Annotated in this window: 74 protein-coding genes and 2 riboswitches (1 of these 76 running past the window's edge); of the genes, 52 read left to right on the plus strand and 22 right to left on the minus strand. The window is 44.5% G+C overall.

The features are described 5' to 3' along the window. The 9 genes from TV75_RS11595 to TV75_RS11640 form a co-directional block, all read right to left on the minus strand. Window positions 1-1,384 carry the 5' portion of a glutathione ABC transporter substrate-binding protein gene (locus tag TV75_RS11595; RefSeq protein WP_044339001.1) on the minus strand. Its footprint begins 188 nt before the window's first position, so 1,384 of the gene's 1,572 nt are visible here — the first part of the coding sequence; its start codon is at window positions 1,382-1,384; its stop codon lies beyond the left edge, outside the window. Between the two features lie 282 nt (window positions 1,385-1,666). Continuing rightward, complete coding sequence (locus TV75_RS11605; protein WP_044338884.1) at window positions 1,667-2,365, minus strand: diphthine--ammonia ligase; 699 nt, start codon at window positions 2,363-2,365, stop codon at window positions 1,667-1,669. Between the two features lie 176 nt (window positions 2,366-2,541). Beyond that, entirely contained in the window at window positions 2,542-3,843 is a 1,302-nt protein-coding gene (locus TV75_RS11610; RefSeq protein ID WP_044338885.1) for a membrane protein, read from the minus strand. Between the two features lie 4 nt (window positions 3,844-3,847). Further along, a complete protein-coding gene (locus tag TV75_RS11615; protein WP_044338886.1) occupies window positions 3,848-4,537 on the minus strand; it encodes a response regulator transcription factor in 690 nt (229 codons plus the stop codon). Window positions 4,538-4,553: 16 nt separating this feature from the next. Then, on the minus strand, window positions 4,554-5,321 hold the full coding sequence (locus TV75_RS11620) for a sensor histidine kinase (RefSeq protein WP_044338887.1): 768 nt from the start codon (window positions 5,319-5,321) through the stop codon (window positions 4,554-4,556). A 69-nt stretch (window positions 5,322-5,390) separates the two neighbouring features. Next, window positions 5,391-6,371: an ABC transporter ATP-binding protein gene (locus TV75_RS11625; protein ID WP_082051256.1), complete on the minus strand. Its 981-nt coding sequence runs from the start codon at window positions 6,369-6,371 to the stop codon at window positions 5,391-5,393. Then, window positions 6,368-7,363: an ABC transporter ATP-binding protein gene (locus TV75_RS11630; RefSeq protein WP_044338888.1), complete on the minus strand. Its 996-nt coding sequence runs from the start codon at window positions 7,361-7,363 to the stop codon at window positions 6,368-6,370. Before TV75_RS11630 ends, TV75_RS11625 begins: the two co-directional genes overlap by 4 nt. Before the next feature lie 11 nt (window positions 7,364-7,374). Then, the gene (locus tag TV75_RS11635; protein WP_044338889.1) at window positions 7,375-8,295 is read right to left on the minus strand and encodes an ABC transporter permease; all 921 of its coding nucleotides are present in this window, start codon (window positions 8,293-8,295) and stop codon (window positions 7,375-7,377) included. 16 nt (window positions 8,296-8,311) lie between these two features. Next, window positions 8,312-9,217: an ABC transporter permease gene (locus tag TV75_RS11640; RefSeq protein WP_044338890.1), complete on the minus strand. Its 906-nt coding sequence runs from the start codon at window positions 9,215-9,217 to the stop codon at window positions 8,312-8,314. A gap of 239 nt (window positions 9,218-9,456) precedes the next feature. Here TV75_RS11640 and TV75_RS11645 point away from each other — a divergent pair, with 239 nt between their 5' ends. From TV75_RS11645 to TV75_RS11680, 8 genes are all read left to right on the plus strand, one after another. Next, window positions 9,457-10,977, plus strand: coding sequence for a glutathione ABC transporter substrate-binding protein (locus TV75_RS11645; RefSeq protein WP_172655723.1), 1,521 nt, complete (start codon window positions 9,457-9,459; stop codon window positions 10,975-10,977). A gap of 65 nt (window positions 10,978-11,042) precedes the next feature. Then, the gene (locus tag TV75_RS11650) at window positions 11,043-12,287 is read left to right on the plus strand and encodes an amidohydrolase family protein (RefSeq protein ID WP_044338892.1); all 1,245 of its coding nucleotides are present in this window, start codon (window positions 11,043-11,045) and stop codon (window positions 12,285-12,287) included. 18 nt (window positions 12,288-12,305) lie between these two features. Further along, window positions 12,306-13,541, plus strand: coding sequence for an amidohydrolase (locus TV75_RS11655; protein WP_044338893.1), 1,236 nt, complete (start codon window positions 12,306-12,308; stop codon window positions 13,539-13,541). Then, window positions 13,538-14,467 carry a DMT family transporter gene (locus TV75_RS11660; protein ID WP_044338894.1) on the plus strand — a complete coding sequence of 310 codons (930 nt, stop codon included), beginning with the start codon at window positions 13,538-13,540 and terminating at the stop codon, window positions 14,465-14,467. The genes TV75_RS11655 and TV75_RS11660 overlap by 4 nt, the downstream gene beginning before the upstream one ends. Before the next feature lie 205 nt (window positions 14,468-14,672). Next, window positions 14,673-15,992 carry a D-serine ammonia-lyase gene (locus tag TV75_RS11665; protein ID WP_156142405.1) on the plus strand — a complete coding sequence of 440 codons (1,320 nt, stop codon included), beginning with the start codon at window positions 14,673-14,675 and terminating at the stop codon, window positions 15,990-15,992. A gap of 255 nt (window positions 15,993-16,247) precedes the next feature. Then, window positions 16,248-18,569, plus strand: coding sequence for an RNA polymerase recycling motor HelD (gene helD, locus TV75_RS11670; protein ID WP_044338896.1), 2,322 nt, complete (start codon window positions 16,248-16,250; stop codon window positions 18,567-18,569). 184 nt (window positions 18,570-18,753) lie between these two features. Beyond that, a complete protein-coding gene (locus TV75_RS11675) occupies window positions 18,754-19,254 on the plus strand; it encodes a fasciclin domain-containing protein (RefSeq protein WP_044338897.1) in 501 nt (166 codons plus the stop codon). 319 nt (window positions 19,255-19,573) lie between these two features. Further along, a complete protein-coding gene (locus TV75_RS11680; RefSeq protein ID WP_044338898.1) occupies window positions 19,574-19,774 on the plus strand; it encodes a hypothetical protein in 201 nt (66 codons plus the stop codon). 284 nt (window positions 19,775-20,058) lie between these two features. On the opposite strand, the gene TV75_RS21865 is transcribed toward TV75_RS11680, so the two are convergent. The 3 genes from TV75_RS21865 to TV75_RS11690 all read right to left on the minus strand — a co-directional run bounded on the left by TV75_RS21865 (window position 20,059) and on the right by TV75_RS11690 (window position 22,005). Beyond that, window positions 20,059-20,175, minus strand: coding sequence for an LPXTG cell wall anchor domain-containing protein (locus TV75_RS21865; RefSeq protein WP_156142407.1), 117 nt, complete (start codon window positions 20,173-20,175; stop codon window positions 20,059-20,061). Between the two features lie 133 nt (window positions 20,176-20,308). Beyond that, window positions 20,309-21,292, minus strand: a complete 984-nt coding sequence (locus tag TV75_RS11685) for a sensor histidine kinase (protein WP_052504538.1) — start codon at window positions 21,290-21,292, stop codon at window positions 20,309-20,311. A gap of 14 nt (window positions 21,293-21,306) precedes the next feature. Further along, window positions 21,307-22,005, minus strand: coding sequence for a LytR/AlgR family response regulator transcription factor (locus TV75_RS11690; RefSeq protein WP_044338899.1), 699 nt, complete (start codon window positions 22,003-22,005; stop codon window positions 21,307-21,309). A gap of 167 nt (window positions 22,006-22,172) precedes the next feature. On the opposite strand from TV75_RS11690, the gene TV75_RS11695 reads away from it, so the two are divergent. The 8 genes from TV75_RS11695 (at window position 22,173) to TV75_RS11730 (ending at window position 31,715) form a co-directional block, all read left to right on the plus strand. Beyond that, a complete protein-coding gene (locus TV75_RS11695) occupies window positions 22,173-22,925 on the plus strand; it encodes an ABC transporter ATP-binding protein (RefSeq protein WP_044338900.1) in 753 nt (250 codons plus the stop codon). After that, the gene (locus TV75_RS11700) at window positions 22,915-24,072 is read left to right on the plus strand and encodes an ABC transporter permease (protein ID WP_044338901.1); all 1,158 of its coding nucleotides are present in this window, start codon (window positions 22,915-22,917) and stop codon (window positions 24,070-24,072) included. Before TV75_RS11695 ends, TV75_RS11700 begins: the two co-directional genes overlap by 11 nt. Window positions 24,073-24,311: 239 nt before the next feature. Next, window positions 24,312-24,701, plus strand: coding sequence for a nucleoside 2-deoxyribosyltransferase (locus TV75_RS11705; RefSeq protein WP_044338902.1), 390 nt, complete (start codon window positions 24,312-24,314; stop codon window positions 24,699-24,701). 5 nt (window positions 24,702-24,706) lie between these two features. Then, complete coding sequence (locus TV75_RS11710; RefSeq protein ID WP_044338903.1) at window positions 24,707-25,285, plus strand: kinase; 579 nt, start codon at window positions 24,707-24,709, stop codon at window positions 25,283-25,285. A 62-nt stretch (window positions 25,286-25,347) separates the two neighbouring features. Next, window positions 25,348-26,247, plus strand: coding sequence for a DMT family transporter (locus tag TV75_RS11715; RefSeq protein ID WP_437176711.1), 900 nt, complete (start codon window positions 25,348-25,350; stop codon window positions 26,245-26,247). A gap of 758 nt (window positions 26,248-27,005) precedes the next feature. After that, entirely contained in the window at window positions 27,006-27,785 is a 780-nt protein-coding gene (locus TV75_RS11720; protein WP_044338905.1) for an SDR family oxidoreductase, read from the plus strand. A 664-nt stretch (window positions 27,786-28,449) separates the two neighbouring features. Further along, entirely contained in the window at window positions 28,450-30,375 is a 1,926-nt protein-coding gene (abc-f, locus tag TV75_RS11725) for a ribosomal protection-like ABC-F family protein (protein ID WP_044338906.1), read from the plus strand. Window positions 30,376-30,476: 101 nt separating this feature from the next. Next, window positions 30,477-31,715, plus strand: a complete 1,239-nt coding sequence (locus TV75_RS11730; RefSeq protein WP_044338907.1) for a dicarboxylate/amino acid:cation symporter — start codon at window positions 30,477-30,479, stop codon at window positions 31,713-31,715. A 67-nt stretch (window positions 31,716-31,782) separates the two neighbouring features. Here the strand turns inward: TV75_RS11730 and TV75_RS11735 are convergent, their stop codons facing one another. Then, window positions 31,783-32,622, minus strand: coding sequence for a LysR family transcriptional regulator (locus tag TV75_RS11735; RefSeq protein WP_044338908.1), 840 nt, complete (start codon window positions 32,620-32,622; stop codon window positions 31,783-31,785). 103 nt (window positions 32,623-32,725) lie between these two features. On the opposite strand from TV75_RS11735, the gene TV75_RS11740 reads away from it, so the two are divergent. The 9 genes from TV75_RS11740 to TV75_RS11780 all read left to right on the plus strand — a co-directional run bounded on the left by TV75_RS11740 (window position 32,726) and on the right by TV75_RS11780 (window position 41,808). Beyond that, a complete protein-coding gene (locus tag TV75_RS11740) occupies window positions 32,726-33,574 on the plus strand; it encodes a sulfite exporter TauE/SafE family protein (RefSeq protein ID WP_044338909.1) in 849 nt (282 codons plus the stop codon). A 580-nt stretch (window positions 33,575-34,154) separates the two neighbouring features. Next, a complete protein-coding gene (locus tag TV75_RS11745) occupies window positions 34,155-35,444 on the plus strand; it encodes a M20 family metallo-hydrolase (RefSeq protein ID WP_044338910.1) in 1,290 nt (429 codons plus the stop codon). 53 nt (window positions 35,445-35,497) lie between these two features. Next, complete coding sequence (locus TV75_RS11750) at window positions 35,498-37,108, plus strand: amidohydrolase (protein WP_367379311.1); 1,611 nt, start codon at window positions 35,498-35,500, stop codon at window positions 37,106-37,108. Beyond that, window positions 37,105-37,326: a DUF3311 domain-containing protein gene (locus tag TV75_RS11755; RefSeq protein WP_052504539.1), complete on the plus strand. Its 222-nt coding sequence runs from the start codon at window positions 37,105-37,107 to the stop codon at window positions 37,324-37,326. Before TV75_RS11750 ends, TV75_RS11755 begins: the two co-directional genes overlap by 4 nt. After that, on the plus strand, window positions 37,326-38,795 hold the full coding sequence (locus TV75_RS11760) for a sodium:solute symporter family protein (protein WP_044338911.1): 1,470 nt from the start codon (window positions 37,326-37,328) through the stop codon (window positions 38,793-38,795). The genes TV75_RS11755 and TV75_RS11760 overlap by 1 nt, the downstream gene beginning before the upstream one ends. Window positions 38,796-38,945: 150 nt before the next feature. After that, on the plus strand, window positions 38,946-39,398 hold the full coding sequence (locus TV75_RS11765; protein ID WP_044338912.1) for a hypothetical protein: 453 nt from the start codon (window positions 38,946-38,948) through the stop codon (window positions 39,396-39,398). A 415-nt stretch (window positions 39,399-39,813) separates the two neighbouring features. Next, complete coding sequence (locus TV75_RS11770; protein WP_044338913.1) at window positions 39,814-40,647, plus strand: STAS domain-containing protein; 834 nt, start codon at window positions 39,814-39,816, stop codon at window positions 40,645-40,647. A gap of 163 nt (window positions 40,648-40,810) precedes the next feature. After that, window positions 40,811-41,353, plus strand: coding sequence for a hypothetical protein (locus tag TV75_RS11775; protein ID WP_044338914.1), 543 nt, complete (start codon window positions 40,811-40,813; stop codon window positions 41,351-41,353). Between the two features lie 122 nt (window positions 41,354-41,475). After that, complete coding sequence (locus tag TV75_RS11780) at window positions 41,476-41,808, plus strand: hypothetical protein (protein ID WP_052504540.1); 333 nt, start codon at window positions 41,476-41,478, stop codon at window positions 41,806-41,808. A gap of 42 nt (window positions 41,809-41,850) precedes the next feature. Here the strand turns inward: TV75_RS11780 and TV75_RS11785 are convergent, their stop codons facing one another. Continuing rightward, on the minus strand, window positions 41,851-42,705 hold the full coding sequence (locus TV75_RS11785) for an STAS domain-containing protein (protein WP_044338915.1): 855 nt from the start codon (window positions 42,703-42,705) through the stop codon (window positions 41,851-41,853). A gap of 436 nt (window positions 42,706-43,141) precedes the next feature. Here TV75_RS11785 and TV75_RS11790 point away from each other — a divergent pair, with 436 nt between their 5' ends. The 5 genes from TV75_RS11790 (at window position 43,142) to TV75_RS11810 (ending at window position 51,713) form a co-directional block, all read left to right on the plus strand. Then, entirely contained in the window at window positions 43,142-45,205 is a 2,064-nt protein-coding gene (locus TV75_RS11790) for a DUF4179 domain-containing protein (protein WP_044338916.1), read from the plus strand. A 206-nt stretch (window positions 45,206-45,411) separates the two neighbouring features. Then, entirely contained in the window at window positions 45,412-47,319 is a 1,908-nt protein-coding gene (locus tag TV75_RS11795) for a PTS mannitol transporter subunit IICBA (RefSeq protein WP_044338917.1), read from the plus strand. 84 nt (window positions 47,320-47,403) lie between these two features. Continuing rightward, the gene (locus tag TV75_RS11800; protein WP_044338918.1) at window positions 47,404-49,473 is read left to right on the plus strand and encodes a BglG family transcription antiterminator; all 2,070 of its coding nucleotides are present in this window, start codon (window positions 47,404-47,406) and stop codon (window positions 49,471-49,473) included. Between the two features lie 5 nt (window positions 49,474-49,478). Continuing rightward, window positions 49,479-50,618: a mannitol-1-phosphate 5-dehydrogenase gene (locus TV75_RS11805; RefSeq protein ID WP_044339007.1), complete on the plus strand. Its 1,140-nt coding sequence runs from the start codon at window positions 49,479-49,481 to the stop codon at window positions 50,616-50,618. 447 nt (window positions 50,619-51,065) lie between these two features. Then, a complete protein-coding gene (locus TV75_RS11810; protein ID WP_082051268.1) occupies window positions 51,066-51,713 on the plus strand; it encodes a 2OG-Fe(II) oxygenase in 648 nt (215 codons plus the stop codon). Window positions 51,714-51,749: 36 nt separating this feature from the next. Here TV75_RS11810 and TV75_RS11815 read toward each other — a convergent pair whose 3' ends face one another. Further along, the gene (locus TV75_RS11815) at window positions 51,750-52,709 is read right to left on the minus strand and encodes a DMT family transporter (protein ID WP_044339008.1); all 960 of its coding nucleotides are present in this window, start codon (window positions 52,707-52,709) and stop codon (window positions 51,750-51,752) included. 92 nt (window positions 52,710-52,801) lie between these two features. On the opposite strand from TV75_RS11815, the gene TV75_RS11820 reads away from it, so the two are divergent. The 7 genes from TV75_RS11820 to TV75_RS11850 all read left to right on the plus strand — a co-directional run bounded on the left by TV75_RS11820 (window position 52,802) and on the right by TV75_RS11850 (window position 60,645). Continuing rightward, a complete protein-coding gene (locus TV75_RS11820; protein ID WP_044338920.1) occupies window positions 52,802-53,392 on the plus strand; it encodes a helix-turn-helix domain-containing protein in 591 nt (196 codons plus the stop codon). 345 nt (window positions 53,393-53,737) lie between these two features. Beyond that, window positions 53,738-54,274 carry a sigma-70 family RNA polymerase sigma factor gene (locus TV75_RS11825; RefSeq protein ID WP_156142409.1) on the plus strand — a complete coding sequence of 179 codons (537 nt, stop codon included), beginning with the start codon at window positions 53,738-53,740 and terminating at the stop codon, window positions 54,272-54,274. Continuing rightward, on the plus strand, window positions 54,255-55,655 hold the full coding sequence (locus tag TV75_RS11830) for a DUF4179 domain-containing protein (RefSeq protein ID WP_044338921.1): 1,401 nt from the start codon (window positions 54,255-54,257) through the stop codon (window positions 55,653-55,655). Before TV75_RS11825 ends, TV75_RS11830 begins: the two co-directional genes overlap by 20 nt. A gap of 120 nt (window positions 55,656-55,775) precedes the next feature. Further along, a riboswitch (Lysine riboswitch) is annotated at window positions 55,776-55,952 on the plus strand. Window positions 55,953-56,069: 117 nt separating this feature from the next. After that, window positions 56,070-57,356: a diaminopimelate decarboxylase gene (lysA, locus tag TV75_RS11835; protein WP_044338922.1), complete on the plus strand. Its 1,287-nt coding sequence runs from the start codon at window positions 56,070-56,072 to the stop codon at window positions 57,354-57,356. A 43-nt stretch (window positions 57,357-57,399) separates the two neighbouring features. Next, entirely contained in the window at window positions 57,400-58,638 is a 1,239-nt protein-coding gene (locus tag TV75_RS11840) for a dicarboxylate/amino acid:cation symporter (RefSeq protein WP_044338923.1), read from the plus strand. A gap of 124 nt (window positions 58,639-58,762) precedes the next feature. Further along, complete coding sequence (locus TV75_RS11845; protein WP_253275516.1) at window positions 58,763-59,632, plus strand: ABC transporter permease subunit; 870 nt, start codon at window positions 58,763-58,765, stop codon at window positions 59,630-59,632. After that, the gene (locus tag TV75_RS11850) at window positions 59,632-60,645 is read left to right on the plus strand and encodes an ABC transporter permease subunit (RefSeq protein WP_052504541.1); all 1,014 of its coding nucleotides are present in this window, start codon (window positions 59,632-59,634) and stop codon (window positions 60,643-60,645) included. The genes TV75_RS11845 and TV75_RS11850 overlap by 1 nt, the downstream gene beginning before the upstream one ends. Before the next feature lie 121 nt (window positions 60,646-60,766). Here TV75_RS11850 and TV75_RS11855 read toward each other — a convergent pair whose 3' ends face one another. Further along, window positions 60,767-61,603 (minus strand): LysR family transcriptional regulator, encoded by an 837-nt coding sequence (locus TV75_RS11855; RefSeq protein WP_044338925.1) that lies wholly within the window; start codon window positions 61,601-61,603, stop codon window positions 60,767-60,769. A gap of 35 nt (window positions 61,604-61,638) precedes the next feature. Between TV75_RS11855 and TV75_RS11860 the strand changes: the two genes are divergently transcribed. From TV75_RS11860 to TV75_RS11870, 3 genes are all read left to right on the plus strand, one after another. Continuing rightward, window positions 61,639-61,977, plus strand: a complete 339-nt coding sequence (locus TV75_RS11860; RefSeq protein WP_052504542.1) for a DMT family transporter — start codon at window positions 61,639-61,641, stop codon at window positions 61,975-61,977. Next, window positions 61,978-62,286 carry a DMT family transporter gene (locus tag TV75_RS11865; RefSeq protein WP_044338926.1) on the plus strand — a complete coding sequence of 103 codons (309 nt, stop codon included), beginning with the start codon at window positions 61,978-61,980 and terminating at the stop codon, window positions 62,284-62,286. A gap of 565 nt (window positions 62,287-62,851) precedes the next feature. Further along, the gene (locus tag TV75_RS11870) at window positions 62,852-66,565 is read left to right on the plus strand and encodes a S8 family peptidase (protein WP_052504543.1); all 3,714 of its coding nucleotides are present in this window, start codon (window positions 62,852-62,854) and stop codon (window positions 66,563-66,565) included. Window positions 66,566-66,725: 160 nt separating this feature from the next. On the opposite strand, the gene TV75_RS11875 is transcribed toward TV75_RS11870, so the two are convergent. Next, window positions 66,726-67,964, minus strand: coding sequence for a S8 family peptidase (locus tag TV75_RS11875; protein WP_044339012.1), 1,239 nt, complete (start codon window positions 67,962-67,964; stop codon window positions 66,726-66,728). Window positions 67,965-68,497: 533 nt separating this feature from the next. Further along, entirely contained in the window at window positions 68,498-69,253 is a 756-nt protein-coding gene (locus TV75_RS11880; protein ID WP_253275517.1) for a DUF1836 domain-containing protein, read from the minus strand. A 166-nt stretch (window positions 69,254-69,419) separates the two neighbouring features. On the opposite strand from TV75_RS11880, the gene htpX reads away from it, so the two are divergent. The 4 genes from htpX (at window position 69,420) to TV75_RS11900 (ending at window position 74,255) form a co-directional block, all read left to right on the plus strand. Further along, window positions 69,420-70,301 (plus strand): protease HtpX, encoded by an 882-nt coding sequence (gene htpX / locus TV75_RS11885; protein WP_044338927.1) that lies wholly within the window; start codon window positions 69,420-69,422, stop codon window positions 70,299-70,301. Window positions 70,302-70,573: 272 nt separating this feature from the next. Next, window positions 70,574-71,938, plus strand: coding sequence for a 23S rRNA (uracil(1939)-C(5))-methyltransferase RlmD (rlmD, locus tag TV75_RS11890; protein WP_044339014.1), 1,365 nt, complete (start codon window positions 70,574-70,576; stop codon window positions 71,936-71,938). A 155-nt stretch (window positions 71,939-72,093) separates the two neighbouring features. Continuing rightward, window positions 72,094-73,554, plus strand: coding sequence for a protein adenylyltransferase SelO (locus tag TV75_RS11895; protein WP_044338928.1), 1,461 nt, complete (start codon window positions 72,094-72,096; stop codon window positions 73,552-73,554). A 128-nt stretch (window positions 73,555-73,682) separates the two neighbouring features. Then, complete coding sequence (locus tag TV75_RS11900) at window positions 73,683-74,255, plus strand: isochorismatase family protein (protein ID WP_044338929.1); 573 nt, start codon at window positions 73,683-73,685, stop codon at window positions 74,253-74,255. A gap of 94 nt (window positions 74,256-74,349) precedes the next feature. On the opposite strand, the gene nei is transcribed toward TV75_RS11900, so the two are convergent. Next, a complete protein-coding gene (gene nei / locus TV75_RS11905) occupies window positions 74,350-75,174 on the minus strand; it encodes an endonuclease VIII (protein ID WP_044338930.1) in 825 nt (274 codons plus the stop codon). A gap of 230 nt (window positions 75,175-75,404) precedes the next feature. On the opposite strand from nei, the gene TV75_RS11910 reads away from it, so the two are divergent. Next, window positions 75,405-75,662: a hypothetical protein gene (locus tag TV75_RS11910; protein WP_044338931.1), complete on the plus strand. Its 258-nt coding sequence runs from the start codon at window positions 75,405-75,407 to the stop codon at window positions 75,660-75,662. Between the two features lie 282 nt (window positions 75,663-75,944). On the opposite strand, the gene TV75_RS11915 is transcribed toward TV75_RS11910, so the two are convergent. Continuing rightward, entirely contained in the window at window positions 75,945-76,883 is a 939-nt protein-coding gene (locus TV75_RS11915) for a Gfo/Idh/MocA family protein (protein WP_253275518.1), read from the minus strand. Window positions 76,884-77,039: 156 nt separating this feature from the next. Next, window positions 77,040-77,143, plus strand: a riboswitch (purine riboswitch). A 172-nt stretch (window positions 77,144-77,315) separates the two neighbouring features. Between TV75_RS11915 and TV75_RS11920 the strand changes: the two genes are divergently transcribed. After that, the gene (locus TV75_RS11920) at window positions 77,316-78,185 is read left to right on the plus strand and encodes a 5'-methylthioadenosine/S-adenosylhomocysteine nucleosidase (protein WP_044338932.1); all 870 of its coding nucleotides are present in this window, start codon (window positions 77,316-77,318) and stop codon (window positions 78,183-78,185) included. Window positions 78,186-78,296: 111 nt separating this feature from the next. Further along, window positions 78,297-79,235: a TRM11 family SAM-dependent methyltransferase gene (locus TV75_RS11925; RefSeq protein WP_044338933.1), complete on the plus strand. Its 939-nt coding sequence runs from the start codon at window positions 78,297-78,299 to the stop codon at window positions 79,233-79,235. Between the two features lie 187 nt (window positions 79,236-79,422). Here the strand turns inward: TV75_RS11925 and TV75_RS11930 are convergent, their stop codons facing one another. Then, window positions 79,423-79,638 carry a hypothetical protein gene (locus tag TV75_RS11930; RefSeq protein ID WP_044338934.1) on the minus strand — a complete coding sequence of 72 codons (216 nt, stop codon included), beginning with the start codon at window positions 79,636-79,638 and terminating at the stop codon, window positions 79,423-79,425. Between the two features lie 276 nt (window positions 79,639-79,914). Here TV75_RS11930 and TV75_RS11935 point away from each other — a divergent pair, with 276 nt between their 5' ends. From TV75_RS11935 to TV75_RS11945, 3 genes are all read left to right on the plus strand, one after another. Beyond that, window positions 79,915-80,748 (plus strand): aldo/keto reductase, encoded by an 834-nt coding sequence (locus TV75_RS11935; protein ID WP_044339016.1) that lies wholly within the window; start codon window positions 79,915-79,917, stop codon window positions 80,746-80,748. A 352-nt stretch (window positions 80,749-81,100) separates the two neighbouring features. Next, window positions 81,101-82,132 (plus strand): fatty acid desaturase, encoded by a 1,032-nt coding sequence (locus TV75_RS11940; protein ID WP_044338935.1) that lies wholly within the window; start codon window positions 81,101-81,103, stop codon window positions 82,130-82,132. Window positions 82,133-82,211: 79 nt separating this feature from the next. Next, window positions 82,212-82,703, plus strand: a complete 492-nt coding sequence (locus TV75_RS11945) for a response regulator (RefSeq protein ID WP_044338936.1) — start codon at window positions 82,212-82,214, stop codon at window positions 82,701-82,703. 64 nt (window positions 82,704-82,767) lie between these two features. On the opposite strand, the gene rluF is transcribed toward TV75_RS11945, so the two are convergent. After that, window positions 82,768-83,475, minus strand: coding sequence for a 23S rRNA pseudouridine(2604) synthase RluF (rluF, locus tag TV75_RS11950; protein ID WP_044338937.1), 708 nt, complete (start codon window positions 83,473-83,475; stop codon window positions 82,768-82,770). Between the two features lie 189 nt (window positions 83,476-83,664). Between rluF and TV75_RS11955 the strand changes: the two genes are divergently transcribed. Together TV75_RS11955 and TV75_RS21525 are read left to right on the plus strand one after the other, a co-directional pair. Beyond that, window positions 83,665-84,429 (plus strand): MerR family transcriptional regulator, encoded by a 765-nt coding sequence (locus TV75_RS11955; RefSeq protein WP_044338938.1) that lies wholly within the window; start codon window positions 83,665-83,667, stop codon window positions 84,427-84,429. Window positions 84,430-84,523: 94 nt separating this feature from the next. Next, a complete protein-coding gene (locus TV75_RS21525; RefSeq protein ID WP_082051258.1) occupies window positions 84,524-84,673 on the plus strand; it encodes a DUF3934 family protein in 150 nt (49 codons plus the stop codon). Window positions 84,674-84,931: the final 258 nt, after the last annotated feature.

Here is an 84,931-nt window from a genome sequence, read left to right on the forward strand (position 1 = left end):
CCTGTTCGATCAATTGATCGACCTCTTCATTATTGTAGAAAAATGTATTTCCGGCAGGCCCATGGGAATTACTGTGGAAGAGATTGTATTGATTATAGTCTGCATCACCTGTAGCATTTCTCCAACTAATGATGAACATTTCTGAATTTCCACTTGTGGCTTGCTCTACAAAGGTGCCATACTCCTGAATCTGGATTTCCAAATCGATTCCTATTCCTTTGAGCTGGGATTGCATGACTTCAGCCAGGCTGATCCTTTCCTTACTGTCCATTGTAAGCAATGTGGTTTTGAAGCCATCAGGGTACCCAGCCTCGGCCAGTAACCTCTTGGCTTCATTTACATTATACTCATATGCCTTCATATCCGGGTGATAGCCAAAGACTTTAGATCCTAATAAGGAGTTTGCCTTTTTTCCAATATTATTAAATACACCTTTCATGATGGAATCCATTTCAACCGCATGGGATATGGCTTTCCGGACACGGACATCATTGAAGGGTTCCTTTTGTACATTGAATCCTACATACTCGGTACCAAAGCCTTCACTTCGGTATACTTCAACATTATTGGAGGCCTTCACAGAATCCATCATCGTCACAGAAAGAGGTTCAGCAATATGGGCTTCACCTGTTTCAAGCATGGAGATTCTCGTTGTCTCTTCTGGTACTACTTTGAAAACCACTTCGTTTATAGTTGGTTGCTCTCCCCAATACTTTTTGTTTCTATTAAACACAATCTCTTTTCCTGTTTCCCAGGACTTGAACGCAAATGGACCTGTGCCGACCGGTTCTTGGATAATGTCTTTCCCGTATTTTTCAATGGTATTAGGACTGATGATTCCGCCTTCATGACTCGCCAGGATGGATAATAAGGGTGAAAAAGGTTCAGATAAAAGAAATTGAACGGTATGATCATCTACTACTTTTACTTCCTTGACCATTTTAAATACAACCGCACGAGGTGAAGCCACTTTTGGGTCTGTTAAACGATCGAACGTTTTCTTCACAGCCTCGGCATTAAAGGGTGTCCCATCATGAAACGAGACATCATCTCTTAGCTTGAATTCCCACGTTGTATCATCCAACTGCTCCCATTCCTTTGCAAGTAATGGCTTAATTTTGGCATTTTTGTCTCTGCCGACAAGCCCCTCATAAATTTTACCGTGCGTTACACTTGCCGCATTGATGGTGGACATAAAATGATGATCAAGATTCTCCACATCGGATAAACGGGCAATGACCAACTTATTTTCTTTCTTGGAAGCCTGTCCATCAACCTGGTCACCTGAATTTGCCCCCATATTGGTGGAGCAGCCGCTAATTACTAACATCAGCACCATCATTCCAATCATGACAACCCTGCTCCTGAAACTACTTACCTTCATCTTCATCTATTTATCCTCCCCTCCGTATTTATTTAATTATAAGAATTTTCAGATATATAAAATTAAGATATCTTTACCGTTTTTTTTGATTTGTTGACCTTTTGTTTTTGGGAGAATGTTTTGGTAAGGGAGGATACAGAAGTTCCGAAAGAAACACTGATTGATTTTGCTGAGTCCTTCAAGTGGAAGATTGCTGCAATGTTGTTCGAACGAGCTCCAGAAAAGGCGAAAAGCTGAAGATCAATCATTTGATCTCCAGCCTTGATTCAATTATCATGCAGGTTATGTTCTGACGCGATCCAGTTCCAAAGGCAAAAAAGCATACTCTCCGTCTTTCATAATCTCACCTTTTAAAACGGGAACAGGTTGTTTGAAAAGCGGTCCATCCACTACTGTGGTATGGAATTCTCCACCTTCTCCGCAAGGATCGATTCCTCGGGCTTCAAGTTCCTTTATGTATTCAAGAGTTAACGTTCGTCCTAAATCTTCAAGGCGCATACCGAGGGATAAATTAACCGTTACAACGATGGATACAAATCCCAGATTGACGAACTCTTCGACAGCTTCACGGTGATTCATTTCCCATAAAGGCATCCCAAGCTTTAAGCCAGCGTTCTTCGCCACTTTCTCATGCCAGCAGCCATGTGCAGGCATATCCAGGTCTCCCGTCACTAACACTTCTGCCCCTTGTTCCTTTGCTTTTTCTAAAAGGGTCATGAAGGCTCCTTCATAATCTGTCCAACTGGCAGCTGCTGTGAATACGGGCAACCCGATTGAATCTGCTTGTGCACGGATAAGCTCCGGTGGCATCCCGTGGGATCTGGAACGCTTTCCTTCTTCCTCCAGCATCACGATCAGGCCGATCGCATCTCCATCCTTCGATGCTTTGTATAGAGCCAACACACTATCTTTTCCTCCGCTAAAGGACGTGATGAATGAATGCCCGCGAGCACCATATTTCCATTCCTTTGATTCTGTCATTCTTATCTTTCCTCCTTAATCGTTTTTCATATTTTCTAACTTGTTTCATCGTTTCTTTCATTCTATCACGATGGGGCTTTATAGATAACATCATACAAACCTAGATGTCTAAGTCCATAAAGACAAAAGAGCCGCCTATTTGACGACTCTCTTACAGAACCGATATGAATTTGCTCTCATTTTCTATGGATCCGAATCTCATTAATCACCAGTGATATCACCACTAACCCACTCGACACGACAAAGCTGACCCAGGTCGATTGAATTGAATTGTAGCTTAGGAGAGACAGCAACCCGGTTCCTAAACCAATCAACGAACAAAAAGGTAGAAGCAACGGGATCGTTCTTTTATAAAAGATGACCGCCAACATCGTCGGAATGATGGCTGCATACACCTGGGCGAAAAAGAAGATAAGCTCCATCAGGCTCGGTGACAAGATCGAGCTGATGAGAAAGAGTGAAAGGGAAAGCACACCGGAGACTAAATAGGTCTTTTTCAATTGCTGGTCTTCACTCCAATCGAACGTGTCGTTCAGCATATTGCGGATGACCATGATCGAAGTGGCATGGAGCTCGGCCCCCACGGTGGAGGCGATGGCACTGAAGCAGCAGCCGATAAATAATAGAAGCAGGAACAATGAGTCGATTTTCTCCACCAGCTGACTCAATATGGAGTAAATGTTTTCAAAGCCCTGCCCATAAACCGCAATCAGTACAATCGCGGTGAAGGCAAGGGGAATGGTCGCCCATATGATCCCCGCCATCATAAAGGATGTTCGGACCTTGGATTTTTCAATGATATAGATCCGCTGCCAGCTCGCCCGATCGATCAATACTTGTCCGAATCCAATCAGAAATGCGGTAAGAATGAACAAGGTGATTTCATTATGTTTCAGAAATAATAAGTAGGGATGATAAAGAAGCAATCCATCATAAACGGGAAAAATACCTTTTTGGATAAAAAAATAAACGGGAATCAGGATGATGGCTGCAAAAATAAACGAGATATGAATTCCTTCAAAGCGATGGATTTGCTTCATGCCTCCTATGGACAACAGGAAGCAGTATAAAAAGAATACGAGTAACCCTACATAGATAGGTGTTTTTAATAGAAAATGAAATAACACGCCTGCCCCCAGTGCTTGTATAAGAAGGGAGTCCAGGCTTGTCAGGAGCAATACCCACATGACGAACCAGTATGACTTGCCACGTAGTCTTTCTTTCAATACATCCCCCAGAGTCATGGAGTGTGGGAATCGTTCCCTGATATAGGGGGTGATCCACCCGAATAGAAAGAGAGCGGTGGCTCCCATCATGGCGTAGCCAATTCCACCAAGCAGTCCATATTTCACGAGGGTTTCAGGAGAAGACAAAATCGTATTGCCGGTCACCCATCTTGCCAGGAGTGAAACGACTCCATACGCCACTCCAAACGTAATGGTCCCTTGTATATACTCACGATACGTTCGTGGCTTCATTGATTTATACCTTCTCTCTTATCCGATATTCCCTTGGAGTGTATCCTGTTTGCTTCTTGAATAATGAACTGAAATAGTGCTGGCTGCTGAATCCGCACGCTTCTGAAATCGAAGAGATGGACTTTTCGGTATCCTGCCGCAGTAATCGTTGTGCGGCCTGGACCCTGAAATCATTCAGGTACTCAGAGAAGCTGATCCCCATCTCTTCATGAAATTTTCTGCTCAGGTACGTACCGTTGATATGGATCTGGCTCGCCAATGAAGAAAGGGAAAGCTTATCGCTGTATTGTTCATGGATGATCGTCAACGCTTCCTGCACGATATGGGATTGGATGGATGCGTATTTATAGTGGTCGAGCACTTGGAATAATTCTTCTTCAATAATCGGTTTTGTCAAATAATCCTTTGCTCCGAGTCGCAGGGATGCCTGTGCATAATCGAATGATTGGTACGCCGTGACCATAATGATGTCGATATGGTCATATTTCTTCATTTCCATTCCGAGTTCGATCCCTGATTTACCAGGCAGTTGAATGTCGAGGAGCGTAAGACGGATCGGGTGTTCCGTCAGGACCTTTAACGCCTGTGATGCATCCGCGGCTGTATGAATCGTCCAGTAAGGGTATTTTTCGTGAATCATGTAGTTGAGCTGCTCCAGTTCCAGGGGCTCATCGTCAACGAGCAAAATATGCATGACGCTTCCTCCTTCATCAAGTAATGGTGTCTTCTCTGGTCATATAAGGCCAGAAGATCTGGACACTCGTTCCTCCGGCTTCTTCATTCAGCTGAATGAGGATTTCTTCCTTAGGAAAGAGCATCTGTAATCGCTTCTGGATATTGTGTAATCCAATTCCCCGGTCTTCCTTTTGAATATCAGGGTTGTCCAAAGCAGATGACGAGCTGCTGTTCCATACTTCTACATACACTTTGTTCCTTTGCTCATTCAGGATGATGATCAGCTTTCCTTGCCCGGGATGCTTTTCAAGGCCATGTTTAAAGGCGTTTTCGACAAGGGTCTGCAGGAGGTAAGGAGGGACTAGGGAAGACTTGCAGCTCTCTCCCACGCTCCATACTACATCGAGCCGATCTCTGAACCTCAACCTTTGAATGTCGAGATAATATCGGGTGTATTGGATCTCCTCATCCATGGTGATCAATGGATCAGTCTGTTTGTATTTAAACTTAAAGTATTTGGAAAGCACCTCGATGGCAGAAATCAATTCTTCCTTGCGATTCAGACGTGCCAAGCTCAGGATGACATTAAGTGTATTGAAAAAGAAGTGGGGCTGGATCTGTTGGTTCAGTTGGTTGTATTTTGCTTCCTGTAGTTCCTGTTTCAGGAGCAGTTCGTTCTTTTCTTTCTCCAGTTGATCGAATCGTTTTTCAAACAGAAAGAGAAATAATAAGCTAAAAGCCCCAATGATTGGGGCTAATACGGACAGCATGATATAAAATGAAAAGGATTCTTGTGTAATCATGTGAAGAACTCCTAAAGGGATGAGTCATACTTTCTATTTTATAAGAAAACTAAGATTCTGAAAATATGTTTAGACATAATGGCACCTCGTGAAATGTTCCCCATGACCGGTCATAGGAGGCAGTTCTGCTTTACACAAATCCGTTGCCAGAGGGCAGCGGGTGTGAAACTTACACCCTGCAGGCGGATTCAATGGGGAAGGGACATCCCCTTTTAAAAGGATTCTTTCTCTTTTCTTTGAAAAATCAGGTACTGGTATGGCCGAAAGCAAGGCTTTGGTATAAGGATGGGTAGGGTGGTCGAATAAATCATGCTTTGTCCCTATTTCGACAACCTTCCCCAGATACATGACGATCACCCGATCGGATATATGACGTACAACACTTAAATCATGGGAAATGAAGAGGTACGTCAATTTCAATTCTTTCTGAAGTTTCTTTAACAGGTTCAAGATTTGTGCCTGAATGGATACATCCAGTGCCGATACGGCTTCATCACAGATGATCACTTTCGGATTGACCGCCAATGCCCGTGCGATTCCGATCCTTTGTCGCTGACCGCCGCTGAATTCGTGGGGGAGACGGTCAAGCGATGTAATCGGGAGACCCACATAGTCCAATAATTCCTTCATACGATCTTCATGCTTTGAAGGGGGCAGTACTTTTTGTATGGTCATGGCTTCTTTGAGGATCTTTCTGACCGTTTGTCTAGGATTCAGAGAGGCAAAGGGATCCTGGAAAATGACCTGGATATCTCCCCTCATGTTTCTTAATTCCTTTTTGGATAGACTGTTCAATTCGATTCCCTTGTATTGAATGCTGCCTTCGGTCGGTTTATCCAATTGCAGGATGGCACGGCCGGTTGTCGATTTGCCGCAGCCGGACTCACCTACGATACTGAGGGTTTCACCTTCATACAGGGTGAAGGTAATATCATCCACGGCTTTTACAACTTGTTTCGGCTCGAACAATGACTCCCTTTTGATAGGGAAGTACTGTTTCAGGCCCTTCACCTCTAAAATAGGTTTTTTTTCGGTCATCACAGCGGTCATGTCATCTGCACCTCTTTCTCGGCGTTATATAGAAAACATCTGATTTGACTGCCATCCTTTAAGGAATTGAGCTGTGGCTCTTCCTCGTGACATCGTGCAGTCGCCAATGCGCAGCGGGGCGAAAACCGGCACCCTTTTGGCATGTCATAGGGGGAAGGGACACTTCCCGGCATCGTTTCCAGCTCTGCCTGGTCTTCGTGCAATTTCGGTAATGAAGAGAGCAGCCCATTTGTGTAGGGATGCTTCGGATTGGAGAATAACTGTTCCGTCGAACTATATTCCACCACTTGTCCGGCATACATGACCGCCACCTTGTCACATAGCTCGGCTACCACTCCCAAGTCGTGTGTGATGAAGATGATGCCCATATTCAGCTTTTTCTGAAGGTCCTTCATCAGCTCAAGGATTTGTGCCTGGATCGTCACATCAAGTGCCGTAGTCGGTTCATCGGCAATCAGGACTTCCGGGTTGCAGGCAAGGGCCATGGCAATCATGACGCGCTGCCTCATTCCGCCGCTCAGCTGGAAAGGCTCCTGTTTCGCCCTTTGTTCAGGAGAAGGGATGCCAACTAATTCGAGCATTTCCACCGCCTTCTTCCGTGCGTCTCTTTTCCCGAGCTTTTGGTGGACGCGTATGGCTTCTGCAATTTGCTCCCCGACCGGTATGACAGGATTCAACGACGTCATCGGCTCTTGAAAGATCATGGAAATTTGGTTCCCCCGCACCTTTCTAAGCTCAGAATCGGACATTTTAAGGATGTCCTTTCCTTTCAATTCAATGGTCCCGTCCACTATTTTTCCTGGAGGGGAGGGGACAAGGCGAAGAATGGAAAGGGAGGTCATACTTTTTCCGCAGCCCGATTCTCCGACAATCCCGAGCGTCTCGCCTTCGTGAAGGACAAAGTCGATGCCATCAACGGCTTTCGTCACTCCTTTTTTTGAAGTGAAATGGGTTTTTAAGTTCTTTACTTCCAAGACCACATTTTTACTCATTGCAACCACTCCTAGTTAAGTTCAATTCGTTTATTAAAGAATCGGTATAAAACATCTACGAATAAATTGACGATCACAAAGACCAGGGATGCGACCAGTACTCCGCCCTGAACCATAGGTAGGTCACGTGTACGGATCGAGTCGACGATCATACGGCCGAGCCCATTAATGGCAAAGACGGATTCGATTAGTACCGTCCCTCCGAGAAGTGCCCCAAACTGAAGGCCAACCACCGTAATGACCGGAATCAATGCATTGCGCAGGGCATGCTTATAAATAATGACAAAGCTTTTCAAACCCTTTGCCTGAGCAGTACGGATATAATCCTGCCTTACGACCTCCAGCATGCTGGAACGGGTCATCCTGGCTACGATGGCAGCTCCTCCGACTCCCAGCGTAAAGGCCGGTAAAATGATGTGCAGCATGCTGTCCCATCCTGCAACAGGTAAAAGCTGAAGTTTTACAGAGAATAAATAGATGGATAGAAGACCCAGAAAGAAGCTTGGAAGGGAAATCCCTAATAAAGCGACGATCATCACGGAAATATCGGTGGCAGAGTATGGTCTGACAGCAGATATGATTCCAGCGGTCATTCCAAGGACAATCGTAATGAGAATACTGTAGAAGGCCAGTTCAATCGTGATCGGTAAGCGGGTCATGATTTCCTGGATGACCGGCTGCTGGCTCTTCAGAGATTGTCCAAGGTCACCCTGGAACACATTCATGATGTATTCTCCATATTGAACATACAGTGGGCGGTTCAAGCCGAGTTCTGTCCGTAGTTGGTCGATCGCTTCTTTCGATGCCCCTTCCCCAGCAAGTATGATAGCCGGGTCTCCGGGAACCATCTGCATGATGAGAAAGACAACCAGGGTCACACCGAATATGACGGGGATGATTTCTATTAATCTTCTGAAAATGTACAGTATCATTTCCTATTCCTCCTTTTTATGATTTCAGTCTCGGATCAAGTGCGTCCCGAAGGCCGTCCCCGAACAGGTTAAAGCCAAGTACTAGAATGGAAATCGCCAGCCCCGGGAAGAGGGCGATATAGGGAGCCGTAAATAAAAAGTCCCTTCCACTGGACAGCATCGTACCCCATTCAGGTGAAGGGGGCTGTGCCCCTAATCCAAGGAAGGATAATCCTGCTGCTGAAAGGATGGCGGTGGCGAGTCGCAAGGATCCTTGAATGATGATGGGAGATAAAATGTTCGGCAGGATGTGCCTGAAGATGATGATGAAATCATTGGCTCCAAGCGAACGAATCGCATCGATATATTCAAGCTTCTTCGTTTCAAGCGTCGATCCCCGGACAACCCTTGCAAATAGAGGGATGGAAAACACCCCGACGGCAATCATGACATTCACGAGGCTCGGTCCGAGGGCAGAGATGATGGCAAGAGCCAATAGGATCCCAGGGAAAGCAAGCATGACATCGAGGATTCTGCTGATGAAGGTATCGATCCAACCTCCGTAAAACCCTGAAATCAACCCCATGATGATGCCGAAGAATGCACCGAAGCCGACTGCGGCAAAGCCGACCCCCATGGAAAGACGGGAGCCGTAGAGGATTCTTGCAAGGATATCCCGTCCTTTATCATCCGTCCCCATCCAATGTTCTGTACTCGGGGGCTGGAGTTTATTGTCCAGTTGAATGTCATAAGGGTCATAGACAGCGAGTAAAGGAGCAAACAGGGCGATGAAAATATAGAAGATAATGATCCCTCCTCCAACTACAGCTGCCTTGTTTTTCGAAAAGGTGTCCCAGAAGGGTTTGATCCTTTTTTCAAAAACGCTCGGTTTTGAATCAAGTATGGGTGATTGAAGTTCTTGAACTTTGAGTTCTGTCGACATGACATTTCCTCCTCATTGAAATGATTTGTGTAATTCAAAGATAGAGGAAGAGGGGTGGAAAGGGAAGGTGATAAGTTTGAATTGTCAAAATAATTAAAAAGTTGGTAAAGATATTGAAAATCATTCACTGTTTTCTTTTTTATAATGCAGATAGGCACCAACAATACGGAAAAGGGAGAGTGGAGGAATTGAAAGAAAAGAAGAAGCATTTCAGGGGGATCGCAGGATTATTGATCGTGATGGTCATGCTCATCACCCAGGCGTGTTCGACAAGTAATGTAGAAAGTGAAACCGCAAGTAAACAAGGCGGTGAATCAGAAGGCGGGGTACTGAAGGTCGTCCGATTATCCGATGCAACCAATTTGGACCCCCACTTCATCACAGATATTCCGTCCGCCAATGTACTTTATCAAAAGGTGTACGAAAGCCTTGTGACGTTTGATAAAGAAATGAACATTGTTCCGTCACTGGCGAAAAGCTGGGAGCAGCCGGACGATATGACATGGGAATTCACATTAAATGAGGGAATCACGTTCCATGACGGTTCTGAATTGAACGCTGAGGCTGTCAAAGTAACGTTCGACCGCTTACTGGATCCCAACACCGGTTCCCCTCAAAAGGATAAACTCGGGATGATCAAAGAGATCAATGTACTGGATGAATATAAAGTGCAGTTCAAGCTGGATGCTCCTTATGCACCTCTCTTATCGATCCTTGCAAGTAACGAAGGAAGCATCATGAGCCCGAAAGCCGTGAAGGAAAATCCTGATAGTCTTGCTAAGCACCCGATCGGAACCGGGCCATTTGCCTTCAAGTCATGGAAATCAGGTCAGTCCATCACCCTTGAAAAAAATGATGAGTATTGGGGAGAGCAGCCGAATATCGATGGAATCGAGTTTCAGGTTGTACCAGAGGACGCTACCCGCTTAGCGATGATTGAAACGGGTGAAGCTCATATCAGTGATCAAGTGCCCGTGACTGAAATCGAGCGCATCGAAAGCTCCGACACATTGAATCTGTACCGAACAGAAGGGCTGGCGGTGGAATATGTCGGATTCAATACACAAAAAGAGCCCTTCGATAATGTAAAGGTGAGGCAGGCCATTTCCATGGCGATTGAAAGAGAAGCGATCATAAAAGGTGTCTATAACGGAGTGGGTACATTAGCGAATGCTGCCATGAGCCCACAAGTATTCGGTCATAGTGAAAACGTGAAACCATATGAGTATGACCCGAATTCTGCCAAGGAGCTTTTGAAAGAAGCAGGATTCGAAAAAGGTCTGGAGCTGACACTGATAACAAGTGACCGTAAAGAACGGATCAATATGGCAGAAGTTATTCAGTCCCAATTGAAGGGAATCGGGATCAAAGTGAATATTCAAGTGCTTGAATATGGTGCGTATATTGAAGCTGTAGACACAGGAGAACAAGATATGTTCATCGGAGGTTGGGGGAATGCAACAGGTGATGGAGACTACAACCAGTACAACTTGTTCCACTCTGCTTCCCATGGTTCACCAGGAAACCATTTCTATTACACAAATGAAAAAGTCGATGATCTCATCGAGCAGGCAAGAAAAGAAGTGGACCCTGAAGTCAGAAAGACATTATATGAAGAAGCGATGACCATTGAAATGGAAGAAGCGGTATACATTCCAATCCGAAACTACGAGCATTTAGCAGTGTACAACAATGAAGTGAAGGATTTCTGGTTGAGTGCCGCCAACTACTTAATGGTGAATGACGCAACAATCGAATAGACCATGGAACGGTGGATGAGCACCATCTGTAACCTTGTAAACACTAAATCTTGGAGGCTGATTGGATGAAAACAGTATGGATGAAGAATGTGAGAATGGAAACGGGATTTGAGAAAGAGAATGGAGTCGTGACAGGAACCGTTACGGAATGTGCCCATGTCAAAATAGAAGATGGAAAGATTACGGCCATCACGAAAGACGAATCAGAGATTGAAGTTGGAGCAGCTGTATTGGATGCAAGAGGAAAATTGATCCTGCCTTCCTTCCGTGAGATGCATATTCATATCGATAAAACCTACTATAGCGGTCCGTGGAAGGCATGCCGGCCAATCACTAAAGGTATTTTCACGAGAATAGAAGAAGAGCAGGAACTGCTGCCAAAGCAACTGCCATACGCCCAGGATAGGGCGGAAAAGATGATCGAGTTGCTGCTTCAACATGGCCACACTCACATCCGGACCCATTGCAACATCGAACCGACTTCCGGTTTAAAGCACCTGGAAGTCACCGTTAAAGCATTAGAGAAATATAAACATCACCTCACTTATGACATTGTAGCGTTTCCTCAGCATGGGCTCCTGCGCAGCAATTCAGTGGGACTGATGAGGGAAGCCATGAAAAATGGTGCCACCCTTGTCGGGGGAGTCGATCCGGCGACGGTGGACCGTCAGATCGATCAATCACTCTATACAACGTTTGATATTGCCACTGAGAATAATGCTGGTGTCGATATTCACCTTCATGACCCGGACACGCTTGGGGCTTTCACCTTTGAACGTCTTGCAGATTTTACAAGAGAGGCGAACTTGAAGGGGCGTGTGACGATCAGTCATGCCATTGCACTTGGTGATCTTGAGGGGCAATCTCTTACAGACATGATGTCCATCCTGAAAGATCAAGAGATTGACATTACTACGACGATCCCGATTAACCGTCCGACCATTCCGGTTTCGACTCTGGATCAGTACGGTTTACAGGTATCCGTCGGGCATGACAGCTTAACCGATCATTGGTCCCCTTTTGGAACCGGGGATACGATCGAGAAGCTGAATATACTTGCTGAACGATTCAGACTGATCGATGAGTATTCCATCAACCGTACATGGAAATATGCTTCGGGTGGGATCACGCCATTGGATGACGCAGGAAAACAGGTATGGCCTCAAGTGGGGCACGCAGCAGACTTCCTCCTGGTGGAAGCGAGCTGTTCAGCTGAAGCAGTGGCAAGGAGAGCCAAAATCGATTCTGTTTATAAGAACGGGGAAAAGGTGACGCTGCCTCAATCTGAATCTGTACTGATCAATAAATAATAGAATGGAGACGGTTCGATGATCTGGCTGAAAAATGTAAAGCTTGAAGTAGGGAACATTGAAAATGAAGGAATGACCGAAACGAAAACAGAGCAATTTCATCTCGGGGTCAAAAAAGGGAAAATCGTCCAACAGCTGCCTCATACACAATCCATACCCGAGAATGCTGATGTAGTCTATGATGTGAAAGGTCTCCTGGCCATTCCCACCTTTAAAGAAATGCATAACCATTTGGATAAAACCTATCTATCCCTTGGATGGAAAGCGACGAAGCCCGTTAAAAATCTGAAAGAAAGACTGCAGTTTGAAGCAGAGGAGTTGACAGAACTCGCACCAACGACCAAACAAAGAGCGAAACGTATGATCGAGGAAATCCTTTCAAATGGTTCAACGCATATCCGCACTCACGTAAACATTGATCCATACATTGGATTGAAGAACCTTGAAGGTGTCATCGAGGCATTGGACGAGTATAAACATGCAGTCACCGCAGATATCATTGCCTTCCCGCAGCATGGATTATTAAGAGATTCCGTGCCGACATTGATGAGAGAAGCGATGCGAAATGGAGCCACCATGGTAGGAGGCCTCGATCCTGCAGGAATCGATCGCTCGATTGAAAAGTCACTCTATGAAACCATGAATATCGCAACGGAGTTCAACGCGGATGTAGACATCCATTTACACGATAGCGGGCATGTAGGAACATACACGATTGATAAGTGGATGGATATGGTGGAAGAGACGAACTGGCAAAACCGCACAGCCATCAGCCACGCCTTCTGTATCGGAGAGGTACCGGAAGTGAAGCAAATGGAACTGGCGGAGAGATTAAGAGAAAATGGAGTGGCGATCATGTCGACCATTCCTCTGACAAAGTCCCTTCCACCAATCCAGCTTTTGGATGACCATGGTGTGAAGGTCCATCTTGGGTGTGATGGATTCTATGACTCCTGGAGTCCACTGGGTCACGGGGACGTGTTAGAGAAAGTGTATAAATACGGTCAGGTGACAAGAAGAAGCGATGAGGCATCCTTAAGGGACAGTCTGAAGTGGATAACGGGAGGAACAACGGCACTGACGAAAAAAGGTGAATACAAGTGGCCGAAAGTGGAAGATGATGCAAGCTTTATATTTGTGGACGCCGCTTCATCAGCTGAAGTCGTTGCCCGAAGACCGAAACGACTGGCCGTGATGAACAAAGGGAAAGTGGTATATGGGTCTCTCTGGAGTACCCATGAGCTGGTGAAATGATAGAAAAGATAAATGGAAAGCCTGTGTATCTCTACATGGGCCTCCTTTTTTGTGTGGTCTGCTGGGGAAGTAATTTTATTTTCGGTGCGATATTAGTGCAATATTTCAAGCCGATGGAAATCGCTTTTCTACGGCTTATTTTTATTACTCTGTTCTTGTATATGTTATTCTTCAAGTCAATTAGACGATTTCGTTCATTGAAATCCATGATCGTCCCACTGGTGTTCATCGGTTTCATTGGCGTGACCTTGAATCACTGGAGCTTCTATGCCAGCTTGACCACGGCATCACCCGTAACGGCTGCCTTGATCCTGGCTACGGCTCCCATCTGTACATCCCTCATCAATTCGTTTGTATTTAAGGAACGTAAAAGTACATTCTTCTGGATTTGGAGCCTACTCAGCTTTTTCGGCGTGCTTTTGGTCATCATGAAGAAAGGGACCCTCGTGATCGGTATGGGAGAAGGATATATCTTTCTCACGATGCTTACATTTTCCGTGTTCATGGTCCTTGTGGAACGATATGCAAAGCAGCTTTCTTCTATTCTATTGACCTTTTATTCTACCATGGTGGGGTTGATCTTGATGACTGTGTTTTTGCCGTTCTCCGACGTTTCTTTTCTAAGGTCCGTCCCCTTCAGCATTTGGATGCTGCTTTTCTTTACAGCGATCATCATGCATGGGATATGTCCGCTTATTTGGAACCATTGCATATCAGAAGTCGGCTCTACGAATACATCCCTGCTCCTGAATATAGAACCGTTTGTGGCAATGGTGGTCGGGTATATTGTGTTGAAGGAATCGGTAAGTGGAATGCAACTGATCGGTGCAAGTATTATTGTATTAAGTGTCACCATGGCTCTTCATTCCAATCGAATGGGACAGGGGGACAGGCACCTTGTCCCGACAAACTCAAAAACACTATGATAATTCCTCCGGGACGAGGGGGAGGTCGCCTCGTCCTCCAAATTTCTACAACTATTTCCCCGGAAATTGATAAAAAATCATAGAATTCTACAAAGAGTGTCAGGCTGATTCCTCCATATTCCTCTCCTCCGATAAATAGTCAACATTTAACTACTAAAGGCGCAAAAACTTCTGTAGAATGATACGTAAATTGAGAGGGGGATGAATGATGGAACATACATATGGCTTGAAACCAGCTTTACTTTCCGATTTGAAATCAATGAAAGAGACTTTTTGGTCAAACTCTTCATTAATATCCGGCAATCCTAATACCAACACTGTAGATGGAAGGGATATTTATGAAGCCGAAGAGAGACTTCTACGGTTTGCCCCATACATAAAACATGTATTTCCCGAAACAGAAGGGAAGAATGGTATCATTGAATCCCCTATCCAAGGGCTCCCGGATATGCAGTTGGCACTACAGGAGTTTTATCACACCACTATACCTGGAAGGCTACTTTTGAAATGTGACAATGAGCTGCCCATTGCCGGTTCCATTAAAGCCAGAGGGGGAATCTACGAAGTACTGAAACTGGCAGAAACACTCTTGCTTGATCACGGCCTGATCCAACTGGCGGATGACTACTCAGTATTAGCCAATCCCCCGTTTAAGGAGTTCTTTTCACAGTACTCCATTGCCGTAGGCTCGACAGGAAACCTGGCCTTAAGTATCGGGACCATCGGTGCAGCCCTGGGTTTCAATGTGACGGTCCATATGTCGCGTGAAGCGAAAGAGTGGAAAAAGGAGCTTCTCAGGGAAAAAGGAGTAACGGTGATCGAGCATCAGAACGATTTCTCCTATGCCGTTGAAGAAGGGCGAATGCAATGCATGAAGGATTCGAATTGTTTTTTCATAGATGATGAAAATTCAAAGGATCTTTTCATGGGCTATGCAGTAGCTGCACTGAGGTTAAAGAAGCAGTTTGAGGAAGAGGGGATAAAGGTTGACCGGGATCATCCATTGGTCGTGTATTTGCCATGCGGTGTTGGTGGAGGTCCTGGAGGGGTGACGTACGGGCTGAAGCATGTATTTGGTGATCATGTTCATTGTTACTTTGCCGAACCGACCAATTCTCCCTGCATGCTCCTTGGTCTTTCAACCGGAAAGCATGAAAACATTTCTGTACAGGATATAGGATTAAGTAATCGGACAGAAGCCGATGGACTGGCAGTCGGGCGCCCTTCGGCATTAGCTGGAAGGATGGTGCAGGAACTGGTGAACGGCGTGTATACTGTGAAAGATGAGAACCTATTTAAAATGCTGGCTCTTTTACAGAAATCAGAATCCATTTCCTTAGAGCCTTCCGCGCTTGCGGGGATGTTGGGGCCAACCTTACCCCAAATACGTAAGCACCTTGAATCCCTCTCACTGACTAGTCATCAATTAAATCAATCGACTCATCTAGTGTGGGCGACAGGCGGGAACCTTGTGCCTGCATCAATCATGGAAAAATATACTGCTAAGGGAAAGGGTCTCCTATAATGCAGAGGGACGGACCTTGTGATTCACATGAATCATGAGGTCCGTCCCTCTATTTTTCTCACAAAAAAAGACTGCCAAACGAAAATCAATCGTCCGACAGTCTTTCAATTTATATTGATTAGTGTAGATATTTGTGGTAAATTAGAACAGAAACACTTAAATCGAGTAAATTAAAACATATTACCTCAATAATAATTATATAACATAATTTACTCTTTCGTCAACCCTCAATTTTTTACGAAAAGGAGTGCTTGGATGAATCTTGAAATTCGGCAGGAGCAGAAACGTGTGGACCGTGTCATTGAGACGATTGTGGAGCAAATCGGACGTCTGGAGGATGAAACCGGACGTCGCCAGGAGGAAGTGGTGGAGATCCGCAAACACTTCTGGGATGAGGTCAAGGTGAATACGGATACGTTCGATGATTTTCTGGAAACCGTCCTCAGTTTAAGGCAGCAGGCACAGGTGTTGACCGTCAGTCAAAGCACTTACAGACAGGCTGTAAAAAAGTTATCTGCTCTACAGCGCATGAAGGGTAAGCCTTATTTCGGACGCATTGATTTTACCGAAGAAGGAGAATCGGCCCCTGAAAAGGTCTATATCGGCATTGCCACCCTCACGGATCAAAGTGGGGAAGATTTCCTGATCTATGACTGGCGCGCTCCGATTTCGAGCGTTTACTATGATTATCCGCCAGGTCCCTCAGAATACACCACACCGGGTGGCATAATCAAAGGAACGCTGGAGAAAAAATGGCAGTATCTGATCCGGGACGGTGTCATCGATTCCATGTTCGATACCAGCCTGACGATTGGGGATGAAATTTTGCAGGAGGTGCTGGGGAAGCGGACCGATACCCATATGCACAGCATTGTGGCAACCATCCAGCAGAAGCAGAATCAAATCATCAGGCACGATCACGCTCGGCTGCTCATTGTTCAAGGTGCGGCGGGCAGCGGGAAAACGTCGGCAGCCCTTCAGAGGATTGCGTATTTACTTTATAAATATCGGGGCAGTCTTAAGGCGGATCAAATCATTCTGTTCTCCCCGAACGCCATGTTCAACAGCTACGTATCGAACGTACTGCCCGAGCTAGGGGAAGAGAATATGGAGCAGGTGACCTTTCAGGAATATTTGGACCATCGTTTGAGTGAGGAGTTCGAATTGGAGGTTCCATACAGTCAATTGGAGTATGTCCTGACTGAAACGGATGCCCCATCATACCGGACCAGGACGGCAAGCATCTCCTTCAAGGCATCGACGGATTTCTTTGACATCATTAAATTATATAGAGCGTCATTGGAGGAATCCGGGATGCGATTCAAAGGGATTAAGTTTCGGGGAAAGCCGATGGTCACAGCAAGCCAAATCACGGAACGATTTTATACCAGTGATGCGTCACTGCGTTTTCATAACAGGCTGGAAAAATTGAATGAGTGGATCCATCAACAGATCGATGAAGCAGAGAAGATTGAACGGAGTAAGCCTTGGGTAGAAGAAGAAATTGAACTGATGAGCAATGAGGATTATCACAAAGCGCATAAACACCTGCAGAAGAAAAATCCCTCGAATGATTATGAGATCGAATATGAGGCGCTGGCCCGATTGACTGTTCGCAGGAGATTCAAGGGACTGCGTAAAGCGATCGAGAGATTCCGTTATGTGGACGTAAAGGGAATGTATCTACAGCTTTTTGCTGATCCTGCGAACATCTCCACATTATGGGACGGGGAGATCCCTGAAGTATGGGAAGATATTTGCCGTTCGACCGTGAACATGCTCGAGGAAGGAAAATTGTCCTACGAGGATGCGACTCCTTTTTTATTGTTAAAAGAGCTGATTCTCGGCTTTCAGACGAATACATCGATAAAGCATGTACTCATCGACGAAGCCCAGGACTACTCACCGTTTCAATTCGAATTCATCAAGCGGCTGTTTCCTTCAGCCAAAATGACCGTGCTCGGCGACTTTAATCAGGCCATCTTTGCCCATGCCCGAAAGCACGTGGATTTCAGCACGCTGACGGGACTCTACGGAAGGGATAAAACCGAGGTGATCAACCTGACTCAGAGCTACCGATCCACTAAACCGATCATCGAGTTCACCCGACGGCTTGTGCCTGGGGGCGACGAGATATCCCCATTTGACCGGGATGGGGATAAACCGGTGCTCACCCAGGTCGCTGATCACAATGAACTTCACAGGCAGATTGAAGCAAAAATAGAGGAGTGGAAGGGCCAGGATTATCATTCCATAGCCATCATATGTAAATCTGCGAGAGAAAGTGAAGCCGCATACGCCTCCTTAAGCGGTGTGAAAGGCATCAAGCTCATGAAAAGCGCCTCCCTTGAATATGAGCAAGGTGTAGTCGTCATCCCTGCCTACCTGGCAAAAGGAATCGAATTTGACGCCGTCATACTCTATGATGCATCTGCTCGATCATATGGAGACGAAAGCCTCAGACGCTTATTCTACACGGCCTGCACAAGAGCCATGCATGAGCTGCAGCTATTCAGCGTAGGCGAACCGAGTCCATTGTTGGAACATATAGAAGAGGACCTCTATAGTAGAGAGTAGCCTGAAACTATGAGGGACGGACCTTGAACATCAGATAGGATGTTCAAGGTCCGTCCCTCTTTCTCTCATTAACGATAAGGATCTTCACTTAATCTTCAATAAAATGGATAATCTGCTTTTGAAAACAAATACTACCTTTTGAGTAAACACCTGTTTACATAAAAAAATATCAGGAGGTATAAGGATGAAAAACAAAACATTTGCTTTGATTATGGCAGTATTCATGGTATTCCTGTCCCTTTCAAATGGAGTATCAGCAGCAGAGGGCCAGGCTCCGGCAAGCAAGGATATCGTTGACACGGCTGTGGAAGCGGGGCAATTCAAAACGCTTGCAGCAGCTTTAGAGAAAGCCGGCCTGGTGGAGACATTGAAAGGCGAGGGGCCGTATACGGTATTTGCCCCTACTGATGCTGCATTTGAAAAGCTGCTGAAGAAATTAGGCATTACAGCAGAAGAATTACTAGCAAGAGAAGATCTGAAAGACATCCTCTTGTACCATGTCGTTAGTGGGAAAGTGATGTCTACAGACCTAAAAGATGGGATGAAAGCTGAAACGCTTGCCAAGAAAACCGTGGATATCTCACTGGATCCAGTACGCGTCAACAATGCCAATGTAGTAAAGGCGGACATCCAGGCTTCCAATGGAGTGATTCACGTAATCGATGAAGTTTTACTCCCAGAGTAAAATACTGCATAAAACGGGTTGGCCAAAAAGTCGCATGTAGACCTGGGGGCCAACCCCCTTTTTAATGAATTCCCCATGCCCCATCTCCAGAGTATGGAATTCTTTTCTCATGAACAATGAAGAGGGACGGACCTTATCATTACCTAACAATCCTTAAAAACAAAGGATTTCTAGGGAGATGAGGTCCGTCCCTCCCCAATTGTACGAGTTATACAGAAATTAAATTAGTGATTGAGTTATTTGAAGTGTTTTGAAATAATTGGTAATAAGGGGTGGTGGATTCATTTAGTGCCGTTTTGTACGAAGAGGAGGACTGTAAATGAAACAAAATTTAAGGTTGGCCTGGATTGCTTCATGGTTTGCCCTTGTGGGACAGCTGGTGTTTTTCATCGGAGTGTCGCTTTTCACAGGAGAGTGGCGTTATGTGATGTGGAGTTTTATCGTAAGTATGATGGCGGGGGTTCCGAGTATGATTCTTACTTGGCAAGAACAGAAAAAAGCAGAAACTCAGAAGGTATAAATTTGCTTGAGCACGAAGTTCGTGGCATGAAAGAGAACTGATTATTTCAATAAAAACGTTATCTGTAAAAGAGGACATTTCACTTATGTTTAAGGGGATGTATAGGGAAATTGGGCTCGAAAAAACGGCTACAGACACATATTAAAAATGAACCGTATAAAAAAGGGTCGCCATAAAGTCAGCATTTACTGATTTTAGGACGCCCTTTTTATTTGCCGATCATTCCAGTTTTGAAGGACTTCCTCAACAACTGGGAGATTTCGTTTCGCCGTACCACTGTGAACTTAAAAATCTTTATCCTTTTCTGACTTTCTTCTAAAGAAAAGGATCGTGGCGACAATAAGGATCAGAATAATGGTCATTGGTATAACTACAAATAGCGCAGTACTTGTATCACCCATTATCAGAATCCCCCCTCTCGAGTGTTTAATCATAACTGGTCTATTCCCTTTTATTATATTGGTAAAACTTTATGGAACACATTACGTTCAAATAGAGGGACGGACCTTCACCCGAATACAAAGGTTTAGTTTATCACGAATGAATCGCAGGAAATTTAATCTTCACTGTGAATTCTTCCTCTCGATATACAAAGTCCAGGTAGCCTTGATGATCATCGACTGTATCCTGGATGACCTTGGTTCCGAGGCCTTCGTGTTCTTCACTTTTTGTCGTATGTCCATAGCTCTGATAAAGCTTATCCAGAATGTGGATCGGAATGGATAGGCTCGGATTTTGACAGATGAGCACGTAAAGGCCGCTTCGTTTGTAGAATTGAAGGGTGACGCTGGCAGGTTTGCCGTAGTGATTCTGCCACCCAATGGAAGCTTCGATGCTATTGGATAACAGGTTTCCAAGTAGTGCGACCAACTTTTTATCTGGAATGGGCAGGGTGGATAGAGGCATATCTACATCGTAAATCATGGACAACCCCGCAGCCTTTCCACGATTGTACATTTGATGAAGGATTCCTGCTACGCTTCCCCGTTCCCCCTTTATGGAGAGATTAGTTTCCTCATAACCATCCACTAAATCATCCATGTAGGCTGAAGCCTCTTCATGGTGTCGATTTTCAAGCATGTAATGGATGGAGGAAATATGCTTGAGGAAATCGTGGCGTTCACTGCGTACGATTCGAAAGGTTTCCGTGAGTTGAGCCCGTTCTACTTCGAATTGTCTGTTCTCCTGGATTAGCTCTGTCATTTGCCTGGACACGTTTAGTCGCACCCATTCCATCCCGATGAACATTACCAGAAATACTCCGTAAAACCATGAGGTCTTCATGATAAAGTATGGGGTCAGCAGTGGTAACTGCATCAGGATGAGGGCTGTGTTCCAATGGAGACCTGTCTCAAGGAAAGTGATCCCGATTTTTTTATATAAAAGATACACAATCAGTGAGACTACTAGAAACGTTATATAAAAAGGAACCTCCCAAGGCATATTCAAAAAGAGTGCTTGTAGATGCACGAATCCCAGACAGGGGAGGATGACCCAGTAGATGTTCGAATATTTCACAGCGTTTCCACCTTCTAAAAGTAATATTTTTGCAGGAAATCCACCTTTTCCTTTGTGATCATGGCTTGCTTGTCAAGTCCTTCGAATGTGATCACATATGAATTTTTTGCATAGAGAGAGAAGTTCTTGACGTAGTGAATGTTGATGATGAAGGAACGATGGGATCGGATGAAGTCCCGTTCCCGTAATTCACCCTCAAGTTCATTCAAGGTGAGATAGGTCTTTATTTCTTCTTCCTTGGTGTAGATCGTAGTCGCTCGCCCGGACCGTTCAATAAAGACAATGTCCTTCTTCTGCACAATATGGATATCATTCTTTTGCTTTAAATAGAGTCTGCCTGTCAATTCAGCGGACCTTGATTTTTCCATCAGGCGTTCGATGGATTTCATCAAGCGGTCATTGGTATAGGGCTTCATGATGTAGTCATGTACATTCAATTCAAAGGCATGGACGGCATAGCCACTGTTTCCCGTTACGAATATGACGGAAATATTCAGGGCATGGGAATGAATGATATCCGCCAGCTCATACCCTGACAAATGAGGCATCTCGATATCGGCTATCAACAAATCAATAGTTTCTTTCTTGATCTGATCATAGGCTTCTTCTGCTGAAGTGGTGGAGAAGATAATCTCCACATTCTGTATGCGGGAAATGATGCCATTTAATTTCTCTAAATCTATCATCCGATCGTCTACTAGACCGATTTTCATCTCTTCTCGCCTCGCACCTTCTGAAGTTCCCTTTATTTTACCATTTTCAAAGAAGAATTTGGCATTTTCACGACATGAAATGGACTTTTCACGACATAAGTGGAGATTGTTTCCTGCTTTGTTTGTATGATGGACCTAAGATAAATAAATGGATGAGGTGAGAGAAAGTGATACACATACACGAAGTAACGAAACAGTTCAAGGATAAGAAGAAGTATGTCACAGCGCTAAAGCATGTCTCTTTTTCAGTGAAAAAGGGTGAGGTCGTTGGTTTGCTAGGGGAAAATGGGGCTGGAAAGACAACCCTGCTCCGAACAATCGCGACTCTTCTGACGCCTACTGAGGGCACTGTGCAAGTCGCAGGATATGATACGGTCAAAAATCCAAATGAAATCAAGACGAAAATCGGTGTCCTATTCGGAGGGGAAACAGGACTCTATGACCGATTGACCGCCCGTGAAAACCTTCAATACTTTGCTTTGTTATATGGATTGAGTAAGCACGAAACGAAGGTGCGAATCGATGATCTGGCGAGGATGTTCGGGATGAGGGATTATCTTGACCGGAAAGTATCAGGTTTCTCGAAAGGTATGCGTCAAAAGGTTGCCATCGCGAGAACGTTGATCCACAATCCTGACATCATCCTGTTCGATGAACCAACCACAGGGTTGGACATTACGTCTTCCAACGTATTTCGCCAGCTCGTCCATCAGCTGAAGCGCGAAGGGAAAACGATTGTCTTCTCCAGTCACATCATGGAGGAAGTGTCCTTACTATGCGACAAGGTAGCGATGATGCATAAAGGGGAATTGGTGTATCACGGCGACATCGAGCACCTCTATCAAACAGAAAAGAGCCGGGATCTGAACTATATCTTTATGAGCAAGCTGGTGAGAGGGGATGAACATTATGCTTCTTAATATCTATTTGAAAGAATTGAAGGACAGCTTTCGCGATAGAAGAACCCTGTTGCTGACGGTCCTATTGCCCATCTTCATGATGAGCGGGCTTGTACTCTTCTATGAAAATATGGTTTCGGGTGATGAAGGGGAATCGTACACCCTTGCAGTCGATTCATCTATTAACAAAGAAGTGACAGATCTATTTTCAGGGTATGAAACGATTGATATTGTAAAAACTGCTGACCCTCAAAAGTCCGTTGAAGAGGGGGATGCCCTTGCCGCCGTGATTGTAAGTCCTGGTTTCATGCGTAACATTGAACAAGGAAAAGAAGCTGGTGTGACTATCATCGGCGACTCCTTAAGCCAGAAATCCAGCAACCTTATGAATTTAGTCACAACTGCACTGACCGCCTATGAGAAACAAGTGACAGCAGATAGACTCGAAGCTCAAGGGACGGACCTTTCCATTATTAAGCCATTCAACATCACTCAACAGGAGATATCAGACGATGACACAAGCATGTTCCTACTCGCCTTTCTTGTTCCATTGATACTGGCCATTTCTATAGGGGTGGGAACGGGGCCATCTGCAGCCGATTTGTTTGCCGGTGAAAAAGAGAAGAAGACGATGGAGGCCTTACTTATGACTCCGGTCAAACGCTCCACACTTCTGATGGCAAAGTGGCTGACCATTGCAACCGTGGGTGTGGTCACGGGAATCGTAACGCTGATCGTGCTGGCGATTGAAATCAGTCTCTTTACAGAAAATCTTAAAGCTGCTGTATCCTTTGGAGATGATGTGTATTTGATCATCATCCTTTCCTTGCTTCTCACCATCGTGTATGCGGTGTTCGTTGCATCACTTCAAATGATCACCAGCATTATAGGGAAAACCGTTAAAGAAGCACAAAGCTACAGCGCACCGATCATGATGCTCGTTGCCTTTCCTGGTATGATCATCACGAATGTTGGGCTGAATGAACTATCTTTCCAGCACTTTGCCATACCAGTCCTGAACTTGTTCAGCCAATTTAAAGAACTGTTCATGGGTGTGATCGATTATCAGCATCTCTTCCTGACGTTCGGAAGCAACCTTCTTTTAATGCTAGTTATATTTGTGGTTGGAAGAGTCCTATTCCTGAAGGATAAATGGGTGATGAATTAATAGTAGGGATGAGAATCTCGCCGGATCATGGTGATTGCTTTTATTAAACAATAAGCTGGGAGTTTCTACAAAGCTGAAAAAACACTCACCGATTTGGTCGAAGAGAAGATGATCAGTTGAATTTCTGAGGGAAGAACCACGACAAAAGCGGAATTTCTAATCATAGAAGTTCCGTTTTTCTTAGGGTGCCTTATGTTACTATTAAGATATTATTTAGGCGAGGCAGGAGGGAGTCTCACATGAAGTTTTATATTGGCTCAAGCTTCAAAAATATAGATCAAGTACGCGACGTCAGTGATCGCTTGAAAAGAAAAGGATATACCCATACATATGATTGGACTCAAAATAACAGGGCCTCAACGGTTGAAGAGTTAAAACAAATCGGTGAAAAAGAAAAGCAGGCCATCATCGAATCCGATGTGATCCTCGTGTTATTGCCTGGGGGGAAAGGGAGTCATGTTGAACTGGGAATCGCTCTTGGGCTGAATAAAAGAGTGATCTTATTTTCACCTAACAATGAAGTGCATGACTTTGCACAGACAACGACTTTTTATCATCTGTCTGAGGTTGAAGTATGTACGGGGAACGTTGATGAGCTGTTAGAATATGTTTCTACAACGGAAGGGTGAGTATATTGGAACTTAGCGAATTCATCTCGGCCATTCCATCTCAGGAGAGACCCATTTTAGGAATAGACGGCCTAAGCCGATCCGGAAAAACAACGTTTGTGAAACAAGTCAGGGAATGCCTGGAACAAGAAGGTATTGCCTATCATATCTTCCACATCGATGACCACATCGTCGAACGCAAACGGCGGTATCATACTGGATTTGAAGAGTGGTATGAATATTTCCATTTACAATGGGACGTTCAGTGGTTAAGAGAAAACTTCTTTGAAAAACTGGCGCATGATAAACAATTCGACCTGCCATTATACGATCCTCATACGGATACCCACGATACGAAATCGGTTATGCTTCCTGAGGCAGGACTCATTATAGTTGAGGGTGTTTTTCTCCAGAGGAAGGAATGGAAAGAATACTATGACCACATCATTTTTTTGGATTGCCCCCGGGAAAAGAGATTTATGCGTGAATCAGAAATCACTAAACAGAATCGGGAAAAGTTTGAAAAGAGATATTGGAAGGCGGAAGACTATTATATGGAAACCTTTCGTCCGTTGGAAAGTGCTGATTTTGTTTTAAAGACTTGAAGATTAGTTGTATAGTATAGTAAACAACCTATTTGGAGGCATAAGGATTGAAATCATCATTCATGACCTACACAACATTATTCCTGGCCGTTTTTGCTCTATCCACTTCAGCCATCTTCGTTAAATTGGCAGATGCTCCAGCAACGATTACGGCATTCTACCGGATGCTATTTGCGGCACTCCTTCTGCTGCCATTTCTAGTGGCAAGCAAATCAAACAGGAAAGAATTATCTACCCTTACCAAGAAACAATGGGGGCTTGGGTTATTGTCAGGAGTCTTTCTGGCGACGCATTATGTCTTATGGTTCGAATCCTTACATTATACCTCTGTGGCAAGTTCGACGGTGATCGTCACATTGCAGCCGCTCTTTGCCATGGTGGGAGGCTATTTCCTGTTTAAAGAGCGATACCGGTTGGGAGCCCTGATCGGCTGTCTGGTCGCGATCATTGGAAGCTTCGTGATTGCATGGCAGGATTTTCAAATCAGTGGAGAAGCATTATACGGCGACATCCTAGCCTTCATTGCAGCGGGAGTCATCACAGCCTATTTCTTTGTCGGCCAGCATATCCGTAAAAAGCTGTCCCTCGTTCCTTATACCATCATCGGGTATGCCAGCAGTTCAATTTTCTTATGGATCTTTGCGTTGACACAGGACGTTTCTTTCGTGGATTATCCTTCAGAAACATGGTGGTATTTCCTTCTACTAGCATTAGTTTCAACGATCTTTGGTCAAACCGTGTTTAATTGGCTGTTAAAATGGCTGAGTACAACCGTGATCTCCATGGGCATCCTCGGGGAAACGATTGGGACCTGCTTACTCGCTTATTTCATTTTGGGAGAAGTGATTTCCCTGCAACAAGGGATCGGAATCGCTTTGATCCTGATCGGCCTTGCCTTGTTTTTGTTGCTTCAGCGACAAAACGTTAAGATTGCAGATGATAAACGGAATCAATTGAATTGATTGGAGAAAGCTGGGAGTCATGATGATGATTCACAGCTTTTTTTTTATATCGATTTTAAAGTCTGTTCCGGGAGAATTAACAGGACTTACTATGAGCAGGCGGTTAAGTCGAGATGTGAAGTTTAGCATGGATTTAACTAGTTTTTATATAAGGTGGATTCTTTTAAGTAGTTGAAACCAATGTTCATTCATATTGTAATGGAAGGGGTGATGTACGATGTGGTGATTTGTAATCCTGATTACAGGTACGTTATTATTCGCGTTGCTCATCGATATCAGGCGAAAGAAAAGAGGGAACGACCGGCATGTACAGGGAATACATCCTTCTACCAAACCAGGTGAAGACCAGAATTACACGATGGGCGGTGGTCGTGACTCGGGGAGCGGTACGGGGCAGTGATAAAGGGACGGAGGGACAGGTTCATTGTCCCATCTGGCAACGCAAACCGGGACCTGTCCCTCCGTCCCTTGTCCATTGAAAAAAATACCATTATACTACTAAATGAGAGATGTAGACGAAAGGGGACTTCAATCAGACATGTGGACAATCTTGTAATGATGAACGAGATAAATAGACAATGATCCTATCAATCTGACGGGAGGAGTGTGTCTGTTTGACCATCATATACAAGGAGCGACTGGTGTGATTGAATTCCCAACGCCATGAGTGGATACCTTTGTATCCGCTTTTTTGTACAGGAATATAAACATCTCTTAGTAACATCTTTTAGCTTCCTTAAAAATCGGAGGAATATGACATGACCAATCTAATAGGAAAAGTGGCCATCGTGACAGGGGCAAGTCGTTCAAAAGGAATAGGGGCAGCGATTTGCCGAACACTTGCGAGGGCGGGGGCTGATATCTTTTTTACCCATTGGACTTCGTTTGATGAGACGAGTGGGAATGGAGTGGAGAATGAGTTTCCGGACACCTTATGTGAAGAATTAAAAGAAATGGGCTCAAGTGCCTTTCATATGGAAGTTGACCTGAGTGATGAAGCATCACCGAGTCGGATCATGGATCGTGTGGAAGAAACTATGGGAACACCTTGCATACTTGTAAACAATGCGACGTTCGAATCACCGACCAATTATCAAACGTTGAAAAGAGACATTCTGGATAAGCATTACCAAGTGAATAACAGCGGGACGCTCATGCTGACAATGGAATTTGCGAGGCGATATGAAAAAGCCTTTCCTGAAAGAAAAGACGGACGGATCATCAATATGGTATCTAAGGGTCCTGACCCAAATAATTTGGCCTATATCGCATCAAAGGGTATGCTGATTGCCATCACGGAGCCATTATCCGTCGGCCTCGCTCCGATTGGCATCACGGTTAATTCGATTGATCCGGGGCCGACCGATTCTGGGTGGATCAGTGAAGAGTTAAAGGAGCACTTACTCCCGATGTTTCCAATGGGACGTATTGGTGAACCAGAGGATGCTGCAAAGTTAATCCGATTTTTAGCCAGTGACGATTCCGGATGGATTACAGGACAGCTGATAAAATCAGAGGGCGGATTTTTGGGTAAGTAGATAAGAGGGACGGACCTCCAGCTTGGCGGAGGTCCGTCCCTCTTGTGATATATGTAAAAAGGAAAGTATATCAACTCCCAACCTACCATTCTATCTGGAGAAAAGATGGATGGATTACTGGGTAAGCGGCAGTATACGTCCTATGAACAGGGGATAGCAGAAACCATTGCATTTATGGGAGAGTAATAGGAGACGGTGCTATAGTCCGCCTATTTACAAAAATATGAAAAAATGAGATAATAAAGAAAATTCCGGAGGAGGGAAAGTAAGTTTATGGAACCAACTAATTGCTAATTAATTTATTTTTAAATTAATACGGATTTTGTAATGAGCGTGAAAGTACCTACGGAGATAGGTTTATTTGTTATGCTCTTTATGGAATTAGGGCAATTAGAAGGTAACTTACTTTACTGATATCGGGATGATTATTGATCATGGAGCGTCCAGACTTGTCTGGATCATAGTTGGCAGTGGAATGCTTTTTTAGGCATGCGCCTGCTGTTTAGGCTCTTTATGAAAATAATGATACATTGTTGATACAGGACTGTAAGAAGAGACCCTCTTCTTACGGTCTTTTTTATTTCACAAATGAATAGGGGTAAAGGTCTTCTTGACCCGTCCATAAATAGCGTAACTTCAATTATGGATGAAAGAAGGAACGCATATGTTGGAGCTTAAATTAAATGGCATCAAAAAATATATGGAAGCGACCCTGGTCGTGGAGGATGTATCGCTGGAAGTGTATGAAGGGGATAAGGTTGGAATCGTCGGGGCAAATGGAAGCGGTAAGAGCACAATCTTGAAACTGGTTGCAGGCATTGAGCCGATGAATTACTATCCTGGTTACCCCCAGACATCGAGCTATGGATATGACGAAGGCCTTATTCATATGTCGAGGGGAGCGACCACTGCCTATCTAGAACAATCGCCCGCCTATCCGAAAGGGCTTAAAGTCATCGATGTATTGAATATGGCCTTTGAGGAGATCGACGCAATAGAGCACGAAATGCGTGAATTGGAAGAAGAGATGCAGGTCTTGCAGGGGAGGGATCTAGAGAAAGCACTGAATAAATATAGCGATCTGACTCAATTATTTGAAGTGAAGGGTGGATATGAACGGGACGAGAAAGTAAGCAAGGTGTGCACGGGGCTAAAGCTCTCGGAGAGTTTTTTAGGAAGGGACTTTGATTTATTGAGCGGTGGGGAAAAGACGACCGTCGTCCTTGGGAAGCTATTGATTCATCAACCCGATATCCTTCTATTGGATGAGCCGACCAATCATCTTGATATGGAATCCATCGAATGGCTGGAGGGCTATTTGAAGAGCTATAAAGGAATGGTCATCATCGTGTCCCATGATCGCTACTTTCTGGATAACGTGGTGACTAAGATCGTGGAAATAGAGGATATGAGGTCGACTTCTTACAAGGGCAATTATTCTTCCTTCATTCATCAAAAGGAAGAAAATATGCGCATTCAATACGAGCATTTCAGGGAACAGCAAAAGAAGATCCACCGCATGGAAAAGACCGTGTTGAGTCTGCGTGACTGGGCGATGAAGGCTGATAATACCAAGTTCTTCAAAAGGGCTGCAAGTGTTCAAAAGAAGCTGGATAAAATGGATCGCATCGATAAGCCCCTATTTGAACGAAGGAATATGAGACTTGATGTGAGAGCTGCAGAGAGATCCGGGAATGAAACCATCAAGGCTGTGGGGCTTTCTAAACGATATGGTGATAAAATGATTTTTAACAACACAGATGTCATGATTCATTTTGGTGAACGAGTAGGCATGCTGGGTCCGAATGGAAGCGGGAAAACTACTTTCTTAAAGATGCTTGTTGGGGAAGTGCGGCCGGATGAAGGAGTGTTAGAGTTTGGTGCAAATGTAAAGGCGGCCTATTTACCACAAAACATTGCTTTTCAAAATGAGGAAGTCACGGTGCTGGATTGCTTCAGAGAAGATATTTCCATACTTGAAGGAAAAGCCCGGGAATACCTGGCGAAGTTTATGTTTTACAAAGGCAGTGTCTTTAAAAAAGTGAAGCATCTTTCTGGCGGGGAGAGAATCAGGCTGAAGCTTGCCATGCTGTTATTTCAGGATATCAATTTACTGATACTTGATGAGCCGACGAATCATCTCGATATCGATTCAATCGAAACACTTGAGGAAGCCCTTGAAGACTTCGGAGGTACGATTTTCTTCATTTCCCACGATCGCTACTTTATCAACCGGATGGCTGAAAGGATCATTGCTGTAGAGAATCATTCCTTGAGGAGCTACCATGGGAATTACGATGAGTATAAACGTGAAAAAGAGAAGCAAAGCCAGGCAGATAGGAACGGAGCTGTCAGTGAAAGGATCAAGAAATCAATAGGGGAATCCAAGGTGATAAACCAGGAAGCAGTCCTTGCGAAAGTAGTGAAAAGAATCGAGAGTCTCGAAAAAGAAATTAAGGAGATCGACCTGGCAATGGCCGAGGGAATGGTCGATTATGATGCTCTTAATCAGCTGTATGGTCAGAAGCTTGACTACGTCAAAGAGCTGGATTCCGCGATGGAGCTATGGTTGCGTTATAGTGAGGGATAATCTGGAGGGACGGACCTTTTGCATGCAAAAGGTCCGTCCCTCTCCCTCATTAAGTGATATAATGAGTGTCTGAAAAAATACTTGTAAAGGCGTAGATGAAAATGAAATACATATGGAAGCAATATATGAAAGTACCATTTGTTTTGAAGATGTCTGTCGGTTTTCTACTTGGAATCATGGCTGGCCTGGTCTTCAAAGCAGATGCTGAGATCCTGAAGCCATTTGGAACCGTGCTCATTCATCTTCTTAGTTTGATTGCGATTCCGGTTATATTCCTTACGGTGGTGCAGGCTGTGAACAAGATGAGTGTCACACAGCTCGGCAGGATGGGCTGGAAGCTGATTCTCTATTATACGGCCACGACGGCTGCGGCGGTGTTCATTGGGCTTGGGTTGGCCTTTTGGTTCAATCCAGGGATGAATTTAACGTTGCCTGACGCTCAAGTGGAAGAGCCGAACACACCACATTTCTCGGATGTTTTACTTCAAATCATCCCTGATAATCTGTTTCAGGCTTTCGCAGGTGGAGACACGCTCGCGATCATGTTCCTTTCGGTGATTATGGGGATGGCGATTTCATGGATGAAGTTTTCTCCGGATAGTAAAACGAAGGAATACGGGAACCTTCTTGATAAGGTATTTGCCGCATTCAATGAAATGTTCTACATCCTTTTAAAAGGGGTCCTTGCTTACGCGCCAATCGGTGTGTTCGCCATAAGCGCAGCCACTTTTGGGCAGCAGGGATGGGAAACGATGCAATCCCTTGCCAAGTTCGTAGGTGTCTTTTATGCAGGAATCATCTTGCTTTGGGTAGTGGTCTATGCAGGTTTCTTGAAGTGGTCGGGTCGACCGGTGCTCCATTTCTTTAAACAAACGAAAGAAGCTTATAGTACTGCCTTTTTCACCTCCAGCAGCATTGCGTCCCTGCCGGTTGCCATTCAATCGGCCAAGAAAGCTGGAATCTCTGAAAAGACGGCGAATTTTGCCCTTCCCCTCGGTGCCATCTTCAATTCAGATGGTGGAGCCTTAAGAATGGGAGTATCCATTGTATTTGCGGCAAACGTGACAAACTTACAGCTTTCGGTCACGGACCTCCTGATGATCGTTCTGGTAGGAACCCTTCTTTCGATTGGAACCTCGGGAGTCCCGGCAGCCGGACTCGTCACCTTATCTGCTGTCCTGACAATGTTCGGCTTACCACTTGAGATTGTCGCACTCATTGCTGGTGTCGACGCCATCATAGGTATGGGGGGAACGGCTTCCAACGTGACCGGTGATATCGTCGGGGCTGCGGTTGTCGATGACCCGGGAGAAAGGAAAGAGGAATCTATAACTATATAAAACCTGCAAGAGAATAGGGACGGACCTCCAGCTTTCTGTGGAAAGCGAGAGGTCCGTCCCTATCTGCTTATGAAGAACTTCCGATTAGCTTTACCAATTCCCTGACAATAGATCCCGCCTCGCCATCTTCAGGATAAACAGAATAAAAAGGACGGTGGATGACATAAGGATCAATCGGGACGAGCATCCCTTGAAGCACTTCTTCTTTTACTATAGAGCTTGAAAGGAATGCGATACCGAGGCCCCTTACTGCGAGTTGCTTGATTAAGTAATGACTGCTTGCTTCAAGGATCTCTGTCGGCACGATTCGTTCGGATCTCAGGAAATCGTCGGCATATTCCCTCGTTCCTGATCCGATTTCACGGAGGATAAGAGGAGAGGATTGCAGATTCATGCGGCTACTGGCGAAAAAACGCAGTTCATCATGACTGATCACTTCAAGTTGAAAGGGGGCAAGTCCCCGGGTTCCCTCCACAAGGGCAAGGTCGAGTTCTTTCTGATTCAGCGCCTCCACGATTGTTTCGTGATTGTGGATCATCAGCTGAAGGCGGACGTGTGGGTAGAGGACCTTGATTTTCTTGACAAAGTCGGGAAGGAGTACATCACTGACGGTGTGAGTGGCTCCGATCCTTAATAGGATTTCCTCAGACTTTTGAGTAACCTGTTCCATCGTCCGCCACAACTCCAACATCTTCTTTCCTTGTTCAAACACTTGAGTTCCTGCAGGTGTTAACTGAAAAGCCTGATTGGTTGAGGATCTGTGGATGAGCTCAACTCCTAATGATTGTTCCAATTTTTTGATGTGGACGCTGACTGTCGGTTGGGACAGGTTCAGGAATTCACTTGTTTTCGTAAAATGCTGAAGCTGGGTAAGAGTGACAAACGTTCGAATCCAATCCAGTTGCATAGGGACCCTCCATTACAAAACGTAATCGCCTTCATTATTATTATTCATTTCTATTATAGCTTATCGAAAGATATAATGATAAACGAAGGAAGTGAACAACAAAATGGAATGGTTTTTATTTATGTCAGCTGGTGCATTCATCGGCATCCTTTCCGGTTTTTTTGGGATTGGAGGCGGGATTGTTCTTACACCAACTCTACTTGTACTTGGCTATGAACCGGGCCAGGCGATTATTCTTTCCTTAATGCTGACACTGGGATCGACAGTGACAGGCACAATATCTCACATTCGGTTAAAAAATGTAAATGGGAAATTAGCGGGGCTCCTCGGGGTATTCGGAATGATCGGATCAGTCATCACCGTGCCATTCGTGAAGTGGCTCGATGCGATGAATGGAGCTTCTACCGTGATCTCCATCGTATATATAGGTATTCTCAGCTGGTTTTCATACCAGTTTTTAAGCAAACGACAAAAGGAAGCGGAAGCAAAAGGAACAATTGTGGCTCCCTTGATAGGCCTGTTCACTGGTGTCATTTCATCCCTTATGGGAGTCAGCGGTGGATTTGTCATGACCCCGCTCCTATCGAAATGGCTGAAGCTTGATGTTACTAAAGCGATCGGAACCAGCATATCGGCCGCGTCCATCATCGTGTTATCCGGGATCGGCTCGTACTTGTATGCAGGGGAAGCCCTCGATTACCGACATGGAATCATGCTGATCATCGGTGCCTTGATCGGTACCCCGATCGGCTCCATCCAGCTGAAACGATTTTCAAGTGTTACCGTCAAAAAGATGCTGGCTGTTTTGTATATGGTGGTTGCGGTCAGCGTCATTTTCAATATGTTATCCATCTCTGCTGTTTCACTTGGACTGATCATGACATCAGTGCTGGTGTTTTTGGGGATAATAATTTATTCGCAGCAGCAATCAAAGAGAGCAGAGAATTATTGATTTGTTGATTGAAAGCTGAAAGTAGTAAAGCACGTTAGTAGGTCTGACGATGAGATGGGCAACACGAAAAAGAGGTCATTCGCATAGCGAGTGGCCTCTTTTTTTGTCGGGTTCGATAACGTATTTTACAATTGTTGGTATTTCGCCGGATTTTTTTCGGAAACGGCCGGTTTATCACAGGAAACGGCTGAATTAATCGTAATTTCGGCCGGATTTTCCTGAAAAACGGCTGGATTATTGCTCATATCGGCCGGATAATCTTCTCCATTGAACGATTTCAGAGATAGACAGGCACCTAGTTACCAAGAACACGGCGAAAACCCCTGAGTCAATCGCTTCATTTTCAAAAACCTGGCAGGATTAAGTGAAAATGTTCTAGAAACTACTCTAAATAGGGAGTGGATGTAGAAAGGGGGAGAGTGTAGGTATTCTATGAATAAATTTTTCTGAAATTTCTTTCTTTTAGTCATTCTGTACGGATAATAAGATCTTTTATAGACAAAGTGTCTAATGAAAAACAAGCTTTTTCAAAATAAACTAACTATAAGTCTATAAAAATATGTAAGCAAAGGATGATTCTATGTCAATCAATCGAGAAAGATTAAAGCGTCATCTAGAGGAGTTAGCTGAAATCGGGAAAATCGGGGAGACAGGCGTTTGCCGCTTGGCCCATTCCAAGGAGGATCGCCATGCGGTGGAAGTGGTGAAAGGCTGGATGGAAGAAGCGGGTTTGACGACAAGGATTGACGGCTTTGGAAATTTGATTGGAAGGATAGAAGGTGCCGACAGGGATAAGCCGATCCTTATGCTCGGATCACATATTGATTCCCAGCCATATGGTGGGAGATTCGACGGGACAGTCGGGTCACTTGGCGCGATCGAAGTGGTACACACAATGAAAGACAATGGACTCGAACCAAACCGTACCATTGAAGTGATTTGTTTTTCCGACGAGGAGGGCTGCCGGTTTAACAAGGGAGTATTTGGCGTCCGGGCTATTGCCGGGATGCTGGAGGAAGGCGAACTGGACCGTAAAGACAAGGAGGGCGTGACGAGAAGAGAGGCGTTGAAGGAATTCGGGGTAGAGCCGGATATAACCGCAAGTCCTGTTTATCAAAAAGGGGATATAGCAGCGTTTCTGGAGTTACATATAGAGCAGGGTCCAGTCCTCGAGGAGAAGGGAAAACCAGTCGGAATTGTATCCGGCATCTCCGGACCGATCTGGCTGACCGTCACACTCGAAGGATTCGCGGGTCATGCCGGATCGGTGCCGATGACGATGAGGCAGGATGCACTTGTCGGTGCTTCGGAGATCAACAGGAAATTCGATGATCTCGTTAAAAAGGAAGGAACCGAAACAACAGTAGGAACGGTAGGCAGCATGCAGGTGTTCCCGAACTCAAGGAATATCATTGCCGAAAAGGTAGAGTTCACCGTTGACCTTCGTGATATAGACGTTGAAGCCCGAACAAAACTTGAGGAAAAGCTCTATCAAATCATCGAAGAGACGGCAATCGGTTACAACCTTAAATATGAGATCAAAGAAGATACCCGGAGCGAGCCAAGATATTGTGCAGATTGGATAAAGAATATTATGAGGGAGGAAGATCAAAAGCTTGGGCTTGATTCACCAACCTTAATGAGCGGCCCTTTCCATGATGCCTTGTTCATGTCCTATATCAGTGATTACGGAATGATCTTCGTCCGCTGTGAAAAAGGCATCAGCCACAATCCACTCGAGTTTGCCGAGATGGATGACATTGAAAAAGGAGTTCAGCTCCTATACGCGACAGCATTGCGGATCTGTCAGGGACATGGGGACAGGCACCTTGTCCCAAAAGACGGCTCAGCAGCTGTTAATGAAAAGTAAAAGAAGGCTGGGACGAGGGACCTGTCCCTTTGTCCCATTTGGGAGGTGATCGTTTGAGAGCGACAATGCTCTTTATAAACGGAGAAGTGGTTACCGTAAATTCTGAATTTTCCGTGAAAGAAGCGGTTGCCATTCAGGATAATAAAATACTCGCAGTCGGCACGAATGAAGAAGTTTTACGATATGCAGGTGAAGGAACGAAGATTGTGAACTTGGAGGGAAGAAGTCTCCTGCCCGGCTTTATTGACGCCCATGCCCACCTCGAACTTTACGGAACCAATAAGCTCGGGGTGAACGGTAAGGAGGCTGGGAGTATCAAAGACCTCCTCGGGATGTTGAAGGAGAAAGCACGATTGACTCCAAAGGGGGAATGGATACGGGGCTGGGGTTATAACCAAAACACCCTTAAAGAGGGAAGGCACATAACTCGGTGGGATCTAGATCAGGTTTCCACCGACCACCCGATCATTGTGGTTCGGACATGCGGGCACATATCCTGCGTGAATACGAAAGCGCTGGAGCTTGCAGGTATTCATTCTGAAACAAAAGACCCGAATGGAGGGAAATACGGTCGTGAAGACGGCGAATTAACCGGACTGCTGTTAGAAGCCGCGCATATGAACATGTTTCTATTAGCCAATTATTCTGAAGAAGAAGTGCAGCAGGGGTTGTCCCTCGCTTCCCAGGATTATTTGGAAAAAGGAATTACGAGTGTCCATGATGCAGGGGGATATGGGCCTGAACATATTCGGTTCCTTCAAAAAGCAGTAAGGTCAAAGAGAGTAAAGCAGAGGGTCTACGCACTTTACGGCTCGCTGCATGATTCGGTAGAAATGGTGGAGAAAGGCCTGGAAAGCGGAATAGGGACAGGCCTTGGGGATGAGTGGATGAAAATCGGGCCTGCCAAAGTGTTTATCGATGGAAGCAGCAGTGGTCCGACAGCCAAGACGAGGGAGGCATACACAAGCAATCCGAATGACTCCGGCATTTTATATATGAACCAGCAAGAATTAAATGAGTCCCTCGGAAAAGCCCATAAAGCGGGGTGGCAAATCACCGCCCACGCCATCGGTGACGAAGCGGTGGAAATGATGGTCAAAGCTGTCCGGACAGCTCTTGAACGTCACCCCCGTGGAAATCATCGTCACCGCATTGAACATTCCGGCATGACCCCATCGGATCTCATTCATCAAATAAAAGAGTTGGATATTGTTCCGATACCAAATCCAGCCTTCATTTATGAATTCGGCGACGGCTACGTGAAAGATTATGGAGAACGGGTCGGCATCATGTTCCCCTTAAAGAGCTTTTCAGAAGCACAGATTCCTTTCGCCATCGGCTCTGACAGTCCGATCACCATAGTGGATCCGCTACACGGGATATATTCAGCTGTCACCCGCAGGAGTAAATCCGGTGATGTGATAGCGGACCGACAACGAATCACCATAGAGGAAGCGATTAAGGCCTATACATGGAACGGTGCATATGCGAGCTTTGAAGAAACGATTAAAGGCAGCATTGAAGCCGGGAAGCTCGCCGACCTGGTTGTGTTGAATGAATCGATTCTACACTGTGAACCTGAAAGATTACGAGAGTTAAAAGTAGAGTTAACGATCCTTGATGGGAAAGTGGAATATGCAGCAAAAAAGGAGGGTGTCTTATGAGTAAAAGTATGTTTACGAAGATTTATTGCATGTCTCTGATTTTACCGTTTCTTCTACTGATTTTCCCCTTGTTTTCAATTGGAAACAGGGCTACTCCGATTATCATGGGGATGCCGTTTTCGGTATTCTGGGTGATTTTATGGATCATCATTACCTTTTTGATCGTTCTTGTACTCTATCGAATCGATCCCGACAAAGATGAAGAGGAGGTCAATTAATGGCAGATTGGCAGATTGCTATGATCATGATGATCGGCTACCTTGTGATTGCACTGGTAGTTGGTGTGATGGCAGGAAGAGGTCATGACAAAAATTCTTTATATGAGTTTACCGTTGCAGGCGGAGGCCTCGGCTTGGTTGTGATGTGGTTCCTGATGGGGGGCGCTGTGTTTAGTGCCTTTTCATTTCTTGGCGCTCCCGGGTGGGCATATTCCAAAGGAGCACCTGCACTTTATATTTTAACTTATACCGCTTTTGCGATTCTCCCATGGTATATCATCGGTCCTAAAATCGGGAAGATCGGCCGTAAATTCAATATTTACACGGTTTCGGGCTTTATGAAAAAACGATACGGAGGTAAGACGCTGCCGATCTTAATCGGTGTCATTGCGTTACTCGCTTCTATTCAATACCTTGCTACACAGATGAAAGGGATGGCCTATATCTTCAATATCATGACAGAAGGACGTATTCCTCTTTGGCTAGGAGCCCTGCTAGCGTACGGAATCGTGGTCGTCTATGTTGCAACTGGCGGGTTGCGGGCAGCGGCATGGTCTGACGTGTTCCAGGGGATCTTGATGATCGTCATCTCGTGGGTAGTCGGCCTTGCGATTGTGAACAAACTCCATGACAGCGTGGGTGGGATGTTTACAAACCTCGTTCAGGACAACCCTGCCTTTTTTGAAATCGGTAATGAAGGGTCTACCATGTCAGGGACAGCTTATACGACCACGATCCTTGTATCTCTCATAGGGTTCTTAATGTGGCCCCACCTATTTTCAAAGTCATACGCCTCCAATGCACGAACGATTAAGAAAACCGTATTGGTGTATCCGATCTTTGCCCTGTTCCTTATTCCACTACTATTTGTTGGCTTTTCCGCAGTGAATGTAGTCAATCCAGCTGACATTGGAGCGCCGGATGAAATCCTTCCTTACTTGATCACCACCGTCCTTAGCCTTCCCGGTTGGGTATACGGACTTGTAGGTGCAGGGGCACTAGCGGCAGCCATGTCTACGGCAGATGCCATCACCCACAGTGCTTCGCTGGAATTTACGGACGGGGTCATTAAGAATGTAAAACCGGACCTTTCTGATAAAACCACATTGCTCCTGATGAGGATTGGAGTGTTTGTTGTCGGAGGGCTTGCTTACTTTATCACTGTGTTCGGTGGTCAGGGGCTCATCGCCCTATTGCTCGGAGCCTATGGGTCCATCGTTCAATTCGCCCCTGGCGTATACGGGGCACTCTATTCGAAAAAAGTGACGGGCCCTGCTGTCACCACAGGACTCGTCGTCGGTACATTCGTAAACTACTATTACCAGCTGGTCGCAGAAACCACACCTTTAGAAATCCATGCAGGTATCCTTGGATTGATCTGCAACATCGTCATCGTCATCACTGTCAGTGCTTTCACCCAGCAAAAAAGTGTCAAAATTGCTGAAGAATATCGGAATATCGGATCCTAATGGGACATGGGGACAGGCACCCCGTCCCATTAGGAACCAAGCGCAGGGACGGACCTCATTGAGGTCCGTCCCTGTTTTTATTCCATACATAAATTTCCACGTTTTTCACAAAATAAGCAGGTATTCTATCCGGTAGAGGGGTGTATAAGGTTGATTTTAGTATGGGGACTCATTCTTTTTTTAGTCATTGCCATGATGTTCGTGCCAAAGAGGTTAACGGTTAGGGAAAATCTCATCATGTTTCCGTTCGTGGGATATTTTGCTGCGGTAGCTCACGTTCTGGTGGGGCTGATGTTGGATTATGTAGATTTTGGACCAACTAAAAGTGTGGAATTTTCCGATTTTGCACTGGTGGTCTTTGCTCCCTCGTTTATTGCGCTTTTATACTTGAATATGTTAAAACCGGATAAGTCTGTGTTTTATGTACTTATCTGGACATTTTTCTCTTTTTTTATAGAACTTTTGCTGAGTTATGACGGGTATATGAAACATTTAGAGTGGAAAATCTGGTACTCGATCCCCGTTTATTTAGTGGCATTCTTTACGCTGCATTGGTTTTTTCAACGTGTTGTCCGAAACGGTTCAAAAGCTGGTGAACATTGAGGTCATGATAAGTAGTTTACAATGAAGAGAAAAGATGGGGCTGTTTTTCTTATAGTACTCACTCTTCTCTATTTTTTTATCCAGTACTAACAATGCGATTTCCGACCAACTTTGTCATTAGAGCACATCCCTTTTTTTTCAGAGGGATCGTGTTCTTTTTTATGAAAATATGCAACCTTTTAAGGTCAAATCAATCATTCTTTTAGAAAAATTTAGAAATCGAAATGGTCCTTGTACACCATTTGTTTAACTTTTTCTTTCCTTTCGTTCAAGGACATAGTACATTACTCTTATAAGCATATGAATAAGTCATTTAGGGTATAGACCACTAAGATAGTCTTATACATTCCTGCCCGTCAGGATCATGGCTTATGAACTGATCACAATATCTTGTCTTATAGAAAGTAGGTCGAATATGCAGGTAGAGGAAAAATTTTATGAATTTATGAAAGATCGTACGTGGCAACTGACGGAGAATTGGTATGAATCACTTGATAAAAGTGATGCCTCAGGCGTTTATGCTTCAACGGATTCACAGGTCATCCTAACGTTGAAGCGCCAGAATCACGAGTTTCACGAACGTTTTTGTCTTCTTTTTAAAGATATAGGGAAGGATGCACTAAATAATTTTGCTGAATGGATCGAAGAAATTGCAAAAGATGAAGAGCATTTAAAAACCCCGACTCACTATATACTGAGGGAGTTCTTCAGAACCCAGGATCAATATTTGGAGATTTTGAAGGAATTTGACCGCCAGTATGGCAGTGATTATCCATCGGAGAGTATTGATTCATTCAGAGAGTTGATCATTAAAACCTTTGGTCTCGTCATCTCCAAGTTTGCAGAAGAAAATTACGAGTATGCCCAAAGGCGTTTGAAGGCACAGCAGGAAATGATCAGGGAATTGAGTTCACCTGTCATCTTAATTGATAAAAATACAGGGGTGCTGCCTCTTGTCGGTGATATTGATACAGGAAGGGCAAGGTATATCCTCGAGAATACACTGGCCGAATGCCTGAATAAAAATGTTGAGCACTTGTTTATTGATTTATCAGGTGTCATCATGGTGGATACGATGGTTGCTCATCAATTGTTCCAGATAATGGAGAGTTTGAATTTGATTGGTGTGAAGAGTTCGATTTCAGGGATTCGCCCGGAAATTGCCCAAACCGCTGTTCAACTTGGTATATCATTTGAAAATATTTCTGTTACTTCGACTCTTGAACGAGCATTGAAAGAGCAACGGTAGAAAAGAGCAAATTATTGAGCGGTTACACTGTAATCGCTCATTTCTTTTTGTTTTATAATAACAATTTGTTTAAAACCACTCTATATAGGGAATTACCACCATTATAGAGTGAGTTTGGTATAAAATGCCCTTGGGAAATTCACGCAAAAGGAGGGGCAGCAATATGCAATTCGTCAAAATGATTCGATTCGCCCAAAATGGATTTACCTGTGGTACACCTCAGTCCGACTCTAACTACATTCAGAAAGAGCCCATTTTTATCAATCGGGAGATCGACAGTCTGTTCCATAAAGGTCAATCGATTTACATGTCGGAAATGATCCGACCGCGAAGTACTGATCGGCAATGGTCAGGATGTTTCTGCTATTTAGAAGAGTTCACACAGGTGGCTTCTGAAAATCGCCATATAGGCTTTCTCCCCAGGGAAAGCGTGATATGGGTGAGAAATAAGAGCCATCTAGGAGGTGGGGTTCCGTACTTTATCCTCTCAGGTGAATCATGGTTGAATAGAGTGACGGAAGATGACGACACGTGGGTGAAAATGAGGGTAGAGGATGCTCTGGAACGAACGCACCTTTGGAAGAAAGAGCATGGTTCGGCCCCTGGTTGGATTACAGAATGCTTCTTGATGGAGGAACAGGTGAAACGTCTTGTCTATCCTTCTGCTAAAGAAAGGACCATGGAATTTTGGTTAAGTAGAAATTAAACATACTGATAGTGATGAATGTCCCGCCTTTTTGTTATAATACATAGTAGTTGATCTTACAATCTAATGATGGTTGAAGTGTTACATTTTTCGTTCACTTTCTATGTAAAAGGGGAATTCACTTGAAATTTGAAGACATTAATCCAGAACTAGTGAAATTATGCCGGACATCCGATCCATTTCATATGGCAGAATCGGTGATCGGAGACAGATTAAGAGGATTGGATACCCTGTCGTTAAAGTCTATCGAGCGTAAAAAGGCCCTTCCTGGAGACGTGGTCAACCTGTTGATCATCTATTTCTTCTCTGAGGTCAAAGGCACGGTCTACCACAGGAACGCACTTTCTAAGTTATACAATCATTGGGTCTCTAACGAAGTGTTTACTTTCTCTAAGGCCAAAAAGATGATCGAGCTGGACATGCATGAGCAGCTTGGTGAAATCGACCGTTTATAGATATGCAAAAGGTCTGGACCATAGGGATCCAGACCTTTTCTATTATGATCGACTGGGGTTGATGCTGTATCCCAGGCTCTTCAATGCATGGATTAACGTAGAGTGAATATGCAAAGATCCGAGGGGGATGCCGAGTTGAACGGCGGTTTGTGCGATGGCTGGCCTGATTCCCGTGATGACGGGATCGACCCCCACCAATGTCAGGGTGTTCATAAGTTCAAAAATTTTCTGGGCGACCATGGTGTCGATGACAGGCACGGCTGAAAGGTCCACCACTAAATGCTTGATTTCCTTTTCCACGCACTTCTCTAGTGCATGCTCCATGATATACTTTGCCCTCGTTGTATCAATATCCCCAACTAGTGGGAGTATCGCGATTGTTTCGGATAACGGAATAATGGGTGAGCTCAATTCATTAATGAGCCCCATTTGGTCCTTGAGTCTGCTTTCATAATGAGTCTTGTAGGACATAACAAAGGTTTTTATGACTTCATCAAAGATGGAATGATAGTTTTCGATCATGGCATAGCGGTCTTCCAGCAGAAGATCTTCATTTTCCATCAGCCAAGTTTTCATAAATTGAAAATAAACTTTCCTGAAACGGTGAAATTGTTCAAGCACCTTATCAATACTCGTCCCGTCATTCACACGCTCTTTGGCAATGAGATTGGACCACTCAAGAAGCTCGTTGGAGAGTTTCTTTTCTTTATCGACCAACGCCTCGGTTATATAGAGTATAAAGCTTCCTGATTCCTCCCTAAGCTTTTCTTCAATTGCCTTTGGCGCATTCACATTAAAGATGGAAAATTTATCGACTTCCCTTAGCTCCAACCATTCACCGATGATTTCACCCTGCTGAAAGCGAAAGTAATCCATCAACTTGTCTTTTATTTTCATCTACATCCTCCAGCCTCTTCATAAACTAATAAATGACTCTTCAGTAAAAAAATTATATTAAAAATGGAATAAGTTAGTCAATTGTATTTATGGTATTTTCCAGAATTTTAAGAAAAAATGAGGGACGGACCTCATACTGCTTTCATATTCCTACTTACAATTTCCTACACCATTCAAATGAAAAATGAAATACATAAAAGCCTTTGGAACTCAATTCTCAGAAGGTCTGATCGAAGAGTAAAAGCAGATATATAAGAAGAACAGCTTTTATAGACTAGCTGGAGAAATAAAATATTTATGAAAGAGTAAGGGCAGACCAACTTGTCCGTGATTCGGTCTACCGTTTTTTTTGCCCGAAATACGCACCCTAAATATGGTAAAATGAAATTAATTGTTTTATTTTTGTAATATTTCGTATTTAGAGGGGGATACACATATGGTCACACCGCAAACAGCTCCCTTTTTGCCCAGCGGGATGAGGGAAAAGGACTTGGAATCGGTCATGAATTGGTTTGTGCAGCATAAACAGTCTTTATATGCCCTGGGACGGATGTATGTAAGGGAGCAAGAGGATCTGGAAGAGATATTTTATCGTTCGATCATGATCATACATAATGAATTACACCAATTTAAAAAAGGGGCTTCATTCGACCTACGGGCAGTTTCTTATTTTATACAAAAAGGTCGGGTGCTTTCTAAAGATAAGAATTTCCAAGCTATAGAGAGTCAGAACCCGGATCAAATGCTCTTTCAAGCTTTAAACCAATTGGAGGATCAGGAGAAAGAGGCAATTGCTTTAACGTATTTCAATGAATGCACTTTTGAAGAGGTTGGTCATATTCTTGATATTTCAGTAGAGAAGGTTAAATCCTGTGTTTTCTCTGGCGTGCGGAAGCTTAGGGAAGGGTTGGTCCAAGGTTCTTACGGGGGCTGTCCGGAATTTCATAGGCATTATCTTGATTACCTGGGAAGGACGATGGATCGGCCGGAAAAGGTAGAGCTTGAGATGCATATTTACCATTGTCAGGGCTGTCAGGAGGATTTGGGCACTTTTCAGGAAGTGGTGCTTGCCTTGACAGGAATGGCAGATTCCGTGGAAATCCCTGCTGGATTCATGGAGAAGGTCAAGAGTAAGGTGGAGGAAAGAGAAGTACATAGGCAGCGGAAGAAAAAGAAGCGGAAGTCAATCGGGATTGCCTTCGCAGGTGTTTTCGCAATGCTCATTTCTATAGGATTCGTGACAGGTGGATTCTCCAATCTCTACTATGCATGGACGGAAGAGGATGAACAATTGCGTGCCATTCTCCAGCATGACCTTGGGGAACGTCTGAATCTTGAAGCGGAAAGCAATGGGGTGAAAATCACCATCAAGAGTGTCGTCGCAGATGATGTACAGACCCTTGTCTTTTATGAAATAGAGGATACCAAGGAAGAAAATCGATATATGATGAATGCTCATGAAGGCGTCCATATCGAGAATGAATATGACGTCATGATGCGTGATGTGCAAAACATGTTTTACTCTCCTCCTGTCGATCAGGATGAAATACAAAATGAAGAGAAAAATGTGTATAGGGGCACCTTGAGTCTCCTGCCGGTTTCGGTGGATAAAGGAACCATTAAATTGAATGTGGCAAGGCTCATGCAAATCGTTCAGGACCCTAAAAAGGAAGGGGGGTACCGTGGGGAAGTGAGATTTGCCGAAGGGGATTGGAGCTTTGACATTCCGTTTACAAAGCAATCATCCCGGGTCCATGAGTTGAATAAAGAAATCGACATAGAAGGAATTCCGGTCCGTCTGGATAAGCTGACGATCGCTCCGACCACGACCCTCCTGCAGTACAGCTTTCAGAATCAAGGCAGGGACAGACGGATTGATGTCATGACCTTTCATGCTCTTGAAACGGATAAGAAGAAGGTGGAGGCAGATCTCTTTGGAAACAATATGTTTGTGGAATCCTTCGATCAGGACGGATGGAATTCGTTTGCATCCAGCTTCAATACCCTGTATTTTGAAAATCCGAAAGAGGTGAACATTCAATTTGGTTCCATCCATTTATCCGTAGACGAGGGAAAAACGATCGACCTCGATGCTGCCAAGGATATGCCGCAGACCTTTGAATATCTCGGAAACACCGTTTCCATTGATGAAATCAGGGCCGGAAATCCGGCAAAGGTGATTCTGACGCACGATGTATCGAAGGACCGTGCCTATGAAAGGGTGAACTATGGCTTTTCCAGCGATCATTTGAGGATGGACAACATCTCGATGGGAGTCAGTGATTCAGATGGTGTATTAATGGATAAAAATGGTACGGTGCAAGAGGTTGATATCTATGAGTATGATTCATTAGATCAACCCCGCTACTTTGAAACCGTCCAAACAATCGAATTTTATAACGATTCTTCTCAGGAAGATATAACACCGACCAAGCTTGAAATCGAGGGCTACAGTACAACGAAGTATGTAGACGACCGGGTGAATGTGAAGCTGGATTAGAAATATAGAAGAGGGACGGACCTCCTGCTCTAAAAGCAGGAGGTCCGTCCCTCTTATGTAAGAATAACCTCCCCTACAAGAGAAACAATAGGTTTGTCGTTACAAGGGTGACAAAGTTAGTTTTCATCGTTGTTGAAACCGTCGCCATCTAGAGCCTATGATGAATATAAGAGAAATTATTATTCAATCATGAAAGGATGAGAGAAGTGGCTCAATCAAATATGAAAGTCGCGGTACAAAAGTTTGGTAACTTCCTCAGTTCAATGGTTCTGCCTAATATTGGCGCATTTATCGCTTGGGGTTTAATTACAGCGTTGTTCATACCAACTGGGTTCTTTCCAAATGAAAGCCTTGCCAAACTTGTAGGGCCAATGGTTACGTACCTGTTACCGCTCTTGATCGGGTATACAGGAGGTAAGCTCGTACATGACCAGCGAGGTGGGGTCGTGGGTGCAATCGCGACAATGGGTGTCATTGTCGGTGCACCGGATACACCGATGTTCTTAGGTGCCATGGTCATGGGGCCTCTAGGGGCTTACGTGATCAAAAAGTTCGATGGGGCAATCGAAGGGAAAATCAGAGCGGGGTTTGAAATGCTGGTGAATAACTTCTCAGCGGGTATCCTTGGAGGAATCCTTGCGATCCTTGCATTCCTTGGTGTCGGACCAGCCGTGGATGCATTTACGAATCTACTTGTCGCAGGTGTTGACTGGCTCGTAGCAGCAGGACTGCTTCCTTTAACAAGTATCCTGATTGAACCTGCAAAGATCCTATTCTTAAATAATGCCATCAATCATGGTGTACTATCACCAATCGGATTGGAGCAAGTTCAACAGGGTGGAAAATCAATTCTTTTCCTATTAGAAGCAAACCCGGGACCAGGTCTTGGAATTCTGCTGGCGTTCATGTTCTTTGGAAAAGGAACAGCGAAGCAATCCGCTCCAGGAGCAGGAATCATTCACTTTTTCGGTGGGATTCATGAGATTTACTTCCCGTACGTATTAATGAAACCGATGCTGTTCGTTTCCGTCATCCTCGGTGGAATGAGCGGAGTATTCACCCTTGTTTTATTAGGTGGAGGTCTGGTATCACCGGCATCACCTGGAAGTATCCTCGCGATTACCGCGGTTACCCCTCCAGAAGGAATGGCGTATCTGGCGAACTTCGCAGCCGTCCTTGTGGCAGCAGTTGTATCCTTCATCGTGTCTGCCATCGTGTTGAAATCAAGTAAAACGACTGATGAAGACATCGAAGGTGCAACAAAGAAAATGCAGGAAATGAAAGGCAAGAAGAGTTCTGTAGCAGGCCAAGTGAGCCAAGGAACAATGCCTGAAGAAGTAAACAAGATCGTCTTTGCCTGTGATGCAGGCATGGGCTCTAGTGCCATGGGGGCTTCACTCCTCCGCAAGAAAGTGAAGGCGGCAAGTCTGGATGTCAGCGTGACGAACACGTCCATCAGTAACCTTCCATCTGACGCTCAAGTCGTCATCACACAGGAAGAACTGACGCCGCGTGCGAAAAATAAGCTTCCGAATGCGTATCACATTTCTGTGGATAATTTCTTATCCAGTCCGGAATATGACAAGCTGATCGCAAGTCTTCAGGACGGGATCACGGATGAGCAGGCAGAGTTTGTGGAGGATGCAGAGGAAGAAGCGGTAAACGCTGAGCCGAATGCAGATCGCGATGATGACCTACTGCTTGAAAAGAACATCTTCATGAATCAGTCTTTTGCCACAAAAGAAGAGGCGATCCGGTTCGCAGGAGAAGCTCTCGTCAAAGCAGGATATGTAGAAGAAAGCTATGTAGATGCTATGATTGACAGAGAAGGAATCACATCTACCTATATGGGTAATAATGTAGCCATTCCACACGGTACGGAAGATGCGAAGAAAGCTGTCATCAAATCCGGCTTCACCGTCGTTCAGGTGCCTAACGGCGTGGACTTCAACGGTGAGAAGGCGAAGATGATCTTCGGTATCGCCGGCAAGGACGGCACACATTTGGAAATCCTATCTGGCATCGCAGTTGTCTGCTCCGAGCAGGAGAACGTCGACAGAATGGTTCAGGCCAAGTCAGCCAAAGAACTGAAAGACATCATTAACAGCAACTAAAAATGTTATTCAGAAAGGTGGGATCCCTGCCTTTCTGTTCTCATTTGTATTGATAAAAGCTAATTCAGGGAAAGAGGGGAAAGCATGTTTATTACATCAAGGGAAAAATCCATAATTGAATTGATCGTAAAAACATCGGGAAAACATACCGTGTACTCTCTTTCTGCCTTCCTGAATGTGAGCGGGAGAACCGTTCAGCGCAACTTGAAATCCATCGAAAACATTTTAAAACAGTATCATTTAGAGCTGAAGCGGACGGCCAATGAAGGACTGTTCATCGACGGGAAGAATGAACACATCTATCGCTTGATCCAGAATCTTGCAGAAGTGAATCCGACCGATGAAACACCAGAAGAGCGAAAGCTTAATTTACTGATCATCCTTCTCCAAGAAGGACCTTCTTTTAAAAAACAGGTACTTGCACAGCAGTTGGGGATCAGCATAACGACCCTCACTTCGTATCTAGATGAGCTCGTCGATTGGCTGCAAAAATACGGTATCACCCTTACAAGGAAACGAGGGGTGGGGGTAGAGCTTACTGCAGATGAAGCCGAAAAACGTCATGCCTTGGCAAGCTTCTTCCTCGTCTATTTTTATGAAGACATCATCGAGACCTTGTACGGAATGCAAAAGGGGAATAACCTCAATGAACCGGTGCTGGGGTATTTCAAGCCGGACTATTTACTCGCTGTCGACGGGGTGGTGAATCACCATCTGGCCGAGGAACAGATTACCTTGACGGACAGTGATTATATCGGCCTCGTTGTCTATATTTGCCTGACGATCCAGCGAACCGAAATGGGCTTTGGATTACAAAAATATGAGCCATCTGAGGATCCTGATTCCACTGAATATCTTCTGATGGACACGATATGCAGGGAACTGAAAGAAACACTTTCAATTCCGTTGACCAACCAGGACGTTCAATTTTTAACGGTCATATTAAAAGGGTCCAAAGTGCAGGATCCCGATGTTGTTTATTATGACAGCATCCTTCTTGGTCATCTCATCAAGAACGTCATAAAGGATGTATCGGCGGATCTCCACGTGGAACTGTCTGATGACTTTTCCCTTTTTCAGGGCCTGCTTGCCCATATGGGACCGTCCATCTTCCGCCTGCAGCATGAGCTGGATCTTTTCAACCCATTGACGGATGAAATCAAGAAGAAGTATCCCGTATTATTTTTAGCGGTAAAAAAGAGTCTTGAAACAGAATTCAAGGATATATCCTTTCCCGATGATGAGGTGGCATTCATCGTTCTCCATTTCGGCTCGGCCATGTTGATGAATGAAGAGAAGGTGAACATCCAAGCAGTGGTCGTATGTCCGACGGGGATCGGGACCTCCAAGATGCTCGCCAGCCGCATTCAGCGGGAACTGACGATGATCAATAAGGTGGAAATCCTGTCGATCAAGGATTTTCAGACGGCAAATCTTGATGACTACGATATCGTTATTTCCACGGTCAGGCTTCCCTTTACGGAAGTGGAGTATATCCTGGTAAGCCCGTTATTGAGCGAAAAGGACATCGGATTCATCCAAAGCTATCTGCAGAATAACGTAGAAAAGCTGACAAGAAAGAAATACTTGAAGGAAGCGCCGCGATCGGGTGAGAAAACCGAAGTCAGGATGCTCCTCAAGGAAATCAAGGATGTACACTCCAGCATGGAAGCCATACTCACCAATTTCCGCGTGTACCGGAAGCAGTCTGCGGGAAGTCATCTAAGGATCCTGAATGAAATGGTGGAACAAGCGGAACGGGACGAACTTCTTCAGCAGCCCCATGTGGTCATGCACCAGCTGATGGAAAGGGAGAGAAAAGGAGGACTCGGGATTCCGAAAACAAATATGGGTCTCTTCCATTGCCGGGATCATAACGTGAAGAAGTTGATCTTCCAGGTGGCCCATCTGGATGAACCTTGCAGCATCAAGGGGATGGATGGTGTGGAAATGGAGTTGAAAAGCCTCCTACTCATGCTTGCACCGGAAGAGTTGAGCAGGCGGGAACAGGAAATCCTCAGCCTGATCAGTACAAGCTTAATCGAAGATCAAATAAGCATGATGATTTATTCGTCCACGAACGAAGCGATCATCTTGAAAAAATTAGAAGATATCTTTCTGGACTACTTACAAACTAATTTGATAAAGGAATGATGATGTTGAAACAAACCATACATTTTGGAGCAGGAAACATAGGCAGAGGGTTTATCGGGGCATTGTTTTCCCAATCAGATTATCACGTGACCTTTGTGGACATCGCCGAGCAGGTGATCAACAAGCTGAATGAAGAAGGACGCTACCAGGTGAAGCTTGCAACGGAAACGAAGGAAAAGGAAACGATCGAGAATGTTTCCGGTCTGAACAACCTTCATCAAGAAGGGGAAGTCATCGACACGATCGGCAGGTCAACCTACCTGACGACGGCGATCGGACCGAATATCCTTCCAAGAATCGCACCTCTGATCGCTAAAGGAATTGCCAAGCGTTTGGCGTCTTCAGATGAGCCGTTATATGTGATTGCATGTGAAAATCAGATCGGTGCCACTGATATTTTAAAGAATCATATTATAGAAAATCTTGATAAAAAAACGATTGCGATGCTTGAAGGGAAAGTCTACTTCTTCAATTCAGCCGTCGACCGCATTGTACCGATGCAAGATCAGAGTTCACTAGATGTACTCGTTGAACCTTATTACGAATGGGTGGTTGAAACAAAAGAAACGATCCCGCCTGTTGAAGGGATGACGATTGTAGAGGACCTTGCTCCATTCATCGAGCGTAAGTTATTCACAGTTAATACAGGTCATGCAGTCATTGCGTACCTTGGTTACCTGCAAGGCAAGTCAACGATCGATCAGACATTGGCCGATGAAGCCATTGCCGAGCAGGTCAAGGAGACATTGAAAGAAACAGGTGCTTATCTAGTAAAACAATACGGGCTTGATGAAAAAGAGCATCTTGCTTATATTGATAAGAACATCGAACGCTTCAAAAATGCTTACCTGAACGATGATGTCAGTCGTGTGGGACGGGCGCCGATCCGCAAGCTGGGACCAGATGACCGCTTGATCCGACCGACGACCGAGGCTCAAAAAGCGGGACTTTCTTATTCCTATCTTGCCAAAGCGATTGCTGCAGCCCTATTGTTTGACAATCCTGAGGATGAACAAGCGATGGAAATACAAGGTATGATCAAAGGTCACGGTCCGGCTCATGTGTTGAAAGAAGTGAGCGGACTGGATGAAGATAGTGAGATTACGAAGGAAGTATTGGTGCAGTATGAAGGGTTGAAGAAATAAAATGTGATCGGCTGCCGAACTTGATTCGGCAGTCTTTTTTTATGAGTTTGAAGCAAAAAAGGGGAGACTCGACGCATAAAATTTTAAAACGACGCATAAATTCGAAATTGGACGCATAAATGGGAATAATCGACGAATAAATCTCAAAAACGACGCATAAAACCAATCCGTGTCTTTTCTGTGAAGCTCCCGCGCCCACGCCAATCCTCCAATCAACCTCAATCCCATCATCTCCCTTATTTTTTATCAAAAAAAAAGATAGATTTCCCCTCATACCGGGTGTAAAATATATGAAAATACACATGCAGGAGGAAACAGCCAAATACAATCTACAGTTATGCCTATTGTTGCGATCGTTTTTCCAGATTGGAAGAATACAAGAATGCTTCCACTAACATAAAAATTCAGAATGTTAAAAATATGATAAGAGGTTGATGAAAGTTGGCAATGGATACTACTGAAATAGCTGTAAAGGAACAAACGATTTTTCACCATACGGGGAATAAGATCAAGACGGAAGACAGGGAAATTCACATCATCGCAAAAATGGAAGAACCACTGATCGTCGTTTTGGGAAATGTGTTAAGTCATGAAGAGTGTGATGAACTCATCCAGCTGTCAAAGGACCGGGTCGAGCGCTCGAAAATCGGGAACACCCGGACAGTGGACGGACTGAGAACAAGCAGCTCTGTGTTTCTGGAAGAGAGTCACGATGTCGTGACGCGTGTCGAAAAACGAGTCTCTCAAATTATGAATATACCCGTCGAGCACGGGGAAGGTCTTCAAATCCTTAACTATAAACCTGGTCAGGAGTACAAGGCCCACTTCGATTTCTTCTCGGCGTCATCGCGGCCGGTGAAGAATCCGAGAATCAGCACCCTTGTCATGTACCTGAATGACGTGGAAGAAGGCGGGGAAACGTACTTCACGAAATTGAATTTCTCTGTTTCTCCGCAAAAGGGGATGGCCGTCTACTTCGAATATTTCTATGATAATCAGGAGCTGAACGACTTGACGCTTCATGGCGGGGCACCGGTTGTCATCGGGGATAAATGGGCTGCAACTCAGTGGATGAGAAGAAAGGTTTTTAAATAAAACGGAAGGAGGGGCACCCCAGGGTGCTCCTCCTTTTTAGCTTGCTGATTTCACCGGCTTAATCGTACCGGCATTCATTTTTTTTACGTTCACGGTGTGGATGATCATGCCTGCGATGATCAGGAGGATGCCGATCAGGGCGAATCCTGACGGAAAGGGAACGGACAGGATTGCTGCTTCTCCCATGATGACGAACAGGATCTGGGTGGACTGGGTCGCTTCCACTGCGGCAAGCTTCCCGGGATGATGCCTCGCCAAATTTGTCGCAAGGAAAAAGAGGGAGGTCGCAATCACCCCTGAGCAAATGGCGACGATAAAGGATTGCGTCACTTGACCCGTGCTGGGTGCCCCCACCTTAACAAACGCATAGCACGAAAGGATCAGCCAGAAGGGAGTGCTCGCCATCGTCATCCCCAGCACCCGTTGAAAGGTATCAAGCTTCCCGCCGCATACCTCCATCATTTTCCGGTTCCCGAGAGGATACGCAAAAGCTGCAAGGATCACCGGTAAGATTCCAACGGCCATTGCAGAAAAGGACAAACCACTGGCATTTTCCTGTTGAATGAACAGGACCCCAGCTAAAATGATCGATGAGATGGCGAGAGCTCTTTTTTGAATGGAGTGCCTGCGTCTGACCGGCCCCGAAGTATAAAACAAGGGAGCGAGCAAGATGCCAGCGACGATGGTAAATTGCCACGTACCCGCGACGAGCCAGCCCGGTCCATACGCTGCCGCATAAGTGAGAGGGCCGTAAAAGAGTACAAACCCGACAAAACTCCATACCAGCCATTCAAATGGTTTCTTCTTCAATTCAATCCAGACTTGATTTACATTCTTCCTTAAACCTACAATAAGGAAAAGGAAAGGAAGCATGAACAGGAAGCGAAGGGACGAACTCCACATCCAGCTTCCACCAGCAAGTTCCATGGACCGGTTCAGAATGAAGGTGACGGCAAAGAACATAGATGAAATGGTACCCAGGGTCAGTTCCTTGATGATGAACACTCCTTTCTGATACATATACTATAGTTTATTTTATATATATTATAATATACTTCAAAACATTGATTAAAGAAAGAGGTAGAAATATGAGCAATGACGGTTTGACGTGGCAGGACCCGGAAAAATTGGCCCGGCACGTCGGAATGACACTGAGACATATACGACATGAACGAGGCCTTAACCTGCAGGAGCTTGCGGCCATGACCGATGTGAGTACATTGACATTGGGTAAGATCGAAAGGGGAGAGGCGAATCCATCTTTGACGATCATCTGGAAAATCGCGAACGGACTTGAGATCCCGATTTCTGCCCTTCTCGTGGAAAAACAGGAAGTTCAGATTTCCAGGAAAAACGAAGGAAGCAAAGTGATCAGTGCCAATGAGTCCTTGACCCTGGAACCGATGTTTACTTCCTCTGGCTATAGCTCATTGGAAACCCACAGGGCCTTCCTGAAACCGGAAAGTGAATACCGTGCCGATGCCCACCAGGCGGGGGTGATTGAATTTGTCACCGTCATGGAAGGAAGAGTGCGTGTGAAGGTTCAGGATGACGAATTCGAGCTAGGTCAGTATGATTCGATCAAGTTCCATGCAGATAAAGGCCACAGCTATATCAATATGGGATCAACTGAAGCGGTCCTGCATTTTGTGATGATTTATACGGGACGGGCAGATTGAAGCTTATCGATGGGGATAAGCTTCTTTTTTAAGTGAAAAGCCTTACGATGGAAGATAAAAAAGGTTTTTTCAATCTTTCTTTGGCTTTTGGCTCATTTTCATTCAATCTTGGGGGCGTATGATCCCATCCATGCTACTTAATTGCGTCGAAGTCGTCCATGATTGCGTCATTTTCGAGGTGAATTGCGTCGATTTCAAATTTATTGCGTCGTTTTTCATAGTTAAGGCGTCTTTTTGAAATAAATGGTAAACAACCTCAGTCTACATTGCACGACACCCCATAAAAAAATTCCTTGAAACTTTTCCCAACCCACCCGACTCTAATGAATGACAGGAGGTTAATCAATGGATGTAAAAATTGTGAAAAAAGCAATTAAAGGGAATGAACAGGCATTTGAAAGGCTGATCCACTCAGAAAGTGAAAAGCTGTACCGGACGGCATTCCTATATGTGAGAAATAAAGAAGATGCGCTGGACGTTGTGCAGGAGACGGTTTGCAAGGCATTCACCTCGATATCCCGGTTGAAGAACCCGGAGTATTTCAGTACGTGGCTGATTAAAATCCTGATCCATACGTCATACAGCTATCTGAAAAAACAAAACAGACTCGTCCTGACGGGGGATGATTTTCTCGACAATGCCCTCATTACAGAAGACAAGGATGTGGAGGGACGGATCGATTTGATCACGGCCATGGCATCCTTGAATCCACACTATCAAACAGTCATTATATTATTTTACTTTCAGGGACAGTCGATCAAGACGATCGCAGAGACGATGGATACGCCTGAAGGGACGGTCAAGACGTATCTTCACCGTGCAAAGTTAGAATTAAGAAAGCTGTTGGAAGGAGTGAATCAGTATGGACAGAAAATGGTTTGAGCATGAAATGAACAGCATCGAGGTGCCAAAAGAAGAGGTTTTTAAGGCGATTTCATCAGGAATCCAAAAAGGTAGAAAACAAAAGGTCCGGAAAAAAACGGTCAAGGTAAGTGCCGCCTTTACCACCGCTGCTGCCTCCATGGTTCTCATATCGGGCTTCCTATTCCCACCTGTGAACAACGCACTTGCCAAACTGCCTGTACTAGGTGGGATTTATGAGAAAGTCGGGACCAAGGTCGGGAAGGAACTCTATTCAAGCGATAAAGTGACGGAAATTAATCAGGCCGCCACTTCCAACGGCGTCGATGTAACAATCACCAGCACATATTATGACGGGAACATCATCGGGGTCACCTTCAAGGCGAAGGGTGATGACCTTTCCATCGAACATATGGACGAAGGGAATCGTCCGGTGGGCGGCTACAGCTATCATCTCTTCGACGCTAAAGATCAGAATCAATGGGGATCCGGAAGCTCGGGTCTTAAAAAGGATGGGGATGAGTTCATTGGCTCGATCGAATTCTACCGGGACGGGAAAGAACCGCCGGAAAACTTCACCCTTCCGTTAACTTTCACCCACATGGCAGATGTAAGCGGGATCTGGACTTTTGATGTACAGGTCAAGAGGATTCCGTCTGAAACAATCCAAACAGATGCAAGGACAGAATCGCAGGATGGGGAAATTGAGCTGCTAGTGACATCCATTACTAAAGGAAAAGCTACGACTACACTGGAGTATACATATTCGGTGGAGTCTCGGAAGGATACGTTAAATCTGATTGTGTTTGATGACTTAGGGAACCGTCTGTCGAAGTCTAGTGCAGAGACACTGGATATCAAAGAAATTGACGGTGATTATCAAAAGACTGTCAGGGAGCTGTTCACTAGTAAACTCAGTGATGATGCACAGTCGCTGAAAGTCCAAGCTGATATGAAGCGGGTAGATGAAGACGGCATTACTTCATTAAAGGATTCACCTCCATTCGAGGTGAAGAGCCCTCGTTTTGGTTATCAGATCACGATACAAGATATCCAAAACGCAAAAGGGAAGGTGACCGTGGACTTCACCATCGATCACATCAAAGAAAAACAATTCCGAAATGACATTTTAGCCAATTTTGCACAATTCGTTCAGGTGATCCCTACAAAAAATATTAAGCGAAATGCATTGGAAGAACTTGATTATAATGAGATGTTGAATCATATGGTCAGAAGTGCTACAACGAAAACAGTGGATAAGGATACCCTCCGTTTTCAATCCACTTTTGCATTGCCGCAGGATACAAACCTTGAGGACTACTCACTGATCGTCCCATTTGAGACTTTAAGCATGAATGATAGGCCGGTTAAAATGAAACCATTTACTATCAACCTGAAATAAAATGGTTTAAGAAATCCCTGAGCCCCATTCCAGGGATTTGTACTATCGCCTACCCAAAATTCAATTGACAACCAATTTAAGAGAATGGTATAGTAATGCAAACAAAATAATACGTCACTCTCTGATAATAGAGGCGCGAGTATGATGAGTACCATCTTTGAGAATAATGGATTCCGTGATAAGTTGGGAAAGGCAGATCGCCGAAGCAGAAAATAGCCAATTCTATTTTTTGTTGGGCCAGCATTGAATAAATGTTGGACTGTCACAATGAAAAAGTTGTGGAGAACTATTGAAGAGATGTTAATACATAGTCTTCATTATGTTTCCAAAACTTTTGATGATAAACCGTATGAGCATCGCTTCATACGGTTTTTTTGTGTGTTTTTTTGGAGAGAGTCAAAAGGAGTTTAGGATATGAGTACAGTTGATGTGAATGTTCAAGGAGATTTAACAATCGGTGGGATGGGGACAGGTGATTTGGTCGAAAGATATGGCACGCCGTTGATGGTATATGATGAAGGGATGATCCGCGGGAACGCGAAATTATTCCGGGATGCGTTCAATGAAAGTGGATTGAAATATCAGTTGGCTTACGCGAGTAAAGCGTTTCTTTGCAAAGAGATGGTGAGGCTTGCAGAGCAGGAAAACCTCTCTCTGGACGTCGTGTCCGGCGGGGAATTGTATACGGCATTGGAAGCAGGATTTCCTGCAGACCGCATTCATTTCCATGGGAACAACAAGTCGGAAGAAGAGCTCCTCATGGCTCTTGAGGCCGAAATCGGCTGCTTTGTCGTCGATAGTTTCCTGGAGCTTGAACTGCTGCATGACCTGGCCAAGGAGCGTGAGCAAGAGGTTCAGATTCTGATCAGGGTCACGCCGGGTGTGGAAGCACACACACATGAGTACATCACGACGGGTCAGGAGGATTCGAAATTCGGATTCAGCATTTCCAACGGACAAGCGAATACGGCGATTCAGTTAGCTCTCCGCAAGCCATACTTCTCCTTACTCGGTCTGCATTCTCATATTGGATCCCAGATTTTCGAACGGGAAGGGTTTGATCAGGCGATTCAAGTACTGGCTGATTTCCTGCAACGGATCCGGATCGAATTTAATGTGACGATGCCGGTACTGAATATCGGCGGAGGATTCGGTGTCCGGTACACGGAAGAAGACCGGCCTCTCCCGATACCAACGTATGTGAAGGGGATTACCGATAGTGTGAAGACCTATTTTGCCAAGAATGAATATCCCCTCCCTGAAGTATGGGTGGAGCCGGGCCGAAGCATGGTGGCGGAAGCCGGGACGACCTTATACAAAGTGGGATCGAAGAAAATCATTCCCGATGTGCGCACGTACGTCGCGATCGACGGAGGGATGACTGACAATATCCGCCCGGCCCTCTATCAGGCGAAATACCATGCGGTGCTTGCCAATCGTCCCCATGAGGAATGCACGGAGCTTGTGAGCATTGCCGGGAAATGTTGCGAATCCGGTGACATGCTGATCTGGGACCTGATGCTGCCGCCGACGAATTACGGTGATATTCTGGCTGTGTTCAGTACGGGAGCGTACGGGTATTCCATGGCAAGTAATTATAACCGGATTCCAAGACCGGCTGTTGTGTTTGTGAAGGATGGGGAATCACGGGTCGTGATCGAACGTGAATCGTATGCAGATTTAGTTCGGAATGACCGGTAAAGAATGATCCACCTTACAATCATAATGAAGAGGAGAAACCAACATGAAAAACATATTTAAAACGTACGGATTAGCCATCACACTACTCGCATCCATTATCTTGGGATCCATCATCGGACTGACCATGGGAGAGAAAGCGGAAATGTTGAAATCCCTGGGGGATATCTTCCTGAATCTCCTCTTTACGATCGTGGTGCCCCTGGTTTTCTTTTCAATCTCATCGGCGATTGCCAATCTGGAATCGAAAGGTCAATTTAAGAAAATCATGAGGAGCATGCTGGTTATTTTCCTGATCACCACAATCATCTCGTCTGTGATGATGATTGTGGGAGTGAAGGTGTTTTCCCCGACAGAAGGCATTACCATCAGTCTGGATCAGTCAGTTGAAACAGAAGACATCCAATTGGGGGACCAAATCGTCCAAACCTTTACGGTGGACAATTTCATTGAATTATTTACACGGGAGCATATGCTGCCCCTTATCCTCTTTTCAGTGGCACTCGGATTTGCCACCAATCGACTGGGGGAAAAAGCGGAGCCATTGAAAAAAATCCTACAGGCCGGGGCCGATGTGAGCATGAAGCTGGTATCATATATCATGTATTATGCCCCAATCGGACTGGCGGCCTATTTTGCTACATTAGTAGGAACGTTCGGGGCAAGTTTACTATCTTCATATTTACGTTCTTTTCTTTTGTATTTGGTGATAGCGGTGATTTATTTTGTAGTGGTGTTCTCCTTCTATGCCTTTGTGGCAGGAGGAAAGACAGGGGTGAGAGGCTTTTGGAAGCATAACCTCTTACCTGCGGCAACGGCAATCGGAACACAAAGCTCGGTGGCAACGATTCCTGCCAATCTGGATGCAACGAGAAAGATGGGGGTATCCAGTGCCGTACGAGAAACGGTCATTCCTATCGGAGCGTCCATTCATAAGGACGGCTCGGCTATGGGGGCCATCTTGAAAATCGTCTTTGCGTTTGGCGTTCTGGGCATTCCGTTTGAAGGGTTGGATACGTACCTTATAGCGGTATTGGTCGCGGTTATCACCGCAATCGTCATGGGGGGGATCCCTGGAGGAGGACTGATTGGTGAAATGTTCATCATCGCAGCCTACGGACTGACGCCTGAAGTGCTTCCGTTATTGGCAGTGATCTCAACCATTATCGATATTCCGGCTACGTTACTGAATGCAACAGGAGACAACGCAGTAGCCGTGCTGGTCGAACGATTTACGAAGAAAAAAACCATTATAGGCAAGAAAGACATTGAATCGGTGGCATAAATGGGAGAGATGCATTGTCACATAGGTTAAGAGTGGAATCCTTAGGGTTCCACTTTTTTATATGGGATATATTGGATTATTATGGTAATCTTTAAGAAGCATGTACTTTTCGGAGGATCAATCTATGTATCTCAAATCTATCGGTTCCATGGTTCTAAAATTTGTCTTCGTACTGATTGGCATCATCCTTTTGACAGGTCTCGTCGGTCTGTTTAATGAGGGAGTGAACCTCAGCTTCAAACATTATCTTATGAACCTTGTGAATATTTCAAGCTCACTGCTTCATTCCAATGAGATGACCATCACGAATGAAGTGAATAACTCGTATCCGATGTTCCCTGCTTTCTGGGAACCGTATTTTTACTCCGTTTTGATTTTTATTTCTGCCTTTCTCTTGTCTGTTGTCCTGGGCATCCTTCTTGCATACCTCACACATTTATTGCCCGCCGCCTGGTCGAAGTTTATGATCCGGGCCACCAATCTGCTTGAATCCACACCCGATATCTTTATCTTGATCGTCATTCAATACACCGTCATTTTTGTCCTGAAAAAGACGGGGGTTTTATTGTTTCCCATCGTCGGATCACAGGAAAAGGTGTACCTGATCCCGGTCCTGACATTGTCCATCTTACCGACGATCATGTTGTTCAGGATTACCTATCTGCTGGTGAATGATGAATATGGCAAGCCGTATGTTGACCTGATCAAGAGCAGGGGAATGTCCAAGCATTTCATTTTCTTTACCCATATTCTCAGGAACATCACGTTCAGCCTGTTGAATCACTCTAAGTCCATCATTCTTTTTCTCCTGTCATCTCTCATCGTTTTTGAGAGATTGTTCAATATTTACGGGATCACTCATTTCATCCTGTCGTTTTCCCAAATGGATGTGATTTGTTTCAGTCTGATTATGTTCTATCTGCCGGTATTCCTTCTCCTCATCTTGATCCGGCTGCTCATTGTTAAAAAAACCGGACAGAAGGTGGTCATATGATGCTGAAGAAATTAATGAAAGATCCGGCTTTTTTTATAGGGTTTCTTTTCCTGTTCGGTATGTTTGCAGTAAGTGTGATTTATTACGCGGGATGGGGAAATGAAGTGCCGAAGCTCGACCTTTTGAAAAATGAAGGGGGGGACTTTCTAAAGCCTCCATACTCCCCTTTAGAGTATCCACCGCTTGGTACGGATAATTTTAACCGGAATGTCCTTCTTCTCATTATTGTTGGGGCGAAATATACGATAGGCGCTGCCCTTGTCATCATGTTATGCAGGGTGCTGCCTTCCGTTGTCCTTGGACTGGTGGTTCATTTTTATTTTAAGCCGTTCAGAAAAATCATCGATAACATCGTGGATGCTGCCAATTATTTTCCTCCCACTTTACTATCGTTCTTATTATTGAATTGGATGCTGCTCGAGGGGCCATTATACAATCCTGATCATTTCCCTTATGACTTTTCGGATAAAACGATTTTTTACCTGGTCATTCTCATCGTCATCTCGATTCCGAGTCTGACCCTGTTGTTTTCAAACGAATTTGACAAGATCATGAAAGAAGAATTCATCGACAGCTCTAAAGTGTTGGGGGCTACAAAGCGCCATTATATTCTGAATCATATTAGGCCTTTCATTCTGCCCCAAATCCTTCTTGTATCGATCCGGGAATTCATGATTATTATGCTGTTGATTGCCCATCTTGGGGTATTGAAGATTTTTATTGGTGGCGCGGTGCTTGATGAGGACATTTTTCAAAACGCGGTACTTGTGTCACTTTCTTACGAATGGTCGGGTCTTCTTGGTGGGTGGTGGCAATATCTATGGACCACTTATCCATGGATTTCCTTTATTCCGGTAGTGTTCTTTACGTTGACGATCCTGTCTGCAAAGCTGATGCTGATCGGGGCAACCCGGGTATTGGAAACGGTGGGACATGATAAACGGGAGGCTCATGACGAAATAGTTCATACATTTGAAGGAAAAGAACCATTTGATTTCGTGCATAGGGTTTGATGGTAGGGTGGAGAAGCTGCTCCGGAGTATCCGGGGCGGTTTTTTTGGATGAAGATATAACGTTTGGTTATACCTTCATTCCCTTTTGGTCATATGCAGGAACGACATCGCCCTTTACACTTTACTTATGGAAACCTTCCTTCAAAACGTCAAGGGTACGTTGGTCCAGGGTGAATAAATACATCTCCCTCTTCAAGGGGGTGCCTTTCAAGGGAATGAATGCGACTCCTTTGTAATCCACTTTCTCGACCATGATGGACGGAAGGTAAGATACTCCCCGGTTCTGTGCGACATAACCGATGAGTGCATGGTAGGGAAGCTCTTTAATAGCAGGAGGAGTGACTTCATGCTGCGCCATCAATGACCTTATTTTCTTACTGAGAGGGGTCGTCGCGTCAGGCAGTAATTGTGTATAAGGGAAACAGTCCTGTATCTCAATGGTTTCACGTATGGCAAGCGGATGGGTGACGGGTACGGCTGCATAGAATTCATCCGTGAATAAATGGGTGCTGAAGCATCCTTTATGTTCAGGGTGGTCCTGAATGATGGCCGCATCAATATCGCCTTTTTCTAATAAGGGAAGAAGGTCAATTGTGTCATCCCGTATCATGGTCAAATGAATTTGAAAGGGATCGATCCCTTCAATATAGTCCGGAAAGAAATAAGAAGCCAGAAAAGGGTCACTTCCCATGCGAACGACATTAGTGGTGGTGTATTTCTCCATAATCAGGTGCAGCTGACCAAGAATCGGGTCAAGCTCCTCTTGAAGTTCTTTGCCCTTATTGGTCAGGGTCATTCCACTGGCTGAACGGATGAAGAGGGGAAAGCCCAGCATGTCTTCAAGCTTCTTCATTTGTTTGCTTAAGGCGGGCTGGGACACGAATAGGGCATGGGCAGCCTTTGATAGGCTTTTCTCCCTGGCTACCGCCATGAAATATTCTAATCGTTGAAGGTTCATCGTAATCACATCCAATTCAAGGAGGGTTATTTCTGTTGAAATATTATATTTTGTTAAGTGCAGCGATTATTCTCGAGGTAATCGGAGCCTCATTTATGAAGCTTTCCGATGGGTTTAGTGAGCCCGTTCCTACGATCATTGTATTATGTTCCTATAGTGTAGCACTTGGGAGCTATATATGGCTAACGAAGGAGCATGAGATCGGGATTGTCAATGCACTATGGGCAGGAGGAGGGACGGTATTAGTATCGGTCATGGGACTAATCCTCTTTCAAGAATCTCTTTCAGCCCTTAAACTATTCGGTCTCTTATGCATCATGGCAGGAGTCATTGGGCTGAACCTGCCTGCACAAAAGAAGGAGTTGAAAGCATAAATGGGAAGTGTATTTCTCCTCATCAGTCTGTTCTTTGCAGTGGCGGGTAATACATCCGTTAAATTGTCGAAAGGTTTTCAGAAAAGGATGGCAAGTATCGCCTCATTCCTTCTTTACGGGGGCTGTTTATATTTCTTGACTTTGAGTGTTCGATACATGGATATAAGCATTGCCTATGCGATTTGGTCAGGTGTGACCATCGCTTCAACCACATTGATCGGGGTTCTGTTTTTTCAAGAAGAGATAAGTAAAGGGAAAATAGGATCGATTGCATTGATTATCGTTGGGGTTATCATAGTAAAACTGTGACAGTCATCATAGGTTAAATGGGATCCTATGTCCCGTGCGATTCGAACTATTTGGGAAAGGAATAAAAATTGATAAAAGAAATGCATCTGAGTGTACAGAAATAATGGCTGCCTATCGATCTGATTACTTTTCACTCTGAAAGGGTTAATGTGATCGATTATGCCGGTTTTCTTTAATTTGTCCATGAGAAGATAATATTCTTTTCGTGGATATTTTTTTATGAAATTTGACAGGGGCTCGAAAGGGATTATCAATGTTTACGTGGTTGATCATTTACTGTATACATCCGAACTGTGTCCAATGGTACATGTTTATTTCACGTCTCCTCTTTTCCTCCACCTTTACAGGGACTCCTTTCCTATCATATAACCCCCATTGAGAAGGGGAAGTGCAGAGCCTTACAATTCAAGTAACCACATAATCTTTTAAACTTCCAGAGAGTACCCCTTCATCAATAGAACGACTCAGAATGCCTTTTACAGGAGGTGTTGATCGAGCAGTCTGTGCTGCTACATACCATCTTCCATTGATCATCCTATCAACTTAATAGAAAAGGAGAATGTTCATGAAAAAGCTTAATGTGAAGCCCCTTCTCGTCGGTTCCATCGCGGCGACGATGATTTCAGGATCCATGCTTCAAGCGGGTGCGGAAGGTGTACCTGCCAATGGAGTCAAGGAGGATCCGTCATCAGTTGACGTGAAAGCCTCAATCCAGGGAGAGCGTACCGTCACCCTGATCACAGGTGATGTTGTAAAGGTATCTACGCTCAACAATGGAAAACAGATCATCAATGTCGAGCCGGCAGATAAAAACGGTGATGGAGTCAGGGTGATGACGATAAAGGATGAAACCTTCGTCTTCCCGAATTCTGCGATGCCTTATATGGCAGCCGGTAAGCTGGATGAAGATCTTTTTAACATTACGAAATTAATCGAATATGGCTATGATGACAAAAATACAGATTCGGTACCCGTCATCGTGGAGTATAAGGAAACGAAAGCGAAATCGATTCATGCAGAACCAAAAGGTTCGAAGAAAGTACGGGATCTTGAAAGTATCCACGGAGCTGCCCTTTCCGCAGAGAAAAAGCAGGCGGAAGCTTTCTGGAATGATGTGACGATTCAAAGTGGGGATACGAATCAGGTGTCTCAATTCGAGCACGGTGTTGACAAAATCTGGCTGGATGGCCGTGTTGAAGCTGCCCTCGATCAAAGTGTGCCTCAAATCGGTGCAGATGAAGCATGGGAGCAAGGGTATACGGGGGAAGGCGTCAAAGTGGCGGTCCTGGATACCGGGATTGACTCCGGTCACCCTGATATCGAAGGTCAAATTGATGAAGCCGTCAGTTTTGTCCCTGGTGAAGAAGTGACGGATATTCATGGTCACGGTACCCATGTGGCCTCGACAGTACTTGGGACTGGAGCAGGTGACGGCAAGCATAAAGGTGTTGCTCCCGATGCCCGATTACTAGTTGGAAAGGTATTGAGTGATCAAGGATACGGGCAGGATTCCTGGATTATCGACGGAATGGAATGGGCCTCAGAAAATGCCAAAATCGTCAATATGAGTCTTGGAAGCGATATGCCAAGTGATGGGACAGACCCAATGGCAGAAGCAGTAAATCGATTGACAGATGAGAATGGAACCTTATTCGTCATTGCTGCGGGTAACAGAGGCGGGGAAGGTACAATCGGTTCACCAGGTGCAGCAGATTCAGCCTTGACGGTTGGAGCAGTGGATAAAGAGGATGAACTGGCGTATTTCTCTTCCAAAGGTCCGCGCTATGGGGATATGGGACTTAAACCGGATCTTTCAGCTCCAGGTGTGGGAATCGTGGCGGCTCGTTCTCAATACTCCAGTGGGACCGGAGATTACAAAAGTTTAAATGGTACATCAATGGCGACACCTCATGTGGCGGGTGCAGCTGCCATTTTAGCCGAAAAGCATCCTGAATGGGATGGCACTACATTAAAACAAGTTCTGATGAATACGACAAAGAAGCTTGATGGTTACCAGCCATACCATGTCGGAACAGGACGGGTGGACGTAGCTGCTGCCCTGGATTCACAGGTTAGAGCAACAGGATCGGTCTCATTCGGATTCTTTAAATGGCCTCATGATCAAGTTGCTCCTGTTGAAGAAGTTGTCACTTACTTCAACGATAGTGATCAAGATATCACTTTAGAACTGGACAGTAATTTTACAATTGCTGAGGGTGAAGAAGCACCTGAGGGTATGCTGAGAGTTTCTGAAAGCACGGTAACAATTCCTGCAGGAGGTACTGTGGATGTAAATGTTACCTTGGATTCAACTCTTGGTGAAACCGGATCGCGCTATCAAGGTTTCCTTACAGCCAAAAAGGACGGAACAGAACTCGTACGCACGACCATGGCCATGGTCAAGGAAGAAGAGCGTTACCCGCTGACCTTGAACGCAACTGACCGTGACGGATCAAAAGGACAGGCATATGTTGTATTATTCAGTGAAAAAATGGAGCCTGAAGTAGTGGGTGTCGATGGGACACTTGAGCTTCGCCTGCCGCCAGGAACGTATTCCGCCATGTCACTCATGGATGTCGATACAGAAACGGATCATGCAGGTGTAGCATTGGTGGGGAATCCGGAAGTGAAGCTGGACGGACCAAAAACCGTTGAGCTAGATGCACGAAAAGCGAAAGAAATCAAGGTGGAGGTACCGAAGAAAGCAGAAGCCAACTATAAACGACTGGAATACCATCAAACCATCGGTGACATGCCGATGACGAGCCTTTATTTAATGCCGGTTTGGATCGATAAACTATACGCCGTTCCGACCAAGGAAGTGAAAAGTGGATACTTCGAGCAGCTGACTCGCTGGCGACTGACCAAGCCACTATTGACGATCAATTTTAACGGAAGAGAATTGGATGATATCCCATTGGCAGGAAGCACGTTATTGGATGGGAAATACAATCTGACTACCGTGTATGCCGGAAAAGGAAGTACTGCAGACTTTGATCGATTGAAGGCAAAAGGGAAGGCTGTCGTAGTGGATCGAAACGCTGAAGTGAGCGTGTCCCAGCAAGCTACCAATGCTGCAGCTGCAGGAGCGAAGCTTGTCATCATCGTGAACAATGAAGATAAAGAATTCAGCCAGTACGCTGGGACTCCGGAGTATACGGACAATCCCCTGGCCGTTGCTGCCATCAGTAAGAGTGAAGGTGACAAGCTTGTCAAGGCGGTACGTTCAGGTAATGTGAAGTTGAAGGTGGAAGGAACCGTCGATTCTCCATACGTATATGATTTGATGGATGTCCATGAAGGATCCATTCCTAAAGACTTGACCTATGCACCAAAAGGGAAGGATTTAGCGAAAATCGATACCCGCTACAATTCACATATCGAAACCGATGGAGGAGAATTCCGGTTTGACCTTCGTCCACATACAATGGGAGCGGTAGGTTTCCTGCAAAAGGTTTCACTCCCTAGTGCCCGTACAGAATATGTTTCCGCAACAGAAGACACAGGCTGGTATCACCAGGCCAACGTACTGGATGAGGGATGGCAGATCCGTCAACCGCTGAAGTTCTATGATGGAGGGGAAAAAATGACAGAGAACTGGTTCTCACCTGTAGTCCGTCCAAGTCTCGGAGATGGTTACTGGCCACCGAGAAGACAGGGGGATTCCCTCCAAATCAATGTCCCTGCATGGGCTGATGCCGGAAAAGGGAACACAGGCGGGACAGAATGGGATGTATCTTTCCAAAACCAGACCTCTCAGTTATATAAAGGGGATACGTTACTGAAAGAAGGAAAGGGACAGTCGTTGAATGTATGGGACATCCTACCACAAGAACGTACCCAATACCGATTCATCACAGACGCCAAACGTGATGAAAATCGCTGGAATACATCCACACGCACACATACGGAATGGACCTTCTGGACGGAAAAAACAGAAAACTGGATGGAAGACCTCCCGTTCCTGATACTTGATTACCAAGTGGATACAGATGTCAATGGTGAAGCCCTCGCCAATCGTCCGACCACCCTTGAGCTATCTGTAGGTAAGGTCGAAGGTGCTGCAGGCTACGGAAATGTAGATGGTGCAACCCTGGAGGTATCGTTCAACGAAGGGAAGACCTGGAAGAAAGTAAAGCTTAACCAAGAGGGGGATACGTTCAACGCAATGATTCAAAACCCTAAAAACGCAACCTCTGTTTCATTGAAGGCAAGTGCTTGGGATGATGAAGGAAATAAGATCACTCAAGAAATCATCAAGGCGTATGGATTAAGGTAGTTTTAGTAAAGAAGATGCCTATTTTTTAGGGGCATCTTCTTTTGCTTTAGTAAGGCGGAATCATCTTTTGGATGGAAAAATAAAATAGGGACTTCCTGAAATAAAGGAAGTCCCCATATTGTTTATTGTAATGTACATTATGGTTTCAATCAGCTGAAAATCAGTTCACTGTCGGGAAACCAAATCCTGAGGCATAGTCATCACCAGCTGCAGCACCGGAACCGCCCAGGATATCATTGCTCTTAGCGCGATTTTGGATTTCGGCACGAAGCTGGGCTGCAGATAGGTTAGGGTTTGCGGCCCAAATTTTTGCTGCTAACCCTGAGACATGCGGGGTAGCCATGGACGTTCCACTGATTGTATGGTAAGTTCCATCATACCATGTAGATTCGATTGCTCGACCTGGGGCAGAAACCTCGACATCACGCACCCCGATGACATAGTCTCCATCCGTATTTGGGTTTCCTCTTGAAGAGAAGTCAGCTACACGATACGTTCCATTTTGCTGAACATCTTCAAGTGCGGCTACTGCTACAGCATTTACCAGTGCTCCAGGATAACCTATGGTGTTTGCACTTGGACCTGAGTTACCTGCTGCCGCTACGACTAATACACCTTTATTATAAGCGTAATTAACTGCATCCGTTATAAGTGGACTTTCGGAACTTGAGCCTAGTGACATGGAAATCACTGTTTTTACATTTAACCGATCTGCTTCGTCTGCGGCATAACGAATCGCTGCTGCGATGTCATCCGAGTAGCCCGAACCACGATCGTTCAGCACTTTATATGCCCAAAGCTTTGCATCCGGTGCTACACCGTAAATCCCATCACCGGCTCCGCCATCTGCAAGCACCGTTCCGGCTACGTGTGTACCATGTCCGTTTTTATCTTCACAAAAGTTTGTAACAAGATTGGATTTTCTCTGTGAGAAGTCATTACATTGTTCAACGTTATTCGTGAGGTCAGAGTGATTGGTATTCGCCCCGGTATCAAGTACGGCAACTTTAATTCCGCTGCCTCCGGATGTTGCAGTAATAGTAGGATCCTCATAGATAGCTTCCATTCCCCATGGTGTTTGATCGCTCGGTGCAGCTACTGCTGTTCCACCCGGCTTGGCAGCCAGCGAAACCTCCTCGACAAGCTTGACTGACAAGTTTTTATTCTTTTGGAGTGCATTGAACTGTGCTTGAGTCACATCAGTAGAGAAACCACTTTGGTCGAAACTCCAGCGAACACCGTAATTCTGCTTTGCATGGTCTACTGCCTTATTATTTGTTGAAGAAATGAGAACACGAACCTTTTCAGAGTTTTCAACCGCATCCACAGGACTTGTGTAAGCAGGTGCAATTAATAAAGTACTTAAGACAACGCTCCCTAGAATCTTTCCTACTTTCATTTCCAACATCCTCTCCTCTTTTTTTGTGTCGATACTTACACCACTAAACGAATTTCAAAGAACGCGTTCCTCCCCGCTAGAACGTTTTGACAAGAATCATAGTGATAGGCGACTAAACCAATATGTAATGAATCTTGCAGATTAATAGTAACAAAATTCCGTTATTAACTGAATAAGTCGAATTTTCTGTAAAAGTAAAATATTAGGATTCTGTAAAAATGAGTGCTCATTTAATGCGTTGTTTATGAAAATTTTCATTTTGGACAGGTAGAATCAGCGTTTCTTTGTAGGGATAAAGTCATGTGTTTTTTCAACCCATTTTTGAAACTTTTATAAGAATGGTTGTTTAGAAGTAAAATCGACAAATTCTTGGTGTGTTTTTAGCTCCTTGATTATGGGGGAAGGAGGAGGGGTAACATCATCAACAAAAGGTGATGGGACTTATACACACTAGATTCACGGAATACCTGACTGAAAACTTATCAAGTTCAATTAAAAAGTGCCTGACACCCAGAGATGGTGTCAGGCACTTTTTAATTGATTTTCTTCAAAATTAATGCAGCCTTCACATACTTCTTCGTGGAAGCCTGATAAAAAGCCGACTGTACAGTCAGCACCGAAACGATCAACACATTCAGGACAATGTTGAGGTTCTCTTCTTTAACCCCTTCAAATGAAGGTAAAAGCCCCTTACATTCTTCCTTGATAAATTGATCAATCAACTCATTGACTGAACCGGTAGCGGAACTTTTCATTGTTGGCAGCGTATGATGATGGATTTTATCAAAGACGGATGAGTAGGCAGCGTATAAATCGGTGGGATTTACAATGTCGTCTGTACGGTCTTCTATGTTGTTGAACACAAGGGTTAAAATTTTTCGAATGGATTCAAAGTCCAGCGTGGCTTTCAGATCTTCGACGATGAATAGCATGGCAGCTTGTTCAATGGTATATTTTTTTCCTAATTGTGGAGATCCAATCAGCTCTTTCACGTCACGCTTCACCCAGTTTTGGACGGTGCTTTGAGGGAAGTTGGTGAATTCGATTTGATTTCCGAGAGAGACGATTTCTTTTAGAGAGAAGCCGATTTCGCGTTTGGTCGGATTGATGATCTTTTGGAGGATGGGAGGCATATCGGTTGTGATGATGGCCTCTCCTGGTTTTTCATTAGTATGTATAGTGTTCCACGCATCTTGTAATACCATGAGCGGGGTACGGTTCGTTGTGCCGTTCAAGGATAATAGCAAGTCGGCCATATTTTTCCGTGTCAGTTTAAACGTTTTCATCATGAACACCCCATCTCTTTCCAATTATCTTCTTTAATACTACTGGTTCCCCTGGGTCTCGTCAATTCACCTTGTGAGAGATGATTATCCTTGTATTTTACCTGAAAAAAATATATAATAATTTCAGATACAGGTTCAAATGAACTTGAAATGAGAGTGAGGAGACAAGATGGGAAAGCGAATATTTTATTTCCTTTTAACGAACGTTCTAGTACTACTGACGATCAGTATTATTTTTTCACTTACTGGAGCAGGCAACTATATCAACGCTTCAGGCGGAATTGATTTTGGGGCGCTATTAGTTTTTAGTGCGATCATCGGTTTTTCCGGGTCGTTCATTTCGCTGGCCATGTCTCGTTGGATGGCAAAGAAAATGATGGGCGTCCGTGTTTTAGATCCGAATGGAGCATTGTCTTCTGAGGAACAGATTGTTGTTGAAAAAGTCCACCGCTTATCAAGGGCGGCTGGTTTAGTGCATATGCCGGAGGTAGGAATTTACAACTCACCTGAAGTCAACGCCTTTGCGACGGGGCCTTCTAAGAAACGCTCTTTGGTTGCCGTTTCGACTGGATTGCTTCGCGAAATGGATGATGATGCAGTGGAAGGCGTCATTGCCCATGAGGTGGCCCACGTTGCCAACGGAGATATGGTGACGATGACGTTGTTGCAAGGTGTCGTCAACACATTCGTTGTCTTCCTGGCAAGAATCGCAGCTTGGATTGCATCCCGATTCGTAAGAGAAGAGATGGCACCGATCGTTCATTTCATTGCCGTGATTCTTTTCCAAATCGTATTCTCGATTTTGGGAAGTTTAGTAGTCTTTGCATACTCCCGCCACCGCGAGTTCCACGCCGACCGGGGAGGAGCAGACCTGGCTGGTAAAGATAAGATGGTCCATGCCCTTCAAATGCTGAAGGCATACTCAAGCCGTATGAAAGGTGAAGATGACACAGCCATCTCCACTTTGAAGATCAATGGCAGAAGAAAATCGGCTATTTTCTCCACTCACCCGGATTTGGATGATCGGATAAGTCGTTTGGAAGCGAAATAATAAATAGAATGTCTGTCCCGACACGCTGCAAATCTGCGTAAAGGGGCAGACATTTTTTGTTAGGGACGGAGGGACAGGTAGGGACGGAGGGACAGGTACCTTGTCCCAAATTCTACATTGAGCTGAACCTAGGGGAAGGGCATGGCGTTGCGCGGGACAAGGTGCCTGTCCCCATGACCCTGTTGCATTCATCCAGTTTTTTTTATAAAGTATAGAGTTAGAGAGCATTTTGAAGGAGGACTCGACAATTGACGAATACCAAACCAGAAACAATGGTTGCTACTATAGAAGAATTAGATCCAAAAGGGTCGGGACAGGCCGTGATATGGCGAGAGAATGAGCTTGGGAACCCGAAGAAATTAAGACTTACGATACCCCAGACGCTACCGGGAGAAAAGGTGCGTGTAACGGTTGATCAGCCTGATCGCAGAAGAAGGAAGGCCATGCCGGATGAAATCCTGGAAGCCCATTCTGAAAGAACGGAAGCTCCATGCCCGCATTTTGAGCGTTGTGGCGGATGTGTGTGGCAGCATTGGGAATACGAGGGTCAGTTAAAGCAGAAGACGGATCATGTGAAGCATGCTTTGGAAGGCCAAGGCTTCGATCCGAATTTGGTGAGAGACACCATGGGGATGGATAATCCTTGGCGATATCGCAATAAGATGGAATTTACGTTTTCTCCTGAAGGTGCCCTTGGGTTGCATGAGCAGGGGAATTTCCGTAAGGTCATTTCCCTTGAGACTTGCTTGATCGCAAGTGAAGAAATGGTGGAAGCGACCATGGAAGTCGCTGATTGGGTGAAAGACCACGGGTTAAAAGGATATGACAAAGATAAGCATGAAGGCTTACTGCGTCATTTAATGGTGAGACAATCCTTTGTGACGGGCGAGCTTATGCTAGCGCTTTTTGCCACGGAGGCACCTGACGCTCATCAAACAGCGGTGGACGATCTTGTAAAGCGTGTCGGCGAGAAGTTCCCACATGTGAAAAGCTTACTATGGCTTGAAAATACAGCATGGGCAGACCGTACACAGGCGGAGGAAATCCATCTCCTGTCCGGTCGGGATTTTATCTATGATGAAATGGATGGATACCGTTTCCGTCTTTGGTTTGATACCTTCTTCCAGACGAATCCGACACAGGCTCAAAAGCTTGTTGATTTAGCAATTGAAATGGGACAACCGAAGAAAACAGAAAAAATGATCGACCTTTTTTGTGGAGTGGGGACATTTTCTCTTCCATTTGCAAGCAGAGTCGGAGAACTAGCCGGCATTGAAATCGTGGAAAGTTCAATCGAGTCAGCGAAACGTAACGCTGAAGATAATGGCATCTCGAACACGACATTCCTCGCTAAGGATGCTCGAAAAGGAATTGACCAAATGCTGGAGAGCTTTGGACATCCACAACTATTAATGTTGGATCCGCCTCGATCTGGTGCAGGCGGAAAAGTCATGAGACGAATCGGACGTGCCCAACCTGAGAGAATTGTGTACGTATCCTGTAATCCTGATACATTTGCGACGGATATCAAGGAGCTGGAACCATTCGGATACACCCTGGATGGTGTTCAACCTGTTGACCTATTCCCTCAAACGGTCCACGTTGAATGTGTAGCCACCTTGACGTTGAAGAAATAAATGAAAACAGTGCCCGGCCCTTACAAGGGTCGGGCACTGTTTTTGTAATACATCCCCTATCATGTGTAAAATATAATAGACACGTAGAAAATCATAGAACCTCTATTGATTTTATGTTTTATGAAAATAAGCCAAAACCAGAAGAAGGAGATACCATGACAAAGGGAAACGAAACAGGATGGAATATAGAAAATAGTTATGCTAACCTGCCCGAATCATTTTTCACAAAGCAGGAACCGACTCCAGTAAGTGATCCGACGCTGCTCGTTCTAAATGATTCTGTCGCAACAGCACTCGGACTCAACGTCAAAGAATTGCAGGGAGAAAAAGGAGAAGCGTTGTTCTCCGGCAATGACATTCCTGAGGGCGCTGAGCCGATTGCCCAAGCGTATGCGGGGCATCAGTTCGGATATTTTAATATGCTTGGAGACGGCCGCGCTGTCCTGATCTGCGAACAGATCACCCCGTCAGGTGAGCGTTTTGATATCCAGCTCAAAGGTGGAGGCAGAACCCCATATTCCCGAGGTGGCGACGGCCGGGCGGGACTTGGACCGATGCTCAGGGAGCACATCATCAGTGAAGCCATGCACGGACTTCGGATTCCGACTACCCGGAGCTTGGCAGTGGTGACTACGGGTGAGCCGATTTACCGTGAAACGGAACAGCAAGGTGCGATCTTGACCCGCGTAGCGGCTAGTCATCTTCGCGTCGGTACTTTTCAATTTGCTTCTAAATTTGGAACGGTGGAAGATCTCCGTGCACTTGCCGATTATGCAGTGGAGCGTCATTATCCGGAAGGTCTGAATGCGCCGAACCGTTATCTTTACCTGCTTCAGGAAGTAATCAAACGCCAGGCTGCACTCATTGCCAAGTGGCAAATGGTCGGGTTTATTCATGGAGTCATGAACACGGATAATATGACGATCAGCGGAGAGACCATTGATTATGGACCATGTGCTTTTATGGATGCGTATGACCCGGCAACGGTATTCAGCTCCATTGATACCGGAGGACGTTACGCCTATGGCAATCAGCCTCAAATTGCCGGTTGGAATCTTGCCCGATTCGCTGAGAGTCTATTGCCGATTCTTCATGACGAACAAGAAGAATCGCTGAAACTCGCCCAGGCTGCTGTAATGGAATTCCCTAAGCTATATGAAGCTCACTGGCTCGACGGAATGAGAGGGAAACTCGGTATTTTCAACGAAGAAGAAGGGGACGAGTCCCTTGCAAAAGATCTTCTGGGATTAATGAAAGAAAATCGTGCCGACTATACGAATACCTTCCGTTCGTTAACAATTCAAGAAGAAATCGATTTGTTTGAAAAGCCGGAATTTGTTCAATGGAAAGAACGCTGGGAAGAAAGGCTGAACAGGCAAGAAGAATCGAAAGATGCCTCTCATAAGTTAATGCGAAAAAGCAATCCTTCGGTGATTCCCCGGAATCATCGTGTGGAGGAAGCGTTGGAAGCTGCTGTGGAAAGCAATGATTACAGCGTGATGGAGCGTTTACTTGAGGTTCTTAAGAATCCTTACCAGTACACGCCAGAACAGTGCGAGTACGCGAAACTCCCGGAACCATCTGCTCGTCCTTACCGAACGTATTGTGGTACATGATGAATGATGCTGAAACAGGAAGCCTAAAAGGTTTCTTGTTTTTTTTAATGTAAGAGGACTTTCTCACTGATAAGTCGAAACTATTCAAAGGTAGATGAAGAGAAAAAGGATATAAAGGGGTTTTTCTATTGAACCAAGCATTGCTCGTAATTGATGCCCAGCAGGAATTAATTGAAGGAAATGAAGGGGAACAAGCTGTATTCCAAAAGGAGAGGCTGATTGAAAACATTAACCAGGTCATCCGTAAGGCAACCGAAATGGGTGCTCATCTTGTCTTTATACGAGATAAGGATGTCGGGGGCGGGGAAGGTGATGGCTTCCAGGTTCACAGGGACATTCATGTTCCGGACAATAGCGTTGTGTATGATAAATTAGCGACCAATTCGTTTTATGGTACGCCATTATTAAGCTTTCTAAAAGAAAAAGAGGTTGAACATGTCGTCATCATGGGCTGCCAAACGGAATATTGTATCGACACCGCCGTTCGTTATGCAACGGTTAATGGACTGGACGTAACCCTGGTGGCAGATGGTCACTCGACGAAGGATTCATCCGTGTTAAAAGCTGAACAAATTATCCAGCACCACAACAAGGCTTTGTATGGTCATTATAATGTGGATCATTTCTCCGACGTCAGACAATCTGATGAAGAGTTGTTTCAGCCCAAACATGATTTTTATCGGGAGAAATACGGAATGTAGTATAGAAGAGCTCATTTTGTCAGGTGTGATGAAATGAGCCTTTTACTGTAACACAGTTATCTTTGTTCATGTAAGGCTAGGGGATGCAAGGAACCTATCTCCCAACCTGACATACCGGACAAAAATACAATCGCCTCGAAGCAGCAACCGTCTTCTCAATTTCACTCCCACAAACAAAGCAAGATGCTTCTTCCCGATTGAATACCCAATGTCGATATTTTGAACGCTTCTCTCCTTTGGCTTTTAACTTCTCAACAAGCTCAAGATCGTTTGTAATTCCACCAGTCCTATAGGATTGCTTCATCAAATGAATGATCGCTTCCGATGCTTTCCTCAATTGATCTTCCGTACAGTCAATCGGACGAAATGAAGGGTGGATACCTGCTGCAAACATGATCTCAGACCTCAAGTAATTCCCGATCCCGGCTACAAACCCTTGATCTAATAAAAGTATCGACCACTTTCGATTATAGAATCGTTTTTCTTTCATTCTTTGAAGCAATTCATCCGCTGTTACTTTCTCACTCAAAATATCAGGGCCCACTTTTGAAACGAAAGGATGCTCAGGCACCTCCTCGTCACGGAGGACTTCAATATCGGATGCACTGTATAGAAGTGCCGACTTTTTTTCATTATGTAGAGCAAGCCTTAGCTGGCGGTTTGTTTTCGGATAGTTGTACAGGTTCCTTATATACCATTTTCCATAGAGCTGATTGTGGGAGTATATGGTGTAGCCATTGTCAAAGCGGATGAGCATGGCTTTTCCTTTCGTATCCACTCTGGTCACGACCGATCCTTTTAAAAGGTCTTCGTAGTCTTCCAGATGCGGGAAGGCAAAGAACACATCTTGTACAGTTTTATTTTTTAGAGCGCTCTCTACTCCATCTGCAGCTCTTCTGATTTCGGGACCTTCTGGCATGGCGGTTTCTCCTTTTTTAGTATAGTTGTACCCCATTAAATTCTATATGTAACATTCCAGGGGCTGGCCACTAGTCCTGGACGATTATCTTGGCACTATCATTCCCGATGATTGTTTTAGTTAAAGGAACCGGTAAAGGTGGTTCTGACCCATAAAAAGATAGATTTTCGTCCAAGCTATTTCATTCAAACGGAATATAGTGATGGTATCAGTGTGAAGGAGGTGATCAAATGAATGACTTCTCTAGATGGTACTATTGTTGTTTGGCTGCAGGTCTTGCCCTGTTAGGGTTCGGTGGAATCGGGTATGGCATCGGGGTCGCTGGTGGTTTTGGGCTTGAGGGAATTGCGAGACAGCCTGAAGCGGCAGAGGCGATTATGGAGTTTATGTTAATATACGTAGTATTTCCAGAATTAATCCTGGCAGGAATTCTTGCGTATGTATCTTTAAAGATACTTTATAAGGGGAAATGTCAAAATAATCAATAGTATGAAGCTTTTCGTATGTAGATGGACTCCTGAATGACCGGTAATAGAATGATTTAGAAGATCATCTCATAAAGGAACGAGTGAATATAGGTAGCGATGTATTTAGGATATCACATTTGGGCATTTTGTTCTTTAAGGAATCCAACAATGAAAGTGAGATCCTATCTGTCGGATTGATCGTGATAGGGGGAATTGTCCTGAATCTTCAGAGTCAAGGTGGGACCAGGGAAAGATTCCTAGTCCCGACATTCTTTTCATGAAAGGGACGGGGGAGCTGTCCCCTTACTCGATCATCCCTACAATTCTCTCACAAATCTCATGGGTTACCAGCGAATCCTCAATCGATGGGTCAGGCGTTGTGCCATTTTCCACACAACCTATGAAATGATCCACTAAATCATAAAAACCACGCTTATACAAAGTAGGCTCCCAATCACCAAATGAAGAAAAGCTGACTTCTTTATTATGATAATGGGTCGTTTCAACGAGACTGTCGACGACATATTTATGATGACCTGCAGAGTACTCGATGATTTCCTCCGTCACACCTCCATCCCGGTTCATGATGCCGACAGCGGTACAGTCCTCACCGATCAATTGGATGACTAAATGGTGGAGCTTGTCTTCTTTTTTTTGATACTGAACCTTTACATCCAGAACATCGGTATCCATTAAGAATCGCAGAGTATCGACGACATGGATGAAATCTTCCACGACGAACCTTCTGGTGTAATCAGGTAAAGTGTATCTATTTTTTTGCATAAGTAGGAAGCTCGGTTTCCCATGTTCTTTAAGCTCTTTCACTTTTGGTATGAAACGTCTGTTAAAACCAACCATGGCGATTTTGCCCTTTTCTTTTGCAAGCTGGACGATTCTTTCGGTTTCGTGAAAGTTCAAGGAAATCGGCTTGTCTATGTAAACGTCGATGCCACTCTGTAGTAGTTTTTCCGATATTTCAAAGTGTGCTTCCGTTGCAGTACTTATAAATGCTGCGTCTATATTGGATGCAATCAGTTCCTCCACCGTCTGTACCTTTTCCGGGATCCGATATTTATCTGCCAGAGCATTCAGGCTTTCAGCATTCCTCGTGCAAAGCACCAACTCTATTCCTTCTTTTTCAGAGAGAACTGGAAGGTAGGCTTTCTTGGCTATATCTCCTAATCCGATAAGTCCGATTTTCATCATTTTCACCCCGTTGATTATTTTGTAGCTTTCTTTCATTATATTAATCTCTATTGATATATCAAATGTAAGGCTTGTAAGAATGCAGAGGTGACTCTAAAAATAACGCAAAAAACGAACGATATATACATAAATAAAAATATTATTCGTATTTTTGTTGTATATTCATTTCGGGTCTGTTATAGTAGCACAGTACTGATTTTACATATCGTTACTCGTATATCCTCGGTAATATGGTCTGAGTGTTTCTACCTGGTTCCCATTATAAGAACTAGACTACGAGTTGAAGTATTATTCGGTTTTACGCCTTTTTTGACGTAGCCACTTTGTGATGGACATCCCGTTCGTCACCTATACTTTGACTTCGAAGGTCTGGAAAGTAGAAACCACTCTACATGTTCTGGATCTTTTTCTTTTGGCCGAAACAACGAGATATCAACATCAGGAAAAAACGTAAAAGGAGAGATTGTGATGAAAAAGAAACTAACATTATTTGCATTATTATCGGTATTAGCATTATCCGTATTTACTGGCTGTAGTTCGACTTCAAAGACTGCAGCGAAGCAAGAAAAGGCAAAGAGACCGATTATGATTCAAGGTCCAATGCCAATTGAAGCTGAAAAGTTTGCGGGTAAATTGGAAAATGTGAAAGAAGAAAAATCGGGTTCATTTGTTTTTTATTTAGGAACGCTTGATAACTATCCTGTCATCGTCGCCAAAACAGGAAAAGGTATGGAAAACACGGCAGCGGCTACTGCGGTAGCCATTGAGAAATACGATCCAATCGCCATCATCAACCAAGGAACATCAGGTGGACATGACCCTGATCTACACGTATTTGATATCGTATTAGGGGAAAGAACCGTAAACCTCGGTTCATTAAAAACAGCAGATAAAGCAGATAATGAGGGAATTGATCCAACCATCTGGAAGCCAATGGACTTAATGGCTTCTGAAGGCAGTGCGGGTGAAGACCCAAATGCTGAGAAGATCCGTTATTACGATGGAGACGAAGACTTACTTGAAGCTGCCAAAGCAGTGAAGGATACCTACACCAATGGGAAAATCGTCGAGGGTACCATCGGATCTGCAGACGTGTGGAATAATGAAGTGGACCGCATCCAGTGGTTCCATGAGAAATACGGTACTTCTGTTGAAGAAATGGAAGGGGCTGCAGCAGCACAGATTGCCGGTGCATATGATGTAGCGTTCCTGGGAATCCGTGTACTGTCCAATAACAAGACAAACGGTGGGGCATACAACCCGGAAACCGCATCAGCGAATCAGGAATATGTCTATGAAGTGGTTAAGGAGTATATTTCCACTATGGAAAATAAATAATGTTGAGAAGCCTGACCCCGGTGCATGAATGCGTTATTATGCACCGGGGTTCAGGTCTTTTTTATGTTACAATGTTCTAATGCGTCACAACATTTTTAGCATCACACGGAGATGATCATTATAGAAACGAAAAACTATTACTATATTTATTCATGGGAAGCGAATGAAGAATCCTTATGCGCATTGGAAAGAAGGGCGTTATTTGGAAAAAGCTCTGAATCTGGTATTCTGGAAAGCTCAGTGAAAATAGATCCCAGTAGAAGTCCTTTTATTAGAGAACGGCTTGAAATGATATGCGAGGGAAAAAGTTTTGAAGATCTACTCGTAGAAATAGAAAAATTAGAAGCACTGGATGGATTCAAAGTAGTATATGTACAAAATCCAGATTTCGAAAGAGTGGGCTTTAAGAAACTGCGTAGGATTGAGAAGGAAGTGGGCATGCACCTGAAAGGGGAAGCCGAGTTGGTGGATCCGGTCATTTGGTTCGGGGTCATGCAGACGAACGATCGTTGGGTATTTGGAAAGTATATGAAAAATGAAGCGGTTTGGTTACATCACGTGAAGAAGCCCCATAGCTATTCGACGGCACTAAGCACGCGTGTTGCAAGGGCGGTCGTGAACATTGCTTCTCCAAATCCTGATGGGATCAAGATGATCGATCCTTGTTGCGGAATCGGGACTGTACTTGTAGAGGCGTTGTCCATGGGAATCGATATAGTCGGTAGTGACCGCAATCCTTTGATCCTCGATGGAGTAAAAGAGAATATCGCTCATTTTGGTTTTGAAGGGGAAGTCTCGTTAAAGGATATTAATGACGTAAAGGACAGCTATGATGTGGCAGTGATTGACCTTCCCTACAATCTTTGTTCAGTGATTACAGATGATGAGCAGCTTGACATGCTTCGCAGTGCGAGAAGATTTGCAACGAAGGTCGTGATCGTGACGTTGGAAGATGTGGATGCCAATGTTGAAAGAGCGGGATTCCAGATTGTGGACCGTTGTGAAGTGAGCAAGGGGAGATTTGTACGGCAGATATTGGTATGTGAGTGATGAGTGTGTAGACAGATTTCTGCCGCATTCCTTTCAAGCTCCATGATATTCACTCCAATATCAAATTCTTGATAAGAAAGCCTTTCGGTACAGGGCGGATATGGGTGATTAATATTTTTATCTTCCTGAGAAGCGGGAATATATCCCAATCAAAAAGAGACCCGGATCACCCCGGGTCTCTTTTTGATTAACATTTTCTGTGTAGTTTTGCCTGTACAACCTTAAAGATGATGCATAGTGCAAAAATCACAATAGCAATCACTGCAATTGTACTGGTAATCGGAGTGACCACTGCTAAAATACCAGTAATCGCCGCCGGTAAACCACTAAACAGAGTTACTCCCAATAGTGCAAATCCTGCTAGGATACCTGCCAGTAATAAAAGAATAAAACGATCTAACATTTTGTTCCCCCCTTTCAGCACATTATATGTACAAGCTGAAACAACAGTGAGGGTTTATGAAAAATGTGTTTATGACATGGTGGATCCAACTACTTTCATAATGGAATGACCAAACTATACAAGGATGTACAAACTCAAGGATCCCTTTCAGGCACTTCCAAGTACCTATCCCACAAAAAAGTACCTACTTTTCAAGCTTTATTTCGTGGTTCATACTATATTCATGTTCTTCTCGGGGAGCATTCTATTTTATATAAAGTAAAGGAGAGTGTAGGTATGAACGTCAAATCTATCACTTTAAATAATCATATAAAAATGCCCGAAGTAGGGTACGGAGTTTTCCGGGTAGAGGATGGTCCAGAATTAGAAAGGGCTGTGCAAACTGCTATCAAGTTGGGGTACCGTAGTATCGATACAGCCGCCATCTATGGAAATGAAGAGAGTGTCGGGAAAGGCATCAATAAAGCGATTGAAGCTGGAAATGTGTCCCGGGAGGAATTATTTGTCACTTCGAAGGTTTGGAATAATGGCCTTTCCTATGATGAAACGATCGCGGCTTACGAAGAAAGCTTAGAGAAAATGGGACTTGATTATCTCGATCTTTATTTGATTCACTGGCCTGGAAAAGAGAAGTACATGGAGTCTTGGAAAGCTCTTGAATCCCTTTATAAAGATGGACGGATCAAAGCGATCGGTGTAAGTAACTTCCAGGTTCATCACTTGGAACATTTACTCGAGGAAGCTGAAATCACTCCTGTGGTTAACCAGATCGAATTCCATCCCAAGCTGATTCAAACGGAAGTGAGGGATTTTTGCCGTAAGCACAATATCCAAGTTGAAGCCTGGTCTCCACTTATGAATGCAGAGCTTCTAAACAATGAAATCATCCAAGGAATTGCCAAATCTCATAAAAAATCAGCTGCGCAGGTGATTCTTCGGTGGGATCTTCAACATGGAGTCATCACCATTCCTAAGTCCATGACGGAGTACAGAATTCAAGAAAACATTTCTTTATATGATTTTGAATTAACGACTGAACAAATGGATCAATTAGATGCATTAAATGAAGATTTCCGCAGTGGCCCAGACCCTGATGAGTTTGATTTTTAATGAGTGAATAGTACAAAAGAGGATGACCTGAAGAAAATTTTTGGGCCATCCTCTTTATTTTATCTGCAGTTATTCGAGAGACATTTTGTCATTTAGAAGAATTCCTTTGAAACCTCTCTAAAAAATCCCCCAAACAAGAATATTTTTCTAATCTAAAAAAATAATATAACCAATTGTAAACGTGAAGCAATCATCTTGAATCCAGCAATATCAAGGGTTTGAGCGTTTGTGAACTCGTGACAAATTCTCCCTTATGACATTTGTCATATCCAGCATATGACACCTACTACTAACACGGTGATTTCGCTTATCTTATAATAAATTCAACGCCTTAAATGAAGGGAATTATGACATGACAAATATAAAAACGTTGAAAAAAGAAGTTGCTCCTTATGAAAAGTCAACCACAAAAGAAAGTGTATGGCAGATGGTCAATACGCTGGTGCCGTTCTTTCTATTATGGTTTCTTGCGTATCAAAGCCTTTCCGTATCGTACTGGCTCGCACTCGTTCCAATCGTGATCGCTGCAGGGTTCTTAACGCGAATCTTCATCATCTTTCATGATTGTACACATTTCTCATTCTTTAAAAGCCGCCGTGCGAACCGAATCGTCGGAACCGCTATGGGTGTGCTGACGCTATTCCCGTTCGATCAGTGGGGACATGACCATGCCGTCCATCACGCGACAAGCGGGAATCTGGATAAGCGTGGGACAGGTGACATCTGGACGCTGACGATTGATGAATATTTAGCAGCACCTCTTAAGATTCGTTTGGCGTATCGATTTTACCGCAATCCGTTCGTTATGTTCGTTTTAGGACCGATTTATGTATTCCTTCTGAAAAATAGATTCAACCGTAAAAATGCACGTAAGAAAGAACGTAATAACACGTATTTAGTGAACGTGATCATCGCGGCCCTTATCGCACTTCTATGTGTGACACTGGGATGGCAGGAATTCCTGCTGGTACAGGGATCCATCTTCATGGTTTCAGGATCGATCGGAATTTGGTTGTTTTACGTACAGCATACGTTTGAAGACTCGTATTTCGAAGAAGACAAAGAATGGCAATATGTGCTTGCGGCTGTTGAAGGAAGCTCATTCTATAAGCTTCCAAAGATCATGCAGTTCCTTACGGGGAATATCGGCTATCACCATATTCACCATCTAAGCCCGAGAGTACCGAACTACAGACTTGAAGAAGCTCATAAAAACTCAGAGCCATTACAAAAAGTACCAACCATCTCACTTTTAACAAGCTTAAAGTCATTACGTTTCAAGCTTTGGGATGAAGATAATAAGACGTTTGTAAGCTTTAGAGGCATCAAGTCTCTGGATAAGTCAAAATCAAGAATTTCAACTGAAGCCAAACCTGAATTATAAACCTGACCGACTCTCCTTATGACCGATTCATATAAGGGGAGTCTTTACTTGATAAGGCCTTTAAAAGGAGAGAACCTACATGATTCGAATCGTCATACAAGAGGACCAACAGTTGCTCCGTGAAACCATGAGCTCCCTCCTTAACCTGGAGGACGATATGGAAGTCGTTGGTCAGGCATCGGGCATTCAGGATTCCCAAACACTAATCCACCAACTAAAACCAGACCTCTTCATCATGGGTATTGAAATGCTGGAGAGGGACGGACCTCTAGAAGCATTGAAGGTAGAGGGATGTCATCTGCTCGTATTGACCACATTTGCCCAAAAGGGTTATATAGAACTGGTCCAACATGCAGGTGCAAACGGGTACTTGTTGAAGGACAGTCCGAGTGAAGAACTGACCTCCTCGATTCGCAGCATAGTAGAAGGGGAGCAGGTTTATTCTCCGAAGTTAGTGGGAGAGGATGAGGAGACTCAGGAGTCTGATTCATACCACATTCCCCATCCACCTGGCCAGGTGAAAACCTATTTTACAATGATCATGGATAAGATGAAGTTACCGACTGGATGAAAACCCGATAAAGGGCCTGACCCCCACCTGCAGCTTATGCAGTGGGGTCAGGCCCTTTAATGTATTACCATTCCTTCGGTTCATAATCCAAATCCTGAAACAGTCGCGTCTTTTCTTTTTTAGAAAGGTCACGCCATTGTCCTACAGGCAGATTTCCTAAATGGATATTCATGATACGCGTACGCTGCAGTCTATATACGTCGTATCCAAGGGCTTCGCACATACGACGGATTTGGCGGTTCAATCCTTGAGTCAATGTGATTTGGAAGACATACTTGGAAATCTGCTCAACCTTACATGGGAGTGTCTTCGTTCCCAGAATCTTAACACCCTCTGACATTTGCTTTAGAAAATCTTCTGAAATCGGACGGTCAACCGTCACGATGTATTCCTTTTCATGCTGATTCTCGGCGCGAAGGATTTCATTGACGATATCCCCATCGTTCGTAAGGAGAATCAAGCCATCCGAATCCTTGTCCAGCCGTCCGATATTGAAAATTCGCAGGGGATGATTGACGAGGTCCACAATATTCCCTTTTACGCCTTTTTCGGTTGTACTCGTAATCCCAACGGGTTTATTTAAAGCAATATATACATTGTTTCGTGCGACCCTTACAGGGGCTCCGCTCACCTTTACATCATCCCCGGGATTCACTTGATCACCAATTTTCGCAATCTTCCCGTTAATGGTCACTCTTCCTTCTGTAATCAATTTATCTGCACCGCGTCTGGATGCCTTTCCAGCCTCACTGATATATTTATTGATACGCATGTTCAACACAACCTTAAACTGATAATTAATAATCTAAGAATATCGGACTGCTGCTTTCTTTTCAAGGGATTCCCTAAATAGATCCCTTCCAGGTGGGTTATCTTATCAAATAAAAAACTATTTTCAAAAACCCCCTTTACATTCACGCAGCGTCAACCTGTAAAGTAAGAATTGTCAGGAGGTGAAATCATGGAATATACCGTTAAGAAGCTTGGGGAGCTCGCTGGTGTGAGCACGCGAACCCTGCGTTATTATGATGAAATTGAGATTCTAAAACCGGCGAGGACCAATTCGTCAGGATATAGGATATACGGGCAGAGGGAAGTCGACCGACTGCAGCAGATCCTCTTCTATAAAGAATTAGGTGTAGGACTGGACGAAATCAAGGATATCCTGGATGATCCTGCCTTTGACGCAAAGCATGCCTTGATGGAACACCGCGAAAAATTGTTAGCCAAACGAGAGCAGCTTGATCAATTGATTGCAAATGTAAATAAAACAATACATGTAAAGGAAGGGAAAATGACCATGTTAGATAAAGAAAAGTTCGAAGGCTTCAAACAAAAGATGATCGATGATAACGAGAAAAGATATGGAAAAGAAGTACGGGAGAAATACGGTGACAAGGCAGTGGACGAATCTAACGCAAAAGTGATGAACATGTCACAGGAAGACCATGAAAAAGTCACAGGCCTTGAAAAAGAGATAAGAAAAACGTTAGCCGAAGCGTTCCAAACAGGTGATCCAGCAAGCGACATCGCCCAAAAAGCTGCTGACTTGCATAAAGAGTGGATCACATTTTACTGGGGAAAGTACAGCAAGGAGGGGCATGCCGGCCTTGCTCAGATGTATGTTGATGATGAACGGTTTAAGGCTTATTATGATTCAGAGCAGGAAGGTGTGGCAGAGTTTTTGAGGGATGCTATCCACATCTATACGGGGCAAAAATCGTAAGTGGAATAAACAAGAAGTATTCTGCCCCACTAATAAGTGTTATGATATGAGGACGAACTTGAAAGAACGTACCTTATGATAACGGAGTGAAAAAATGAGTAAACCAAAGAAAAAGAGCGGAACAGGCCAGGGCACAGGAAAGAAAGGCTGGAATCGCTGGCAGGCCGGTGCCAATAAGAAGAAGAGCAACAAGCCTTATACAAGTAAAGGCGTCAAGCATGGTAGTAAGCAGGAAGATAAGTAGTCATATGTAAGCCCATTTCCTTTCAGGGGAGTGGGCATTTTATTTAGGAAGATAGTGACAAATTTATAAAAGCATTTGCTATTTTTACGATTTCCTGTTACTCTTAGAAAGAATTATTTTTGTTCGGTCTGTAAGGAATGAAAGTATTTAAACTTTTCGCCTTTGATATCTAATTGAGCAACGATAGTAATAAATCGTGGATTCAAGTCCACACAGGAGGAAACAATTATGCAACAAGGTACAGTAAAATGGTTTAAC

The sequence above is a fragment of the Rossellomorea aquimaris genome, from assembly GCF_000935355.1.
Classification (GTDB): Bacteria; Bacillota; Bacilli; order Bacillales; family Bacillaceae_B; genus Rossellomorea; species Rossellomorea aquimaris_B.

Bases quoted from the DNA above. Each gene is read 5' to 3' on its own strand.
- nei (WP_044338930.1), bottom strand. From the start codon at position 75,174: ATGCCAGAAGGTCCCGAAATCAGAAGAGCTGCAGATGGAGTAGAGAGC.
- TV75_RS11875 (WP_044339012.1), bottom strand. From the start codon at position 67,964: ATGAAAGTAGGAAAGATTCTAGGGAGCGTTGTCTTAAGTACTTTATTA.
- TV75_RS11640 (WP_044338890.1), bottom strand. From the start codon at position 9,217: ATGTCGACAGAACTCAAAGTTCAAGAACTTCAATCACCCATACTTGAT.
- TV75_RS11915 (WP_253275518.1), bottom strand. From the start codon at position 76,883: ATGAAAGAAAGCTACAAAATAATCAACGGGGTGAAAATGATGAAAATC.
- TV75_RS11895 (WP_044338928.1), top strand. From the start codon at position 72,094: ATGACAAAGGGAAACGAAACAGGATGGAATATAGAAAATAGTTATGCT.
- htpX (WP_044338927.1), top strand. From the start codon at position 69,420: ATGGGAAAGCGAATATTTTATTTCCTTTTAACGAACGTTCTAGTACTA.
- TV75_RS11630 (WP_044338888.1), bottom strand. From the start codon at position 7,363: ATGAGTAAAAATGTGGTCTTGGAAGTAAAGAACTTAAAAACCCATTTC.
- TV75_RS11955 (WP_044338938.1), top strand. From the start codon at position 83,665: ATGGAATATACCGTTAAGAAGCTTGGGGAGCTCGCTGGTGTGAGCACG.
- TV75_RS21865 (WP_156142407.1), bottom strand. From the start codon at position 20,175: ATGGGTGATACAAGTACTGCGCTATTTGTAGTTATACCAATGACCATT.
- TV75_RS11625 (WP_082051256.1), bottom strand. From the start codon at position 6,371: ATGACCGCTGTGATGACCGAAAAAAAACCTATTTTAGAGGTGAAGGGC.
- lysA (WP_044338922.1), top strand. From the start codon at position 56,070: ATGAGTACAGTTGATGTGAATGTTCAAGGAGATTTAACAATCGGTGGG.
- TV75_RS11870 (WP_052504543.1), top strand. From the start codon at position 62,852: ATGAAAAAGCTTAATGTGAAGCCCCTTCTCGTCGGTTCCATCGCGGCG.
- TV75_RS11790 (WP_044338916.1), top strand. From the start codon at position 43,142: ATGGTCACACCGCAAACAGCTCCCTTTTTGCCCAGCGGGATGAGGGAA.
- TV75_RS11850 (WP_052504541.1), top strand. From the start codon at position 59,632: ATGCTGAAGAAATTAATGAAAGATCCGGCTTTTTTTATAGGGTTTCTT.
- TV75_RS11745 (WP_044338910.1), top strand. From the start codon at position 34,155: ATGTCAATCAATCGAGAAAGATTAAAGCGTCATCTAGAGGAGTTAGCT.
- TV75_RS11720 (WP_044338905.1), top strand. From the start codon at position 27,006: ATGACCAATCTAATAGGAAAAGTGGCCATCGTGACAGGGGCAAGTCGT.
- TV75_RS11840 (WP_044338923.1), top strand. From the start codon at position 57,400: ATGAAAAACATATTTAAAACGTACGGATTAGCCATCACACTACTCGCA.
- TV75_RS11730 (WP_044338907.1), top strand. From the start codon at position 30,477: ATGAAATACATATGGAAGCAATATATGAAAGTACCATTTGTTTTGAAG.
- TV75_RS11775 (WP_044338914.1), top strand. From the start codon at position 40,811: ATGCAATTCGTCAAAATGATTCGATTCGCCCAAAATGGATTTACCTGT.
- TV75_RS11925 (WP_044338933.1), top strand. From the start codon at position 78,297: ATGATCATTATAGAAACGAAAAACTATTACTATATTTATTCATGGGAA.
- TV75_RS11865 (WP_044338926.1), top strand. From the start codon at position 61,978: ATGGGAAGTGTATTTCTCCTCATCAGTCTGTTCTTTGCAGTGGCGGGT.
- TV75_RS11930 (WP_044338934.1), bottom strand. From the start codon at position 79,638: ATGTTAGATCGTTTTATTCTTTTATTACTGGCAGGTATCCTAGCAGGA.
- TV75_RS11615 (WP_044338886.1), bottom strand. From the start codon at position 4,537: ATGCATATTTTGCTCGTTGACGATGAGCCCCTGGAACTGGAGCAGCTC.
- TV75_RS11830 (WP_044338921.1), top strand. From the start codon at position 54,255: ATGGACAGAAAATGGTTTGAGCATGAAATGAACAGCATCGAGGTGCCA.
- TV75_RS11735 (WP_044338908.1), bottom strand. From the start codon at position 32,622: ATGCAACTGGATTGGATTCGAACGTTTGTCACTCTTACCCAGCTTCAG.
- TV75_RS11635 (WP_044338889.1), bottom strand. From the start codon at position 8,295: ATGATACTGTACATTTTCAGAAGATTAATAGAAATCATCCCCGTCATA.
- TV75_RS11675 (WP_044338897.1), top strand. From the start codon at position 18,754: ATGAAAAACAAAACATTTGCTTTGATTATGGCAGTATTCATGGTATTC.
- rlmD (WP_044339014.1), top strand. From the start codon at position 70,574: ATGGTTGCTACTATAGAAGAATTAGATCCAAAAGGGTCGGGACAGGCC.
- TV75_RS11940 (WP_044338935.1), top strand. From the start codon at position 81,101: ATGACAAATATAAAAACGTTGAAAAAAGAAGTTGCTCCTTATGAAAAG.
- TV75_RS11610 (WP_044338885.1), bottom strand. From the start codon at position 3,843: ATGAAGCCACGAACGTATCGTGAGTATATACAAGGGACCATTACGTTT.
- TV75_RS11945 (WP_044338936.1), top strand. From the start codon at position 82,212: ATGATTCGAATCGTCATACAAGAGGACCAACAGTTGCTCCGTGAAACC.
- TV75_RS11715 (WP_437176711.1), top strand. From the start codon at position 25,348: ATGACCTACACAACATTATTCCTGGCCGTTTTTGCTCTATCCACTTCA.
- TV75_RS11665 (WP_156142405.1), top strand. From the start codon at position 14,673: ATGATGGAACATACATATGGCTTGAAACCAGCTTTACTTTCCGATTTG.
- TV75_RS21525 (WP_082051258.1), top strand. From the start codon at position 84,524: ATGAGTAAACCAAAGAAAAAGAGCGGAACAGGCCAGGGCACAGGAAAG.
- TV75_RS11810 (WP_082051268.1), top strand. From the start codon at position 51,066: ATGGATACTACTGAAATAGCTGTAAAGGAACAAACGATTTTTCACCAT.
- TV75_RS11800 (WP_044338918.1), top strand. From the start codon at position 47,404: ATGTTTATTACATCAAGGGAAAAATCCATAATTGAATTGATCGTAAAA.
- TV75_RS11755 (WP_052504539.1), top strand. From the start codon at position 37,105: ATGAGTAAAAGTATGTTTACGAAGATTTATTGCATGTCTCTGATTTTA.
- TV75_RS11845 (WP_253275516.1), top strand. From the start codon at position 58,763: ATGTATCTCAAATCTATCGGTTCCATGGTTCTAAAATTTGTCTTCGTA.
- TV75_RS11660 (WP_044338894.1), top strand. From the start codon at position 13,538: ATGATAGAAAAGATAAATGGAAAGCCTGTGTATCTCTACATGGGCCTC.
- rluF (WP_044338937.1), bottom strand. From the start codon at position 83,475: ATGCGTATCAATAAATATATCAGTGAGGCTGGAAAGGCATCCAGACGC.
- TV75_RS11820 (WP_044338920.1), top strand. From the start codon at position 52,802: ATGAGCAATGACGGTTTGACGTGGCAGGACCCGGAAAAATTGGCCCGG.
- TV75_RS11880 (WP_253275517.1), bottom strand. From the start codon at position 69,253: ATGATGAAAACGTTTAAACTGACACGGAAAAATATGGCCGACTTGCTA.
- TV75_RS11910 (WP_044338931.1), top strand. From the start codon at position 75,405: ATGAATGACTTCTCTAGATGGTACTATTGTTGTTTGGCTGCAGGTCTT.
- TV75_RS11785 (WP_044338915.1), bottom strand. From the start codon at position 42,705: ATGAAAATAAAAGACAAGTTGATGGATTACTTTCGCTTTCAGCAGGGT.
- TV75_RS11690 (WP_044338899.1), bottom strand. From the start codon at position 22,005: ATGAAAATCGGTCTAGTAGACGATCGGATGATAGATTTAGAGAAATTA.
- TV75_RS11920 (WP_044338932.1), top strand. From the start codon at position 77,316: ATGAAAAAGAAACTAACATTATTTGCATTATTATCGGTATTAGCATTA.
- TV75_RS11760 (WP_044338911.1), top strand. From the start codon at position 37,326: ATGGCAGATTGGCAGATTGCTATGATCATGATGATCGGCTACCTTGTG.
- TV75_RS11680 (WP_044338898.1), top strand. From the start codon at position 19,574: ATGAAACAAAATTTAAGGTTGGCCTGGATTGCTTCATGGTTTGCCCTT.
- TV75_RS11650 (WP_044338892.1), top strand. From the start codon at position 11,043: ATGAAAACAGTATGGATGAAGAATGTGAGAATGGAAACGGGATTTGAG.
- TV75_RS11620 (WP_044338887.1), bottom strand. From the start codon at position 5,321: ATGATTACACAAGAATCCTTTTCATTTTATATCATGCTGTCCGTATTA.
- TV75_RS11605 (WP_044338884.1), bottom strand. From the start codon at position 2,365: ATGACAGAATCAAAGGAATGGAAATATGGTGCTCGCGGGCATTCATTC.
- TV75_RS11825 (WP_156142409.1), top strand. From the start codon at position 53,738: ATGGATGTAAAAATTGTGAAAAAAGCAATTAAAGGGAATGAACAGGCA.
- TV75_RS11855 (WP_044338925.1), bottom strand. From the start codon at position 61,603: ATGAACCTTCAACGATTAGAATATTTCATGGCGGTAGCCAGGGAGAAA.
- abc-f (WP_044338906.1), top strand. From the start codon at position 28,450: ATGTTGGAGCTTAAATTAAATGGCATCAAAAAATATATGGAAGCGACC.
- TV75_RS11935 (WP_044339016.1), top strand. From the start codon at position 79,915: ATGAACGTCAAATCTATCACTTTAAATAATCATATAAAAATGCCCGAA.
- TV75_RS11655 (WP_044338893.1), top strand. From the start codon at position 12,306: ATGATCTGGCTGAAAAATGTAAAGCTTGAAGTAGGGAACATTGAAAAT.
- TV75_RS11705 (WP_044338902.1), top strand. From the start codon at position 24,312: ATGAAGTTTTATATTGGCTCAAGCTTCAAAAATATAGATCAAGTACGC.
- TV75_RS11645 (WP_172655723.1), top strand. From the start codon at position 9,457: ATGGTCATGCTCATCACCCAGGCGTGTTCGACAAGTAATGTAGAAAGT.
- TV75_RS11700 (WP_044338901.1), top strand. From the start codon at position 22,915: ATGCTTCTTAATATCTATTTGAAAGAATTGAAGGACAGCTTTCGCGAT.
- TV75_RS11740 (WP_044338909.1), top strand. From the start codon at position 32,726: ATGGAATGGTTTTTATTTATGTCAGCTGGTGCATTCATCGGCATCCTT.
- helD (WP_044338896.1), top strand. From the start codon at position 16,248: ATGAATCTTGAAATTCGGCAGGAGCAGAAACGTGTGGACCGTGTCATT.
- TV75_RS11770 (WP_044338913.1), top strand. From the start codon at position 39,814: ATGCAGGTAGAGGAAAAATTTTATGAATTTATGAAAGATCGTACGTGG.